This window comes from Nostoc flagelliforme FACHB-838, assembly GCF_014698065.1.
GTDB classification, from domain to species: Bacteria; Cyanobacteriota; Cyanobacteriia; order Cyanobacteriales; family Nostocaceae; genus Nostoc; species Nostoc flagelliforme_B.
Genome location: NZ_JACJSI010000015.1, coordinates 1 through 115,343, shown reverse-complemented (window position 1 = coordinate 115,343; position 115,343 = coordinate 1). Strand labels below are relative to the sequence as shown.

Below are 115,343 nucleotides of genomic sequence, written 5' to 3'. Positions count from 1 at the left end.
CGAAGAATGGGTATCCAATCATGGAATGTATCATTAGCTTCTGTCTTAGAAACACCAAACAACATTCCTAATACTTGAAATCTTGGCATTTGTCTTAAATAAAATAAGCACAAACATACTTGCTCACTCGTTGACAACTTTGTAGGGCGACCTCCTCCTGACGCATTGATTCTAATTTTTTGACTTTCTTGTTTAGTTTTAATATCCTTGTAACGATTTATGGCACAATTTAACAGTGATTGCAACTGCTCGTAACTAATCCCTAGAATTTGTTTCGTTCGGTGCGGATACTTCTGGATATAATCAAAAACCATAACTAATACAGAAAAATGGTAGACACTTACTTAAACGTTTTACCATTTTTCTTTTCCTAAGTTAATATTTCGGACAAGTCTATAGCATTCTAAATATATTTTGCCAACATGAGCGGGAATAAGAATTAGGAATTTTATTATTAACTCCTAACCCTAACTTTTTTAATTCCCTTGTAACGGGGCGTTTAAGACTTTCTCAATGCGATCGCGTGTTTCTAGTAAGTGCGCTTTGGTGTATTGATCCTGGGAATTAACCCCTTTGAGTTTCTCATCTAGCTGTTTAAGTTTATACCAAGCTAAAGTCCGAGCATCTTCGGGAACATATTCTTTTCGCAATACCATACCAGTCAAAATGTCCAGATATTCGCGCTGCAAGCCTCGCCGTAGACTGGCGATTTTCATCGGTTTATCTTTTGGTTTGATTACTTCCGTCCAAACACCTGATTGTAAAGTGTCAAATAGTTCCGGTAGAGACAGTGCTTTTCCCTCGCTAGTTTTGAGTTCGATATCTTTGAGGCGAGAGAGGCGATCGCCTGAGAGTAAATCTCGCAACACAGAACTCTGCATGAGTAGCACCAAGTCATGAATTGGAAAATCCAAACGACCAACTCGCGGATAACTACCCCAATGCCGCCAACGGGAAGGTGCTAACTTATTCAGTAGTTCTGGTGAAAACTTCAGGGCATCTTCTGCAAACACATATTTTTGTAGCGTCTCTAAAGCCTGCCGTTGTTCTTCAACTGGTACTGCTTCAAATGGTAATCGATTTTGCCGGACTCCAGAGACTTTTTGGGAGGGGAGCTCGTTAGGGTGAATGCGATAGAAAGACTGTCCCCCGATGTATTTTGTGGTGTAATATATTTGCTGGAAATAGTTACCTAATACCATACTAAAACGTTCGCTCACATCGCTGTAACTATCACCATTCATTGGGAAACGTTTATCGAGACGTTCCCACATCACCCGCGAATTATTCAATTGCCACTGAGAATAAAGCAGCACATTGCCGCTGTTATCCCAAGCATCAGCAGTTGGGTCAAGGTCATACACATCTTCATCTGTAGAATAACTCAACTCTGGCTTATAGGATTGTGCAGCAATTTCCTCTAAAATTGGCTTTTCTGCTAGGGGAGTTGATGTCTGAATTTGTGTGTAGCCATACTTAATCGCCCATTCATCATAAGGCCCTACCATGCTAGGAAAATAATCTCCCTGTTTTGTACCCTGAGGAGCGATATTTGGGGGAATATAATCCATTACAGAAGTTGTCAGACCTTTAGCTTTGGTAATTTCTGTATTATTCATCTCCTGCGGTGCTAACAGTGTACTACCACGGAAATTATGACGTAAACCAAGAGTATGCCCAACTTCGTGAGCGATGATTAAACGTAAATATTGATTGATATATTCTTTTACCTGGTCTGGAGTGGCCATAGTCTCTGGCAGCAGTGACATCGCTAGTGAACCAACGGCAAACTGGTTAGCAGCTTCCATGCCATAGCATAAATCGTACTCGCCTGCCATTTTTGACAAACGACTCAACAACCCCTGTTTCCCTTGCATTTGCTGGGGCACACCACTGTTTTTAGCATCTAAACCATTAGCGCAAAGTAGACGATTTTGCATCAACGCTGATAAAGTGGTGCGATTTTCTGTTTGGCTGGGTTGAACGATTTTACGATACTCACTTTTGAGTACCCTTACAAAGCTGGCATCTACGAGAATGTCTGCATCCAAAATTTCCCCTGTTAATGGGTTAACGCGGGATGGCCCCATTGCAAAGTATCCATCTACTGTATTAATCCAGCGAACTGTGTTGTAACGAATATCTGCTGGGTCCCATGTGGCATCATCGGGCATTTGGCGGACTTCAATTGCATCCTTAAATCCCGCCTTAAGAAAGGCTTTGTTCCACATCAGGATGCCTTCTTTCATCGCATCGCGGTACTCTAAAGGCACAGCGTTATCAATCCAGAAGACAATCGGTTTTTTGGGGTGAGAAATTATTGCTTTCGGGTCTTGTTTTTCTAAATGCCAGCGATTGATGTAGCGGACAAAAGAATCGCCGCGATCGTCTTTGGATAAATCTTGATAGGCGGTGATGAAATAGCCGATGCGATCGTCAGCAATGCGAGGTCGATAATCTTGATCGGGTAGTTGGGAGAGACTATAGTGGACGCGCAGGGTAAAGCCACGGTTGTCAGCTAGCGAAGCAAAGCTTGCCACTTCACTATTGCGGTCAACCCCACCAGAGAAATTTAAAACTGATTCGATTTCTAAGTTTTGGGGAAAAGCTTTAGCAGTACCAAAATAAGATTGATCTGTACTTCCCGGTACTCCTAAACTTACAGATAATCCAGCTAAGTCTGTGAGTAACAAATCTCCCAAGTCAATGAGAAGAGTTTTGCGTTCTGGATGAATGCTTTTAATGGAAATGCTATAGAGAACAGAATCACTAAAAGACCGCGCTAGCGATCGCACCTGTGGATCTCCCTCACGAGTGCGAAAATTCACATTGCGGATCACAAAGTTTAATTTATCATCCACCCGTTGGAAATAAAACAAAAAATCTTGCAGCGGCATACCACTGTAAATACCCCGTTCGCCAATGCCCGATTCTAGGGTTGCCGTAGCTAGGTAATTTTTATTAAGTTGTTCTGGCTTAATTTCTAGATAAATCTTATTCTTTTCTTTATTGCGATAAAGGGTAAACAATCCCCCTGACTTTTGGGTGTCTTTAATTACTTCATTAAATGGTTCCAAATCATCCTTGGCTGCTGGTTTAGCGCTAGGACTAGGCTTTGTATTTGGTTTTTCTGGAGGTTTGGCAACTTGTAAAAATGGTTGCTGTGCTGCTTTTTTCAGGTCTTTGACTACCCACGTAAACGGTTGAGGCTGTGCGGATTTATTTTGGTTAACTACCCAAACTTGCCCTGACGGTAGCCTCTGTTTATCAGAAATATTGATATTATTTGGCGATAAGGCTGAGATTTTAGTTGCAAAAGATTCTGTTTTTAACTGACTATTGGATTTCTCTCCACTTTTAGCTGTCACCACAGCTTCTACAACTCTATGGTTGCCTGACAATGTATCAACTTTGTTAACAGACGGTGACTTGGCACTAGCTGTTGCTATTCCTACAAACAAACCATGTAACAAAATTATATAAAAGGTTAATCTGTTCATCGCATCCATTCCCGATAACTATCCCGTAGTAAATTTATAACTTTTGCAAAGCTATATAGCCTGCACTCTGCCGATTTTCTCAGTTGCGTTATATTAAGCAGCAAACTTTGGCTTCAATTTAGTTGCCATTTACTAGCTTTATTGTGTTGTTTTAGTGTAGGATTTTTCCTAACAATTGTGTCTCCAAGAAACAGTAAGTATTATTTTTACATCAGACTAGGAAATTTATGGGAAAAAAAGTATAACAAATTAGCCAAGGTATGGAAATTAATTTATTTTTAAGATAATTTTTCAGTTAACACTTTATCTACATTATGAGAAGCCGCCTTTTCGGAACGCTGTTGGTAAATTCACTGAAGTAGTCCGGTGTAGACATCGTCAACTCATGATTTTTTTACCATAGTATTTATTTATACTATTGATTTCTGTCAATGAGAAGCAAACTAGCATAGAAAAACTTTTAATTCAGGATTATCAAAAACAGTAACTTAAATGTAACAACGGACACAAAAATGTCAACATATTTATCTCAAGTCTGGCTGCTGCTGAGAAATTATGTGAGGGGTACGAGGTTGCAAGAGATGCCAAAGACCACATCGCTAGAAACTGAAGCAGTTTTACCTTTAGGAAAAAGTATTAAAGAAGCAGACAAAAGTGTTAAATTTGCTCAAGATAATTTGCAGGAGTATTTATACTCGCCAACACTGCAAAAAAGCTTAGAAAAATGGACAATACCAGTCAACGGTTTGACTTCTAAGATAGACAATCAGACATCGGGCATTGTCGCTTCTGGGTTTTGCTTTAAAATATGCGATCGCCAGATGCATGAAGAGATTTACGATTTATTAGGTAATAGTGCCCTGAAACCAGAAATAGTCAACCAATTAATAGAATTGGTTGTGACAAATAAGAAAATTCACCTAGAACTGCTTTTCTGGCGGCTAGAAGATTTTTATCGTCGCTGGTGTCAGGGAGAATTTATCGATGGAACACCAGATGATAACTTGCCTCAGAAAACCAGATTAAAGCTAGCAGCAGAAAATATTGCGATCGGGTTAAGACAAGTAGACATATATACAGGTTTAAACGTACTAATTTTACTGTTAGAGTTACACCGCTACGCTCAAGGGCAAGATGAACTCAAACAAAAAATCACCTTTTATCCATCTGCCCAACCAGACACAGACAATTTTTTCACATCCCAATTACTGCGGATCATCAACTATAGTGATGCACTGGAAATTGGCAACTTTAGCAGCATAGTTGGACAATTCCTCAAAAGGGGCAACTTTCAGAATGCTTACCTGGGGGATGCCAACCTCACCGGAGCAGACTTTAGCGGTGCTAACTTAAGCCTTGCTTATCTCGGCGATGCCAACTTAACTGGTGTCAACTTCAGCGGTGCTAACCTTAGCGGTGCCAACCTGGGGGATGCCAACCTCAGCGGTGCCAACCTCAGCGGTGCCAACCTCAGCCGCGCCGACCTCAGCAGCACCAACCTCAGCGGTGCCAACCTTAGTTGTGCCAACCTTAGCCGCGCCGACCTCAACCGCGCCGACCTCAGCAGCACCAACCTCAGCCGCGCCGACCTGAGCCACGCCGACCTCAACCGCGCCGACCTCAGCAGCACCAACCTCAGCCATGCTGACTTAAGTAATGCCATCCTTTTCGGTGCGAATCTGAGTGAAGCCAACCTCCGCAGCGCTAATCTTAATCATGCTGACCTCTGTCGTGCCGACATTAGTGGTGCTGATTTGAGTCATGCCATCCTCAACGGTACTAACCTTAGTGACACAATTCTTTTTAGTACCAACCTCAGTGATGCCATGCTTGTTGCCGCAGACCTCAGCTATGCCAAACTTAATGGTGCCAAACTTAACAATGCCAGACTTAACGGTGCAATGTTTTTAGGCGCCGACCTCAGCGGTGTAGACCTGAGTCGGGTAATTCTCAACGAAGCCGACCTCAGTGGCGTGATTCTCAACGAAGCCGACCTCAGTGGTGCCGACCTCACCGACGCTATTCTTTTCGGTACAGACTTCAGTTATGCCAACCTTAACAGTGCTAACCTGAGTGGCAGTAACCTCAGTGGTGCTATCCTCAATGGTGCGGATCTCAGCCATAGCAACCTAAGTTACGCCATTCTGGGTGGTGCTGACCTCAGCGACGCCAATATGGAAAAAATGACCTGGGGTAAAAAGCAGCAGTGGGAAGATGTGCGAGGATTAGAGACAGCAGTTAATATGCCGGAGGCGTTGAAAGAAGAATTGGGATTGAATTGAGATGAGGGGACAAGGAGACAAAAGGGAAGGTAAAACCAAGCTTTGAACACCAACTTTCCAGTTTTGAACACGACTTTTCGAGTTCTGAACACCAGCTTCCGGGTTCTGAACACCAACTTCCGAGTTCCGAACACCAACTTCCGAGTTTCGAACATGACTTTCCGAGTTCTGAACACGACTTTCCAAGTTCCGAACACGACTTTCCGAGTTCCGAACACGACTTTCCGAGTTCCGAACACGACTTTTTGAGTTCTGAACTCTATCTATGAGTATCTCAGCTTGAATGATGAACTCAGAAACAGCAAAAGTTTAATTATTGGCACGGTGCGATCGCCTTTTCTCTTCCTCCGTGTCCTCTGCGCCTCTGCGGTTCGTTATTCTTAATACATCCCATCAACCCCAAATTTTACACTAGACTCTAAATAACCAGTAATTACACGAGTCTAAGCGAATGAACAAGTGTTTATCGCAAACCTGGCAGAAGTTTCGGCAATCCTTCTCAGTCGGAGAGACTTTAACCACCACAGTTGAGACTGGCAAAGCAATTTTAGAAGCTGCAAACACCTTTAAAGAACAAGGTGCCAGCCTAGAACCATTGAAACCTCTCTTACAAAACTCATCTTCACTGCTAGATGTGTTGTGTTCACCTTTATCGCAGGTAGTGGGTGCGGGTTTGCCATTCGTACCGCTGGGAATAGCCTTGCTGAAGTTTTCCCGCGATATAACAAAACAAGATCCTTCCCTAGAAGACTGTGTATTTATTGTTAGTCAAGCTGCTTATTTAGAAAGTGTCAATGAAATTTTATCTTTATACCCATCTATTAAATGGGATGCTGACCCCAATATTAATAAAGAACTAACTAAACAACTACAAAAACTCAATGATATTGAATTAGATTATCAAAGTGCTAGCAATGCTATAGCCTGTTTCCACGAATCAGAATTAGCTAAAGCATTTAATCAAGTTTTATTAGCGCGGTTAGCAGCAGCAAACATCCCCAATGCTCATGCTAATATTTTGACGCAACGAGTAGCTTGGAATACTCACCGCTACATAATTAAAGCCTGGATAGAATCAGGCGATGCTATCAAAAATATAATTCAACCTTCCTTTGGTGAATGGCAGAAAGAACAACAGAAGTTTTCTAGTATTGATGAATACCTAAAAGCTCATATTGCTAGCAAACCTTTAGAAGTAGTTTTTGATGAGAGTTTTTCATTTAAAGATATTTACGTACCTTTAAAAGCCAAACTTGTAGATAAAAATGGGGAAATAGATGAAAAAGTAGACTCCTTATATTTAGAAACATGGGCTAAAGAAAATCTGCTAAATCCAAATAACCTAGAACAAGTGATGTTTGTTCAAGGAGGCCCGGGGCGGGGTAAAAGTGTCTTCTGTCGAATGTTTTCTGATTGGGTACGGCAGCATTTGCATCCTATTTGGACACCAATTTTGATTCGTTTACGGGATTTAGACTCTTTTGAATCGCGTTTAGAAAATACTTTAGAAGCAGAACTGAAAATTAATTTTATTCAAAATGATAAAAACTGGTTAACGAATAAAAACACCCGTGTTTTGTTTATCCTTGATGGGTTTGATGAATTGCATATTGAGGCTAGAACCAACCTCAATCTAGAAGCATTTATCAAACAAGTCTCTGGATTTCAGGAGGAGTGTAAAAGTTACCGCGACATGGGACATCGAGTGTTGATCACTGGTAGGTCGATGTCTTTACAAGGTATCCCTCACTTGCCTCGCAATTTAGAGCGGGTGGAAATTGCCGAAATGGATAGAGAACTGCAACAAAAATGGTTAGATAAATGGGAACAGCTACCAGCTAATAAAGAAAAAACCGCAGCTTTTGGGCAGTTTTTACAAGGTGATAAATGTCCGTCTGAGGTGAAAAAATTAGCCCAAGAGCCGCTCTTACTTTATTTGTTAGCGGCAATGTATCGAGATGGAAAATTGGCAATTGATAAATTAGAGCAAGCAAGCCATAGCACAGCCAAGATTGTAATTTATCAGGAGTCTTTAAACTGGGTACTGACAAAACAGCGTTCCGAAGTAAAGGTTTCTCAACAAAATGGGACTGAATTCGTTGATTTAAATCCTGATATAACTCAACAGAAACCCGAAGATTTAAAACGTATTCTCACAGAAGCGGCTGTTTGCGTTGTGCAGTTGGGAGGCGAATTTGCTTCTATGTCAATGTTAGAAGCACGTTTACAAGACGATGAAGCTGCAAAAGCCTTAATTGAAAAAGCTAAAGAAAAACTGGGTAACGAAGCTCTCAAAACAGCTTTAGCTGCTTTTTACATTCGTCCTGCTGATAAACAAGAGGGTGGAGTTGAGTTTTTTCATAAGAGTTTTGGCGAATTTCTCTTTGCTGAACGTTTGAAAGTACGCCTGAAAGCTTGGACACAATATTACGAAGCAGAAGATGGAAGACAATTAGTTATTTCCGAAGCCCAAATGAATTGGCAAATTTATGATTTGCTGGGTTTTGGCAGACTCACACGAGAAATTGTGGAATATTTGATGGGTTTGCTGACTGAAAATCAAGATTTCCGTTGGGAGCAGTTATTTAAACGCTTAGAAAAGTTTTACGTTAACTGGTGTAAGGGGAAATTTATTGACTCTGCTGAAGAGACTTTACCCCAGAAAAAGCTGCGACAGTTGCAAAAGTATGGAATTCAAGGGCTAGGTCAGCGTCAGGTAGATATTTACGCAGGCTTGAATGTGATGATTTTGCTTTTGGAGTTGCACCGCTATGCTCAAGAGCGAGATGATCTCAAAAAGCAAATTATCTTCTATCCATCTGGTCAACCAGAAGAAAATTCTTGGACAACCCAACTGCTTCGCATCATTAATTACAGTGATTGCTTTCAGTTTCAAACTTTCAATAGTGTAGTTGGGCAATTCCTCAGGGGCGCAGACCTTAGGGGCGCACACCTCAGTGGCGCAGACCTCAGCGGCGCAAACCTCAGCAGGGCAAACCTCAGCAGGGCAAACCTCAGCAGGGCAAACCTCAGCGGCGCAAACCTCAGCGGCGCAAACCTCAGCGGCGCAAACCTCAGCGGCGCAAACTTCAGCAGCGCAAACCTCATCGCCGCAGACCTCATCGCCGCAGACCTTAGGGGCGCAAACCTCAGGGGCGCAGACCTTAGGGGCGCAAACCTCAGCAGGGCAGACCTCGGCAGCGCAAACCTCATCGGCGCAGACCTCAGGGGCGCAGACCTCATCGGCGCAAACCTCAGCAGCGCAGACCTCAGCGGCACAAACCTCAGCGGCGCAAACCTCAGCGGCGCAAACCTCAGCGACGCAAACCTCAGCGACGCAAACCTCAGCGACGCAAACCTCAACGACGCATACCTCAGCAGCGCAAACCTCAGCGGCGCAGACCTCAGCGGCGCATACCTCAGCAGCGCAGACCTCAGCGGCGCAAACCTCAGCGGCGCAAACCTCAGCGGCGCAGACCTCAGCAGCGACTACTTCAGCGGTAAAGATTTTAGAGATATCCGCTGGGATGAAAAGACAAAATGGGATGATGTGAAAGGGCTGGATACAGCGAGGAATGTGGCAGAAGCCTTAAAGCAACAGTTGGGGCTGAGTTAAGAAGAAGTGGAAGCAAAGGAACAGGGGAAAATCGGTACATAACTGTAATTGAACGTGAATTCAACGGCTCATATAGTGTCCGCCTAATTAATTCAATGAAAAAAAAGACCTCTCCCTGGTTTTACTACGCAAAACCGTCCCTCTCCGACTCGGAGAGGGATCAATACGGTTCGGTTAAGAATATTTGTAGGTTGAGTTGAACGAAGTGAAACCCAACAAACCCCGCAAAATGTTGGGTTTCGTTCCTCAACCCAACCTACACATTTTTATTTTTTGGGCTTAACCGAACCGTATTGGAGGAGGGACAGACTTGAACTAAAACTCAAAGCAGAGAGAGGTTCGTCGAACTCACGCAAAACACGAACTTCCGAGTTCCGAACACCAACTTCCGAGTTTTGAACACGAACTTCCGAGTTCCGAACACGACTTTCCAAGTTCTGAACACGAACTTCCGAGTTTTGAACGCGAACTTCCAAGTTCCGAACAACAACTTCCGAGTTCCGAACACCAACTTCCGAGTTCTGAAGATGAACTTCCGAGTTCCAATCTCAAATGATGGGGATCTGAGCTTGAGCAGTGATGAATAATACCTCAAAACCCGCTCTGAGTTTGCTAACTGCACATCAGAAGGCTATATTCTGCTTGCTAGAGTGTGAGTAGTTCACGTAAAATATAGTGCCATTGTTGCAGCAGTTCTCATGACCTCATCTGCGTCGTTTGACACATTAGAGTCTTTACAGGCGGATATCGCTGAATTGATCGCTCATTTACCGACATTAAAAAATCGGCAATTTATTCAGCAAGCACTTGCTACTATTGTTCGTCTAGCTGATACCGAAATTGAGCGTCTCGATTGGAAAATATTGTCGGCTGCATTAGCAGATATGGAACGCGGTTTCCAGCTTTTTTATGATTACCGACACGTTCGCAAAGTCACCATCTTCGGTTCTGCTCGTCTAGCGCCAGATACACCAGAATACCAAATGGCCCTTGAGTTTGCTCGCGCTATTTCTCAATTAGGATTTATGGTGATGACTGGCGGTGGTGGTGGAATCATGCAGGCGGGTCATGAAGGTGCTGGGCGAGAAAATTCTTTTGGATTAAACATTCAGTTACCCTTTGAACAAGAAGCAAACCCCTTTATAGAAGGTGATCCCAAGCTAATTAACTTCAAATATTTCTTTACCCGCAAGCTGTTTCTCCTCAAAGAAAGTGATGCTGTAGCCTTGTTTCCTGGAGGCTTTGGCACTCAAGATGAAGCTTTTGAATGTATGACATTAAGCCAGACTGGTAAATTTGGCCCACTACCTCTAGTTTTAATTGACCACCCTGGTGGTGATTACTGGCGCTCTTGGAGCGAATATATTGATAAGCAATTAGTGCAAAATGGTCTTGTCAGTCCTGAAGATCCCAACCTTTATACAGTGACAGATAACTTGGATGTGGCTTGTGATGCCATTACTAGTTTTTACCAGGTTTATCACTCCAGCCGCTATGTAAGCAATAAGTTAGTCATCCGCCTGAAGACAGATATATCAGACGCGCTTGTAGAGCAACTCAATGCTGATTTTAGCGACATCCTGATTCAAGGAAGGATTGAAAAAAGTCAGGCATTACCTCAAGAAGCCCAAGATGAAACTTTTGGACTACCCCGCCTCACTTTATACTTCAATCAACGCGACTTAGGGCGCTTGTATCAAATGATTGCCACAATTAACCAGAAAGGTACTCCTTCACCAGAGGATGCAGCGCATCCAGAAAGAAAGTAAGTATCTTGCATAAGTTGGGAAAAGGGTAAGGGGGAAGGGGAAAGAAAAAACCTTTAACCTTTACCCTTTAACCTTTTCCCCAATTATTATGGCTCAATACTGATTGTCGTAAAAAAACTTGTATATTAGCACAGTAAACAACATCTCAAATCTCAACAGAGGAATAAAAAATGCTGGAATTATTGGGTTCAGGTTTGGTGTCACTTTGGCTGGAAATGGCTGGGGTACAAATCAAGCCTCTAGATGCCTTAGATGCTCTAACTTGGCAAAGTAGCCCTGGCTTAGTTCTTGCCCCTGATCCAAATCCAACTGGGGCAACTACGGTGCAGGGATATCTAAAAAAGCTCATAACATCAAAAGTTGTGGGGCAAAATCTGGCTGAGAGTCAGGGGATTTGGATGCAGTCGGGGCCGATGCTGATGGCAAATCACCAAGGTACAACTCCTCTACCGGCGGCTTCTTTAACCAAAATTGCAACTTCACTAGTTGCTTTGAAAACTTGGGGGCCAGATTACCAATTTGATACTTTGGTGAGTGTCACTGGGCCTGTAGTAAATGGAGTTGTACAGGGCGATTTGATCGTTGCTGGCCGTGGCGATCCTTTGTTTGTTTGGGAAGAAGCGATCGCTCTTGGTAATACTCTCAATCAAATGGGCATTAAGCAAGTAAAGGGAAATTTGATCATTACTGGCAATTTTGCCATGAATTTCCAACGTCAGCCGATGCTGGCGGGTCTGATGCTCAAACAAACACTAAATCGTGCGACTTGGGGTCGCCCCGCTATTTATATACACTCAATCATGCCCAAGGGAACACCCAAGCCTCAAGTTCTCATTGCAGGCGGGGTGAAAGTTGAAGCCCAACCAAACCCTCAACAAACTTTGTTACTGCGTCATCGCTCATTGCCCTTGAAGCAACTAATCAAGGAGATGAACGTTTACAGTAACAACGATATGGCAGAGATGCTGGCAGACTCAGTAGGGGGAGCATCTGTAGTTCAATCAACCGCCGCCAGCCTTGCTAGAGTGCCACAAGTAGAAATTCAGTTAATCAATGGATCTGGACTGGGCCCAGAAAATCGTATTTCCCCCAGAGCCGCTTGTGCCATGCTGATGGCTATTCAAGGTGAGGCAGCCGTCCATCAACTGAATCTAGCTGACTTGTTCCCCATGTCTGGTTTTGATCAGCGGGGGACACTACACGCTAGGCATATTCCCATTGCTACTGTGATCAAAACTGGTACTCTCCGGGATGTCAGCGCTTTAGCAGGAGTAATGCCCACACGCGATCGCGGTTTGGTTTGGTTTGCTATTATCAACCGTGGGACAAATGTCTGGGGTTTGCGGACTGAACAAGACCAACTCTTGCAAAGTGTTGTCAAACAATTACAACTACCTCTTACTGTTCCTGTTGCCCTCACTCCCCACTCGGCGGTAAACTCTTTACCCCAGCTAGGCGCAGCTAGTCGGAATGAAATCTTATACAAAAGTTAGTTCATCGATAGTCTACAGTTAGAACAGAGAGCGGACTAATCTTATGAGCAATCCAAAAGTTTTATTGATGGGTAAAAACCGAACTTGTAAAGGGTAAATGTCCATAATAGCTTTTGGGTTAAATTTTCTATTAAGTTGATTACAGGCAGTTCGTAAAATGCCCTAACCCCAGGAGTGGAAACAGGCGAAACTTAGAATAAAAATAACTGTAAATAGATTTGTCACGACTAAGCAACAATTAGGCTTATAAATTAGGTTGTGATTATGCGATTTCCCAAATTATTTCGGTCTTTCCGTCAACTCGGTACTCATGTTTTAGCGATCGCGCTAGGAGTTCTGCTAACAGTTAGCACATTGCAGGTGTTACCTTCCCAAGCCGAACCAGCACCCACAGTAACTGCTGGAGATACTTCAAACCTAATTGCTCAACGGCAATCTCCAGCCGCTGCTGCGATCGGTAGCACTAGTTTTGTCACAGCAGCAGTGAATCGTGTTGGCGCAGCAGTTGTCAGAATTGATACTGAGCGCACAATTACTCGTCGCGTTGATCCATTTATGGAAGACCCCTTTTTCCGTCGGTTTTTTGGTGAAGGTTTCTCCCAACAGATTCCTTCTGAGCAATTACGCGGTGTAGGTTCAGGTTTCATTCTTGACAAAAGCGGGTTAGTTCTAACTAATGCTCATGTGGTCGATAAGGCTGATAAAGTAACAGTCCGGCTCAAAGATGGGCGCACCTTTGAAGGGAAAGTTCAAGGTATTGATGAAGTCACAGATTTGGCAGTAGTCAAAATTAATGCTGGTAACGATTTACCAGTAGCGCCCTTGGGTTCTTCTAGTAATGTCCAAGTAGGAGACTGGGCGATCGCAGTTGGTAATCCTTTAGGATTTGATAATACTGTTACCTTGGGAATTGTCAGCACCCTCAAGCGTTCCAGCGCTCAAGTCGGCATTAGTGACAAACGCTTAGACTTCATTCAGACAGATGCCGCTATTAACCCAGGAAACTCTGGCGGGCCACTATTAAATGGTCAAGGTGAAGTGATTGGGATTAATACAGCCATTCGCCCTGATGCAATGGGTATTGGATTTGCCATTCCTATTGATAAAGCCAAAGCGATCGCTGCCCAACTACAACGTGATGGCAAAGTTGCTCACCCCTATCTAGGTGTGCAAATGCTAACTTTGACACCTGAACTTGCCAAGCAAAATAACACTGATCCCAACTCTCCTATTCAGATACCAGAAATTAGTGGTGTTTTTGTCATGCGAGTTGTTCCCAATTCTCCAGCAGCATCTGCGGGTATCCGGCGCGGGGATGTAATTCTTCAAGTTGATGGTAAAGCTATTACCAGTGCTGAACAATTGCAGAATGTTGTCGAAGACAGTCGTCTTGGTCAAGTATTACAGGTGAAAGTGCAACGGGGTAATCAGACACAGCAGCTTTCAATACGCACAGCTGAGTTGCAAAATGCTTCGTAGGGGACAATATAGCCGAATATAGCCGATTTTAATTGTGTGGAATAGTAAGGGCACAGCATTGCTGTACCCTTACTGCGGTTATATCAAAATGTCATCCGCTCAATTAAATGACGACACAGTTAATAAACTTCATCATGCGTGCCGATGTCGAGTAAAACAATGGCTTCACTATTGGTTTCTACATCCAGTTCAATAGAGAAGACAACACGACAATCATAGCCGCAAGAGCAGGACTGAAGACCATCAAGTTTGCCACTCAGTTTGTGGGTGTCTAAGCCTGGAGCAAATACGTCTGCTTCCATTTGTTGAAGAGTGTCTTCAATGCGTTGCTGGAGTTCAGCATTTCGCTTCACAAACTTACGGAATGCTCGTTTAAATTTTGGGGTCAAAACCAGCAGTCTCATTTCTCTGGTTCGTTTAACGACTGGCGTAATTCTGCGATAACATTTTGGGCTGACTGATGCGGAAATTTACCTACATGGAAATCAGCTAGGGTTTGTTGGGCATCCGTAACTATTTCTGCACGACGATTTTCGTGATGGCGGTTTTGTAAAATATTGATCAGTATTTCTTGCTGCTCGGAGGAAAGTTGCAAAGCGTCTTTCAGCACTTGATCGAGAGTACTCATGAGTGAATTATACTATCAAGTCTCAGGTTGAAAAAGATTACGAATTTTAGTAAATTATAGCGCCCTCCCCTCATAATTTACGGGAAAATCTGCCTTTACAAACTAGATCACGCCATATCGACAGTAAAAGCAAACTGACAAATCAGTGCTTGTGAGTAGTCTGCCGCCGTAGGTCTTACCCTAAGCTTGCCGAAGGGCATCGCTCTATACATTCAAAGTGCCAATGCGTCTAAATTAGTTAGCAACATTTAATACTAGACCTTCATAGGCTAGTATCGCTTGAGGAAAAGCAGATTTAATATCGACTTGAACCTGGTCAAGAAAATCATCATGGTCATCTGGGTGATGATGAGAAATGGCTAGCCGTTTAACACCAGCATTCAGAGCTGCATTCACCCCAGCTTGCCAAAGTAAATCAGCAGAGTCATGGTTGTGAGAAGTAGGAGGAGTGTAAGTGGCATTAGCAATCAGCAAGTCAACGCCTTTAATGAACTGTAAAATCTGCTCTCGCTCCACTTGATCGGCATTCTGATGCAAATCCGTGACATAAGCAACACTATACTCTTGCCAAGCCACTCTGTAGCCAACTGACCGCTGAGTTTGATTAATTAATGCAGTTGTAATGGTGACATCATCTAGCTTTACGTCATTGTCTGGAGTCAGATTATAAAACTGCAACTCCGACTGCATTACCTGCAAAGGATAAGGAAAGTGCGGCTGGAGCATCTGATCGTACAGACACTGTTTGATTGAGGCTCCATTTGAGGCAGCTGTGCCATAAATATGAAAGCAATTTTCTCCAATAAATGCGGGAGCAAAAAAGGGAAAACCTTGGATTCTGTTTGATTGGCAGTTGGTAAAAAATAAATGGGCTTGTATTGGCTGTTGCAGTTCTTGCCAAGTTTTACCTAATATACGTAAGCCAGTACCGCCATCAAAAATCAAGCGTTTCCCAGCTACCTGCATTTCTAAACAAGCGGTATTACCACCATAACGATTAGTGTTGCTACTTGGGGTGGGAATTAAACCTCTTACACCCCAAAATTGCACGAGAAATTTATCTGCTGCACTACTTGGCAGGGTAGCTGATTTTTCAGGTATGTAGCTTTGGGAATCCGACAACTCAAAATTTGACATTTTCCTTGAAATTAGACCTTACTGAGCAGGTCATCGTAGCGCCGCACTTCCAACAACCTGTTTTTTTCGTCCACAATGACTACCGTAGGAGAGTAACTTTTTAACTCTTCTGGAGTGAACTGCCCGTAAGTCATTATAATCAAGCGATCGCCAATAATGCCTTGACGTGCCGCACCCCCATTAAGCTCAATTATTCCTGAATGGGCCGGAGCCGGGATCGCATAAGTAATAAAGCGTTGACCGTTGGCATTATTAACTACTTGCACTTGCTCATAAGGTAAGATACCAGCTTTGTCTAAAAGGATTTCATCAATGCTGATACTACCCACGTAGTTGATATTTGCCCCCGTGAGGGTGCAGTTATGAATTTTTGCCAAAAGGAGAGTACGCTGCATTCTGGTTTGGGGTTGGTGGCAGATTTGAAAATCCGTAACAAGCAAAAGTTATAAAAGTTAGGAGTGAGGAGTAAGAAATAAAAATTCATAACTCTTAACTCCTAACTTTTAACTCTTTAACTCCTCTATTATCCTCTATAAGCTTTGACGGATTTTTCTACTAAAGCTGCAACCTTGTCTACATCTTGCCAACCAAGAATTTCAGTCACCTTTTTTTCCAGATTTTTATAACTACGGAAAAATTCGGCAATTTCATCTAAGCGGTGTGGCGCTATGTCATTCAAGGATTTGACCTGAGTGTAGCGCGGATCTTTGTCAGGAACACAAAGGATTTTTTCATCGCGATCGCCACCGTCAATCATCTCCAAAAAGCCAATCGGTCGTGCGGCAATCACACAGCCTGGAAAGGTTGGCTCGTCAATTATGACCATACCATCTAGGGGATCGCCATCATCAGCCAAAGTATTTGGTACAAAGCCGTAATCATAAGGATATTTTACCGAGGAATAAAGTACTCGGTCTAGAGCAAAAGCTTCTAGTTCCTTGTCGTATTCGTATTTATTTTTACTTCCGCCAACAATTTCAACCAGAACGTTGATTAGACCGGGTTTCGGTTGGGCTGGAATACGAGATAAGTCCACAAAAAACTCCTCTGATAACTGAATCATGGGGATACTCAGTCAGCTTCGCTCCCCGTGTAGAATTTTAGGGCAATATGGCTCTCTTCCCAAGGTACTCGTTCTACGTTAGGGGACTGGGAACGAAACTTTAAGCTGTACCCTATTGGCTTGAATTAGTAGCCAAAAAATAGAAAAAGCGTTGCAAGCTTCCTCGCAACGCTTTTTCCAAGAGGATATTATGGATATCCTCCGCCCTTAATTACTGTTATGGGGATTTTTCACCCTTATTGTGTCAAGACAACTTAAATCTGGAGTCACACAACACAGATTCAGCTTATTCCTGATGAAGTCGATCCAAAATCTATAGAGATTGCATCAAAATCACTTTTCTCGTTTCTTACAGTTCTCCTATTAGGGAGAGGCTACTAGAAAGCTTTATCAATCTTTACTTCCTTGTAGGTTTTGGATCAGGGGTTGCTGGTTATTTTCAACATTAGCTGAAGAATAATGGGCGATGACAAATACAGGTAGGATAAGAGTTAACAGAGCGATCGCAGTTCCCACAATGTCTGCCAAACGTTGGGAATATGTGTCGGCATTGGCAGACTGGCTATTTGAATTCATACAAAATTGAAGTTTTTCGTAACACTGTATAGGTCTACTCTCTCAATGAGAGTGTTGATGCTATTTTAGCTATTTTTAAACTCTAGAATGTGTAGCATTTCACAAGCTAAACCAGTTTTGCAACTGTCAAAAGAGCGTTTTTATACATGAAATTATTAATACCAAGCTACAAGTAAACAAATCATGTTTTATTTTGTGATTAATATTTTCAGATGTTTCCCTGTATGGTGTGACGACTCTAATGCGTAAAGCCAATTTTAATAGCATCATAAATTACATTTTTTCGCTGCTTAAAGATTATTTAGCGAAATGTACTCGTTTGATACTTCATGATTATATCATTCTGTAAAGCCTTTGATAAGGTTATTTTACTAAAATTGCTAATTTGTGATACAGGACACAAAACCGCAATTGCACTGAATATCTACCAGTGCTTTTATTGTTATACGGTAGTTATACACACAAATATTTGGCGATCAAGAAGAAATGGCTAGTAATGATTTTTGTAACCAATCATAACTACCGAATAAATACAGATACAGTAACTGGTCTGTGCAGCATGAATTCAGTGATAACACTAAACAAATATTTAAGAATTGTAATTTTCAAATCTGTTTAATATCACAGTAATTTTGTCAATCTATATATAGATAGAGTAAAAAATGTTTTAGAGAATGGTGTGTATGTGTAGAGTGTTATCGCCAGACTTTGCTCATATTTGAATCAAATACCCAATCTCAATTTCCAAATTCTAAATCCGTATAATTTTTTGGATCAATCCAGATAGAATACAACAAATTGTATCTTACATAACAAATTAATTAACTAAAAAAACCGCCACTAACTATCATAGGGCGGTCTTGTTAAGCAATCGGAGGGTAATTACAGATTACTCTGCTAATAAATGAAATTGCTGTAACGAAGTTTGCACTAAATTGGGGATTGGGGATTGGGCATGGTTATTCTCCTTGTCGCCCTCATCTCTCTCACTCCTTACAGACGTGATTAATCGCGTCTCTACTTTCCATAAACACTCATTGGTTCTTTGATAAATCGGGTGTAAAGATGCTTAAACGTAGACTTAATGACGCGGGGCATACCAAAATCAATGGGCATTAACTTGTCTGGTAGTCGCCAATCTTCTATTTTTAATAAGTCAGGATTTAAATGCGGAAATTCTATGTCAGCAAGTTCTGGACATACCCCTAGCCTTTGAGAAGCTGCAACTGTAGGTACTTGTTCAGGAGGAACATTGAGGATTTCTATCATTGCCCGATCTAAGGCAAATATATCTGATGCGGCTGCTAAAATGCCCAGTTGACGAGGTTCACCGTTGCTGGGGCCATTACCTTCATGACCAATAATGCCATCTAATATGGTTAAGTTAGGGTTAATTGCTCTGGCAGTTTCTACTAACATTTCACCAAATCTGTTCGCATCTTTTCCAGCTTCCATGTGCCACCAAGCTTTCATTTTACCTGGGACGCAACCAAACAAGTTTTTTACACCCAGTGTTAATGTCAACTGCATGTGTGATTTCACTTTAGGTAGGTTAATCACCACATCTGCTTCCATTGCTTCTTTAGATAGCCGCAGATGGTTAAAATTGTCACTAATGGTTTGGTAACGCTGACCCTGAAAATCGATGATGGGAAGATTGAGTTCTTCTAAAATCGGTAAGTAGCCATTTGCCACTGCTACGCCCTTGGCACTACCAAAAGCAGGACTATCGCCTAAAAATGGCTCACCGCCAACCTCAATTACCATCTGGGCAACTTGATAAACTAGTTCGGCACGGGTGATACACTCTTTACCAGGACGCGACCCTGTAAGTAGATTCGGTTTGAGTAAAACGCGATCGCCTTTTTTTACAAATGCTGCCATACCTCCAAAAGGTTCCAGGAGAATAACTAAGGATTCTCGTAAGGCTTCTCGTTCGTAGGATGTAGCCCGAATGAGACTAACAGATGGTTTTTGAGTCTGCATGGATAAATGGGGATAGAGGGAGTGGAGAGTGGGGAGTGGGAAAAAGCAGGGGGCAAGGGGCAGGGGGCAGGGGATAAGGAAAAGAGGAATTGGGACAGGGGAGAAAGTTTCCCCTTTTCCCGCTACTCCCCTGCTTCTTCATTTCCCTCTGCCCTCTGCACCCCGCCCCTCTGCCTCTTTTCAATGCCCCATGCCCTATAATCTATTATTCTGTTCTGAGCGGTAAGATACCACTCATTTGTTCTAGATTTAACACTGTAGCTAAGTCTGTTTCACTCATCAATCCGCGTTCTAGAACAATCTGTCGTAGGGATTTACCAGTTTCTAAAGATTCTTTAGCTACAGCAGCAGCATTTAAATAACCGATGTGGGTATTTAGTGCTGTTACTAAAGCTAAACTGCCTTCGGCATAAGCTAAACAACGTTCTTTATTAGCAGTTATTCCCTCAATACAGCGTTCGGTAAGTGCGGCGATGGTATTACCTAGAATTTCGATACTGTGAATCAAGTTATAGGCAATTAGCGGCATCATCACATTTAATTCTAATTGTCCGGCTTGGGCGGCTAATGCGATCGCACTGTCGTAACCCATCACCTGAAAACACACCATTGATGTCATCTCTGCCATCACGGGGTTATATTTCCCTGGCATAATCGAGGAACCGGGTTGCACTGGAGGCAGTTGAATTTCTTTCAAACCAGTTTTTGGCCCCGAATCCATCAAACGCAAGTCGTGAGATATTTTGACTAAATCCTGGGCTAAGTTGCGTAAAGCACCGGAAACATTCACAAATGGAGCCATACTTTGCATGGCTGCCATGAGATGGGGCGCAGGTTCTAAAGGAGTATCAATCAATTCTGAAAGAACTTCTATTATACGGGCGCGATATAGAGGATGAGTATTTAACCCCGTTCCCGCTGCACTACCTCCCAAACCCAGCACCATTAAATCCCCAGACGCGGTATAAATCCGGTTTTGGTGTTCTGTAAGAATTTGTGCCCAAGCGCGAAAATTTTCACCCAAGCGCACGGGTACAGCATCTTGTAAGTGGGTTCTGCCAGATTTGACGATATCTTGAAATTCTACAGCTTTGTTTTCTAAGGATGCGATCGCACTATCTATTGCTGGGTGTAATGTCTTGGATAATGCCAATAATCCACCAATGCGAATTGCGGTAGGAATCACATCATTGGTAGACTGTCCATAATTAACGTGATCATTGGGACTAACACGTTTATAATTGCCCTTTTCTTCACCCAGAATTTCTAAGGCGCGATTTGCGAGAACTTCGTTGATATTCATGTGGTGGGATGTTCCCGCACCAGCCTGATAAACATCCACGACAAATTGATCACGGAACTTCCCAGCTAAGATTTCATCAGTTGCTTGCACAATCGCCTGACTAATATCTTGGGGAATGCAATTTAGTTCTCCATTGACAATTGCTGTAGCTTTTTTAATTATTAATCCTGCATCTACGTAAGTAGCTAAAGGCTTAATGCCGCTAATGGGAAAGTTTTCGATTGCTCGTAGTGTTTGGATGCCGTAATAAACGCTACTAGCAATTTGGCGATCGCCCATCGAATCGCTTTCAACGCGGAATTGGGAGTCTGTGTGTTCAGTCATAGTATTGTTTTAGGAGAGCTACAGAAAACAGATTTTCCCACGCAGGTACACTCAGATACACTAATCTGCATATATTTTGCATATTTGCTTGGCTGTTTGTTGCTTTACAGTTGTTAATTTTTAATTTCCCATGACTCTACCCAACTGGATTACCTTCTCTCGCCTTCTGGGTGTACCATTTCTGCTTTATGGCTTATACAATCCCATACCACAAGCTAGGTGGATATGCTTGGCGATTTTTATTGTTGCGGCGTTAACTGATTGGTTAGATGGTTATTTAGCGCGAAAACTCAACCAAATCAGCGACTTGGGTAAGTTTCTTGACCCTTTAGTAGATAAATTTCTAGTACTTGCGCCGTTGCTGGTTTTTATTGAACTAGGAAAAGTCCCAGCTTGGGGAGTGTTTTTGATTTTAGCGCGGGAATTAGCGATCGCTGGTTGGCGGGTGAATCAAACGACAATTACCGGAGCGAATATTTGGGGTAAACTCAAAACTGTTAGTCAAATAGTTGCGATCGCACTTCTGATTGCACCACTACCTGAAGTGTGGCAAACTCGCTCTCTGATTGCTTTTTGGGTTTCTGTCACCTTGACTTTAATATCTGGAGCGATTTACTTATTACCACAAAACCCGACTAGTGAAAATACACCGTTAGGTACAAAGTGACTCAAAAAAACTTTGCGTTCCTCTGCGCTATACTCTGCGCCCCTACCCTGCGGGAAGGCGTTCGCGTAGCGTCTCGTAGAGAAGCGCCTATGCGTTTAAACTTAAACCCTCAATCTACTTCACTTGCACACATATACTACTTTATTTCTCAAAACCATAGCTAGGTAATCCAGTAACATCAGTTTGGAGAGCAAACAAATCACCTGAGTAGAAACTTTTTTCAATCTCCCTCTGGCTGAGTCCAACTGAAGCAGTGGTAATGTATAGTGTTTGCAAATCTTCGCCGCCAAAAGTGCAACTCGTTACGAGTGGAACAGGTAGTTTTATCCGCAATATCTCTTCACCCTTGGGGTTGAAACGAATCACACACCATCCATCCCACATGGCTGACCAAATATTTCCTTGGTTATCTATCGTTAACCCATCTGGGTAAAACGATTCATGAGTTAAATCAACAAAAATCCGGCGATTAGTAATGTTACCTGTTAGTGAATTAAAGTCGTAAGCATATATTTTTTGTTGAGGAGAATCACTCAAATAAAACGTTTTTTGATCGGGACTCCACCCCAGACCATTAGAGATAGTCAATCCCGTTTCCATCAAATGCAATGAACCATCAGCATCATAACGATAGAGACTAGCCTGGGGTTTTTCTAAAGAACACATTGAGCCGAACCAAAAGCGGCCTTGGGGGTCACATTTGCCATCATTAAAACGGTTATCTGGCAGATTTACTTCAATCTCCAAAATGGGTGTAACTTCACCTGTCTGGGTGTTGAGGAATGCCAAGTGATGACGCAGTGCCATAATTAATCTATCTTTACCTGCTGTTGCGATCGCACCTACGACTTCTCCCACATCAAAAAACAAGTCTTTCCCTGTAGCAGGATTGAACTTATGTACACGATGGTTGTAGATATCAACCCAGTAAATTACGTTTTGGGTAGAATCCCAGATGGGGCCTTCACCTAAACGCGCACGAGCTTCTAGAACATTCTGGAGTAGATATTGTAAAACCTGGCTCATCTTATCAACCACCAATAATATTTACAGAAACTAATTTTAGTAGCCTTCAGGCAATTCTAAAAAAGGTTTGCCTTCCTTGATAAAAAAATTGTTATTCCTATTCCAGTAAAAACTAAAGACGCAATTTCTCGCGTCTTTCCCAAGTAGAAGAAAATATTTTTGATTTTGATTTTCGCCAAACCTTTACAACGATCCGTTAACTTAAAATTAGTCGGTCAAGATTCTCCTTATGTACCAAACAGACCCACCTCTCTCTCCCAAAGAAGTCCTACCAACCATGTATGATCTTCCCAGTGAATACCCCGAGGACTCTGGTTTGCCTGACGAATTTCACCTTTTTCAGCCCCAGCTTCTGCGCGAAACCTTCTATCCACCAAACTATCCAGCAGAGGAAGTATTTGTTGCCAGGTCTCTACGAACAACAAAACTTGCGTCTGAGTTATGTTATCTGGCAAGAAGGGGTTGCCCCTTTTGTAGTGGTAGAATTGCTTTCTCCTGGCACTGAAAAAGAAGACTTAGGACAAACTCTACGGGAGATTAACCAACCGCCGACCAAATGGGAAGTTTATGAGCGGATTTTGCGAGTTCCTTACTACATTGTGTTTGACCGCTACACTGACAAACTCCAAGTATTTCAATTAGTTGCAGATAGTTATAGCGAATTGGACTTGAGTACTCCACGGGTATGGATGCCGGGTTTGGAACTAGGTTTAGGACTTTGGCAAGGTTCTTACCAAGGAATTGAGCGATTGTGGCTACGTTGGTATGATGCATCCGGGAATTGGCTTCCCACGCCGCTAGAACGAGAAAGTCAACGTGCTAACAGATTAGCAGCACAACTGCGAGAGTTAGGCGTTAACCCTGATGAGTTATGATGCTGCGATCGCATCAGCAATTATTGGTGTCAACTTAAGGCAAAACAGACGGTTAGAAACCGCGTCTACACGAAACAAAACCCACCTCTGTGGGTTTCAAACCCTTAATTTGACCTTAGTCCGCGGAGGCGGACGAAAGCCTGTGTAGCCTCGAATTCTATTCGCCCTGGTTAATCACAACGCTTGTAAAATCTCCTCATCTACAGAGAAATCAACATCAGCTTTATCTTTTGCATTAGCTAAATAGTCATTTTTCAGAGAGTCTTGTAACCCAGAAATCAAATTATATTCAGGATGCCAATTTAATTCTGTTTGTGCTTTATTCACCGAAGCAAAGAAATGCTGCACCCGCATCGGAAAAGCTTTGCGTTTGCCAAAATCAAACTTTTTCGGGTCGTAATGGACGATTTTTACAGCATCGGGTGATTTGCCAGCCGCTACAGCACTGGCACGGGCTAAACCATCAAAAGTGAGAAAGCGATCACCAGAGATATTATAAATCTGTCCTATAGCTTGTTTATTGCCCAAAACCTGAGTCATAGCTAGTGCCAAGTCTTTTACATGACCTAACTGGGTGATATGCAAGCCATTTCCGGGGATGGGAATGGGGCGATCGCGCACAATTCTGTCAAAAAACCAGCCTTCCAACTCATTATAATTACGAGGCCCGTAAATATAAGTAGGACGAATAGAGGTAAAAGGTAATCCCAATTGAGTTAGATAAGCTTCTGTTTCATGTTTACCCTTATGGCGACTTTTGGGATCTACTAAATCTCCTTCGACATGGGGTAGTTGGTCAGATTTGAGATATACCCCCGCAGAACTCATATACACAAAATGTTGCACTCGGCCTTGAAAAATTTCTGCTAGTGGTTGAGTATCTGTCAGTTCTCGCCCGTTATTGTCAAAAATAACATCAAAGTTTTCTTGTGATAATTTTTCCTTTAATTGAGTAGCATCAGTGCGATCGCCTATAATTTGTCCTACTCCCTGTAAAGAAGGTGCAGGTCGATTCCCACGATTGAACAGCACCACCTCGTGTCCTTGTTCCACTAGTAGCTGAGTCAAATACACACCAATGAACCGAGTACCACCCATAATCAGAATTCGCATAAATTCACCCTTTCTATATCAGTTGTCGTTCACGGAGTGGGGAGTAAGGGAGTAAAAAAGCAGGGGAGGCAGGGGAAGAATAACTATTTGGTTATTCCCCATTCACCAATCCCCAATCCTCAATCCCCATTCTGAGGTTATCAGGTTGCAGCATCCATCTGGAACCTCAGAGGAAAAGATTCGTCCTATGTGCTAATCTGGGCGCTTCCCGTAAATTAATCACAAAGGGAAACTTTTCAGTTAACGTCATCAAGTTGGTCTTTGTATTTTCCATTTATTCAAGTTAGCTGTGCCCTTGAAATATGCTCTGGTTCATGAGTGGCTGACACCCAAAGCCACCGGTGGTTCAGAACTCGTTGTCCGAGAAATTTTGAATCACATTGATGCTGATTTGTATGCTCTCATCGATTTTGAATCCAGCAATCCTGAAAGTTATTTATATAAACGTCAGATTGGCAAGACGTTTCTCCAGAACTTTCCTTATGCCCGCAACGGTGTACAAAAATACTTGCCTTTGTGGCCTTTGGCAATTGAACAACTTGATTTGCGGCATTATGATGTAATTCTGTCTTCATCTCACGCTGTTGCCAAAGGAATCCTTACCACTCCCGAACAGATGCATATTTGCTACTGTCACAGCCCTATGCGCTATGCCTGGGACTTAACCTTTGATTATCTGCGCCACAGCAAACTAGGTAGTGGCGTACCTGGGTGGGTAACGCGATATTTATTACATCGTTTGCGGCAGTGGGATGTATTGAGTGCCAATCGCGTTGATTACTTCATTGCCAACTCGCAGTATACAGCCCGGCGGATTTGGCGTTGCTATCGGCGAGAAGCAACAGTCATTTATCCACCAGTGAATATTACTGAATTTCCGTTTCTCTCTGAGAAAGAGGATTTTTACCTGACAGTTTCCCGGTTAGTGAGTTATAAGCAAATATCCTTGATTGTCAAGGCTTTTAATCAACTAAAACGACCATTAGTAGTCATTGGTACAGGAGATGAAATGAACAAGATTAGCGAAATGGCAAACTCCAACATTCAAATACTGGGTTGGCAACCCGATAATGTGGTAAAAAAATATATGTCTAGGGCTAAGGCGTTTGTATATGCAGCTTGTGAAGATTTTGGTATTGCCTTAGTGGAAGCACAAGCTTGCGGCACGCCGGTAATTGCTTATGGTGCAGGGGGTGCTTTAGAAAGTGTGCGAGATATCCGCTCTTGTGTGGATACAGGGACAGGTATATTTTTCAAGACACAAACAGAGGCGGCTTTAGTGGAGGCAGTAGAAAAGTTTGAAGTTTATCAGGGTTCGTTCAGTTCCGAGTATATGCGATCGCACGCCGAGCAGTTCTCACCGCAAATTTTTGCCGATCGTTATTTAGATTTTGTAAACAAGTGCAACGGAAAAAGACCATTTTTGCAATGATGGTCTTGATTAACGTCTTATTTTTTTAGGCTTTTGGCAATTTTCACCAGAAGCACCTCATTTTGGCTTTAATATTGGGACTATGTGTGGTGTGGATTATTAAGGAGTATGATGACTGCCCAGAGCTCACTCCTCTCCGGCAAGCAAGGCGTAAGGCAAGATACCAGAGCGTCTACGCGTTTCTTAAAACGCGGTCAAAAAACAAAGACGCCAAAAGTTAAACCCAAAGGTTTATCCTTTCAGGGTTTAAACGGAGAGTTTGCCAAACGACTGTTTGATATCGTGTTTTCGCTGTCGGTATTAATTTTGTTCTTCCCCGTCTACTTAATTTTGACCTTGCTGATTGCCTTTAGCTCAGAAGGGCCGATTTTTTATGTCCAGGAACGGGTAGGGAAAAATTACAAAGCGTTTAATTGTATTAAATTCCGAACAATGGTAAGCAATGCGGACGAAATCCTCATGCAAATGATGGAAACATCGCCCGAATTGCGACAAGAATTTGAGAGCAGTTTTAAGCTAAAACAAGACCCCCGGATTACCAAAATCGGTCGATTTTTGCGAATTACTAGTTTAGACGAATTTCCCCAGTTCTGGAACGTTTTGAAAGGGGACATGAGTGTAGTCGGCCCCCGACCCTTGGTAACAGAAGAACTGCCAAAATACGGTTATCATATTGATGAGATTTTAACAATCCGTCCAGGAATTACTGGTTTGTGGCAGGTATCTGGACGTAATGACATTCCCTACCCTCGGCGAGTCCAAATAGACCTGCATTATGTCAAATTTAGGAATTTCTGGCTTGATTTATGGATCATTTTGAAAACTGTTGATGTGGTCATTCTGCCCAAAAACAACGGGGCATACTGATTAAATTACTTAGGGTCGATTCTGTGGGGCAGTTAATGCCCCTAAATACTAATTATTACCCTAATACTAAGTGATTGCTCATCTTTGTTTGTATAATTATCTATAATTTGTGCCTTGTTCTTTTCTACTTAACTCAGGCTTTTCTGGGTATGTCTCTGTGCTTTTTTCTGCCCTGATTTGGATTGTTGCCAGAAGTCTAATACAAAATACCTATTTTATTTATTAAGTCCTTATAAAATCAATAAATTTTTGACAAAAAAACAATGTACACAAAAATAATCTTGATCTATTCTGGTAAAAAAATAAATATACATAATTAAGGAATCTTGAGCTATTTCAGGTTATACTTACGTGTTAAATGATTTTTTTATTACGTATATTTATTTACAGAAAAAGTCTTATAACAGCAAGAACTCGTAGGTTTCCCATTAGGCAATTCAGCAATTAGTTGCTAAGTTGTATCAGATTGCCTGTAACTTTTTAATCAAGGAAAATAAGGGATATATTGAGCATGACGCAACAGAAGCGAGCTTTAATTACTGGTATTACTGGTCAAGATGGTTCATATCTAAGTGAATTTTTGTTGGAACAAGGTTATGAGGTTCATGGCATCATTCGCCGCACTTCTACCTTCAACACAGACCGCATTGATCACATTTACGAAGACCCCCACAAAGAGGGAGTGCGGTTATTTCTTCACTACGGAGACTTGACGGATGGTACGACGTTGCGACGTATTTTAGAAGAAGTAAAGCCAGTAGAGATTTACAACCTCGGTGCTCAATCCCATGTCAGAGTTAGCTTTGATTCACCAGAATATACGGTGGATGCTGTAGGAATGGGGACATTGCGTCTGTTGGAAGCAATTCGAGACTACCAGCGTCGTACTGGAATTCAGGTAAGATTTTACCAGGCGGGTTCTTCAGAAATGTATGGTTTAGTACAAGCAATACCTCAAACTGAGACAACGCCCTTTTATCCCCGCAGCCCCTACGCCTGTGCGAAAGTTTACGCCCACTGGCAAACTGTAAATTATCGTGAGTCTTATGATTTGTTTGCTTGTAACGGTATACTTTTTAACCATGAGTCCCCACGGCGGGGTGAAACCTTTGTAACCCGGAAAATTACTAGAGCCGTGGCTGGTATTGTTGCTGGTAAGCAGAAAAAGATTTACATGGGTAATCTAGATTCCAAACGAGATTGGGGCTATGCGAAGGATTACGTTAAAGCAATGTGGTTGATGTTGCAGAAAGACCAGCCAGACGATTACGTAATTGCTACTGGCGAAACCCACTCGGTACGGGAATTTTTGGAACTGGCATTTAATTATGTGAATCTCAATTGGCAAGATTATGTAGAGTTTGATGAGCGTTACCTCCGCCCATCTGAGGTAGATTTACTGATTGGCGATTCTAGCAAAGCACGGCAGAATTTGGGCTGGGCACCATCAGTGACCTTTGAAGAACTAGTTTCCCTAATGGTAGAAGCAGACTTACAAGCATTGGGTCACACTTCACCCAATGGAAATGGTTCGCAATTTCCATTAGATATTGCAACTATTCGTCAACAATTGGGCGCTTTGCACTTCTGATTCGCACCACAGAGGATAAAAATATGACCGCCTTAGAACTAAAAAATCAACGAATTCTCGTCACTGGTGGGTCGGGGTTTCTAGGTCGTCAGGTGATCGATCAACTGTGTAAAGCAGGGGCTGATCGTGAGAAGATTACAATAGTGCGATCGCGCGATTGTGATTTGCGTGTTTGGGAAAATAGCCAACGGGCGGTTGACCAGCAAGACATAATTATTCACTTAGCAGCTCATGTCGGTGGTATCGGTCTGAACCGCGAAAAACCCGCTGAGTTGTTTTATGATAACTTGATCATGGGAACCCAGCTAATTCACGCTGCCTACCAAGCTGGAGTAGAAAAATTTGTTTGTGTTGGCACAATCTGCGCCTATCCTAAATTTACCCCAGTGCCATTCAAAGAAGATGACCTTTGGAATGGCTACCCAGAGGAAACCAACGCCCCTTACGGAATTGCAAAAAAAGCGCTTTTAGTTCAATTGCAATCTTACCGCCAGCAATACGGTTTTAATGGGATTTACCTACTCCCAGTAAATTTATATGGCCCAGAAGATAACTTTGACCCTGCAAGTTCCCACGTCATTCCAGCCTTAATTCGCAAAGTTCACGAAGCCCAAATTAAGGGAGAAAACCAACTCCCAGTTTGGGGTGATGGCAGTCCCACACGCGAGTTTCTTTATTCAGAAGATGCAGCGCGGGGGATTGTTATGGGGACTCAATTCTATAACGAATCAGAACCAGTTAACTTGGGAACGGGTTACGAAATCTCCATCTTTGATTTAATTACTTTAATTTGTAAATTGATGGAGTTTAAGGGTGAAATTGTTTGGCAAAGCGACAAGCCTAATGGTCAACCCCGCCGTTGTTTAGATACTGAACGGGCAAAGCAAGCCTTTAATTTCACTGCTCATGTGGGCTTTGAGGAAGGGCTAAAAAATACCATTGAATGGTATCGCCAATACGCTGAATAATCATTACTTATTTAGGGTGAGCAATGCTCACCCTATTTGCTTTTAGAAATACATTCAAAAATACATTTTATAAAAATTATTTAGCATTTTTTCTAAAAGCTAGATAATTAAAATCTACTGAATGACGAGGAATAAGGCCATGTTCACCAGTAAGAAGATATTTTTTAATAACCACTGGAATCGGTGGAAGTAAATCTCTCGATTGAAAAGTAATTCCTCCTTGGGTGTGACTTCGCATAATATTTCCTTGCCTCATAGCCAGAATATAGCTCTCTATTCTATTCATTAGTCTATTACTAGAGCGATAATTACTCTGATCGGCTATGATTAAAATACTTCTTCTAGGCATTTTTCTTACAAGAAAACCTATATTTTTAAGGAATGTATTTAAGTCATTACCCATTTCATTTAAGCAGTTTTGAAACACAAATATCATACTATTTGTAATATCATATTCTATTGGTTCAAAAGTATTGATATCTAGCAAATCGATTGGCGAAGCATTTAATTTACACAACCCTAGGAAATACTCTTTTATCAAGTAATTATTTGTAATACGTCGGCTATGTCTCCAGGAATCTGCGGCAATATCGTATATTTTAAATTGAGCAGACAACAAACAAGGAAAATTATCCTCCAAATAAGTTATCAATCCCACAGTTTCAGGTGCAGGGCCTGCTCCAAAAAAACAAGCTTGTATATGTTGTGTAGAAAATAAAATATTTTGATTCAAGTCTTCAAAAATCTGACGAGTCATTGCTGCATAAAGAGGATAATAACGAAGCAAGTAAGCAGCTTGGGTATCAAAATCAGTGTAATCAACCGTGACATTATCGTTACGATATGATTGCCATAGTTTCAAAGCGTGTGGCTGTAAATGTCTTAAGTATTGTCTCAAACTTACTTCGCTACTGATTCTATTTCTGTCGCAAATTCCAGCAATAATACGGTTATAAATATCATCCATAATGTTTAGGCTCCAAGTTTAATAGCAAAATTAAAAAACCCACTTAAAAGTAACCCCCTATTCGACTTTGAAATAGGATGGCTATAGAAGAAGACAATTATTTAGGAATTAACTCAGATTTATACTCATCAGATTTTGGGTTTTTCCTGATAGGAAATAGCCAAATTATGAATGAAATTGTAGACGATGTGCAACTTTAATTTTGTCATAATGAGTAGAGCAAAACTAAATAAAACATTTTACTTTACTATATGCATTCAAAATGAAAGTTTTACAAAAGTTACGCATGGCAATTTTTTGTATTTTTATCTATAAAATTTCGTTGTTTTGGTACTTCAACTAATGCACCAAAACATTAATAATTTATGACAACGCTAATTTAGTCGATATTTAAATAAATAAATTTAGTTTTCCCCATCTGATAAATGTAACTTCCAAATAATTACATTTATCATGATGTGGAAACTGGCTCTCTACTGTTTGAGAACAAGATTTTGACTACGTCGTAATAACAAATTAGATACTATACATGGCATAGTATCTAATTTTTAAGACATAGGCGCATATAATTTTTGTAGGTACAGATTTATCTACAATCTAAAGTTGCTGCTTTTCGGATTTTTTCCTAAATATTTTTACAAAACTGAAATGCTCTAAGGCAATATTTCAGGTACTGGTGATGATTACTCTGAAAGTCAGGTTGATTCTTGGCTTAACTGGCTTAGATGTTTTGGGTATCTGATGTTGCCAAAATTGCTGGGTTGTGCCTCTCATAAGTAGAAAGCTTCCATGAGTTAAGTTAACTTCTTGGCTTGCATATTTTTTGGATTTATGTCTGAACATGAAGCGGCGTGTATCTCCAAAACTTACAGAACCAATCACAGTATTATTGCCAAGTTCAGGTTCGTCATCGCTATGCCATGACACGCCATCTTTACCATCACGGTAAAGGTTTAGTAACACGCTATTAAATTTTACATTGGACAAAGGTTCAATTTTAGATTTAATTTGGAGTAAGATACTAGTCCAAGGCTCAGGATTCATTTCTATTCCTGAGTAAGTATATGATGTACCCCTATCTCCATACCATGCTGTTAGCCTTGGTAAAGGTATAGACTTTCCATAAAGCTTGATTGCATCTTGTCTCCAATGGGTATTGTTATATAATTCGTAGAACAACTGGTCGCTTTCTGTTGTATCAAATAAATTAGGGTAAATTACCAGATCTCCATCAGGAAGGATTAAATTTTGTGGTGTTATCTGCGACTGAACTGTTGCAGGTTCTAAAGTTTCTCCGTTTTCCCAAAGATTGAGTTGCTTGTACATGAGTCTTGACCAGAAAAATATTTTAATTCCAATTAAAGCTTATCTATCTTGAAAACCGTAGTTTCTTTGTAAGGAGGGTAAAATTTACAACCAAAACTATGAGCGAATTAATATACTCTCTTTAAAAACTCTAGGTTTCGGAATCGACGAGGTTTAAAGGGTTGTTTCTATTTTGCACATAGGTATATTAAATTTGTCATGGAAAAAGTAAAACTACGCCGTACTCTACTCAATACACGTCAATCAATGTCTTCTCAAGAGTGGAGAGAAAAAAGCGATCGCTTATGCTCTCATTTACAAAACTCTATTTTGTTTACCCAAGCAAAAACAATACTCGCTTATTTCAGCTTTCGCCAAGAACCCGATCTCAGTCCATTATTTGCAAACACTAAGTATCGTTGGGGATTTCCTCGTTGCGTTGATAAATCTATCTATTGGCATATTTACACACCTAACGATTCTGTTCAAAGCGGCGCTTATGGCATTACTGAACCACATCCCGATGCTCCCCTATTAGATGCTGCTGAAGTAGATTTGATTCTCGTCCCTAGTGTAGGTTGTGACTATCAAGGATATCGTTTGGGTTATGGCGGTGGATATTACGATCGCTTGCTCAGTTTACCGCAGTGGCAAGCAAAGACAACTATCGGAATTGTCTTTGATTTTGCCTATTTACCTCAAATACCGATTGATCCTTGGGATAAACCGCTACAAGCTGTTTCTACGGAAACCGGATTGACTCAGAGAGGCTGAAGGATTCAGGATGATGAAGAAAAAACTCCAAATATTTAAGCAAGTGCAAAATATTGAAAGCAAGTTGTAGCGTTATAAAGAAAGTTGTAATAAATATTTAGAGAACTGGGAAAGTTATTAATCAAATGCTGAAGTTGAAAAAATCACGATCGCAGATTTTACTAATGTATGCACTGTTGGGAGCGATCGCACTGTTGATGCTCTTTCCTTTACTATGGCTAATTAGTACAGCCTTAAAATCGCCGACGGAAAATATTTTTCAGACACCGCCACAGTTGTTACCCAGTCAACCAACACTAAATAACTTCTTTAGTGTGTGGAACTCTCTACCTTTTGGACAATACCTGTATAACAGTACTTTGGTGTCAGTGCTGACTGTGGGCTTAAATCTACTGTTTTGCGCCTTGGCTGCCTATCCCTTGGCAAGATTGTCGTTTGTGGGGCGAGACGGGATTTTTGTAGCGATCGTCTCGACGATTATGATTCCCTTTCAAATCGTAATGATTCCTCTCTATATTTTGACAGTCCAGTTGGGTTTGAGAAATACTTATTTAGGGATGATTTTTCCGAGTTTAGCTTCTGCCTTTGGCATTTTTCTGTTGCGCCAAGCTTTCATGAGTGTCCCCAAAGAAATAGAAGAAGCCGCCCGCATGGACGGAAGTTCGGAGTTAGGTTTGTGGTGGCATATTATGTTACCGGCAGTTCGCCCAGCATTAGTAACTTTAGCTATTTTTGTATTCATTGGTGCTTGGAGTGACTTTTTATGGCCTTTAATTGTCATCCAAGACGAAAATTTATACACTCTTCCCTTGGGAGTCGCCAAGTTAGCAGGGACATTTTCTCTTGATTGGCGATTGGTAGCTGCTGGCTCAGTAATTGCGATCGCGCCAGTATTATTATTGTTTCTATTTTTACAACGTTACATTGTACCCACTGAAACTGGTAGCGGCGTTAAGGGATAAAAATCTCTCTATGCCCAATTTAATAAGCACCAGTCTTTCTGAATACCACCCAGATAGTTTTAATAATCAGAACCAGGTCATAAATTACAGACCACTTGCGTTGATAATCTATATCCATCTTGACAATAGTTTCAAAATCTGTAATTGTTGAACGCCCATTGGCCTGCCATTCTCCAGTAATACCTGGTTTGACTCGCAATCTATCCCAGTGGTGTAGATCGTAATGGCTGACTTCATCAGGAGTAGGAGGACGAGTACCAACTAAACTCATGTCTCCTAACAAAACATTCCAAAATTGAGGTAATTCGTCTAAGCTAGTACGCCGCAAAAATTTACCTACAGGAGTAATGCGAGGATCATCAACAGATTTAAAGATATGACCTTTTGCTTGATTTTGAACCAAATGCTTGAGTTTATCAGCATCAACGATCATGGAGCGAAATTTCCACATTCGGAAAGTTTTTCCGTTTAAACCACAGCGAATTTGAGAATAAAATATTGGATTTGGCTCATAAATAAAGGTAGCAATTGCTACGGGAATTGCTACTATAAATGTGATTATTAACCCCACAATAGCTCCCATAATGTCAATTAATCGTTTTCTGACGCTTAATGTTGAAGGGTGTGAAGGCTTTTGCGAGGAATTAACTGAATAAAGATAAAGATTACTCACAAGGGCTAACTTATTTTATTACAGGAATTTTTACACCATTAGTAGTGTGGACATAGACATGATTTTACAAATTATTTATACTGCTTTTGTCACTACTACCGATTGGTACTGTACATAAAATTGAAACAATAAAAAAATCGAAAATTTAAATTTTACAGAATCTTTAAATTACACTGAGACATTGTGAATCTACAGTGTTTTTTCCATAAAATAAACAACCTACTACTACACGTACACATCTCAAAAATACTGTAGTGAAATACTAGTAGTACTTGCAAAATTCCAAATGCTTACGTTGACTTTTCAAATTATGTGGAAAAGTCCACCAAATACCTAACCCCTTTCCCGACGCGGGAAGGGGGAAAATTCAAAGTCTCTCTCCTTTTAGGAGAGAGAAATAGAAGTGAGGTTTTCCAGATGCCGTGAAAAGTCAAATGCTTACGTTATCAGCATTTGGAATTTTCAGTAGTATTCTTATTTCTAGCGTTATATACTAGTTTCAACGGTCAACCTCTAAGGCGAAATTCACCGTATATGGTTCCTCCAGCGATTGCTGATTACTAGCTTTGATCGCATCTAGATAGTGGCGCAAAGATACTAGTTGTTGGGAATTGGGACGATAAGTGAGACTCCCCTGTTTTTCAAAAAGTGGTGCCGTAGCGATCGCTTGATAGTCTAGATTGTCTTGTGAACTCTGGGTAAGCCAGGTTGAATCTGTAACTGAAGGTATCAAACCCGAAGGTAGTTCACCCTCCAAAAAAGCCAGCAGTCGTTGCTGACAAGTGCGAGTATTGATCCCACGATCCTCAAATAGCTGGGTAATTTCACCAAAAGATACGGATCGGTCTGGTAGCAGTCGCAGCAATTCTGTAAAGAGGAAATAATCAGTGTATTGTTGCCTGGGTATATCTAAAATTTGGGGATGCAGAGGTAGCATCGCCAAACCATAAGCAACTCGACTGCAATTAGGAGCGCCGTTTTCGCCGAGATATAAATCTTGAATAATCTTAGCGCTAGGGAGTTTTTGGCGTAACCAGCGGTTCACCGTCCCGACACAAGCCACCCCACCAGTGAGGATAGCTTGATTAATGGCTTCTGTAGGGATACCATGAGCTACCAATAACTTGTTAAGTTCTCGGTTCAGGCGGCGTACAAAGGGGATAAATACCTGGCTTTCTAAGTCTCGTCGCTGCAAAATCCATCGCTGATCGGCTAATTCTAGAGTAAAAGAGTCTTGGTGTTGCAAAATCAGCTTTAGAGCTAATGCTGCATCTAATACTGCCTGTCCCAGTAGAGAACTTTCTAGACGCTGCTGGAGGCGAATACGAGCGGTAATATCTGGTTCTCCGACTCTGGGTAGTTCTAATTCTTCCAACCCCAAACTCTGCCAGCGCATTTGGTCTAAACCGGGAATTGACGGTTGCCATTGCCAAGGATTGCTGGTGGTAGTTTTGCGCTCGCTTGGTGTTTCTGAGCGTGATTGTCGAGATTTCGGTGGCAATAGCAGCTGGCAAATAATATCTTGTTCAATTCCCTTGCCAGCATAAGCAAAACTGTGGAGCATGAAATCATTGTATGTCAATTGCGCCAAGCTTTCTGGTACATTCACCAGCAACATTTCTGTGGCAGTTGTCCCAATGTTAATTACAAGGGTGTTGCCAACAATGGGATGTTCGCTGGTTTTTGCCGGATAAGAACCTTGAGCATCGCTTAATTTTACTTGCTCACCGTTAGCAGCATTGAGTTCTGGAAGTAGACTAGCGATCGCTTCTTCGACAAAAAAGACTTGCTGTGGATGTTGGATCAGTTTGCTAGTGAGTAAAGCTTCCCGCACGTTAAAGCGGTATTGTTCCGACCAGTTAGATGGACAGGTGCAAATTACACCAGCAATATTATTGATAATCTGGGGAAAATTTTGTTCGCTGATGCCAACAGCAGCCGCCATTAAACTGGGGGTGGTACAAGTTTTTTCGGATTTGAGGGTTAATAGTAGTTTAGAAAGTGATCGCACAATCCAAATTAAAGGGCCTGCCGAAAATTCATTTAATTGCAAAACAGGTTCCCATTTCTGTCGTTCACTCTTGTAGGGAATGGCTACTTGTAAATAAGGCTTCAACTGCGCCGAGTAGAGATTATTTATGGTCGGATATGCCGTTGATCTCGGTGTTGTAGGAGTGGTAGCCGAGCGATCGCTACCTTTATCTTGAGCAACAGCCGCAGGTGCTGTTTGCTCATGTGCTTCGATACTTTCATTTTCACCGTGAGGTATAGAAGCTGTAGGTAGATAAACCTCTGTTGGTAAACGAAATGATTGCTGAAAGGAACTTGTTTCCGGTGGATTTTCTGCTGACCAGTAGATAGGATGTACAACAAAAGTTGAGCGGTTTAATAATGCGGCAGAAATTCCTGTTGTACCTAAATCAATTCCTAAATACCAAACTGATTCTCTAAAATTAGGCGAAACTTCTGGATTATTTATGGAGTTAGAAATTGAAGATAAAGAACTGTCTTGAACAGCAGTTGTGACTTCCTCTTGTTTGTCAGTTTCTAGCTGGGGATCTGACAAACTGACGAAAGCAGCAGATGAGGTATCTTCTGTTAATTGGAGACTTTCAGAGGAAGTTGTGGGGATTGTGTCTTGAGTTGTATCAATTAGTTCCGCGAAATTATCCAAGTTGGTAGCTGGTTGCGACTCAGAATTTAGCTGTTGATCAAAATTAGCCAAATCCCGATCTAATTGCTGCAACTGTTCTTCATCTAAGGAAATATCAGGTACTACCGGAGACTGGTTTGACTCAACAGAAAGCAAGTTTTCTTGTGGTGAAGCAGCAATGTAGCTATCTGAAGAAAGTTCTTGCCGATCATCATTAATTAATACTTCCGATGTAGCGATTTCGGTAGGCTTCTCTACAAGACCCTGCGCGTAGTTTGCTTCCTCGTAGGGGTATGCCAATGCAATTTCTGCTACTTCTGGAGTAACTGGTGCTGTACTTGTGACATCCTCCACAGAAGATGATACTTCCAGGCGTGGCTCATCACTACCTGTATCAGGCAATAAGTCAGTTAGGTTATTAATTGTATCAACACTAGCAGGCTGAGTGTTGGCTTCTACCGGGAAACTCTCTGTTTGTGGGGTAGAGAAGCTAAGAGGTGTGTCTAAGTCAGTATCCTCTTCAAAAAATAGTTCTTCCTGTGACTCTGATGAATTTGTGGTTTCTCCTAAAGTCTCTTGGGTTGAAAAACTCGTATCTGGCGCTGCGATCGCAGAATCGACCGTTGGGGTAACAGGTGGGGTCTCAGCGATGTTTAACGGTGATGAAGAGACTGTGGATAAGTCATTTGTGGCAACATTGAGACTTGGATTATTAACATCACCAGCACCAAACAAACTGGCGTAAAGTTGGTCTACTTCATCACCAATTAACGCAGAAATATTTTCCGGTAATTCGGTCAGGGTTTCAGAAGATTCAGACGAGTCTAAACCAAGCTGCAACATTGCTGCATCTAAATCCTCTGTGAGGGTAGTCTCCTGTCGCTCAAAATTAATAGTAAGTGGAGATGAAATTTCTGGCTGTATAAGCTCCAAAGTTTGGGGTGTAACTTCAGCAGCAATCTCAACTGGTTCAGCCAATGATGTTAGTGTCTCAGATTCTATCCCCAAGAAAGATGGCTGGGAACTAGGGGGTTCTTGCTGCAAATGCTGGGTGAAATTATTAACAAAGCTGGTCATCAGCTGTTCACCTTGCATCCCCTTGCTATGCATTCTTGACAGTGCTTGCGATAGGGATTCGTAATAAGTATTAATATTGCGCTGTAGTGCGTCAAATACTACATTTACTGTGCCATCTAGTGATAATAGGCGTTGATCCAACTCCCTGGCCAACTGTGTTAACTGCTCCAGACGCTCTGGGGATTCTAACAAAGGTTGAGTTGCAGATGCCTGATTAATTCCTCCTGAAGAACTAGAGATATTTTCCCCAGTCTGTCCGATCAATGGCGTTAAAGTTGGTACCAGGCGACTCATGAGTACCTGTAAAAACTCGGTAATCATTTGCTCCTGGTTTGTCAATTGCTGCGCTAAGGAGTAGTTTTGCAAACGCTTTTGTTCTAGCTGGCGAATTTCTTGTATGAGAGTGGTTCGCTCTTGCAAGAGCAATTCTAATTCCGATCGCAACGGCTGAATCAATCTCGAAAATTCATTCTTTAATTCTCCTGCACCACCAGTACTCTCTTCCTGGATGGGTTCTAGCGGCGGTAGTGGATACTGGTTATTGCCGCGATCAATAAATTTTGTTAACAAAGGCGAACGCGGTTCTTCAGAAGACTGATTTGGGATGCCGCTTTCTAATGCTTCTTTTTCTTGTAATTTCACTAAGAAGCCGCGAATTCGTTCTAAAACTTCTTTAGGCTCTTGCGCCTGACCAGACAGAAATCTAGACAGGCGCTTGCCACCGCTAGCAAGTAAGTTGTCAATGTCTGCGATCAGCTTTGAAATTTCATCTGTACTAAAAGTCACTTTTATTACCTTACCTAAAAATTTATGCCAACTAATGTGACAATTACTTTACAATCACCGTACCCCTATGAGGAAGCAAGCTACGCGCCGCGTCGACCAGAGGAGAGGTTTTGAGTAGCAAAAGCCAAGTTTGGACTTGTGACTGTCATTATGTTATGGATTACTGAGAGCCGTGGCAATCTTCAGTCAGCATTTGTGTGAAAAGCTTATTTTTGCAGGTTATCAAGAAAAGCACTGCGCGAACCTAGAAGCAAGCTAGGCATAGCAACTCTAAGAGTTGCTATGCTAAATGTCTCTCGTAGAGAAGACTTTACGCTGCGCTATCTGCCATAACCGAAAGGGAACAAAGGTTTGAGACAAGAATACCAAATTAAAAATTTGGTGGCTTTTATTCGGGAGGGGTCTGAATTCCCAACTGAGGTAAAACATAAAAGCCTTCTGCCCTCTGACTTCTTCCAACCGATAGGTAAAAATTGTTTAGAAAAACCTTCTTGTGGTTTTCTTATGTAGCATAGTTTAGTGTTCTCTTTGAAAGGGAGCTGTGCTTTGATAGCTTAGGCTAAAAATGGCGCTCTTGTTTGTTGTGTGTATATAGCAGCTTGAATTAAAGATGTCGTAATGGAAGACAGATATAGCTTGCAAGCACAGGCTAATTCCTGGATGATCACCTCCGCTCCCTTTTTTCAAGGGTTGCCAGAAACTGCTGTAGAATTAGCCCTTGTCCATCTTGTTACCCGTACTCACCCAGCCAATCAGGTAATTCTACTGGAAAATGACTGGGGCGGTTCTGTGTACTTTATTATAGACGGATGGGTAAAAATTCGTACCTACAATCTGGAAGGAAAAGAGGTAACGCTGAATATTCTTGGCAAAGGGGAATTGTTTGGTGAAATGGCGGCGCTAGATGAAGTACCTAGATCCACAGATGTGATTACCTTGGCCCCAACAGTAATTGGGAGTATGCCTGCTCAAGATTTTGTCAAGTTACTTCAGGTAGAACCCTTGGCGGGAGTTCGATTAGCGCAACTAATGGCACGACGTTTGCGGCAAGTAAATCGCCGATTGCGGTTGCGGGAATCTGATAGCCAGTCAAGGGTAGCAGATACGTTGCTATTTTTGGCAGAAGGACAAGGAAAACAAGGGCAAACAGGAACTGAAATACCTAATTTACCTCATCGTGAATTAAGCAGTTTGAGCGGACTGGCGCGGGAAACGGTGACACGAGTATTGACAAGGCTAGAAAAAAAAGGCTTGATTAAACGGGATCAAGACACTATTTGTGTTCCCGATTTGTCAGCCTTAGAAAGAATGATCGTTTAACAGGTCGTGCCCTTTCTTTCCCCAACTTCTCTACGAAAGGCTACGCAAAAAGCTAAGAAAAATTGGTGAGGAATGAACGCTTCGGAACTGGGTACTGCGTACTGGGGAAGAAATTCTTTTAAGATTTGGTTGGGGTATAAATTCCCATCCAGATTTTGCCAATGCCCAGTAAAATCAATCCCCAATCTCCAATTCCCAGTTTAAGAACTTATCAAATATGAGTATTTTAAATTCTCTGCCAGATGAGCCGGAGGAAGACCCATCCCCTGAGTCTCCAATTCCTCAGAATCATTGGTTAGACAAAGAACAGCAATTAATGCCTCCTCAACTCAAGGCTGATGCGCCCTTGAGAATGGTAGAAACGGCATTTTTAGCAAGTACCGCTAGCTTAATTTGGTTTATTAATTTTTACTTTCCTTTGGGCCCAGTTTTACGGATATTTTTTCCGGTGCCGATCGCTCTAGTTTATCTGCGTTGGGGTAAACGCGCGGCGTGGATGGCAGCACTTACTTGCGGGTTGCTGCTGACTGTACTGATGGGGCCAGCCCGTAGTTTACTGTTTGTCATGCCCTACGGGTTCATGGGCGTGCTTTTGGGAGCAACATGGTATCGCCGTCGTGTTCCCTGGATTGTTTCTATCAGCTTGGGTACGTTGTTAGGTACTTTGGGAGTATTTTTTAGGCTGTGGCTGCTGTCTGTTTTGTCAGGTGAAGACCTGTGGATTTATGTAATTACCCAGGTGACTGAGTTCATTGAGTGGGTATTTTTGAAGCTGAGTTTGTTGGTGACTCCCAGTGTCTTTTTGATTCAAGTGGGAGCGATCGCTTTAATTTTACTCAACAACTTTATCTACCTTTTTGTGGTACACCTGGCAGCGTGGTTGCTTTTTGACCGTCTCGGCAACCCCATTCCCCGTCCCCCACGCTGGGTGCAAGTCCTCATGGATTATGACGGATAGTTATTTGTCATTAGTCATTTGTCCTTGTTTCAAGGATGAGTCCTAACTAACCCCCAATGCTCAATGCCCCATGCCCAATGCCCAAATTCGTATTTATACCCAAAAAGAACAAGGTGAAGAATGGCTGCAACGCTATCGTGGTTGTCTACCCGTATTTGCCTGTGTTTTAGGATTTACTGAAACTGGTTTAATTCCAGGGATTTCCGCAGCTGGCCGCACTCCAGAAGATCGGAAATATACTGCTTGTGCCGATGCCGAGTTTTTGTATTATGGCGCAGAACATAAAGCCCAATATCCCCTACCGCCATTAGCGGCTGGCGCTTCACCTGTGCTGATTTCTCGTGCTGTCTTTGAGTCATTAAAGATACCAGTTCATTTGTTTAATGCTGGTTTACCCCAGCCTCCTGCTGTACCAGTAGTTGATTTAGGTGGCATCCCAGCTAAGTGTTTAAGTGGGGGTGTTGCTATGGAAATCGCAACGGTACAGCACTTGCTTGAACAAGGGCTATTTTGGGGAGAACGCCTTGCTGCCAATATCCAACAGGGGTATCTGATTATCGGTGAGTGCGTCGTTGGAGGTACTACAACTGCCCTGGCAATCTTAACTGGTTTAGGTATAGAAGCTGCCGGAAAAGTTAACAGTAGCCACCCTGTTTGTAACCACGAGCAAAAGTGGGCACTAGTCCAAACTGGGTTGGAGAAGATGAGGGGGGGCAGGGGGCAGGAGGCAGGGGGAGAAAATTTTACTTTGTCCTCATCTTCCCCAGTTAACCCTTTACAACTTGTCGCTGCTGTGGGTGATCCCATGCAAGTGGTGGTAGCTGGAATGGCGATCGCTGCTAGCCGTAGTTGTGGTGTAATGCTTGCTGGGGGGACGCAAATGCTGGCGGTTTATGCGCTAATGAGTGCGATCGCTCAAGCTTACGCCTTATCATGGCAACCAGAAGAAGTAGTTGTAGGCACAACCCGTTGGGTGGCAGAAGACCCTACTGGCGCTACAGTTGACTTAGCCCTCAACTTAGGAAAAGGCAGCTTAACTCACAGTGGAAGAATCCCTCCCCTATTAGCAACTCATCTAAGTTTTGCTGATTCTCGTTATCCCCAACTGAGAGCTTATGAGCAAGGCTTTGTGAAAGAGGGTATGGGTGCTGGAGCCGCTTGCATAGCCGCCCATCTTAGCCAAGATTGGCAACAACACCAACTTTTGGCAGCCATTGAAGCCCAACTAGAACGCCTAAGCACACCATCTCACTAAATTAGTAGCGAATTATCGGCGTGCCTATCCCCACAGTGAAGCAACTGGCGTGGGGATTGTCATGGCTGTGAGAATCATAATTAAATATATTCTTATTATTTCGTTACAATCTGCTTACGCGTTAGGCATTCAAGAGTTATCAGCCATGAAATTGATTTCCGATCCACCCATTCCTGTAAAAATTCAAAAGATGAAGGAACGGGTGCGGTGGATGCATCCAAGTTTTGTGCAACGGGGAATTGACCAAACCAGTATAGTTATTGACGATGGCAAGCAAGATAGTCCAGAGTTTTCCTTTATGGTTATTGGTGATTCTGGCACTAAATCCCATTCTCGCCACCACGCCCAACGAAAAGTTGCCGAATTGATGCTTCCTCACCGCGATGATTGCAGTTTTGTGTTGCACACGGGCGATGTAATCTATGTGGTAGGTTCCCAAGAGTATTATTCAACAAACTTTATTGAGCCTTACCGGGAATTTCTTGTCGGTGGCGATAACCCGAAAAGCATTCCTTATGACCGCATGGTGTTTAATCTGCCGTTTTTGCCAGTACTTGGTAATCATGATTACTACGATGTGCCATTGATGTACCGTTTATTTACTGGAACAACATCGTCACTACGTCGCCTGTTCCGCTACAAAGATATTGAGATTGGCTGGCATGGATCATACCAAGGTAATGCTTACGCACGGGCATTTATGGACTATACAGGGGCGATCGCTTCCCCAAAAGAGTTAGAACGTCATTTAGATCGGCACTATACTGCTAAGACCGACACAGGGCGCTGTTTGCGTTATGAACCTGGACAGTTTACCCGCTTACCCAATCGCTATTACACCTTTCGCTACGGCGGGATAGATTTTTTCGCACTAGATTCTAATACTTTTAATACACCGTCACCCTTGCCTGCAACTCAAGAAGGGGAAATTTACCGCCAGGAATTGCAAAAGCGTCGCCATGAGATCGATCAAGAAGAATTGCAAATTTTGAAAATATGCGATCGCCTCAACCCAGACAAACCCACCGAAGCGGAACAACTTGATGAACTTAGCGCCAAATTAGACCAAATAAATGAGATCAAAATCGACATTGAGAAACAACTAGCATCTCAGAAAATGCCTGCGATCGACTTTGAACAACTTGAATGGTTGCGAAGCAGATTAATTGAATCTTGGAACACTTCAGAAGTGCGCGGACGTGTAATCTTTTTCCACCATCCCCCCTACGTCACAGAAGCTACCAAATGGAATCAGGCACAAACCTTGGCGGTTCGCCACCGCTTGCGCTGGGTGTTTGAACAAGTGGCAGAAACTCTTGGTTCTCTAATTAAAGAACGTCCCATAGTCGATTTGATTTTAAATGGTCACGCTCACTGTTTGGAGCATCTTTGCACAACTGATACCGGATTTGCTGACTCTCACATTAACTGCATTATCTCTGGTGGTAGTGGTCATCGTCCCCGTTATCAAAGGCGAAAAGGGAGTGAATTGATGGAGACTTTTGCGGAAATTGCAGGTAAACCCACTCGAAAAGTTGCGGATTCAACGCTTTTTGTGGGGCGTCATGACTACAATTTCCAAAACCGACTACCTTACTCATGCGTGCGGATTGATGTTCTTGATGGTTGTCCGCCCAAGTTTATTATCAGACCACTAATTACTGAACGGATTGAAGAAGAGTGGCATAACAGCGAACTTCAACCTTTTGTAATTTAAACAGGATGCGACACCACAGACGTGATTAATCGCGTCTCTATTCCTCATTTCACTTGAAAATCAAATCTAAGAGTTGCTGCGTTGCTTTGAGTGATTATGTTGGGGAACTTTTACCCAACAATACAGATTCAATTTTCCGACCTATACTGTCAGGAATTCGATTGTAACTAGGATAAAGTAGTGTGACACTTTTTTGATTTTTCGCTTGCTATGGCGGGGAGGGTTAAAAAATCGTGCATAATAATATTTATTAAAATAATTTCTAAATTCTCCTCGTTAGCTCAATACTTTCGGGTTTTGGGGGAAAGGGGAAAGGGAAAGGGTTTGAATTTACCTTTTCCCCTTTCCCCTTTAACCTTTCCCTAGACCAAAAGAGAGATTATTGGGTTTATCCCAAAAGCATTGCTAATTAGCTAATAAAAACTTTGCCACTCTGATCTAACGTTGCACAGTTATCTGAAATCATGGTTTTTGCCAACGAATATATCCTAGTCTGGAATAGAGTTTTGATAATTTCAAATTATGGCAGGACACAGTAAATGGGCAAATATTAAGCGCCAAAAAGCGGTAGTAGATGCAAAAAAGGGAAAAACCTTTACTCAGTTATCCAGGGCGATTATCGTGGCTGCTAGAAGCGGAGTACCAGATCCGGCGCTGAATTTTCAACTTCGCACGGCAATTGACAAGGCAAAGGCTGCGAGTATCCCCAATGATAATATTGAACGAGCGATCGCTAAAGGTGCAGGCACTTTTGGCGGCGATAATGCTACCTTTGAAGCGATTCGCTACGAAGGTTACGGCCCCGGTGGCGTAGCGATTTTAATCGAAGCCCTCACAGATAATCGCAATCGCACGGCTGCTGACTTGCGTGTAGCTTTTAGCAAGAATGGTGGCAATCTTGGTGAAACAGGTTGCGTTAGTTGGATGTTTGACCAAAAAGGCGTTTGTGTAGTGCAGGATGTGGTTAACGAAGAACAGCTTTTAGAAGCATCCCTCGAAGGCGACGCCCAGTCTTATGAAATGACTGAAGATGAGATGGCTGAGGTATTTACTGATATTGGTAATTTAGAAACCCTTAGCCAGACACTCAAAGAGCAAGGTATTAAGGTAATCGATGCGGAATTGCGCTGGATTCCCAGTAATAGTGTAGAAGTTACTGATCCGGATCAAGCGCGATCGCTTTTCAAGTTAATTGATACTTTAGAAGGCTTGGATGATGTACAAAATGTCACAGCTAACTTTGAAATATCAGAAGAATTGATGGCTCTGAGCATCTCTTAATCAAAATACAGGTATCATAGCCAAATATAGAGATTTGCATTTGCATGAGGCACAGGGTAGGTTAGCACCAAAACTTTTCAAAAATCCTCTAGCTTCTATCTATATTTTAATGAACTTCGCAGGGGATTTTGAGAGAAGTCTGAACGCCGACTTCCAGCGTTCAGACTTCGGTAATTTGGAATTAGAGCGTATTTCTACACAGGAGCAAGCTAGGCGTAGCGTCTCATAAAGAAGCAATAATTAGATATTAAGCTTCTGGAATTTCTTTACCGACAACTTGTGATTTAAGAGTGGTGATTTCACTAGTTAACTCTTTCCTTGTTGAGGCTTTGAGTAAATAGCGGTAAACAAACCACGCAGAGTAGCCAATACCGATCAACTCGAAAGTAGGTGCTACCAAGGGGATATCATTCAAAGCATCTAATATTGCCAAGAGTACTTTAACCCCAACAATAGACCCCACAATTAAACCAACTGTTACCAGGGGTTGCTTATATTGATTAAAAAAGCTTCCTAGATATTCTGGTAATGTTGCTAAAAACGTAGAAACTTGCTCTCCGTATTTTAGCCATTCATCCTGAGACTGTGCAGGAGGCTGAAGTTTTGTGATGCTTCCCGTCTGGTTGTTGATTTCTGCCACTGTAGCCTCTTTGGATGCGGTTTCGGTAAATTCTTGTTCTGGCATTTTCACTCCCATTAATTTGACAGTTGAGTTTTTCTAATCTGGATAATTACAACCAAAAGGCTGTTGATTAGGTAATGCACAAGTGCATCAGTTCAATTGGGCTAAGGACACAAAAGGGTTGTCGTGCCTTATAACCATAATTGCCTCGTAATAGCTACTGCATCAACTACAAGGTAGACAGTCAGTAGGAGGATAGAACTCAGAATGCAGCAGGATGTATTATAATCAACTTCCTGAGTTCTATTTTTTGGAATCAACTGGAATCCTCAGGTTGTGATTATCCCATTCCGTGTCATTTGCTCATAATCGTACTAAATCTAAGTACAAATCATGCAAAAATAAGTCCAGCTCTCATTTATATAAGGCTAGAAGCCGATTTTATCTGATATTAGAGCGATTTTCAGCCGCGTTCGTCAATTAAACCATTCGTAATTGATATTAATACGTAATAAAAGTTTTTATGTATTCATACAAACTAGACTTTTAACTTATTTTATGATATATGTGCCTGGGAGATGAAGGAAAAGTAATCAATATCCAATGCCCCATGCCCCATACCCAACAAATGGCAAACCTTTTGTTTTTTCCTGATTCTATTACTTTTATAAGGAAGCATTAAGGTAAAGTAGTGGCGTACCTGATGGCAAGAATGCTATCAAGCGCATATTGAGGAAAGTACTGTGTTAAAGAGAAGGCGGGGCTTGAATGCAAGAAGTTATTCGTTGCTGCTGAAAAAAGTAAATCCTGTTCGTTGGCAGTAATTTTACATATAGGTGGTGTCGGCAAAAAAAACACTAGTATAACATAGGGCTATACTAAAAATAAGCAATTATTTGCTCTTGCTATAAAACAAGATAATGTAGATGTTAATCACCAATTAAAGTGTTTCCACAAGTTAAACTAATTTGATTATTTTTGCGGGAAGGCAAGGAGGTTTGAGAAATGCCAACTCAAAAGCCAACCCCTATTGACAGCAGTTCAGAAAGCAAAAAAGTGTCAGCCGAAGAGCCATCGACAGACGAACTCCCAACCATAGAATTTCCCTCACGAGGGAAACTTAAAGCTAGTTCTTGGCGCATCCATCAAAAAATTGGCTATGGGTACTTTGTAGCTATTGGAATTGGCTTTTTTGGCTCACTGACTGGGTTAGTCATCGCTAACTACTACCGGGGAAGGGAAGTCAGACAGTTCAATCAAGCTTATGAACAAGGACAATTACTGAGTAATTATAAAGATGCAGTAGTAGGGGCGCAATTGCATAGCTCTAACCTTGTTGCTGTGTTAGAAAATACACAACAGCTGCAAAGCAAAAAAGCTGATTTTCTGAAGAATGTTGAAAAAGCCAAGCACCTAGAGTCAAAAATTAGCGGATTTATAGACAGAAAACCTAAAAGGCTAGCAGCAACAAGTTCGACTTTACAGACGTTATTGCTGGATTACAAGAATAATTTAAGAGCCTACGTTGAGCAAATCGAGGTTGTCTTACAAAAAATTGACTCCCAGAAAGTACAATCTCAGCAAATTTCTTCTGCCCGATCGCAGTTATTGACAATAATGCGTGGTGAAACAGCCATGCGGCTAGGTCAGCTTTCGCAAAGCTTGGCTAACATCTTGCAAACTGCCCAAGAACAAGAGCAAGAAAGGCAAAGAGCCGTTGAGCAGGCGAGAATAGTTGAGCGATTCATCGTAATTGTGAGTATGCTGGTTTCGGTGGCGATCGCAGCCATTGTAGCTTGGCGTACCAGTCGAGCGATCGCTGAACCAGTGATCACTGTAACTCAAGTAGCTGAACAAGTTGCAAGGAAACATAATTTCGATTTGCGAGCGCCTGTCACCACTGAAGATGAAATTGGGCTACTCGCCAAATCTCTAAATCGTCTGATTGAACGAGTATCTGAGCGAACAAAAGAACTACAACAAGCTAAAGAACTAGCCGAAGCTGCTAGCAAGGCAAAAAGCGTATTTTTGGCCAATGTCAGCCACGAATTACGCACACCATTAAATGCTGTCATTGGCTTAAGCCAACTTCTAGAAGATGATGCCACCGATCTTGGTTTATCGGGAGACTTTATCACAGATTTAGAAACAATTAACGCTGCTGGTAAGCATCTACTGCACTTGATCAACGAAATCCTCGACTTGTCAAAAATTGAAGCGGGGAAAATGACCCTCTATCCAGAGACATTCGAGATTGCAACGCTAATTCATAATGTTGTCCTCACAGTCAAACCAGCTATCGAAAAAAATGCCAATGTTTTAGAAGTGCATTTTGATGAGCAACTTGGCATGATGTACGCCGATCAAACTAGAATGCGGCAGGTATTATTAAACTTACTCAGTAACGCCAGTAAGTTTACTACAAACGGCAAGATCATACTGACAGTTAACAGAGAAAAGGATGAATTTCGACCGGAGGCCCCTTTGGGCATGATTACTTTCACTGTTACTGACACAGGCATAGGTATGTCTCAACGTCAGCAGCAGCAGTTATTTCAACCTTTTACCCAAGGAGATACCTCGACTACGAAGAAGTATGGAGGTACAGGACTGGGGTTAGCAATTAGCCGCCACTTTTGCCAGATGATGGGTGGTGAAATTATTGTCAAAAGTCAGCCGGGAGTTGGCTCTACTTTCACCATTCGTCTGCCAATGACTGTGCAGGATTAAATTGGGCATTGGGCATTGGTTATTAATATCTTCTCCCCCTGCCTCCCCTGTCCCCTCATCTCCCGATCTAAGTAATAATAGTTACTTTCCCTGTATCCAAGTCGTAACGACCCCCGACAATTTTCAATTTACCTGATTCCAATTGCTCAGTTAAAAGTTGCGATCGCTTCAACCGTTCAATTTGATATTGCACATTTGCCACCACAGCATTCTCAACCGCATCACCCGACTGACTCTTGACCTTTTCCACTGCTGGCTTAATTGCCTTCACAAAAGTACCAATATCACCGAGTAACGATTCGTTTTGGACAGCGGCGGTTACAGCCCCACAACGCTCATGACCCATCACCATCAGCAGTGGAGAACCTAACAAGACGACTGCATATTCAATACTGCCGATCGCTTCATGTGTAGCAATATTTCCGGCAATTCGAACATCAAAAATGTCCCCCATACCCTGATCAAAAACAATTTCTGCGGCTACTCGTGAATCCGCACAACTAAGAATAGTTGCAAATGGATGTTGAGCTTGAGCAACTTCCTGCAACCGCAGTGCAGATTGATCGGGGTATTGGGGTTGATGCTGAACAAATCGCTGATTCCCTTCCATCAGCTTTTGTAAAGCGGCATCGGGACTGAGGGATTCAGCAGAATTTGAGGGGATTTCGCCAGCTTTAGCCTGTTCTACCCGCCAGAGTAAATCGCTGGTGGATAGCATCATTCCAAATGCCCCGGTCATTCCTAACTTTAAAAAGTCACGACGTTCTATGAAATGCTTCATTGATTTATAACTTTTTTACATTGACGCAACACATCTGACAGAGCGAATTTCCATCACATCGGAAACGTAGCAAGTACCTCCGAACTTATTAAGGAGTGGTTTGATATTTTCGACAACACGCTTGAGTTCTTCTGGCATACAAAAAGCAAGGATATAAACATTATCAAGCATGGTCATGTCTAAATCTTCTGTCGTTCCTCGTAATCCTTTACCAGCAACATTTCGGATTACGGCATGGTTATGTACACCCGACTTGTCTAAACTATCTAAAATTTTGGCAAGTTCAAAGGAGTTGGCGATAATTTCTATCTTTTTAACTATGTGCATATTATTACCTCCAGAATAGGTTAATTCCGTAGAGATATAACGGAATTCCCACAATAATATTGAATGGAAATGTCACTGCTAGAGCGGTAGAAACATACAGGCTGGGATTTGCTTCTGGAACAGTCATCCGCATAGCCGCTGGGACAGCAATATAAGAAGCACTGGCACACAATACAGCGAACAACAGCGAATCTCCGCGAGGCATACCGATCAATTTGGCGATCGCTAACCCAATGCCTGCATTGAGTATAGGAATTAGTATGGCAAATAAAATTAGGAAAACTCCGGTTTTTTGCAAGTCTTTAATTCTTCTCGCAGCGACTAATCCCATGTCCAGTAAAAAGAAGGTGAGAACGCCATAAAACAACCCTTGAGTAAAGGGTTCTAATACTTGCCAACCGTGTTCACCTGTCAACACACCTATTAATAGACTACCTACTAATAGAAAAACTGAACTATTAAGAAATGCTTCTTGCAAAACTTCCGGCCACGAAAGCTCTCGCTTTCCATCTTCGGTGAATATATTCACCAAAATTAGACCAACTATAATTGCTGGGGATTCCATCAGGGCAAGGGCTGCCACCATGTAACCATCAAAAGCAATGCCAAGCTCAGTTAAAAAAGCGCTAGCTGTGATGAAGGTGACGGCACTGATAGAACCGTAGGTTGCTGCGATCGCAGCAGCATCGTAAGTATCCAATTTCCACTTCAGGATAAAAAAGGTGTAAATTGGCACAACACAAGCCATCATCATTGCTGCTGCCAGTGTTAGAACCACTTCCTGAGTTACACCGCTTTTGATTAGTTCTACCCCTCCTTTAAAACCAATGGCAAACAGCAAATATAACGAAAATAGTTTGGGGACTGGTGCGGGAATTTCGAGATCGGACTTGACAAAAACAGCAATCATGCCTAAAAAGAAAAACAGGATTGGCGGATTCAAAATGTTGGATACAATTAAGCTAAGATCCATATCCACCCCTCTTTGTATTGGTTAAACCTGAAATTAAAGACATTTTTCATCTTTAAAAATTTAACGGTTGAATCATGATGTACTGTGTATTGTTACCCAATGTCAATTGGGTGTTCAAAGAGTGAATAGTCCTATTAGTGACAATACTTTCGGTTAAGTATTACAGCGTTTTGCAAGCAAATAAACCACGGACTAAGGAACATTGCGGTGTCCCTATGAAAATCTGTAGTTCGATTAACTGAAAATAGCTGTAAGCTACTGTTAACAACAGAACAAGTCAGAGTTTGCTCACTATTTTTATGATGTTTTATTCCCCGTCGCTGATTTTACGACAGAACGCGCAGGAATAACTGGTCGCTAACTTTTCTACGTAGAAAAGTTAACGTATTGTCATAGCAATCATGAATTGCCACAACACAAACCTTGCCTAAATCCCAGTATTTTTTGATTTACAACAATTACTATTTCACGACATCACCCCAGATAAGCGACAGCTTTAAGGTGCTTTTGTCCTGAAAAACTGCTGCTCCTCTCAAGAAAAGCTTGCCTAAACTAATAACTTTCTCTTCTTTGAACCGTATTGTCTCCAGAGGTATCTATCTGTAGAGGGGGCGAAGAAAATGGGCAGGCTTATTACTACTAACGCCTATGAGATAGAGGAATTAAGAAACTCATGCTCCATTTGCCAAAGTGCTGTAAGAGAAAGAGCTATCTGCAAAGATAAATTTCTCAAAGCCAGTTGTAGACAAGCTAATGGAGCTTCCATTGTTGTTGAAAGTGATGTTGGCATTAAGGGTATTGCCCGAAATAATACCAGATACAAAGAGTTCAGAGCGATTGAAAGCTCTAAGATCCAGGGTATCAAAACCTTGACTGCCATCAACAGTTGCAGCACCGAATCCTTTGAAGTAGTCATTCCCAGTGCCCAGAGCAATGTTAATTTCGCCACCGATAGAGACTTTCTGTTGAACTCCATCTAGGATGCTGGTGGCGATAACTTTGTCATTGCCATTGCCTGTGTTGATGATTCCTTGCCCATAAATGCCATAGGCAGTACCACCAATTGTTGCTGTAGCCTGTCCGGTAAGGATGTCACAACCATTATCGGTATCAATAACTCCGTCGTTGAAGATGCCATAGGCAGTGGCGTTTGTTCCTGAACTGTTCCCATAACCCGTAATTGCGTCGTTGCCCCATCCTGTAGTGATAGTGGCATCTTTGATGTTCTGAATGCCAGTTCCAGCACTGCCGCTGCCGCCGCTGCCACCTTCGCTGCCGCTGCCGCCTCTTCCGCCGAAACCGTTGCCGATGATAGTGTCTTCTCCGTCCCCTGCATTCAGACTGCCACTATTGCTGATGCCAATACCAGTTCCGCCGTTGCCGCCGTCGCGGGGACCGTTGCCGCCGTCACGGGGACCGATACTACCGTCGGTACTATTGCCACCGTTGCCGCCGATACCATTGCCAATAATAGTGTCTTCTCCATTCCCTGCATTCAGACTGCCACTGTTGCTGATACCAGTACCAGCTTTACCGTTGCCGCCGTCGCGGGTGCCGTCACCGATACTGCCGTTGCGACCGCCAGTTCCGCCGTCGCCGCCAGTACCTTTGCCGATGATAGTGTCTTCTCCGTTCCCTGCATTCAGACTACCACTGTTGCTGATGCCAGTACCAGCTTCACCGTCGCCGCCGTTGTCGCCGAAACCGCCGGAACTGCCAGTACCATTGCCCGTGATCGTGTCTTCTCCGTCCCCTGCATTCAGACTGCCAATATTGCTGATGCCGATTCCCGTTCCACCGTCACCGCCGCTGCCGCCGCCGGCACCGTTGCCGCCAGTACCATTGCCAGCGATAGTATCTTGTCCGTCCCCGGCATTCAGACTGCCACTGTTGCTGATGCCCGTCCCAGCTCCACCGTCGCCACCACTGCCGCCGAAACCGCCGTTGCCGCCAGTACCGTTGCCAGCGATAGTATCATTTCCGTCCCCGGCATTCAGACTGTCACTGTTGCTGATGCCGATTGCAGTTCCGCCGTTGCCACCGCCACCGCCGCCGCCGCCGTTACCGCCAGTACCGTTGCCAGCGACAGTATCTTGTCCGTCCCCGGCATTCAGACTGCCACTGTTGCTAATGCCGATTCCAGTTCCACCGTCACCGCCGCCTCCGCCTTCAGCGCCGAAACCACCAGTACCGTTACCGGTAATCGTGTCTTTTCCATCTCCTGCATTCAGACTGCCACTGTTGCTGATGCCCGTCCCAGCTCCACCGTCACCGCCGCCGCCGCCGTAACCGCCGTTGCCGCCAGTACCGTTGCCAGTGATATTATCTTGTCCATCTCCTGCATTCAGACTGCCACTGTTGCTGATGCCCGTCCCAGCTCCACCGTCGCCGCCGCCTCCGCCTTCACCACCGAAACCGCCGGTACCTTTGCCGATGATCGCGTCTTCTCCATCTCCTGCATTCAGACTGCCACTATTGCTGATGCTGATGCCCGTCCCAGATCCACCGTCGCCACCACTGCCGCCTTCACCACCGAAACCGCCGGTACCGTTGCCGATGATCGTGTCTTTTCCATCTCCTGCATTCAGACTGCCACTGTTGCTGATGCCCGTCCCAGCTCCACCGTCGCCGCCGCCGCCGCCTTCACCACCGAAACCGCCGATACCGTTGCCAGTAATCGTGTCTTTTCCATCTCCTGTATTCAGACTGCAACTATTGCTGATGCCCGTCCCAACTCCACCGTCGCCGCCACTGCCGCCTTCGTTGCCGCCAGTACCGTTGCCGGCGATAGTGTCATTTCCGTCCCCGGCATTCAGACTGCCACTGTTGCTGATGCCCGTCCCATCTCCACCATCGCTGCCTCGGTTGCCGGCTTCACCACCGAAACCGCCGATACCCTTGCCAGTGATAGTGTCATTTCCGTCCCCAGCATTCAGACTGCTACTGTTGCTGATGCCCGTCCCAGCTCCGCCGACACCGGCGCCGTCAACGAAGCTGTCGCCAATGCCGCCCTTGCCGCCAGTGCCTTTGGCAGTGATGGTGTCATTTCCGTCCCCAGTATTGAGACTGCCACTGTTGCTGATGCCGATACCAACTTTGCCCTGCTCGGCGATTTGGCTGTTACCACCGTTATCACCAGTACCGATGCCAGTGATGGTGTCCTTTCCTGAGCGTGTACGAATAAAACCTTCAGTTAAAATATCAATACCAATTGCCGGCGATGCATTTAACTCTTCCCCGGCTAAAGTGTCAGAACCGGGGGTGCCGATGAAATTTGGTGGAACGGTAAGTCTAGGCATATTGAAAATCCTCTCAATTAGGTTAGTACAGTCAATTCGCTTAATAAGTTACGTTTTTAGGTACTAATTTAAAATATTATTTGGCACTTAATTTCAGATAAAATTATCCCAATCTGAGTCTTCTGGTGTTGCTGAACCAAGTGTGCGGTTTTCCTCGAAAAACACAATTAATTATAACTGACTGCCCCTCATGCCCTTCAATTGGTTCGTTAGGATGAACCACACCGTTTTGGAATATGCCTTTGACTGACAGCATAGCTTTTTCTTGCTTCTACATAAATCATGATAGAGTACCATTCTGGTTAAGAATATTGCCACACAATCTTTATTCACTAAGTTTCGTTAGGATATTGTAACCTGGGCAATAGCAACTCTCTATTGATGTGATGCCAGGCGTAGGCGTAGCCCGCACTTCGACAAGCTCAGTGACCATCGGAGACATCGCTTTTTCACATCCATGACAACAACCATCGACTTTCTCAGTCACCTTAACCCTAGTCAACGTCAAGCTGTCGAACACTACTGCGGCCCGTTGCTAGTTGTTGCTGGCGCAGGTTCCGGCAAAACGCGAGCGCTGACTTATCGCATTGCCAATCTGATTCTTAAACACCGTGTCGATCCAGAAAATATCCTGGCGGTTACTTTTACCAATAAAGCCGCGCGGGAGATGAAAGAACGGATTCAACGGTTGTTTGCTGAACAACTGGCAATGAAACAACACGGTCAGCGATTGGATTTGTTGACAGAATATCAACAAACGCAACTGCGATCGCAAGTTTACAAAAACACGATCAAAGATTTGTGGTGTGGCACTTTCCACAGTCTATTTTCTCGCATTCTCCGCTTTGATATTGAAAAATACGTAGACGAAAAAGGACGCAAGTGGAATCGTAATTTTTCTATTTTTGATGAATCAGATGTAATCAGTCTCGTCAAAGAAATCGTTAATAAAGAGCTAAATCTAGACGATAAGAAGTTTGACGCCCGCTCTGTCCGCTACGCTATTAGTAATGCTAAAAACCAAGGTTTATCACCCCAAGAATTTGAGCAAGACCAACCAAATTACCGCGGACGCGTGATTGCCCAAGTTTACAATTTATATCAAGATAAGTTAGCACAAAACAACGCTCTTGACTTTGACGATCTTATTCTTGTACCTACTAGATTATTTCAACAAAACGAGCAGGTATTGGGTTACTGGCATCGCAAGTTTCGTCATATCCTTGTAGATGAATATCAGGATACTAACCGCACTCAATATCAACTTATTAATTTATTAGTTACTAATGGCGAAACCAAAAAGAGCGAATGGCAATGGAAAAATCGCTCGGTTTTTGTTGTCGGTGATGCAGACCAATCAATTTACAGCTTTCGGATGGCAGATTTTACCATCTTGCTAGGATTTCAGGAAGACTTTGGCGATGGTTTGGTAGATGATGATACCCGGACGATGGTTAAGCTGGAAGAAAACTATCGTTCTTGTGAAAACATTCTCCAAGCGGCGAATGAACTGATTGAAAATAACACCCAACGTATTGATAAAGTCCTGAAAGCGACGCGGGGGACGGGTGAACAGATTACTTGTCACAAAGCCGACGAAGAACTTGCAGAAGCGGCATTTGTGATTAATCAAATTAGCACTTTAGAACAGCAAAATCCAGAGTTAAACTGGGGTAGTTTTGCCATACTTTATCGGACGAATGCTCAATCTCGTCCCTTTGAAGAATTATTGGTGAAATATCAAATTCCTTACACAGTTGTAGGGGGAATGAGGTTTTACGATCGCAAAGAAATTAAAGATGTCGTCGCTTATTTAAGAGCGATAAATAACCCAGCTGATACAGTCAGTTTATTACGAGTTATTAATACTCCCCGGCGGGGAATTGGCAAAACCACTATTGACGCTTTGATGAACGCATCTCAGCAATTAGGGACAACTTTGTGGGAAATACTCAGCGATGAAACATCAGTTAATACATTAGCTGGACGGGCGACAAAAGCTGTGAATAGTTTTGCCGAAATGATTAGCCGTTGGCAAGGACAAGTTGCCACGCTTCCTGTAACTGAGGTTTTGCAAGGAATATTAGAAGATTCTGGTTACGTTCAAGACTTGATGAATCAAGGCACAGATGAAGCCACAGATCGGGTACAAAACGTCCAGGAACTTTATAACGCTGCACTGCAATTTCAAGAAGAAAACGAAGAGATTTCCCTGCGAGATTTTTTGAGTAGCGCCGCCCTCAGTTCGGATTTGGATAATTTAAAAGAAGGACAAACAGCCGTTTCTTTGATGACTTTGCACGCTTCCAAAGGTTTGGAATTTCCCGTAGTATTTTTGGTGGGATTAGAACAGGGGCTATTTCCCGGCTACCGTTCCCTAAGCGATCCTGCATCTTTGGAAGAAGAACGCCGCCTGTGTTATGTGGGGATTACTCGCGCTCAAGAGCGGTTGTATTTATCACACGCGCGGGAACGTCGTTTGTATGGTTCTCGTGAACCCGCCATGCGATCGCAATTTCTCGATGAATTGCCAGAAGAATTATTATCTACTCAACGCCTGAGTCGTCAAACGTATACTAAAGCTGCCTCTACTACTAGTGGGAAACAAGACTCAACGCAGAATTGGCAAGTAGGTGATAGAGTATTACACAAAACTTTTGGTATTGGTGAAATTACTCATGTTTTCGGAACAGGTAATAAGATGTCTGTGGCAATTAAATTTGCTAGTTTGGGACAAAAAATAGTTGACCCAAGGGTAGCGCAGTTGCAACGAGTAGAGTAAGAGATATATAAACGACCAGATAGACTATATTTTGATGGTGCGTTGCTACACGAGAAGCATTTATAAATCTAGAACATACTGTAGTAACTAAAACTTGTTCATTTATAACTCCAGAACGTGCTGGATTAACTAAAACTTGTTAATTAATAAGTTAAGAAGAAGTTTTATTAACTAAAACTCCTATTTTACTTATTATTATTGAACTTCTTATAATTAGTTATTGAATTGATTAAATCCAACTTTAGTTTTACTTATTTAAAAACGAGTATTTGTAACTAAAATATCAACATTTATAAGTTGAGCTTAAGTTGTATTAACTCCAGCTTCTTCTGAAGTTATTAAAGGATGAGTTTTTGTAACTTATTCTCTTAAAACTGCTAGACAGCTACAGCAAAGAAAGCTTTGCGATATTGGGGCGTTTGCAAAGTATCTCAAACGTTTGTCCCACATACGCTTTATTCCACCCCCAACCCCTCCTCTTACCAAGGGGAGGGGCGGTTTTAGCTTTAGACAAAACCGGGGTGGGGTAACGCAGTGAGTAACGGTCACTGAATGAACTTAATATCACGTCTTGACAAGGGTTTCACATTAAGTTTGCACCAATGAGTAATGCTAAACCCTTATGACTTGTTTTTTATATTTCAATTTCTTCAAAGTGTTCAACAGTGGGAGATGGATCATAAAAATGATGCAGAAGTTTTTTCCACTCTTGAAACCCAGGAGAATTTCTAAATCCAACAGTATGAGACTCTAAAGTTTCCCATCTGACAAGTAATAAATATTTCCCTTTGACTTCTATACATTTATGCAATTCATGGGATAAATATCCTTCCATTGAGGAAATAATTTTAGAAGCTTTTTTGAAAGTAGCTTCAAAATCGGATTCTAGACTAGGTTTGACATGAAGAATAACTGCCTCAAGAATCATACAATTTCGCGGTGATAATTAAGTTAATATTACTTAGTTTAATCTAAATGTATGTCTACGACGGGCTACCCTATGCAAACACTTTATTAAATTAAAAATAATTTTTGAAAAAAATAATTACTAGTAGCACAAAATGGAGTATGTTGACTATTAGCATCTAGTTTTTCATAACCTTGAGCAAGTAGCTGTATTTCTGCTTCAGTTAAACCATCAGTAGCAAGTAATGCAGCATCAATTGCTAGCCTAGGCATATTTTGCAGCTTACTGATATTGAGTGCAAGCTTCTCAATTGTTGTTTCAGCAGCAGCTTTTTTAGCTGGCTCATCTGTTGATTGAATTTCGCCAGAAGGAAGATATTTAAAAAAATCAGCACAGGTTATTTCTAGAGGTGAGACCATTAGATGATCGTCATACCAGTTATCTTTTCTATGACCACAATGAACTGGTACTCGAAGTTGCTCATCATCTCAACCTTGACATGACACCATGAGATTTGTGTATTCATAAGTCAATTGTGTATAAATACTTTTGATTTTCAAGTGTTCAATTGTGTTTCCTTTTGTCCATTAGTAATGTCTTCTTCCCTGAAGAGTCTTCCAGATGGTGTTGAGTGTTCAATCGAGCTAGTAAAACGCGACAAAAGAATAGCAAGGCAATCAAGAATACTCGATTTCCCTACACCGTTGATACCAATAAGTACCGTTGGACTTGTTTCATCAAACTCCAGCGTCAAATCTCCGATTTTACGGAAGGCTTGCATTTTCAAGCGCTTGACTTTCATAGTTTTAACAACGCTGAACGTAATGTATTCGATTAGTAATGCCTAGTCTACAGCTAATCAAAAGCAGACTTGACATAAGAAATTGCAAAAGGTGTAATTTTCTCGACAAGATTATTAATCACCCCTCGTTCATATTCAGTCCAAATTCTGGGATGACCAAAAATGCATGGTTGTAAAATTCCCCAGAGTTGTCCATCCTGGCGGATATGGGCATGAATAAGGGCGCGATGTCCAAAATACTTCTGTTCAAATTCCCGATTTAACACTTGAGGTTCGGCAGTTTCCACATCTTCGACAAAGATTGAAGGTTTAGCACGTAATGCAGCCGCAAACATCGGATCTTCATCTACTAAAGTTGGGGGTTGTGCTGCCCAGTCTTCATTGTAAACAGTAGGTATATCTGGAGTGCGAATCCAACAAAAGGCGACTCTACCAAGGTTATTTTGTGGATTATGCAGGTATAGAAAACATCTATCAGACTGTAGAAAATCGCCTATAGCTGGTAACAGTGCAGAAAATAGAGTATCCAGTGTTTGAGATGATTCTATAATATTGTTGAGTGCAAAAGGAAGTTCTTGCTGAGTCATATAACTAAGCTGATTTTAATTGAATAATACCTTTATCAAAAATGCGATTATCAGTAGCGATCGCACTTACTTCTATTCTATCTGGATACACCTCATACGCTGCAAAACTCAGCTTCTCAGCAGAATGCTCTGTCCATTCTGAACGCCCTACAGGACGAGTACCTGCACCAGCACCAGTAACTAAATAAGTCGTTCCACTAATAGCACTAGTGCGTTCATAACTATGGTCATGACCATTGATGTAGAGTTGAACGCCATATTTTTGAAACAGAGGAGTAAAAGTTTTAATAAAAGTTTGATTGACTCCATAGTGACCGGATGAATAAATTGGATGGTGGCCAAATACGACTTTCCAAGGAGCTTTACTAAGACTTAATTCTTTTTCTAACCAAGGTATCTGGTTTTTCAAATCAGCATTACTGTTAGTATCTAAAGCGAAAAATTGTACTTGATTACGTTTAAATGTATAGTAACGTCCCTTCATATTAAAGCCAGCATACTTGACTTGTGGTTCGCCATTGGCGGTACGAATATCGTGATTACCTAAACAAGCCTGAAATTTCACGCCTTGCTTGAGTAAAACTTGATAAGGACGCTCAAAAACTGCATTAATTTTCTCAATTTCGCCGTTATTGTAAATGTTGTCTCCAGCTAAAACGACTAAATCATAAGGATTTTTCTTATGATAAGCATTCATTGCTCCAGCCACAGCATACTGTCCTTTCGCGCCAGTCCCTGTATCAGCTACAGACACAAAACGTAATAACAAGTCTTTTTTGGCTGGGTTGGCGGCTATAGCTGTTATGGAATTGGTAATATCAGCACTTTGATGATTTTTATGAGCTAACATCCAGCTTAAAAATCCTGTACCAATGGCGCTGACGCTACTTAAAAATATAAATTGACGGCGTTTCAGTTTCATAATTCACCAAATTTAAGAAATAGTCAGTTTAGCGAAAACAAGGAGCAATGAAGTGATACATTAATGCAAAAGAAGGCAGCACCAGTAATAATGTACGTTGTTTGTCTTTGATTCGCTGCTTTTGGTGAAAGTTCCATGTCACAAGACAATCAGTCAAAACCGACGGATGAGCAGATAACTCAACCTCCCCAAAAACCTTACCAGAGAGTTCAGCCATTTTGGAAGGCTAAAATTATCCAACTTCTCCAAGGGACGATTGGGGTTTTAGAAGTAACGGTGGAAAAACTGGAGACAGTACCCCCACCTGGTACTGAGGAAAAACCTGGTTTTTTTCAGCAGCTTCAGTTGAGGTGGGGTGGGCTGTTAAGGACAATCCGCTTGTTTTTACCATCAAATGTGTCAACAAAGTTATCAGATACAGCTTTGACGGGAATTGTGACTGGAGTTGCTGTAATTCTTGTTTGGACGACTACGACTGTCTTTACTGGTAAACCTACGGAAGTAGCAACTGTTCCTCCGGTTGAAGAGGTTCCTGCACCGACACCAACGATAACTACTCCACCGGAGTCAGTTGCACCAGAACCACAGCCAGCAGAGAAAATTACGCCGCCAGAAGTACAAACTACTCCACCAACGCCGGAACCGGAACCAGAACCAATTCCAACGCCGACACCGACACCGACACCGACACCAATTATAGAATTGACACCTGAACAAGCTTTGATTGCGGCTATTGAAAATCAGGTAGCCGAAATTAGCGATCGCATTGCCTCTGGTCTGATAAAGTCAATTCAAGCCAACTTCCGTACAAGTAACTTGACTGTCAAAATTAGTGATGATTGGTACACTCTCAAAGAATCTCAGCAGGACGAACTAGCTGCGGAAATATTACAACGCTCTCAAGAACTTGATTTTACCCATTTAGAAATTCTCGACTCTCAAGATAGGTTAATAGCTCGTAACCCAGTTGTTGGTACTGAAATGGTAATTTTTAAGCGGCAGACAGCAAGTTAAAATAATTCGTAATGGGCTACGCCCCGCTACGCTAACTAACGTAATTTGGAGTTTAACTTGAAGTATTTATGTTAGACAATGTTTCGCTATTGCTCAAAGCTTGTGAAAACTTAAACATTAACTATGAAATTCTTCATCCTTCTGAAAACTTAGTCAAAATAAAATTGAATAGTAAACAGTATTATTTTTGTAACTATAGCACTCCGTTACTTAATCAAGCAGTAGCACACCTGCTCAAAGACAAAGAATATACCTATCATGTTTTAAATAAAAAAGTTAAAATTCCTCGGACGGTGGGGTTTCTTTCCCCTTTTTGTGACACCAAATATAAGATTTACTTAAAATTTCCAACTATTCAAGATATCCTATTAGAAATAAAAGAGAACTTTGAAACACCAGTGATTATTAAAAGGAACTCTGGTGCAAGCGGACATAATGTCTTTTTATGTAATAATATAGATGAAACTGAAACTGCTTTAAAAGAAATATTTAATATAAATAACAAGTATGATTATGTCGCTCTTGCTCAAGAATTTATTCACATCAAATCTGAATATAGAGCGGTTTTCTTAAATAAAGAGTTAGTTCTACTCTATGAAAAAGATATAACTGATGCCAAATTTGTCGGTAATCTCAGTCCTTTACACTGGGATGGTGCGAAAGCAAAGTATATTAACGATCCAGAAATACTGTCAGAGATTGTTAATTTTGCTCAACCAGTTTTTGAAGAGTTAGACCTTGATTATGGTGGTTTTGATATCGTATTAGATCGAGATAATCAATATTGGTTAATTGAAATCAACTCTCACCCAAATTTTGGCATTTTTATTAGAGACAATGGAGAAGAGCATGTGTTGAAAATTTTTGACAAAATGCTCGTTAACCTAGCCTCAAATTGAAGAAATAAATCATCGTATCTCCTGCTTAACTCCTAACTAACCACTCTTATTGTCTGAGTTGGTATCCATACAGTAAAAACTGAACCAATACTTACAGTTGATTCTACTTCTATTCGACCCCGATGAAGCTCTACAAGTTGTTTAGTTAAAGCTAGTCCAAGTCCAGTACCTTCGTAGCGGCGGCGATAGGGTGTATCGAGTTGCTGAAATTTCTCAAATAGTAATGGTAATTGTTCTTCAGGAATGCCAATTCCGGTATCTTCTACTTGAAAAATCGCAGTGTCATCTTCTACCCAAAGACGTAAAGTAACGCTGCCACTTTCGGGGGTGAATTTAATCGCATTAGTTAACAGATTCCAGAGAATTTGTTCTACTCGTTCGGCATCGGCAGTAAAACGATCGCGCCTGGGATCGATTTGCAAATCAAGTATAAGATTAATTTGTTCGCTTGTTGCTTTTTTTCGCAGTGACTCTATAGCACTTTCGGCAACAGTCACCAGAGAAAATTCTGAAATATTTAAAGCTGTCTTACCAGCTTCGATTTGCGATAAATCGAGGATGTCATTAATCATTCCTAATAAATGCTCTCCACTGTCGTGGATTGTTTGTAGATAACCCCGTTGTCGTTGACTCAATTCACCTAAAGGCCAACGTAATAACGTCGAAGACATCCCAATCACATAAGTTAAAGGCGTGAGCAATTCATGACTCATAGTAGCGAGAAACTCACTTCTGATCCGGCTAGCAGCTTCGGCGGCGAGGAGAGCATCACGCAGAGCCGTTGTGCGTTCAATAACTCGTTGTTCGAGATTTTGTTTTTCTTGGGTGAGGGTTTGCATTAACTCAGCTTGGTGAATTGCGATCGCTAATTGTTCGGCGATCGCCATCAGCAAGTTTTTTTCGCTATCATTCCACTGGTGAGGTTCATTGCACTGATGAGCAATCAGCAATCCCCACAGTTTGTCCTCAAACATAATCGGTGCAGCGAACTTAGCCCTAACTTGGCATTCCCTTAAAAAATTCAACAAACACTCTTCTAAAGCATAAGTTTTTTCGACATCATCCACAGCTAAAGTAAAGCCTTGGCAATACTTCTCCCAACACTGAGAGGTTCGGATAAAACAATTTTTTTCTGTGTAATTCAACACCGATGTAATAACATCTGTAGCACGAGCTTCGTAGACAATATAACCTCCATACTGTTGGTAATCTTCTACTAGAGGTTGATTATTGACTGATACAAAAAGTGAGTGTTTACTGTTATTTTCCTTAACTTGGGAACCTTCAAATTTATAGATTACTAATCTATCTAATTCCAGAAACTCACGCACTTGTGTAATTGCTGTTGCCATAATCACTGGCAAATCAAGACTTTTGCGGATCTGCGTTGTTACCTGATTTAACAACCTCTCTTGGGAAATTTGTTTTTTTAAAGCATCTTCCACTGGCTGACAGATATAAACCGCCGCCGCAATTGGGCTTGGAGGTGCTATTATTTCTTCGTTTGGCTGAGTTAGGAGATATTCTAATAACAACAGTGTGAATTGACTTTGGAGCGTGGCATCATTAGGTTTAATAATTTGCTGATAGCGTTCGAGATTTTGGTGAGTATAAGAGTCGCACTCAAACAAGTCTCTTAATTCGTAGATAAAGGACGCGATCGCCTCTAAATTAAACGTCAACTGAGCATTGAGTGCCGAGTAAATTCCCTGCTCCTCCTCAAAGTTTCCTACCAGAAGGGCACTAAACTGCTCAGAAACCACCAACGTAAACCTTTGCATTTGCCATTCCACAGGTATGCAAATCCGCATCAACACAGCTTCTGTCAGTATCAGAGTGGCACTTCCCACCGTTTGAGCCATCCGTTCCAACAATTCCCCAAGCTGATTAAATACAACAATAGGCAAAGTTCGAGAAAAGCTCAAATCAGGAGAACTAAGCATTTTCAATCATTTTGGTAAGAGGGGGCTAAATGCAGGGAAAAAATTTTGTTTTGATTATGTACTAACCAACAATTTAAAACGGTAACACAGGATTATGCATCGTATAAGTAGCACACCGGGTGGATGGAATCAGTCAGAAGGTTTATTTTTTTTAGAACAAACTCCCGCGCCTTTTGTATTGATTACAGCTGCTGATACTGACATTCAAACCTTGGCAGCTGCGGTAACAAAATTACCCGCAAGCTTTCCGGCATTAAGAGTCGCCAACCTGTTGCAATTGCAGCAACAATTAAGCATAGATACTTATGGAGAGCAAGTTTTGGAACTTGCCCAAGTAATTATTTTGCGCCTATTAGGAGGACGTTCTTACTGGGGTTATGGATTAGAAGTAGTGCAAGAAATTGTCCAACGAAATGGTAGAACCCTCATTGTAATGCCAGGTGATGATGCTTTTGATCCCGATTTAATTTCTCAGTCTACCGTGCCTTTGGGTATTGTTAACCAGATATGGCAGTATTTTAGCGAAGGCGGCGTAGAGAATTTCGTTAATGCTCTGCAATTTATTTCTGATACTTGCCTGTTAACTACATACAATCCGCCGTTACCCCGTTCAGTTCCGCGAGTGGGATTGTATGAATGGGGAGCAGGGGAGGTACGGGACAAGGGGACAAGGGGACAAGGGGGACAAAGGGAATTAAAAAGTGATTCATCCACCTCAGAACTCCGTTCATCCACCTCAGAACTCCGTTCATCCACCTTTGAACTGGATGAATCCACCTCGGAACTCCGTTCATCCACCTTTGAACTGGATGAATCCACCTCGGAACTCCGTTCATCCACCTTTGAACTGGATGAATCCACCTCAGAACTCCGTTCATCTACTTCGGAACCTCATTCCCAATTCCCAATCCCCAAAATCGGCATCCTTTTCTACCGCGCTCATTATTTAGCCGGAAACACCAAAGTAATTGATGCTTTATGCCAAGCCTTAGTACAGAAAAATTTACAACCAGTGCCAGTGTTTGTTTCCTCATTGCGTGAACCAGATGTGCAAGTTGAGTTGAGTGAATTTTTCCAACCTAAAGAAGCCGAATCAATCGCTGTACTGCTGAACACCACCAGTTTTTCTCTAGCACGGTTGGAAAGCGAAACACCCCAAACCGAACTATGGGAAAAATTAGATGTACCTGTGTTGCAGGTAATTCTCAGTGGCGGATCAATTGAGCAGTGGGAGTCACAGTTTCAAGGGCTTTCTCCCCGCGATATTGGGATGAATGTGGCGCTACCAGAAGTAGATGGGCGGATTATTACTCGTGCTGTGTCTTTTAAAGCCGTACAAACTCGTAATCCGCATTTAGAAACAGATGTGGTAATTTATGAACCAGTGAGCGATCGCATCGAGTTCGTTGCTAAACTAGCAGCAAACTGGGCGGGTCTACGTTCTAAACCACCCCAAGAACGGCGAATAGCCCTAATTCTGGCAAACTACCCCAACCGCAATGGCCGCCTCGCCAATGGTGTAGGACTCGACACCCCAGCAAGTTGTGTAGAAATTCTGCAAGCTTTACATCAGGCTGGTTATGAAGTAGAACATCCACCTGCTCAAGGAGACGAGTTGATTCAACGGCTGACAGACGGTGTAACCAACGATCCAGAAGGTAGAGAATCGCTTCCGGTATACCAAAGTGTTTCTTGGGAAGAATATCAAGAATATTTCGCTTCATTACCGCCAGCAGTTCAGCAAGGTATTAGTGAACGTTGGAAAATGGCGCAGGGAGCAGGGAGCAGGGGAGACGAGTTTTCACCTCTGCCCCCTGCACCCCGCCCCTCTGCCTCCATCCCCGTTCCCGGAATTCAACTTGGCAACGTCTTCGTGGGAATTCAGCCAGCAAGAGGTTATGATGATGACCCCAGTTTGAATTATCATGCGCCGGATTTAGAACCAACCCATGCTTATTTAGCTTTCTACTATTGGGTTAGAGAAACTTTTGGTGCTGATGCAGTAGTTCATGTGGGAAAACACGGAAATCTAGAATGGCTACCGGGTAAAAGTGTGGCTTTATCGAGTAATTGTTATCCAGAAGTGGCTTTCGGCGCACTTCCCCACCTGTACCCGTTTATTGTGAATGATCCTGGCGAAGGTTCCCAAGCCAAACGTCGCGCTCAAGCGGTGATTATAGATCACCTCACGCCGCCAATGACTCGTGCGGAACTCTACGGTTCGTTGCAACAGTTAGAAAATTTAATTGATGAGTATTATGAAGCCGACAGTTTAGATCCTTCGCGTTTGCCAGTGATTCGCGATCGCATCCACGAACTGGTGATCAAAGAAAATCTCCATCTAGATTTAGGAATCCAAAATGAAACAGAAATTTTTAAGTCTGAATCCTTAATTTTGAATTCCATCGGTGGTTATCTTTGTGAATTGAAAGAAGCCCAAATCCGCGACGGGTTACACATTTTCGGGCAATGTCCCCAAGGAAGGCAGCTGCGAGATTTAATAGTAGCGATCGCTCGCATACCCAATCGCCATTCTTCAGGTATTACCCGTGCGATCGCTCAAGATTGGGGACTAGATTTCGATCCCCTCACAGCCGATTTGTCAATGACTAGTGGTGAATACTCAATAGTCAATGGCACAGAATGCCGTACCCTCGGTGATATCGTCGAAGTCCTAGAAGAACACGCCGCCTTTTTAGTCGAACAACTAATAAATCAGGACTCAGAATTCAGAATTCAGAATTCAGAATTTAGAAATCAGAATTCTTGTAGAGACGCGATTCATCGCGTCTCTACTTGGATACGCGATCGCCTCCTTCCCGCCTTACAAAAAACCGATCAAGAAATCACCCATCTATTACACGGACTTGATGGCGGTTACGTCCCCAGCGCTCCATCTGGCGCACCCACACGCGGCCGCCCAGAAGTTTTACCAACAGGGAGAAACTTTTATTCTGTCGATATTCGCGCCATTCCCACAGAGACAGCTTGGGATATCGGTAGAAAAGCTGCTGAAACCCTCGTTGAATATTACACTCAAGAGCATGGTGAATATCCCAAAACACTAGGTTTATCACTGTGGGGAACAGCCACCATGAGAACAGGCGGTGATGATATAGCCGAAGCCTTAGCTTTACTCGGAGTCCAACCTGTCTGGGATGGTGCAGCGCGGCGAGTAGTAGATTTTGAAATTTTGCCCTTGGCGATTTTGGGGCGTCCCCGTGTAGATGTCACCTTGCGAATTTCGGGATTCTTCCGCGATGCTTTTCCCAATTTAATTGACTTATTCGATCAAGCAGTGTCAGCAGTAGCAGACTTGGATGAACCGCCAGAACAAAATCCCCTAGCGGATGCAGTTCGCCAAGACACTGATTTGTGGACAAGTCAAGGATTAACTTTAGAAGCAGCCGTGGTGCGATCGCGCTATCGCATCTTTGGTTCTCGCCCCGGTGCTTACGGCGCAGGACTCCAAGGTTTAATCGAATCCCAAAACTGGACAGATGACGAAGATTTAGCCCGCGCCTACATTAATTGGAGTTCTTACGCCTACTCTTCGGGAAGCGGTGCAGGGGCAGGGGGAGCAGGGGGAGCAGGGGGAGCAGGGGGAGCAGGGGCAGGGGGAGCAGGGGAGGATAAAATTTCCAATCTCCAATCTCCACTCCCCTCCGCCGAAGCCTTCAAGCAACGCTTGGCGCAAATGCAAGTTGTGCTGCACAATCAAGATAATCGTGAACACGATCTACTAGATTCTGATGATTATTACCAATTTCAGGGTGGCTTAACAGCGGCGGTGCGTTCTCTACAGGGGAAAAATCCTCAAACTTATTTTGGAGATAATTCTATACCCGCTAAACCACGCGTTCGTCAACTGAAAGAAGAAATTGCACGAGTGTATCGTTCTCGCGTAGTTAATCCCAAGTGGATTGCAGGAGTCATGCGCCACGGATACAAAGGAGCCTTTGAAATGTCGGCGACGGTAGATTATTTATTTGCCTACGATGCAACCGCAAAATGTGCTGAAGATTATATGTATCAAGGTATAGTAGATGCTTATTTACTTGATCCAGTTGTTGTAGAATTTATTCAGCAAAATAATCCTTACGCACTGCGTGATATTGCTGAAAAATTATTAGAAGCACACAAGCGCAATTTGTGGGAGGATGTAAATATAGGAACATTAGAAGCTTTGAGGAACCTAGTACATCAAGCTGAAGCAGTTATCGAAGAAAAATCAATGGTGTAGGAAACAAATATGGAAAATCTTGCGTATTTGCACCTAGCTTTCGCCTACGAAGACAGCACACCCAGTGAATTGGTCTCCCTCAGTTCTTTGTTTAACAAAGCAGCTGCACCAGACTGGAAAAGGCTTTCTGGTAGGGCTTGGAAGTATATGTTGCCCCTTGCTCTGTCTTTATCTATTCTTGGTGCCGTCAGTAGCGTCATGGCACTGGAAAAAGGCGATCAAGTCCCTTCCGTCAGAAATCTACAACAAAAGTTGAGAACAGCAGGTTTTTACCAATCCTCTGTTACCCAAGTATATGACGCATCCACACAAGAGGCTGTGCGGCGCTTCCAAAAAGCCGCTGGTTTACCAGTAGACGGCATTGTTGGCGCAAGCACCCTGCAAAAATTAGAAAATTGGCAAGCGAAAAAACCCACAACTGGGGCTACACAAGCTAAAAGAACCACTGCTGTAAGCGCACAAGCCAGAAAGTCCAGCACTACTAGTTCAGCTAGTTCAGCTAGTAGCCAGCGCCGCAATTCCAACTATCTTGCTAAGGGGGATGAAGGTGAAGAAGTGAGAGCTTTGCAAGAACGGTTAAGAGTTGCAGGCTTTTATTACGGAAACGCCACAGGAATATTTGGCCCAATTACCGAAGAAGCTGTCAAGCGGTTCCAAGATTCTTACAAATTAAGCGTTGATGGAGTTGTTGGCCCAGCAACATTAAGTAAATTGCCGGGAGTGGGCATCGGTGATGGAGAAGAAGCTCCCAAAAAGGTAGTCAATCGAGATAAACTTCGTGTAGGCGATCGCGGTGAGCCAGTTAGAGTTGTTCAAGAACAATTGATCCAGGCAGGATATTTAGAGGGAGAGCCAAATGGCTACTATGGCCCCTATACTGCCGATGCTGTAAAGAGGTTTCAGGCAGCTAATTTCTTAGCAGCAAGTGGTGTTGCTGGCCCAACTACGCGAGCTAAGTTATATAGCTCAGTTAATACTGCTAGCAAAAGCGAATTTAATACCCTAGAAATCCAAACGCGATTACGGGAGCGGGGTTTTTATAAAGGCAAGCTGAACGGTGTGATGGCAGATGACACCAAAAAAGCGATTAAACAAGCCCAACAATTCTACGGCATCAGTCTCAAGGATCTTAAGAGCGGACGCTTTTAACATCCGCTTTGGCGTTGTTAGTATCAGTCCCCAACTGGTTGCTTGCCTCCAGTAACAGTAAATTACGAACTGCTCAAAATTCCATTTATTTGGTTAATTTGAGTAGTTTTGTTTTTTATCCATCCAAGTGCTAAAGCGGCATTAGTGCCCGTTGGCACTTGGGACACACTGCATGAATGGTCATTTGACAGTCAAGCAGGTGAAAACCTTCTTTTTGAGCGGTTTTTGACCCAATTTTTAAAATTGAGTCGTTTTTAAACTCAATGGTTGAGTTGCATCTAACACAAATTAAGTGATGGTGGTGATGGGGATAGGGCTGGTTGATTTCATAATGCTTATGTCCCTCGCCCAGTTCTAGTTCCCGTAAAATTCCCATCCTTGCCATCAACTTCAAAGTTCGATAAATAGTTGACAGACTGATCCCTTCACCATCAGTTTCCAGCCGATGATAAAGATCCTCCGCACTCAGATGTTCACCTTGCGGAAGTTCTTGAAAAATGTGTAAAATTGTTTCGCGCTGGGGAGTTAATCGCCAGCCTCGTTCGTTCAGTTCTGCCTTGAGTGAAGTAGTTGTGTAGACAGTCATACTAATAGTTCTCAACAAAGCTTGTTAGTTGAGAATATAACAAATCTTGGGAGCAATTTGCAACAATCATTGCCTATTGACAATTCTTACTAAATATTTAAGAACAATTCATAAAATCTCGATCAAAATTCAAGTAATAAGCTGTAGTGCATTTAATTTGCATACAGCTAATAGTTAGGATACTTGTAACGATTGCATCCCTTAACTTTAAATTTTGCATAAATTAATTTTGAATTGTGCAGCTGCTCCCCACCTTCAAGATATCTAAGCAAAGGTATGGGAAAAGCTTTGGAGAATTAAATGCAAATAATTTGCTACAAGCCTCTAAAAGGCTTTGAATATCGGATCAAATCAGCCCTTTGTCCATAGTCATTTGTCAAGTGTAGTTTTGTAATGACAAATGACCCTGCGGGTTCACCAGTTGCTCATGGGGGAAACCCCCAAGACCGCACTGGCTCACTAATGACAAATGACTAACTTAGAGACTCCAAATAGTCACGGATAAGGTTGCGACGCTTGGGCTGACGTAGCTTTTGCAAAGCCTTGGATTCTATTTGTCTGACTCGTTCTCGTGATAAATCGAGAGCGCGGCCAATTTCTGCTAAAGAGTAAGGATGACCATCTGCTAAACCAAACCGCATCAAAATTACATCGCGTTCCCGGCTAGTTAAATCTGACAGAAGATGATGCAAATCTCTTTGTAAAGATTCTCGCATTAACATCTCTTCTGGAGTTACACTGTCGGTTTCGAGTAATTCGCCTAATTCAGTGTCTTTATCCTTACCTACCTTAGTTTCCAAAGAAACGGAGCGAGGAACCCGTAACAAAACTTCTCGTACTTGGGTCGGTGTCATCTCTAACTCAGTTGCTAAATCCTCTAGAGTTGGAGTGCGACCTTTTTCTTGAGCAATTTTGCGTTGGGCCTTTTTGATTTTGTTTAACTTTTCGGTAATATGAACCGGTAGGCGGATCGTGCGACTAGAAGTAGCGATCGCCCGTGTAATTCCCTGACGAATCCACCAGTAAGCATAAGTACTGAAGCGATAACCCTTAGTGGGGTCAAATTTTTCTACAGCCCGCTCCAAACCTAGTGTGCCTTCTTGCACCAAATCCAACAATTCCAAACCACGATTTTGATACTTCTTAGCAACAGACACAACTAGGCGAAGATTGGCCTTAATCATGTGTTCTTTTGCTTGGAGTCCTTGGGACTGAACTTGCTCCAACTCTTCTACAGTCAACTTGGCGATTTCAGCCCAGCGACGTTTCCCATTTGCCAAAGTTGGTCTAAGATCGGATAAAATTATGTCAGCAGTGGCAGCCCATCTTTCCAAAGACGGGCGATGTCCTAGTTCCGAGGTTAGACGTTCTTGAACTTCAATTAACCTTAGATAGGGTGTAATCACTTCATCCCCTTCCTTGGCGGCCTTAGCAAGTACTATCCGCATCCGCAAGTAACGCTGGACTTTTTGAGCTTCTGAAACCTCTTCATCTCGCCCTAACAAGCGAACCCGACCAATTTCTTGAAGATATAGACGTACTAAGTCTGTACTCCGACGGTTAGTACTAGCAGCAAAGTTAGCATTGTCAGCAGAAGCGATTTCTAGCTCCTGTAAATCATCTACCGATAACTCACTGTCATCAACCGTGAGATCCGAGTCCAAAGCCTGGCGGGACTTTTTGGTGTTGTAGGGGGCGTCTGTATAAAAAGATGTTGCTGGCATAAAGATCGTCTCAATGGCTCCAGGTAACAATAGATTTCGGTCAGCTTAGATTACGGTCAGCTATTCAACTGTTGCTATTGTTCCCGTGATTTACGATGAACTAACATGGTTGAAGGTTCCATTACAGTTTTTTTTAGAAATTAACTATAAGGGTTTTATTCGATACAAGATTACTGAACTTAATCGGCTGATAAACTTTTGATTCAACCAATAGCGATTAAATTCGCAGCTAGGCTTTCAATATTTCAACTACTTAGTTAATATTTCAACCTAGATGGGTTTTTGATAGTAACTTTTGTAACACAGTATAAACATCCTTCGGTGAATGTCATCTTTATAATTGGCATAGTCACATTTACACGGCTACAAAAGTAATATCCTGACGATTTAGCAATTTTTTCTCAGGATTATTTACGTATAAGTAGAACTAATAGATATTAGGAAAGTGATTAGTCTTAACTGCAAAAATTCTATCTATACGGAGATTAAGTGACGCAAACAGTAAGTAATGCGTCCTCTTCGGTAACAGTATTAACCCGTCAATTTCAACTTTACAGACTACTGGTAGTCTGCCAACCTAAAAATTCTGGGTGAGGATTGGGTAAAGGTTAAAGGAGAAAAGATCAAACACCTTTCCTCATTTCCCTTTACCCCGCCCTTTTGACTTCCGCCTTGCGGTGCTAATAGTTGTACTCTGGCTTAATATCTCGAAGCATCAGTTCATCAAGTGCTTGTCTGGGTGTGATTTCGCCTTGCAGTAACCGATAAACTTGCTCGGTAATTGGGACAGCGATGTTTTCTTGCTTGGCTCGTTGCATCAAAACGCGGCAAGTGTTCACACCTTCAGCTGTTCCTTGTAAATTTGCGAGAGTTTCTGTGAGTGACTTACCACCAGCTAGCTGATAGCCGACTTGGTAATTGCGACTTAAGGGACTATTGCACGTTGCTAACAAATCTCCTAGACCTGATAAACCATAAAATGTTTCCGTCTTTGCACCCCAGTTGTTGCCGATGCGAACCATTTCTGTAAGTCCACGGGTGACTAAAGCAGCTTTGGCATTGGTTCCCAGTTGTAAACCATCGCATACACCAGCTGCGATCGCAATCACATTTTTCAGTGTTCCCCCTAGTTCCACTCCCAAGGGATCAGGATTGGTATATACCCGGAAACGATGAGAAGAAAACACTAACTGCACTACTTCCGCAGCCGTGGGAATATTACTGGCTACCACGCTGGCTGCTGGTAATTCCATTTGAATTTCTTTTGATAAATTAGGCCCAGACAAAACAACTACCGGATGGTTAGGGAATATTGTTTGCCAAATTTGTGACGGTGTACAGGTGGTTTGGGGATCTAAGCCTTTGGTCGCTGTCACAAAAATTGTCTCTGGAGAAAGGGGGAAAGACTGGACTTGGCAAGCAACATCTCTCACACCAATCATTGAAATAGCGGACAGAACTATTTGGACATCTTTTAAAACTGCTTGGAGAGTTTGGGAACCTTGACGCGACCACACGCGCACCTGATGATCATTTGCTATGGCGAGATTTGCCAGAGATGCACCCCAAGCACCTGCACCAAGAATTGCAACGGAAAGTTTTGTGTTGGAGTACATCTGTTCACTCATAAATCCTAATTCCTAACTCCTAACTTTTGAGCGTGGATAACGTTTCATTAATTCCCTAACTTGTTCTGCATGATAGGAGCTTCTTGTCAATGGTGAAGAAACAACTTGTAAAAATCCGATTTCTTCGCCGAATGCTTTCCAGTCAGCAAATTGTTCTGGATTGACAAATTCGTTTACCTGCAAATGTTTTTGACTGGGTTGGAGATATTGCCCAATGGTCAAAATGTCGCAATCGACAGTTCGCAAGTCTTGCATGACTTGGCGAATTTCTGCGTCAGTTTCACCGAGTCCAACCATGATGCCGGATTTAGTGTATGTGCTAGGAGAAACTTGGCGAGTGCGTTGCAATAATTCTAATGTGCGATCGTAGTTTCCTTGGGGACGCACGCGGCGATATAGGCGTGGAACAGTTTCGGTATTGTGGTTTAAAACCTCTGGCGCAGCTTGTAGAATTAACTCTAGAGCATTCCAATTACCGCATAAATCAGGAATTAGTACCTCAATTGTGGTGTTGGGTGAGACAGAGTTAACTGCATCAATACACGCCATAAACTGAGATGCACCACCATCGAGCAAGTCATCTCGGTTTACAGAAGTGATTACTACATGATTAAGGTTCAGGCGGCGAACAGCTTCCGCCAGTCGTGCAGGTTCTGTCGGGTCTAGTGGTTTAGGTTTCTTCTCAAAATCAATATCACAGTAGGGACAAGCGCGTGTACAAGCCGGGCCCATAATCAAAAACGTGGCAGTCCCAGCGTTGAAGCATTCACCAATATTCGGACAGGACGCTTCCTCGCAAACTGTATTGAGGGCTAAATCCCGCAAAATTTCTTTAACGTTACCAATGCGCTCAAGCTGAGGTGCTTTCACCCGCAACCAGTCTGGTTTTACAGTCACAATCCGCTTTTACCATTAGAGTTATACAAATTTAATCGTAGCAAGCAAAGTCTTTGATGAAGTGATCATATATAGATGTAATTCTGATATTTGCCACTGGTTGTGATATTCTTAATTTACAATGCCATTTTTATGGCGGGATGTGGCGCAGCTTGGTAGCGCACTTCGTTCGGGACGAAGGGGCCGCTGGTTCGAATCCAGTCATCCCGATTGGTAGATATTGAATAACTAATTATTTGTGAAACTAGATAAAGAGGCAAACAATTTGTTCTCTAAATGAAGATAGTTATAAATATTCCCAGTTGCCTACTTGTTTGTATTTGCTGACAGATTATTAGTAGCGTCTTCCAGACTAAACTAGGGCGGTTATTCACACCGGAAGTTTCTAGGATAGTTTGTCAAAATTAAAGATAACTGGAGGTTCAAAATATGAAATTTTCAATCCAATCACTTTACGCTTGGTATCGCGATGTGCTTCGTAACCCCAAGTACCGTTGGTGGGTAATTTTAGGAACATTAGTCTATTTGGTTAGCCCATTTGATGTTCTCCCAGATTTTATACCAGTTGTGGGACAAATTGATGATGTTTTCCTTTTGACTTTGCTAGTTTCTGAGGTGTCTGGGCTAGTCATTGAGGGCTGGAAAGCTCGTAAGGGTGATCTAGGTACTGAAGTGCCTAATACTACTGAGGGTTCTACATCTAGTGGAAGCACTATTGATGTTGATGCTGTTTCTGTTAAGTAGTTTTAATAAAACCCCTGCTTTTGAAATCTGAGGTGGGGGATATTTTTTAACGCAAAGGTACGCGGAGGGAAGCGCAGAGGTTCGCAGAGGGGGAGTTAGAGGTTGTTGGCTACGCGTTTGATGCCTTCTTTGAGGTGGAGGACGTTGAAGTTGAGGAGAAGACCTAGTTTGCAGTTTGCTAGTTTGAGATAGGTTAGGAGTTGGACGGAGTGAATCGGGTGGAAGGATTCTACAGATTTAATCTCTACAATTATTTGGTTTTCGACAATCAAATCTAATCGATAAACGCATTCCAATTTCACTTTTTGGTAAACCAGAGGCAATGAAATTTGTTTACTAACATTCAACCCGGCTTTCTTCAACTCCTAATCCAAGCACTCCTCATAAGCCGACTCTAACAAGCCAGGCCCCAAAGCAGTATGCACCCTCATCGCACAACCAATAATTACCCCACTCAAATCATTCTCTCTCATCCTCTGCGCCCCTCTGCGTTTCCCTCTACGCTCCTCTGCGTTTAAAAATCCTTCACAAATTCCGTCAAGAATCTAAATGCCTTCAAAATATAACTAGCGCAATCTCTAGGTGAAGTATTGTAAAACGATCGCCACGCACTCGCTTTATCCTCGTCATAGCGATCGCTGCGATGAGTATGGTTTTCCAGCCACGCCAATCGCACTGCATGGCCAACTAACACATCCAATACGATATATTCTTCAATTTGCAGCTTGGGATTATTGGCAGCGATCGCAGCTAATTCAATTAATGCTTCAATATTTACTTGTCGATATTCTGGAGCTTCGATTTTATTCAGCAAATGCTCAACTAACAGAGCAAAATTTCTTTCACCTGCTGTCATTTCCGACAGCATTATCTCACTATCTAAACGATTGCGCCGCTCTAGTTTATCGCCAATTACTAGACCCTTGCAATGTTGCATTAATAGCCAAACTTGTTTAAAAAATTCTTTTGGTACGCGCCCCGTCGCACCCTCGGCTTGGCGAAAACGTCGCCAACCGCCTGGCGGAACTTCTATCCCTTCGCCGATTCCTGGTAGCACCACCCAAGCAATATCACTTTCTTTTTGTTTAACATGCAGTGATTCTTGCTGGCGCAACAGGTTACTCATGCCAGTATATCCACTTAATACCTGACGCAAACGCACTTTAACTTCAAAGGGTGAAAGTTGCATTAAGCGATCATAAGCTTCATCTTGAGTAACATGCAATTCCCGCGCTAGTTCGCTGGTGATCAATAAGATCAGATAGCCGACTCTCAGCGTTAGTAGTCCCTGGAATAGTTCGGGTTCTGAGCGAATTAAGATACCAACATAGATTAAAATCTCTTGAGTGAGGACGCGATCGCGGATATCCTCACGACAAAAATGATTAATTTTATCGGCAATTTCATCGTGGGGCATGGGTACGCTAATCAAGGATGCTTCACTGTAAGCTTTACCCACAGCAATTTGCTTACCTCGCACCAAAATACTTGTCACTGCATCTGATAGGCTGATATCAACCATTTGCCTTAACCCCGCAGCCCGGCGTACCACTGCCCAAATACCTAAATCTCCAGCTTTGGTATAAACTTCATCGAGTAAATCAGCAACGGTGACGCGATATCCTGGCCCACCATATCCCGTATCAAATTCCATTCCCTGCAAGCGAGTTAAAGTTTGCAATAACTCAATTTGCTCGTAGATATTCTCTGATGAACGCAAATAAGAAAGTAATAACCCCAAGTTGGTTTCACACTCCATTTTAAATTCTTGGGTATGTCCTAAGCGCCAGTTTTTACCAGGATGATAAGCTAGATAATAGCAACGTGGACTAGCATTTTTCACTGGCGATCGCGAGAATTCTGCATTGGGAAGAAAATCAATTCTTTGGATTCCAGCTGTTAGCATTAGCTGATTTAACCGCCCTAATTTCACCCGTACACCGTTACAAACACCATCTTTCAGTTCTTGCATCAATTCTAGTAGTGCTTCCGAACCTGCCTCTAACATTGTGTGCGTCAACATTAAAGTCAAGGTAGGACGACCTAAATCACTCCAATATTTTTGAATGTAAGCTAGTTCGCTTCTAATTTGATCCAATAAAAAATGGTAATCAAGGGTTAAGTAAAACTGTTGAGAGTCAGAAAAGGAAGGCAAAAATACAATTGTTTCACCGCTAATCCGAAAGATTCTAGATGTTGTTAAACTCCGCAACCTTCGCACTGGGCGTCCAGTTAAACCAAGTTTATCATTACGTCCAATTTGGGTATAAATAGCTGAAAATTCTCCAGCTTTTCTCACTTGAATTGGTTCTACTTGGGCGGGTGTTTGCGCTTCAATTCCGTGAACTTCTAGTTTTGTTTGTAAATCTTCATCTTCTGCTAACAAGGCAATTTGTACCAATGCCTCGCGCTGTTTCCCCACACACAAATGTCTTCCCAAAGGGTCGATATCACCAACCGCCAGTAACCCTTCACTCAACATTTCACCGAGAAAATATAAACTCTGCGCCCACACTAAAGGAATATTTTCATTGGGCAAACGTGGTTGTGTTTGAGGCGCTAATTTTTCTGCCTCTATGTTTTCGGCTGGAACATAATAAAGTTCTGGCAATAAACGCAAACCATCTTGTTCTATAAGTAATGATTCTAAAAGCTCTTGGTATTTTTTTACTTGTTCTTGTTCGCCGCGAAATAATCCATCTAGAACTAAATAAGTGAAAAATAACGGCCATTCGCATTCAATATGCTCAAATTGCTTGAGTTCCCACGGTTCGTAGTGCAAACGATGATTATCTTCTAAAACGGTTTGGTGTCCATCACGCAGAAAGCGTTTGCAGCCGTATTTACCTGCGAGTTTATTGATAATATCGTTTAAGGTGCGATCGCGTAACTGCAAATCTTCCACTGCAAAGGCAGGATAACTAATAATACTTAACAGCGCCGCATCAATTTCTTTGGAACCAGATTCTCTCGGTAATAAGGATTCTAAAGTAATCCGGGCGCGGGCAATTTCATCTGGTAGCACATGAATCACCGATGCTTGACTACCACGCACACCAAACAAATCCAGTCCATTGATAGCTTCTAAAGCAGCTTTTGCCATACCTACAGAACTGGCATTTAACTCAGCACTACCACGATTAATTTTATTACCACGTTCCCAAATGCCATAATCTGGTGTGCGGTAAGCTCGTCCAATGTAGTAAACTAAATTTTGGACGAAATTCACTTCATCAATGGTATAAATTATTTGCAATCCGGCTGCCGTCATTTGCGCCAATATCAGTAAAAATATAGATGTGGCATCAAGTTGCAAATGTCCCCATTCATCATCACCAACAACAATGTCACCCGTCGCGGTATTATATTTTGCGTGCAGTCCATCTAATAGCGATTGAGTATGTTTAAATGTCTCTACTTTATGAGCCTGTCGCATCATTGCAAAGAGTAACCCGCGCATCAGTTTGATGACACTGTGTTCTAGTTCATAGGTGCGTCCTTTGTCGTCGTCAATCTTGCGGTATGCAAGTCCTAAACCCCAAACTGCCAAAATGCTATAAACGTTGTCTCGCACCCAGGCATCAGTATAATCGCCGTGGGCTGTAATCGCTGTACTCGCAGGTAGTAAACCAGTAATTGGATTCTGGCGAGTCAGGATGATCGTTTTGATTTGCTGGTAGTAATAGTCCAGGCGAGTTAGCAATTTGGTAGATGTTTTCATGGTTTGGTTCAGAACAACTTGCAAAATTTGACCCTGTGACTGTCAAGTGAATTACCTAAACCAAGCCAGAATAAGTTCTGTAATGGTTGATGGGACAACAGCTAAGGGTGGTGTGAGTTTATCATTATCTCCTGTTAATACGCCTCTGGGTACTGAATTTTAGCGATCGCAAACTAAAATATGATATTTGTTCAAACTTCTAGTTAGCTTCTCGTCAAATCTGTGGATAGATAAAGTTGACACAGCGATGCTGCAATAGTTCTGCGGGTATTATGGGGCGCGTTAGCTTAGTCAGGATTTTTATTCATAGTTCTTATTTCTAACGGTACAAGACAAAGAACTAAAAATAGTGCAACTTTAAGAGTAGTGTAAAATCGTAAATTATGGACGCTGCCAAACGCCTTGCTACTCTAAATCGCATCCGCAAACTCAGCCGCTTGATGGATACATCAATACGTATCCCTCTAACAGGCTTTCACATTGGAATAGACCCAATTATCGGTTTAGTTCCGGGTGCTGGTGATTTAATCAGTACAGGGTTTTCAGCTTACATCATATTTTTAGCTACCCGTTTCGGCATTCCACGTCAAGACTTAGCCAAAATGATTTTTAATGTTGGTTTGGAAACAGTCGTTGGTACTGTGCCTTTTGTGGGTGATTTGTTTGATGCTTTCTATAAGTCCAATATTCGTAATTTGGCAATTTTAGAGCAACACTTGACAGTGGTTGAACCGAAACTCGAAGAAGTTGTTTATGATGTTTACTCTCATAATGAAACTATAAAGCATATCAGTAATCAGAAATCGCTAAAATAAAATATTTAAATTACACAGAGCTAGACGAATTTGCTCATCTCGCCTGCGGTGTACAGCGAGAGCCTAATCTCCCACCTGAGATGCCTCCGGCGTACACACAAGTCGGAAAAACTTCATCCACTAAAGAATTGTGGTGCGTTACACTGGCGTGACAACGCTAAATTGTTGCAATCATGGTGATGCCTGCGGCGCGGCTACACCAATGGATTTGTTATTTCGGCGATCGCATTTATTATTTTTGATTAAATTACTCAATGGTTAAAAATATCGCAGATGCTGAATGCTGATCTTCAGTATCTACCGGAGAGCGCTATTCCGGGTTAGGATGATGACTAGCGATGCCTTAATTTAGATATCGATATTGAATTGTTGAAATTTTATGGGCAATAGTCCACCAGATGGCAGTATCAACCTCCTCTGAGCTGGCGAGGAAGTCTCCCAGCGCGGGGGAGACTTAGGAGATATATCTCATGCTCACACAAGATATTCGTGATTTGCTGACTGATACTACCGATTTAAATCAGTTGAAATGGGATTTAAATCGCTTGCAACCTGTGGATGTGGGAGATTACATTACACAATTGCCTGAACAACAACGCGCGATCGCATTTCGTTTACTCAACAAAGCTCAGGCAATTGATGTATTTGAATATCTGCCAACAGAGGTGCAGGAAGAACTACTTAATTCTCTGCATGATATCCAGGTAGCGCAACTTGTTGAAGCGATGAGTCCTGACGAACGAGCAGAATTGTTTGATGAACTACCTGCTGGGGTAATAAAACGGCTATTGCAAGAACTGAGTCCAGAACAAAGGCAAGCAACAGCAACGATTCTCGGCTATCCAGAAGGCACTGCTGGGCGGGTGATGACAACCGAATATGTGCGATTACGGCAAGGATTGACTGTAGGTGAAGCCCTAAGTAAAATCCGCCGTCAGGACGAAGACAAGGAATCTATTTACTACGCTTACGTCACAGATGACAATCGGACGCTGGTGAGAGTGGTTTCACTACGCCAACTGCTGTTTACCTTTCCCGATGTTTTCATCAAAGATATTGCTAGCGATCGCGTCATCAAAGTTAGAACTGAAACCCCTCAAGAAGAAGTGGCGCGAATCATGCAGCGCTACGACTTAATCGCTATCCCCGTAGTTGACCGAGAAGACCGATTGGTTGGCATCGTCACCATTGATGATGTGATGGATATTTTGGAAGAAGAAGCCACAGAAGATATCCAAAAACTGGCGGGTGTCAGTGGTGATGAAGCAGCTTTATCCTCTCCCTTACTTACCATCCGCAACCGCTTACCTTGGCTGTTGGGAATTATGGCACTATATATTGGTGCAGCCAGTGCGATCGCGCCTTTTCAATCTGTAATTGCCGCAGTGCCAGTCTTAGCAGTCATCATGCCGATTTTTTCTAACACTGGTGGTACTGTTGGGATTCAATCATTAACAGTGACAATTCGCGGCTTGGGAGTGGGAGAAGTAACATCCAAAGATACAATGAAAATTCTTCGCAAAGAACTTCTAGCAGGTTTAGGCACAGCCGTAGTTTTAGCTGCAACGATGATGCTACTTTCCTTAATTTGGGCGCGGCCCCAAGAGCGATGGGTAGCTTTAATTGCTGGAATGGTAATGGCAACTAATACAATTGTGGCTGTTACATTTGGCACTTTATTGCCAATGGGTTTGACACGGCTGAAGCTTGACCCTGCTTTAGTCAGTGGGCCGTTAGTGACTACAATGCTAGATACAATTGGGTTTTTAACGTTTCTCAGCTTAATTTCTCTAGCTTTAAACGTTTTACATTTACCAACGTAAAAGGATTGGGCATTGGGCATTGATTATTTCTCCCTTATCTCCCTCAGTCCCCAATCCCCAGTTTCCACCCTGCAAATTCTATGCCTACTACTACCTGGAATCGTCATCACGTTCTTTCCCTAGCTGACTTTACGGCTGCTGAATATAATACTGTTTTGCAAACTGCTGCCAGTTTCCAGGAAGTGCTATCACGGCGGACGAAAAAAGTACCAACCTTGCAGGGACAGGTGGTGGCGAATTTATTTTTTGAATCTTCTACCCGCACTCGCAGCAGTTTTGAACTCGCGGCGAAACGCTTAAGTGCAGATACCCTGAACTTCGCCGCAGCATCTTCCTCTATGACTAAGGGAGAAACAATTCTCGACACGGCAAAAACCTATTTGGCGATGGGAACTGATATTATGGTAGTCCGCCATCGAGAGGCAGGAGTACCAAATGCGATCGCAGCTGAAATGGATCGTCTAGGTGTAAAAGTTAGCGTCCTCAATGCTGGTGATGGTCAACATGAGCATCCTTCCCAAGCACTGCTCGATTTATTTACCATAACTACTCTAATTGACCCAGCTAGCCCCCGGCTGGAACTTTTAAAGGGGAAAAAGATTGCCATCGTTGGAGATATTCTCCATTCTCGTGTGGCGCGATCAAATATTTGGAGTTTAATTGCCAGTGGTGCCGAAGTGCATCTGGCAGCACCACCAACCCTTTTACCTAAGTTATTTGCTGAATATATATGTGAAGAGTCAGAAGTCAGAAGTCAGGAATTATTCTCCGACTCCCCCACTCCCCAGCTTTTTCTACATTGGCAGCTAGAACCAGCTTTGGAGAATGCCGATTTTGTCATGACTTTGCGCCTGCAAAAAGAACGGATGACGGCTCATTTACTGCCAAGCTTGCGAGAATATCATCAGCTATTTGGCATTACAAGCACAAAAGTGCAACTTTGTAAACCTAATGTCAAAGTTTTGCATCCAGGCCCAGTCAATCGTGGTGTTGAAATTAGTTCTGAATTGATGGATGATCCAGAGTTTAGTCTTATTCAATCACAAGTTACCAGCGGTGTCGCTGTTCGGATGGCGCTGTTGTACCTATTAGGTAGCGGCAAGGCTTAATATAATCTAAGTTTGAATACTTCTAGGGACTTCCAAGAAATAATGTCAATATTGGCTTCTTTGGCCAAAGTGGTAAAAACCGAGTTCCAATAGATTTTTCATTCATTGGAATGATTAAGCTCTCTAAGGCAAAGCTATTCAACTTTTTCATACCAAATCCCTACTTTCTCAAAAGCAGCATAAGCAAGCTTCAGAAAATTCATTACTCTCTGTCTCCCAATTATCCCAAATTCTTTGTACTCTCTCGCCTCCGCAAACGTCAGGCGGTTTTGGTCAATTATGTTTCTTTCTTTATATGCTAACTTCGGAAAATCTATAACTTTTATCTTATATTTATTTACTATTTTCTGAAAGTTTGAGTCTGACTCTATATGCTCCCAATCATCACACAGCCCTAAATTCCTTACTAGAATATGAGGGATTCTTTCACCGTAGATATTCACTGACTGAGCAAACAGGTTGATGCTGTCGTATCCTCCTGTCGATACAAACCATTTGCAAAACATCACTCCCTGCGAACTTGCTAGTTCAAGTAATTGATTAGAATCAATCCACCCTTGTACTGCTCTATGCGATTGTGCGGCTAAATTCACAATTACTGGCTTCTCTATCGCCCACTCGAATATTCTATCTGCCTTATCAGCCTGTCGTTCATTCTCACTAAACACAGCATACTTACATATCTCCTTATACACCTCTGCTACATCTGGATTCGACCTATCTGTGTCTACTGCTACAAATGGGATTTTCTTATCCAGGCAATACTGAATCATTGTCCTGGTAAAGAGAGATTTCCCTACCCCGCCTTTCTCACCATCTACCAAATGAATCGTCGGCATTACAGCCACCTCTAATACTTATTCAAGTCTGATACATCTTTGCCGTGGCTTAGAACTTTTTGGAAGTCCATGTCCGCTTGATTATCTACTAAAGCCCAAGAACCCAAAAGAAAAGAGTCAAAGCCATACTTTGTCTCCCCTCCCCGCAAGCCTACGGTGTAAACACAAGCCCTGATATCATGTTCGGCAAATCACTTATAATATGTCATTGCGAATGCAACGAAGTGGAATGAAGCAATCGCAAAGGTTTGGGATTGCCGCGCTACGCTCGCAATGACATAAGTATTAAGTCGAACATGATATGACTCAAGGTTTAACTGGAGCCAGAGTCTCATATATCTAAAATTCTTACTAAGAATCTTTTAATTTTACTCCTATCGGACTAGCTTACGGAAGAATACCTAATCTCCTAGAAATTATATATTCCTCCGATCGCATGAATACAGAATTCTGTAATTTTGGCACAGTGGGATGGTGAAAGTTAAAAATTTAACAACTTCTAGAAGTGTCGGAGGTAAATATGAAACGAATTTTTTTGACGGCAGCAGCTTTACTCAGCACGCTATCTTTAGCTGCTCCTATTCCCGTCAAAGCAGAAAATTCCGCCCCTGTCCGCCGCTTACTGCAAACTAGAGAATGTTCTGGATGTAACTTGACAGGAGCAAACCTTAAAGGCGCTCATCTGATAGGGGTTGACCTGAGAAATGCAAATTTAAAAGGAGCCAATCTTGAAGGGGCTAACTTAGAGGGTGCTGATTTAACTGGTGCTAATTTAAAGTCTGCTAATCTCACAGAAGCATTCGTTAATGGTACTAGTCTAAATAATGCTAATCTTACCAACGCTGATTTGAGTAATGCTCATTTATATAATAGTGACGTAGATGGCGCTGTTTTGGCTGGTGTTGATTTAAGCGGTGCTGATGTATTTAATACTGCCATCAGTGTAGGTGGTGAATATTAATGGCGAGTAAAAATTTCGAAGTGATGAGTTAAGAGTTATATTAAACTCCCAACTCTCCACTTTTTAAGTTTTATTCACCAGTAATCGATAGTTCATCAACCCAGATTTTCGGGCAGACTCCCCCTGGCGTTAACTCTGCCTCTTTTTCTACATAAATAATTGACTTTAAGAGTTCTAAGAAATCGCCAGCAACCGTTGCTGACTCAATACTCGTCCTCACACCCTTATTAACTAGCCAACCATCAAACGGCAAAGAAAAAGAACCTTGTAATGATTTCACTCCAGCGTGGAGAGCTTGTAAATCATCGATAAGAATCACATTTTCAGCCGTTTCTAAGCTAAACTCCTGCTCAGGAGTTGCTGTTGAGAAAACGTGATAAAAATTAGGACTGACGCTAACTTTTGCGCCAATACTGGCATTACCCGTGGGTTGGGCATTTAATCTTTTAGCAGTGCCGGCACTATGGAGAAATCCTGTTAAAACACCATTTTCAATCAGTGAAATTTGACGGGTAGGAGTTCCTTCACCATCAAAAGTTTCTGCACCTACGTTGGCTGGGTGCAGTGCATCATCATAAACTGAAAGCAAAGGAGAAGCGATTTGCTTTCCTAAATCATCAGGAGTAGATAAACTTTGATTGTCCAAAATACTTTGGGCATTAAACAAGTTAGAAAAACCACCCAACAGACTTAAAAAAGCTTCCGCTGAGAAAACAACTCGATATTTACCAGTCGGAATTTTTTCATAATTCAAGTGACTGATAGTTTTCTCGGCAGTTTCTTTGATGCAACCATTAATATCTAGATTATCTAAACTCTGGTTGATTCTAAAAGCACCTGCACTGCGCGGTTTTTTTCCATCTTCCTCAGTTTTGCTGTAAAGGTAAACTGATGCCAAAGAGTGAGATTCAGTTCTTACTGCGCCATCGCTATTGAGATAGAATCTGTCAACATCTCTTTGTGATAAACCGTTATAAGGTACACCTCTAATTGCCGGATGAACTGCTAGTAATTCTTTTTCAGCTACCAGCAATTTTTCTATAAGTTCAGCAACAGGTGCTTGGGGTGCTTTATCTTGAGGTTTATTTGGGATAGGAGTAGTAGCGTCTGGACTAAAGTCAGGAACATTTTCTTTAACACCAAAAAAACTAGCTTCGTAGGCAGTTTTCAAAGCTAATTCCAGTCCCTTGGGGTCTACATCTGTAGTGCTGGTGACACCCATTGTATTATCTTCATTCCAGACACGAACAATAACACCAGAACGATTTGAAGCTTTGACTTGTTTTGGCTCTCCTTGGTCTACTTGCACATTAGTATCATCTACTGTTGAGCCATAAATGTCGAATTTCTTAATACCAAGTTTATCAGCATTGTCCTTGGCAGAATTTGCAATTTCATTGATATTCGGCATAGTCAATTTTGGGTTTGGGATTTTCTCGCTCCCTGCTTTAATCTGGGAGTGTAATAATGGAGAGCTTGTGCTTCCTAGATAAAATAAGAAGGCGTTTCCAGGTAGAACCTGGAAGTTGATGAGTTTATCTTCCGCCAACGGTAATAGAATCAACCTTGATGTGGGGTTGTCCAACTGTGGTATAAATACTGCCACTGACTGAGCCACAGAAACCTGGTGCAATTTCTAAATCTTGGGAACACATGGAAATTTTATTCATAATTTCCTTGGCTTCACCAATGAGAATTGCTCCTTTTAGTGGTTTGGTGATTTTGCCATTTTCAATAAAATAAGCTTCATCAACACTAAAGTTAAATTGACCTGTAGCACCAACGCTACCACCACCCATCTTTTTACAGTAAATACCTTTATCAACAGAGGCAAATAATTCATCAATGGTATATTCGCCAGAATCAATATAAGTATTACGCATCCGGCTAGCAGCGGCAAAGGTATAATTTTGGCGGCGTCCACTTCCAGTTCTGGGGTGTCCGGTGCGTGTAGAACCTGTTCTATCTGCTAAAAAGTTTTTCAGAACGCCTTTTTCAATCAATAGGGTTCTTTGAGCAGGCATACCTTCATCATCCATGTCAATTGTCCCAAAGGCATTTTCAGAGCGCCCTTCATCCCAAGCTGTCAAACTTTCGTGGGCAATTTTTTCGCCTTTTTTGTCAGCAAAGGGAGAGGTATTGCGTTCTATTTGGGTGGTTTCTAGCAGGTGTCCGCAAGCTTCGTGAAAGATTACGCCGCCAAAGTGATTGGCCATAATTATGGGGTAAGTACCCGATTCTACATAATCTGCGTAGAGCATTTTTCCAGCAGAATCTGCTATTTTTTCGGCAGCTTGTTGAGAATCCCAAGTTTTTAAGAAGTTCGCATCACTAGTATTGCCAGCGCGATCGCTAATTGAGGTACGATTAGCACCATCAGCACACAATAGGTTAAATCCTACTGATTGGGTGAGGCGGATGTCACGGGCAAAAGTACCGTCACTAGCAGCGATTAAAACTTCTTGCCAATCTCGAAAATAGGTAGCACGGCGCGATTGGATGTGGCTAGCTTTTTGCTTCAGGTGAGCAGTACCATCAAGAAGGATTTCTCCCATTTCTCGGATGGAGCTACACACTGGTAGCCATGCATCTTTACCTCTTTTTGTGGCGTAATCTCTCAATAATTCCAGATTGATTTCTGGGATGAAAGCTTTAGGAGTAGGTAGTTGCAATCCTAAGATAGAAAGACCTTTTTCTAAGGCTGCTTTCAAACCGGAAAAAGAAAGGTCATTAGTGCTAACGTAGCAGTCGGCTTTACCGCGAAATACTCTGACTCCCGCGCCTGTAGACAGACTGGGTGAAATACTAGTGATGGAGTCTTCTTCTGCCAGACAACTGATATAGTTGCGACGTTCTAAAAATAATTCGATGAAGTCAGCACCAGCGGCGCGTCCTAGTCCTAGCAGGGTAGCCAGAGGGGCTTCCCAGGTTTCATCGAAACGCTCTGGTGTGGAAGAATATTGGAGGGTGGGAAGTTGATTCGAGAGAAGTAGCGTACTTGTAAGCATGGGTAGCCTCGTCTGCTGGCGTAGTTCAGAGATTTGACTGAAAAATCCTGGTGTGTTCAGTCTAACAAATGAGCAAAAGCCACAGTTGCTAGAAAAACGTGTGGATTTCCCTCCTCTTCAGGAACGCCTTGGCAAATCCGCCCGTAGATTAGATAGAAGTTTGGCACTATATAAGCAAAGCCCGCAAAGGCGGGCTGAAATTTTTAAAGTTTTCACTTATTGAAGAGTTAAGTGTAATATACAATACAATTTATATGTATTTACTTAGCACTATTCTCAACGAAAGAAGTCATAAGTTAGGAATGAAATGCAAGAAACTCTATCTAAACCTCGTCCATATTGAAACCTCGAGTTTCCAACTTGACTCAGGTTTATTTTCGAGTTCCTATTTTCAGCGGAATTCTTAGTGTTTCTTGCTTATTGAAAGTCTGACTTAAATTAGCAGTAGTTGGCGCTGGCGATGTTAAATTCTTAAACAATAGCTTTAGAGTTCGATTAATAGTTTTAAGAATTTTCATTTTGCTGGCACTAGGCTTTTGATCATATCTCAAAACCATTGGAATTTCTGCGATTTTTGGTTTGAGTACTTTAGCTTTCAGCAGTAAATCTATCATGCAAGCAAACCCACTTTCAGTGAATAGATTGTCTCCATAATACATATCCAGTTTACTAAGGAAAGTACGGTTATACAGTCTGTAACCACAGGTATAGTCTCTTACACCTTTTACACGGGCTGCAATTCTAAAAAGCCAACTCGCTCCATAACTCATTATCTCTCTAAATTTTGACAAGCCTATAACTTTAGAACCTTTTCGATATCTAGATGCGATCGCAATATCATAGCTACCAGCTATCATAGTGTTATACATCTTTATTAATAATTCTGGTGGTTGAGTGTTGTCGCAATCCATTGCAGCTAAAAAATCGCCTTCCTTAGAAATTTCTAAAAAAGTTGTAAAACCTGTTTTAATTGCTTGACCTAAACCAGCATTTTTGGAATGTTGGACTAATTTTAGTAATATCCCCAGTGATTGCGATACTTCTAAAGCAGTCTCAGCAGTTTTATCACTACTGCCATCATCAACAAGAATCAGTTTTATCTCCATATTAGAGATTTGTTGCAAAGTTTGAAATCTTTTGAACAAGGGGCGAATTGATTCTTGTTCGTTGTATGCAGGTAAAAGAACAAAAAGACTCATAAGTAACTCCTATAATTTTTAAAATCGAATACCACTACCTAAATTTCAAGAATTCAGTAATGTTGATTTTTTGAGAAATTCATCAACCTGTCGCACAACTGCGTTATTGTTGACGCTATCATTGACCAACTGTGAGGTATTTACAACAAAGAAATCATTGTTTTCAGTACTCACTTTGGGAACAATACTTGAATAGTCTAAAACTTGCAGTGGCTGTACTTTAATCGCTCGATTAATGTGTGCTGCCACAATGTCATCTGGTTTTAGGTCTGGGAACATCAAACGTATACCCTGGAAAAATACTTGACGCAATTCATCATCTGGCTGTTTTAACAACGGGTCAGTAGAAAGTATATATTTTGGTAAAAATGTCATGTGATATCCTGCTGTCTCTTGCAAAGAAACTAGGTTACTCATACCGATTACTCCAGTAAAAGGAACATTTCTATCGGCAATATTTACTACATAATAAGGAATTAGGGCCTTGCGAGTAATAAGTACCATACAGATTACACCGAGGTATTCTACTGTTTCACCAGTGTCTGAAACTTTCACTAGTTCTTTAGCAGCAACCTGTTGCAGAATATTGACTGGGCCAGTAAAAATGACTTTATCAAAATGCTCCTTTTTACCCTGATATTCTACCCACATTCCACCTTCTGGATGAGGTGCAATATATTCCACAGCAATGCCTTTGTGAATATGGCCTCCAGTTGCGTAAATTAATTTTTCTATATGGTCAAAAACCGTTTTGTAACCACCTGAAACATAACCAAGTTGTTCTTTATTTAATGAAGAATCCCGCGCTGAAAATAATCGTTTGATATAAGCCCAGATAAAAACTGCTGATATTCGCTTATAGTTCTCTCCTAATTTGGATAGAAGTAAGGGTTTCCAGAGCTTTTCGTATGTGTTTTTACCACCGAGTTTTAATAGCCAATCTTCAACCAAAATTTTTTCTAATCGCCGCCAGTTATTAAGGCGTGAACCATACAGGAGGGTAAAAGCTAATCTGATTTTACCTATAAGTCCAAACAGAGGAAAGCGCAGAAATTCTATACTATTACTGATAGAATAAAACTTTTGATTATCATAAAAACCTGTTAAGCTTCGATGCCACCGCAGTTTATCTCCAAGACCAATATCTCTGATAAAACTTATTAGGTGAGTATCAGAAGGTAGAATAACATGATAAAAACGATCCCAGGTAAATAATCCGTAATCATGATAAGTGGTAAGCCCACCAAGCTGCTTGTTGCTATCGAATACAGTGACTTTATGTCCTTGGTGTGAAAGACGTTGGGCTAATACTAGACCAGTTATACCCCCGCCAACAATGCCTATATTCATAAATTAATTTAGATTTTTGTAGGGATGTTTTTGATATTTATCGCTAAAGGCTTTTTTCAATATTTAGTAACCTGGGTTGTTATCTATACAGCTATTAGTTTACAACCAAAACTACGCCAGTTATGATAATGGAAATTCCTAACCACTGGCTAAATATCACCTGTTCTTTTAGAAGATAGTGAGAAGCAATTGGTATAAGCGCATACATTAATCCTAGAACTGGAAATGCTTGGCTTAGAGGAATTGTCCGCAATACATAAAGCCACAACAGAGTCATAAATGTATAGCAGATAAACCAAATCATAAAATAACGAGAAAATAACAAATTTAGGATAGATGTGCTTGCTTCCTTAGTAGCGCTAGAAATGTAAAGTGCATATTTTAGTGAGAGATTAGCTGTTGTTCCTAATAAAACTACAATCATTAAAAGTAGCCAAGTGATAACGTTCATTTTTTAAATTTTTTTGTGAAATTTACTACAAACTTATATAGATTTTTTTAGTGGAATAACCACTAAAAGAACACCTAGAAAAATAGTCATGACTCCTGCTATTCGAGTTAATGTAATTTCCTCGTTAAAGAAGTAGTATGACCCGAAAAGTATCCCAACGTAGTTTAGGCTAGTAAGTGGATAAGCAATACTTAATTTTACAGAGCGCAGAGCCAAGATCCAATTGACTACACCCAAACAATAAACAGTAACAGCTAATGTTAATTGTTTCAGAAATTCCCAAGCAAATAGTCCCTCATTTGTCTGGCTCATGGTATGTTTCATCAGTAATTGCCCAGAAATGCTAAATACAATACTGATGAATAGGATGATATAAGGAATTATTTTTAAGCTGGAAATTTGCGACATAGATTTCATAGTAGATTTGCCTCAATCTATATAGTAGGTATGAACCGGACAGTAAACAGTCCGTTGTTTCGAACGTTTCGGTCGGTTATACCTTCTCTGCAATTTAACCTCCATTTCAATAAATAGACAACAAAATTAGTCAGGCTATGTTAAAGGACTCGTATCAAAATAAACGTTGAAACTCATGTCATAGAGTTAGTAGCTAAATGCTATGAATATTCCAGGATGGTTGCTTTATCTGGCAGCGCTCAATATTATCAGAGTATACAACTTAAATAATGTAATATTTTACACTTGTCTCTTAAGCATTTTTATTGCTTTGCAACCAAGTTTTGCTTAAACAATATGATATTGCGATCGCAATATCTAAGTTATAAAAAATACCGATGTAGCGAAGTTGAAGATTTTGTTGCAAACTCTCTCGGGACAAACTTTAGCACTGTGCATAGGCGTAGCCCGCTCTAAACGACATCGCTTATGCTCAACTCGAATTTGACTTACATATTCAACAGATGGAGCTAAACAAATAAAAATGGATGACCATAATTTTTGATTAATCCATACATTAACTTTCATCAATTGCATTTTGTTGTAAAAATATTGTTGAAAACATTACTGAAATTCCCAAGCCATCAACCTATACATCAGAGCCTAACTCGATTAATAAATGTTCTTTATGTTACTCTATGAAAGTTTATTAATTTACTGATATAGTATAGGACTTCTTTAGCCTCACAGACATATCTTTAATCTCTACTGAGAACTAAACCAATTAATAAAAACCTTCACTAAAATTGAGCGTATATATTTGCTCTTTTTAGACATAAGAAGACAAAAAAAATTGAAGTCTGCGTGGTTGCATAAATCGTAGATAGATGAATCACTTTACAGTCATGCGGTTTACAGATTTCTAAAGAATTTTACTGAATGTCTAAATGGAGTTTTTGACGATACAAACTGCTAATGTAAACTAGCTTCGGTTGATCGACTCGGAGTTGACGTTAATAACATTGCGTTAGACAAGTTGTGTTGTTTTGCTTGATTGTTACTCGTAATTTTAACTAAGATTTTCTCTCCAAATTTACTATTACATATAATTACTTACTAGAATACCATGACAAAGGTATGTTGCAAATTTATCGCCACACTTCATCAAAAATTCATTTACTGAAAATCTACTTAAACAAAAACTTCATAAAACCAAAACTTTATTCTTTATTAAAGATAAATTTTGATTTTGAAGATTTGTATATTGATGAGGCACTTTTTAGATACTAAACTTGCATAAGTAGGGACTCAATATTAAAAATTCATTTGCCGATAAGATAGCTAAACAGAAACTTCATAAAGCCAAAACTTTATTAAAGATAAATTTTGATTTTGAGGATTTGCACATTAATGAAGCACTTTCTGGATACTAAACTTGCACAAGTAGAGACTTAGTATCAGAATACATCAGAGTTAATAGTTTATAAAAGTAGAATTACAACTTGAACAAAAACGCCAAAAAGAGTGCATTACAACGCAAAAGCTACACTAGGTTACGGTAAAAATGATAGTTAGCAATCAATAGTCTGAATCCTTTTCTACCTATAAAAATCTCCAAATTCGCATATTTTAGACAGAACTAAGTTGAGGGTTAACTTAATTACTCCAGCAGTCTAAAATTGAGAAAAAATAATTTTTGGTGTTGGTATTATTAACTGTTTATACTTGTTTACCTATTGTTTAGACTCATTTTTCTGCAAAAGTTTATTGGTAATGAGAAAAACAATGATTAATAATCCCAATTGGATCTGCCAAGGTGCTAGTACTAAGGTTAATATCAAGCTAATAGCTGTAAACATAGCTGCAAGATATGCAATTTCATCAGTACCCTTTTTAAACAAGTAGGCAGTAATTAAAGCAGTACACAGTGGTATCAAGAAAAACAAAGGCATCTTACTAACCTCTGAACTAAAGGATGTAGTGTTTATAAAACAAATTTGAAATTGTTTTTGGAATTGTGGGTGATTCTACATCTAATCAGGTTTTAGGCACAACAGTCGAGCGAAATAAATATTAAATAAAATTATATAATGTTTTCTTTTATACAAATATAAATAATTGCTGCCATAGATAAGACCGTTAAAAACTTAGTGAATAACTTCTTCATTTAGGGTAGATGATGCGCGTAGTAGGCTACAAGATGTTCGCATATTTAGAAGTACACAATCCCTTATGGCAATAATTATTTTGCCGCTCTGCCAACTCGCTAAAGCTGCGCTATGCTATACAAACTCTCGTTCAATTACCTAGATTGATAGAGTTTAAAACTTCCATAGGTGGATTTTGTCGATTTCGCCAATTGCGCTCTTAAGATCAATCATCTGATAAATTAGCTTAAAATCTTCGTCTGATGCCAGGATAAGGATCTAGCATAATTACCTTTAGAAGTAGCATTTTCATTTTTTCATTTTAGATATCTAATGCTGAACATTCCTCAACTACTGGCAACTGAAATAAACCTCAAACCCCATCAGGTGCAAAACGCGTTGGAACTTTTGGCGGAGGGTGCAACAATTCCCTTTATTGCACGTTACCGCAAAGAGCGCACCGATGAGATGAATGAAGTGCAACTACGCGAACTGGCTGATCGATATACTTATTTAACAGAACTGGAAGAACGAAAATCTGTGGTTTTAAGTGCGATCGCCCAACAAGGTAAACTTACAGATGAACTCAAAGCCAAAATCTCATCCTGCTTACAAAAAACCGAACTTGAGGATTTATACTTACCCTATCGACCAAAACGACGCACTCGCGCCACCATCGCTAGAGAAAAAGGACTCGAACCACTGTCGGAGTTCATCAAGTCTCTAAATCTAAAAAATGCTGTAACAGCTTCCCTGGAGGAAGAAGCGGCTAAGTATATTTCGGAAACTAAGGGAGTAAAAACAGCAGAAGAAGCACTCAAAGGTGCTGCTGACATTTTAGCGGAAGAAGTCGCTGAAAAAGCTGAATTACGCGCATATATCCGCGATTATCTTTTACAAGAAGGGGTATTCGTTTCTCGCATCAAAGATGATTATCCTGAAGGTACAACCAAATTTGAGATGTACCGTAACTATCAAATTAGGGTAAAAAATATTGCACCCCACAATATGCTGGCGTTATGTCGGGGTGAAACTGAAAAAATATTGAGCTTTGAAATTGCTTTCGATGAGGATACGGTACTTTACTATCTGGAGTCGAAAGAGATTAAAACCAAAGTTCGGTCAGTTCGGGATTTTTATCAGGCCATGTTGAAGGATGCATTCAACCGTTTGATGAAAATCTCTCTTATGGGAGAGGTAATTTCTGAGAAGAAAATATATGCAGACATAGAATCTATCAAGACATTTGAAACTAATCTGCGGGAGTTGCTGCTGTCTGCACCAGCAGGGATGAAACCAACGCTGGCGATAGACCCTGGATTTAGAACTGGGTGTAAAGTTGCTGTTCTTGACCAAACTGGAAAATTTTTGGAATATCAAGCGGTATTTCCCCACCAAGCGGCTGAACAACGACTCAAAGCCGCACAAACTGTCAAAAATCTGATTGAAAAGTACAAAATTGAGTTAATTGCCATCGGTAACGGTACAGCCTCCCGCGAGACAGAGGAATTTGTCACGCAAATATTGCAAACTATAGAACGCAAACCAGTTAAGGTAATGGTGAATGAGTCTGGCGCATCTATATATTCTGCAAGTAAAGTAGCGCTAGAAGAGTTTCCTGATTTAGATATTACTGTGCGTGGTGCGATTAGCATTGGTCGCCGTTTGCAAGACCCCTTGGCGGAACTAGTGAAAATCGATCCCAAATCCATTGGTGTGGGACAATATCAGCATGATGTCGATCAGAAGTTGTTGAAAAAGAAATTAGATGACACTGTAGAAAGCTGCGTTAACTACGTCGGCGTAGACTTAAACACTGCTTCCAAAGAACTTCTAACATCCGTCTCTGGGATTACGGCAGCTGTTGCCAATAATATTGTCGCCCATCGCAACCAGAATGGAGCCTTTAAAAATCGCCGACAACTGTTGAAAGTTCCAAAGTTGGGGCCGAAAGCCTTTGAACAAGCGGCGGGTTTTCTGCGGATTCGCGACGGTGACAACCCATTAGATAATACAGCAGTGCATCCAGAGAGTTATTCTGTAGTAGAAGCGATCGCATCTGATCTAAATGTGCCATTAAATCAGGTGACGCAAATTGCCGAAAAACTCAAAAAGACCAATCTGAAGAAATACGTTACTGATAGCGTCGGCGAACCCACACTGCGCGACATCCTCAGCGAACTAGAAAAACCAGGTAGAGATCCCCGTGCTGAGTTTAAATATGCCACCTTCAGAGAAGGGATTAAGGAAATCAGGGATTTAAAGCAAGGAATGGAACTAGAGGGAATCGTGACAAACGTCGCCAACTTCGGTGCCTTCGTTGATATTGGCGTACATCAAGATGGCTTGGTGCATATATCCCAACTTGCTGATAGATTTGTAGACGATCCCAACAAAATTGTCAAAGTTGGACAAGTAGTCAAAGTGCAGGTGCTAGAAATCGACGAGAAACTGAAGCGGATTAGTTTGTCGATGAAAGCAGTTAAACAATAATTACAAACAGCAGATGGCAGTTTATCAAGTTCGATTTATCAATCCTACACTTGGGTTAGATCGCACCATTCTAGTACCAGATGATCAATATATTATAGATATGGCGGAAGATGCTGGTCTTCGCCTACCATCTGGGTGCAAACAAGGCGAATGTTCTGCCTGTGTCGCCAAACTCATTAGCGGTGAAGTTGATCAAAGTGAGCAAAAATTTCTGCGTCCAAGCGAAGTACAGGCTGGTTATGTTGTTACTTGTGTAACTTACCCTTTGTCTGATTGCACTTTAGAAACCCACCAAGAACAAATCTTGTATAAATCAGCCCTTTACTATCAGCCTGAGTCTGGAAAATCTGAGCGATCGCAATACTAATCGGTTAAGAAAATTTATAGGTTGGGTTGTAGCAATATCCCCCTAGGGTTAGGTAGTGAAAACCGACAAAATCTTGAAAATGTTGGGTTTCGTTCCTCAACCCAACCTACCTCGGAGTGCTTTTTTAAGGAAAACCTACGCAGTATTGGAACCGCTATATTTTTCTCAATGATAGGCCTAACGGTAGAACCAAATTCTACCTTGCAAGAGAGGTTAAAACTTAGTACATAGCTGAAGATGAGATAAGAAGTTACAAAAAATCTTTAGTGATTAGGTAAGAAAAAATGTTAACACCATTATTAACCGCCCTAGCTACAGCTTTGAGCCTGTTGATTGTTGATTTAGTTGTTCCAGGCGTTAATATTGCTAACTTTCCCGCAGCTATAATTGCTGCTTTAGTAATTGGTTTAATTAACGGTTCAGTTAAACCAGTTTTGTCTGCTCTTTCTCTACCACTTAACTTTCTATCATTTGGAGCATTTTCGCTCGTCGTCAACGGTTTGTGTTTCTGGTTAGCAGCAGTCCTAGTTCCTGGGTTCGCAGTTCGCGGGATTATTGGTTTCCTTCTTGGGCCAGTGATTCTAACTTTTGCTAATACCTTCATTAACAACTACTTTGTTGAAAGAAACCTTTTAACGAGCAGTGGTGATGTAAAAACACAAGGTGAATTACCTTCTAGATAAGTATTAGAAGGAGTAGAAAGACCAATTTTATTGCCACGTTTCTACTCCTAGTAAAATGTCCGAAGGTGGATTTCCTAATTCGGTATCTTCAGCAGAATGTAATTGTAATTAAAGAAAATCACAAAAATACGGCAAAATCATGAAATTAGTTCGTTTTCTTCTAGGTTTGTTAGTGCCTCCTTTAGGCGTTTTCCTGACTGTTGGAGTTGGCCCAACTCTCTTTATTAACATCTTGCTTACAGTTCTAGGTTGGCTACCCGGTAGCATTCATGCAATTTGGGTTATTGCCAAGCATGATGAACAACTCAATAGAGAAGGCAATATTTACTAATAGGCAAGATGAAGTTTAGGGAATCTTAAGTATGGTGCGTTACGGGTTTAGACGTAACGCACCATTTTAGTTTCTACCAGAATTAGAAGTTATAAGACCTAAGAAAAATTCAAAGCCTTTCTCCTTTTAGGAGAGAGGTCAAAATTGTACGTCACGCTTGTCGAGAACCGCTATAACGATAGTCCTACGATTATGCAATTTAGATATTTTTCAGCTTATCAAGCGGTGGGTTATACCAAAGCCTAGGGTATGTTTTCAAAGTCTTTAAATCCCCCCAACCCCCCTTAAAAAGGTGAGCAAAGAATCTCTTAAAGTACCCCTTTTTAAAGGGGATTTAGGGGGATCTAAGAAGTTATGGGACAAGACGAGTAGTTTGAAAACACGTCTTAACGCACTCTAAAAAAGCTGAGTATTTAATAATTCTACAAATACGTTAGTAGGGACACAGCATTGCCGCGTCCCTACTAAAATTATATATGTATCAGGGTTTTTATGAAAAGCAGTCTAGCCTATTTATGAATAGTCTCCCGCTCTTTATTAGCGGGTTCCTTATCTTTGAATAAATCAGCCGCCGTTAAGAGTAACTCTCTCAATGTTTGTTTGATTTGGCGCTCTTTTCTAGCTAAAGATGTACCAGCTTCACCCAGTTTATCTTCTAGCTGCGATCGCTTCTCTCCTACCTGTACAACCATAGATTCTGCTTGAGGACGAGCCTTATCGTACCAGTGTTTAGCCTCGTCTAGATAATCTTGAACCTCCATATTACGTCCGCCATAGCGTGCAGCCATATTCGCTCGGACAATGGCTAGCTGCGCTTGCAGTTGCGCGTAACGTTTCTTTAACAGTCCGACTTCATCACTATCTTTAATAGCATTGACAGCAGAATCAATGGCAGTTTTGGTACTAGCAGGTTTTTCCTTACCCGTCTCTTCAATCTCTGCCAAAATTACATCAACTTCTTGCTGGAGTTCTTCTTCTTCACCATCCAGTTGAGCCTGTAGGCGCTTGATATCTGTCTGAGTTCTAGCAATGTTTTGGTGTCTTTGGCTATTAATTCCTTCTAACGCTCCTTCAATGGAAGCTGTTACTTCATCCTTGAGTTCACTACCTTTTTCTTGGAAGTTATCAATTACAGCAGAAACGGCATCTTTGACAATGCTACGAACTTCACTAGAACCTTGTTTAAACTCAGAAGCTACTTGAGAAACTGCGGATTTCACAATTTCTCGAATTCGCTCAGTTCTTAATTGTCCAGTTTCTTTCGCTTGTTGTAAGTCTGCTTGAATTTGTTGTTTGATATTGTTAGGCATTTTCAACTCGTAAAATTTAACTAATTGGGATAAAAGTTTCTAGAAATGTTCCTACATCCACATTATGGCGTAGCCCAATCGAGCTTGTCACTTCCTTTAGATAGAAAATTACATTCCCAAAGAGGTGATGTGTAAGATGTTGCCTATTTGTGAGATGATAAATGTTTAGTGATAGTAATTGAGAGTAAAATATGTGGCGAGTAAATATTACTTGTTCGGGTGATGCTTGGAAAGTTTATGGTGTTGATTTTAAAGCGATCGCAGCAAAATATCAAGGTGAATTAATTGGTTCTAAAAAGATGCCAGATGGTACGCGCATTATGTCTTATAAAATTGAGGATGTTAGTGATGCAGAAGCATTTCAAGAAGATTGTGCAAATTTTGCCGGATTTACAACTGACTTTGAATCTCTGTAATATTGCTTATGATACTTATGCTCGCAACCATTATGTCCAAATTGGGAGAAGTTAATTGAAAAAACTATTCACATTAGTATTAGTAACATTTTTGTTATTAACAAGTACTTTTAACTCGTCCGCTAGTGCAGCAGATATAGTTAACGGCGAACAAATCTTTAGTGTTCATTGTGCTGGTTGTCATATCAACGGCAGCAACATAATCAGGCGAGGCAAAAATCTCAAAAAACAAGCCCTGAAAAAGTATGGGATGGATTCAATAGAGGCAGTTACATCTATAGTTACCAATGGTAAAAATAATATGTCAGCCTACAAAGATCGCCTCAGTGAACAGCAAATTGAAGAAGTTTCTGCTTACGTTCTTGAACAAGCTGAAAAAGGCTGGCGTTAGAAAGTTAGGAGTTAGGAGTTCAAAGTTAGGAGTTAAGAGCTAAGATTTAAGAGTTATTGATTATCGCTCTTATAAATGATTCTTAAGAAGGTCTAAAGGAATGTTGTAATAAGATGCTTGCAAACTCAGTAATTCTTCATTCTTCTCACACCTAACTCCTGTACAGACGCGATTAATCGCATCTTTGCTCACTACTAAACTTGAAAATGAACTTACCCACAGCTAGCCGTCTCCAATTCACTCCTGATTTAAACATCTGCCGCATCTTAAATGGAATGTGGCAAGTCTCCGGCGCACACGGACAGATCAATCCCCAAACGGTCATTGAGACTATGTTCAAATATGTAGATGCAGGCTTTACCACTTGGGATTTAGCAGACCATTATGGCCCTGCAGAAGACTTCATTGGTGAGTTTCGCTGTCAACTAATTGATACTCGTGGGAAAGATGCTTTATCTCAAGTGCAAGCCTTTACAAAATGGGTTCCTCGTCCGGGCAAAATGACGAAAAAACTCGTCGAGGAAAATATTGATATTTCCCTGAGAAGGATGAATGTGCAATCGTTAGATTTGATGCAATTCCACTGGTGGGAATATCAGGATAAAAATTACCTGGATGCCCTCAAATATATGGCAGAACTTCAAACTGAGGGTAAAATTAAGCATCTAGGTTTAACTAATTTTGACACGGAAAACTTGAAGCTTATTATTGAAGCAGGTATCAAAATCGTTTCTAATCAAGTACAATTTTCGCTTATTGACCGCCGCCCTGAAGTTAGTATGGTGGAGTTTTGTCAGCAGCATGACATAAAGCTTTTTACTTACGGTACACTGTGCGGCGGTTTGTTATCAGAAAACTATGTGGGTAAACCGGAACCAAAAGGATTTGATCTCTCCACTGCTAGTTTGAAAAAATATAAAAATATGATCGATGCTTGGGGTGGTTGGCAATTATTTCAAGAGTTGCTGGCTATCTTGAAGGAAATTGCTAATAAGCATAGTGTAAGCATTTCTAACGTGGCAGTGCGTTACATTTTAGATCAGCCAACTGTGGGCGGTGTGATAGTTGGTGCCAGACTTGGTGTATCTGAACATATAGAAGATAACGCCAAAGTATTTAGTTTTAATTTAGATGAAGACGATCGCGATCGCATCAATGCAGTATCTCGCCAATCACGCGATTTATACCAGCTTATCGGCGATTGCGGCGACGAATATCGGCGATAATTTCGGGAAAAAGGTGATAATACGGTGAAGGTTACTCTGGAAACTCCTGCTGTCAGCCATGCCCCTAAACTTCACCTTCGCCCTTAGCCAACAGCAAACTTTTGAACTGCGCTGTGATTATGGCTCACGTCGCCTAGATAAAGCAGAGTTGGCAGCGCTGATTGATTTGTGTGAGCAAAATTATTATGCTCAACAAAGAGATCATCACTTGTTGTTCTGTCCATCCCGCAGCAAACAAACCTAATAAGAACTCTACAGATAAACGAGTTCCTTTCACAGTCGGCTTACCCAGCAGAATTTTGGGATCTGAATGAATGTACTGTTGCCAGTCCATAATTTGTACTCCGACTAAACTACAGCTATTGTTGCACAGTATGATTTTTGTTGGGTTGGTGAGGGAAAATGCGATCGCGTTACTCTTAAATTAATTGACGCTAATATAACCAGCTTATGCAATCCCTAAATATCACACTACCAGATGCGATCGCTTAAGCAACTATGATTATTGTTGGATTGCTGAGTGGGGAAATGCGATCGCGTTACTCTTAAATTAATTGACGACAATGTAAAAAGTTTCTGCAATCAATCCTCTAGACTCATTCACGAAGCTCAGAAGTTCATCGACGAAGCTCAAAGGTTCATCAACGAAGCTAAAAGGTTCATCAACGAAGCTCAGAGGTTCATCAACGAAGCTCAAAGGTTCATTCACGAAGCTCAGAGGTTCATTCACGAAGCTCAGAGGTTCATTCACGAAGCTCAGAAGTTCATCGACGAAGCTCAGAGGTTCATCAACGAAGCTAAAAGGTTCATCGACGAAGCTCAGAGGTTCATTCACGTAACACACTCTCCGAAACCTGCTCAATTGAAAGTTAATAGTGTTTTACTCTAGCTCATACATCTGCTTATGCTTGGCTAAAAGCTCTTGATATTTCTCATTTGTCTTTGCTTCTACCCACTTGGCTTTAAATATTGCTGCTGATTCCGCTTTAACGGGATCTACTTCATAAGGAAGAATCTCTTTTTTGGAACCTGGATCTTCGGAATTTTGTTTATACTTCCTGCCGCTTTTATGATTAGCATAACGGCGAGAGCGAGTATAACCCATTTGGATAAACTTTCGTGCCATATCTGCGCCGACAAAATCATCCTTATCTAAATAATCAAGAAACATCTCATAGATTTTTTCACTCGACTCTCTAGCAATCTCAGGAGTTTTGAACCGCCAGTAAGGAAGGATTTCTGATTTGTATGGTTCTACCAAAAGTACACCCTGCTCACCCTTCCCAACGCGATAGAGTTCAGGATGTTGGCGGAAATCAATAATTTTAAAGTCTAAAGAATAATCAAAAGCCATGATAGATTTTTATTAGGAATAGTAAACTTTAAAAAAAAGTTCAACTTCTATCTAAGTATTGAGATTTATTTGATTATGCTATCTAGCACCCAATCCGTGAACAGTGTCCTTGCGCCAGGAAATCTGCGTAAAGTGCATCACATTGCCCTCAACGTCCAGGATATGCAAGCTTCCCGCTACTTTTATGGCACAATCCTGGGTTTGCATGAACTCACAGGCGAAGAAGTACCCGCAACCCTGGTGGAACTTGTCGCCTCTGGGAAAGTAGCCAACTTCATCACCCCAGATGGGACGATTCTAGATTTATTTGGGGAACCAGAATTATCACCACCAAATCCAGACCCAGAAAAAACCTTCACCAGAGCCTACCATCTCGCCTTTGACATCGATCCGCAGTTATTTGATCGCGCGGTGACAGTAATCAGAGAAAATAAAATAGCGATCGCACATGGCCCAGTCACTCGTCCTACTGGTAGAGGAGTGTATTTTTACGATCCAGATGGCTTTATGATTGAAATTCGTTGCGATCCAGAAGCTAGTTAACTTAGGGGTAATAACAAAAGTATCTACTATGGCTGCAAACCTCACGCAAATCTTTAAAGTAATTGAAGACACAATCACAAAACCGCCAATTCCACACGAACCATACAAGCAATCATTGAAAGCCTGGGCAATGTATTGTTTGCGAGACAAAGGTTTTATAGTCGCTTATGCTCAAAATGCCGACTTTGCTATTGAAAGAAAACGTGAAGAAAAGCTATATTTTAAAGTTTCAAACAGCCCCGATGATTTAGATAATTCTTTCAACTGGATTGTTTGGGATAGTGTAACCAAAAGCGCCAGTCTCATTCCTCAAAAAATAGACTGATGCCAAAATAGTTCTTAAATCTTTTTTTGATTCTTTAACTATTCTGACTCCTGAGCGCAGCGAGGCATAGCCCATTCTGACTTTTGAATTCTAATTAGACAACTGCTGCACAAATATTTGATGTTCTGGTGAATTTAATCCCAACTGCAATACAGAGAATACTTGCTGCATATTGCCAGCAAGTAAGCCGGACATTGATAACCAAAAACCAGGGAATACTTGACTTTTGATAATTCCATCTGCGTCTAGTTCTAAAGAGACATATTCTCCTTGTTGTAGGCTAAACCAATCTAATTTGTTTTCAAATATTTGCCAAACAATATATTCTTTTACCCCATTCCGACCATAAACTTTTTTCTTGTCATGTAAATCAATAGCAACACTGCTAGCTGCTATCTCTATTACGAGTTCTGGCGCACCTTCAATGTAATCATCATCACTCAAACGAGATTGTCCTTGAGATGTTGGTGTGATTAATAGCACTCCATCTGGTTGCGGTTCATTATCTCGATCTAATCGGACTGTTGGTTCAATTCCCAATCTCACACCAGAAGTGGCAATTTGGTAAGTCCACAACCAACCTATTAGATGACCATGTGGTTCAGCATGACTTTCAAAGCGTAATGGGGATGCCAAGTATACAACTCCTTCAATTAATTCTGCCTTTTGATGACGGGGCATTGCTTGATAGCGTCGTTCAAATTCGTAGCGAGTGAGGCGATCGCCATTTTCTAAATGAGGAATTCGCTGCTTGAGTGATAGGTTAACCATGATTTTCTGCTCTAGCAAGGAGTTTTACTTTAATTATGGCTTGACACCTTAATTACGAATTACGTAGCTTGCTTCTCGCCTTTGGCGAGTATTACGAATTAGTGTTGGGTTTTTCAAATACCATTAAATGCTGTTGAGGTAACAGGTTTTTAGTTTCCCGCCAAACCAAACCAACAGCTTGCATTTCTTTACGGACTTGCTTTTGAGTCATCTTGTGCAGACCTTTAATCATAATAAAGGGATTTTCACCCCGGTACTCAACCAGCACCACCCGGCCACCTGGTTTAAGTGCTTTGACAATTCCTTGCATCACTTCTTGGGGATACTCAAGTTCATGATAAGCATCTACCATCAACGCCAAATCGATACTTTCAGATGGTAAGTTGGGGTCGCTAAGGGTTGCTAAAACAGGCTCAACATTGGTAATATTTTTCTCTTTTTTGAACAACTCAATGATTTCCAACATTTCAGGCTGAACATCTACAGCCAACACTTTCCCTGCTGTTAATAACGGTGCGATGCGAAAGCTTAAGTAACCTGTACCAGCGCCAATATCCGCCACTACATCATTAGGTTTCAGGTTGAGGACGTTAACTATTTTAGTTGGCTGTTCCTCTCCCTCTCGGCTGGGACGTTCTAGCCAGCCAGCGCCAGTGTATCCCATAACTTTGGCGATTTCGCGCCCCATGTAATATTTGCCGATACCATCTGGACTGTGGATTATGCGTTGTTCGTAAACTGCAATCGCACCAGTCGCGGCTTGTGCTGTCAAGCTTGGATTCAGCAGTGAGCAACTCAATATCACAACAAAAGTTACTATAAAATGGAGAAATTTTGACATTTGGTTATGACTGATCTGGATAATTATAAGCAGCAACTAAGAGAATTTTATGGTAGTAGAACGACTTATGACCATGAGAAAGGTACTCGCCATCCTCTAGAAGCTAGGATTTTACTTGAATTTGTACCGCTAGGACTGGGGCAGAAAATCCTTGATGTAGCGACTGGAACAGGTTTACTGGCGATACCCGCAGCTGAAAAAGTTGGTTCCGAGGGTTATGTAATTGGGATTGACATGACCCCTGGAATGTTGCATCAAGCAAGACTAAAGATTGCCGCAGCCAAGTTAGAAAATATCGAGTTGATTGAGGCAGATGCAGAATATTATCACTTTAGTGATAGTAGTTTTGATGTTGTCTTTTGCTGTGAGGCAATTGTACTTTTTCCTGATATCCTCGCTATCTTACAAAAGTGGCATCGCTTCTTGAAAACAGGGGGGTTTGTGGCATTTACCTGTCCTCCCGAAACTGCTTATATGGCATCTCTTCAGCGGAGTGTCTGCGCTAGAGTTTTGGGTGTATCACTACCACATATCCTTGAACCACTTGGGACTCCAGAAAAATGTCGTAATTTGCTCAATCAAGCAGGTTTTAGAGATATCGAAATTAAGATTGAGCCATCAGGACGTTATCGCCCTCTAAGGGATAACGAATTATCTGAGATAGCAATGAATATAAATTTTAAAGGTAATCCTTTGTTATCAAAATTATCACAAGAACAATTAAATCAGTTGCAAGTTGAGTACAAAGCAGAAATTGAGAAACTAACAACTGATCGAGGTATTTGGGAAGACACGACAAAGTTATTTGTTCGCGCTCAAAAATAAGTTTTACCTTAGCGCGAACCCCTGAAAGTGACCGATCTTTGCAAATTAGCTAGAGCGCGATTGTAATCCAAAATAGCTGTGACTCGATTACCTTCTGCTGTTGTCAGGTCATTTTCAGCAGCGATCACCTCTGTTTGAGTACCCACACCAGCTTGGAACCTCAGCCTTGCTAAATTCAGAGCTTCTTTGGCTTGATTTAAAGCCACACTAGAAGTCTGCACATTATCTAAATTAGATTGCAATTGAGAGTAGTACTGTTCTACATCAAAGCGAATTAGGTCGCGCTGGCTAGCAAATTGAGTCTCTGCGATCGCAATATTAGCTCTTGACTGATCCGCTCTTGCTCTTGCGGCTCCGCCATCAAACAAATTTAGATTTCCTGCAATTCCTACTGAATAGCTATCATTAATGCCAACACCATCATCAAACCGATCTAGCAGGTTGTAATTGCCTGCCAAACTAATTTGCGGCCCTAGCTGTGAAAGCGCCTGTCGTCGCTCTTGCTCGTTAATGTTACGTTGTGCTAATTGCTGTTGCAGTTCTGGACGATTTTGAAAAGCTCTGACAATAGTTTCTTCCAGTGTTGGCTGCCAAAGTCCCACCAATTGCACAGGATCTGCTGCGCTGATATCAACTGATTGTGACAAACTTAACAGAGTTGCAAGCTGACGACGGGTAATTTGCTGCCGTGAAATAGCATTAATCAGTAGTTGTTGGGCATTTGCTAAATTCACCTGAGCTTGCAGCACATCAAACCGCGTACCTACTCCAGCCTGTTCTCTGGCTTGAGTATCCCGCAAACTAGCCTGGGCATTCTCCACAGCAGACCGATTAATTCTTACTTCTTCATCGGCTTGTTGCAAATTGTAGTATTGGGTGGTGACATTCAAGCTAATTGTCAAAGACTGACTTTCAACATTTAATTCATCTACCCTTAGCTGTTCCTCGGCTGCCTGGATAGTAGCTTGTCGGTTCCCAGAAGTATAAAGGTCATAATTCAGTTGTGCTGAACCATTGAAAGAGGTGCTGGATTGAGATGAGTTGCTAGTAAAAGCATTTCCATTATTAGTTAGACTACTGTCGATTCCCAGAGTAGGAAACAAGGCAGCTTGCGACTCGCGTAGCGCCGAGCGACTGCGTTCTACCTGTAATATGGCTATCTGTAAATCTTGATTGTTGCGTTTTGCTAGTTCTAAAGCTTGTGCCAAACTGATTGGCACAGTTCCCTGAATCTTTACTTCCTCCGGTTTGGTAGGAAATTGGAGAGGATTGGGATTGGGGTTGAGGTAATCAGGAACCTGTACAGGACTTGAAGGATTTGGCGGTTTTGGGGGAGTTGCTGCACTTGCTAAAGTTGGAAAAAGAATAGCGATCCCTGAAGGCAAGGCTATCGTCAAGGCTAGGCTAACCCAGGTAGAACGCACGAAGAATAAGCTGAAATTCATAATCTAGTCATTAATTGGATTTATTTAAGGATAAAATCAAAAGTTTTCATCCTAATGGCTCTACGTCTAAATTTTAAATTCTCCGTTATAGGGTTGATATTAACAAATTAGCCGACAATCAAACCATCCTGAACTCGAATAATCCTTCTGGTTTGAGCAGCGATATCTGGCTCATGGGTGACAATCACAATTGTGATTCCTTGGTCATTAAGTTCAGTCAGCAAACTCATCACCTCATGAGAAGTTTCAGTATCTAAAGCTCCTGTTGGCTCATCTGCCAAAACTAATGCAGGTCGGTTGACCAAAGCGCGAGCGATCGCCACCCGTTGTTGTTGTCCCCCAGATAGTTGACTAGGACGGTTAGCGATGCGTCCCCCTAATCCTACCTTGTCTAGGGCTTCTAATGCCCTTTCCCGACGTTTTGGCTTAGGCAAGTTAGCGTAAACCATTGGTAGCATTACGTTTTCCAGCGCTGTCGCCCGCGCCAATAGGTTAAATTGTTGGAAAACAAAACCTATTCTTTGGTTACGGATATAGGCTAATTCATCATCATCAAAAGTCGTCAGGTTTCTGCCTTCAAAAATATAGTCTCCAGTCGTCGGACGATCCAGACATCCCAAAATATTCATGAGCGTGGATTTACCCGAACCTGACGCACCCATAATCGAGACGTATTCCCCTTCCTCAATGGAGAGTTCAATTCCCTTAAGTATGGGAACACTAACTTCTCCCAAGTGGTAGGTTTTGGTAATAGATTCCATCCAAATCATTGTTGGCATATAAATTACAAATTATTTAGTCACTTCTTAAAGCAGTTATCGGATCTAATTTAGATGCGTTCCGTGCTGGAACTACCCCCGCGACTAAGCCAACGCTTAATGAGAGTACAAAACCAGCAATGATCGACAATAAAGAAATTACAAAGGGAAATTTGAAAACGCTTGCAGCTATAAAAGCTAATAAAACGCCTGTTGTCATGCCAATAAGTCCGCCGACAATGGAAATAACGATCGCTTCAGCTAAAAATTGATTAAGTATTGCAGAATTGGTGGCTCCTACGGCTTTGCGAATCCCGATTTCTCGCGTCCGCTCAACCACGGAAACCAGCATAATGTTGGCAATACCAATGCCGCCAACCACTAGGGAAATTCCCGCGATCGCTACTACCATTACTGTAAATAAACCCACAATACTAGTAAAAGTACTAACGATATCAGCTTGATTGGTCAGTCGAAAATCATCAGCTTGCGGCGGATAAATGTTATGACGTAGGCGTAAGAGATTGGTGACTTGAAACTGAGCAGCTTCTAGTTGCTCCTGATTAGCGCCTTTAACTAAAATTCCATTTACAGAAACGCCTACCAGGGCATTGTTTCCAACCAGTCTTTTCGACATAGTAGTTAGAGGAATAAAAACCTGGTCATCTCGATCCATCGGCCCCTGAGAACCTTTAGGTTCCATCACCCCAATAACTTCATAAGCCTCTCCCTGAATCCGAATTCTCTCGCCGAGCGGATTTACACCCTGTCCAAAGAGTGTTCTTTGAACTGTAGGGCCAAGAATGGCAACCTGTGCTGCAATATCTAGTTCTTCTTGAGTAAAGTATCTCCCCTGTTGGGGATGGGTATTTCTAACTTCTGGATAGTTCAAATCTGTGCCATAAATTGTTGTTGAAGTGTTCTGTCCTGTATATACAACTTGGGCGCTGCGTTGGAGATAAGCAGAAACCGTCTGTGCTGATGGCGCTTGTGTAGCGATCGCCTTTGCATCTTCCCAAGTCAAGGTGCTGCTAGAACCTACTCCTTGACGGACATTTCCGCTTCTTGCCGCACCCGCCAAAATTTGGATCACATCTGTACCCAATGCTTGTATCTGTTGCTCAACCCCCTTTTGGACTCCCTGACCAACAGAAGTAATGGCAATGACTGAAGAAATCCCAATAATTACACCTAACATAGTTAGACCTGTGCGTAATTTGTTACTCCACAGAGTCTCTGCCGCCATTGTCAAGATTTCCAGCAACGGTACTGTGCGAGTATTCTTAGTTTTGTAAAAGCCCTTAAATATCTTAAACATAAAGTTTTATTTGAAACTCAATACAATTCAGTTAAGCATTTGTTTCTTCTCTTCCTTTGCGTCCTTGGCATCCTTGGCGGTTCGTTAAAAAAAAGTTGAGCCTTTTTACTCGGGAGTTGAGCCTTTTTACTCGGGAGTTAAGCCTTTTTACTCGGGAGTTGAGCCTTTTTACTCGGGAGTTGAGCCTTTTTACTCGGCAGTTGAACCTTTTTACTCGCCAGTTGAACCTTTTTACTCGGCAGTTGAACCTTTCTACTCGGCAGTTGAACCTTTTTACTCGGCAGTTGAACCTTTCTACTCGGCAATTGAACCTTTTTACTCGCCAGTTGAGCCTTTTTACTCGGCAATTGAACCTTTTTACTCGGCAGATGAACCTTTTTACTCCCCTTTCTGTTCCATACCCCCTGCTCCCTTGTCTCTTTTTAACTAAACCGTATTAATTTAAAACTAACTTTAAGGCGAACCAGCGCCTTGACGACCACCACCAGAACGACCACCACCACCACCTAGACCAGGAAAAACTCCTCCTCGTGGTGTTGATTGCGGACGCGATCCTGGTGGGAAACTGAGCAATACCCTTTCGTTTCCTGTCAATCCAGACTTAACTTCGGTAAAGTTATTCGCGGTGACACCAGTCTCAATAGGAGTAAACACAGGTCTGTTATTATTTCCTGCCACAAACACACCTGTGGCATTTTCTTGCCGCACCACCGAGGCAGTTGGCACTACTAGAACATTTTCAACTTGACCGACTTGAAAATCTACTTCTGCATTCATCCCAGACCGCAGTAACCTTTGAGGGTCTGAAAGTGATACCCTCACTTCAAAACTGGTGACGTTTTGCTCTACTATTGCTTGGGCAGCGATTTGGCTGACTTTACCTTCAAAGGTTTTTCCTGGGTAAGCATCTGCTTTAATCGAAACTTTTTGACCAAGGCGAATTTTGGAAATATTTGTTTCCGCTAAATTTGCGACAACTTCATTTGTTGAAGCTAGAGACAAGATTGAAGAGGAAGAAGAAGAAGCTACTTCACTACTAGCGGTTGTGGGTGTCACGAAAGCACCGGGATCAGCAAACTTCTTTGTCACCACACCATCAAAAGGTGCGCGAATAATCGTGTCATTGATTTCGGCTTGGATATTTTGCAGCGAACCACGAGCAGATGTTACCTGGGCGCGGGCTGCGTCAATATCTTCTTGGCGCGTTCCGGCTTTTAGAAGTGCCAAAGCTTGCTGTCTCTGCTTCACTACAGCTTGTGCTTGCTCGATGTCTTCTGGACGTGACCCGGCTTTTTGCAATGCCAGTGCTTGCTGTGCTTCATTTACGTTAGCTTGGGCGCTGTCACGATTGGAACGGCTTTGGTTAAGAGTCTGAAGGGAAATACCGCCTGCATTGTAAAGTTGTTGATTACGAACAAAATCATCTTCTGCTTGGCGAAGGGCGGCTTGAGTGCTTTGCAAACGTGCCTGTGCTTGGGCAATATCTTGAGAGCGATTACCTGCTTGTACCTTTTGTAAATTCGCCTGGGCTTCGTCTAATACTCCTTGTGCTTGAGCAATATCTTGAGGACGATTGCCTGCGATCGCTTTTTGCAAATTCGCCTCGGCTTGTGCCAATTGTCCTTGAGCAGAGGTAAGTTGTCCCCGCAGATTGGAATCATCCATATAAGCGACAATCTGTCCTTGTTTAACAATATCTCCTTCCTTTACCAGCAGTGTTTTCAAGATGCCGGAATTTTTCGGGCTGAGGTTGATTGACCGCTCAGGCTTCACCGTTCCGTTTGCTGAAACTGTCATTGTTAAACTCTGCCTTTCTACAGGCTTTGTCAGCACCTTGCGTCTAGCTTCTTGACGGGAAATAACCGTTACTTGGTTATAAACTGCATAGCCAATTCCACCCAAAAGGCAAAGAGCAATTAGCCAAGAGAGCCAATTACGTTTGCCCTTTTTTTTCTTTACCTCTGGAACTATAACTGGTGTATCTACGGCTTTTGATGTATCAATTTTCATATCCGTTTTTTCTAAAAAGAACAGCTACCGAGCTGGTTATTCACGGCTAAAACTATAGCCTTATTTACATTAAAGTTCTATCCTGCTGAGGTTTGGATTCAGCAATCTTAGACAGTTGCTTTGGTTTTGGCATCAATCAAAGTGTTCAATATTTACCTTATCGTATAAATTCATACATAATAATTATTGATCAAAAAGTTGAAACCGATGTATGACCAAAGTCACTAGTAATTCCAGACTGATGTATGACCAAAGTCACCAGTTTTTCAAGGCCCATTCCCCAAGATTGGCGAGATTTTGCTACCGTCAACAGCAGAGATCGTTTAAGCTAGCTGAAAGATTCTTTGATTAGTGGCTTAAAGGCGGTAGTGTGCCTAAACATGTTCGTTTGATTTCTTTTCTAATGATCTGTAGTTTGTGGAGTATGCCAAAAGCCGCTAACGCGCAGGCGTTAATACCCCATACACTGCAACTAGATGCGACAAAGTTAGAGAAGCAGGGGTTGAGCTTGGCACAAGAGGCGGCTCAACTAGCTCAGTTCCAACAGGTTGAATTAGCTTTGCCACGAGCGCGGCTGGCTAGTCAATTGGCTCCTGGGAATGATAAAGTGTGGTTGCTATTAGGTGGATTGCAAATACAAACTAAAGAGTTTGACGGGGCGATCGCTAGTTTGAAAAAAGCGCAATCTATCAACCCCAAAAATGGTGATATCTTGTTTGCTTTAGGATCAGCTAATTTTCAGCAGAAAAATTACCAGGCTGCTGTTGTCAATTATCAAGATGGTTTGAAGTTAAAACCCAATGATCCAGAGGGGTTATTCGATTTGGGTAATGCTTACTTTATGCTGGGTAGATTGCCAGATGCGATCGCACAGTACAATAAAGCAGTCTCTCAAGATAAAAAATTCTGGCCGGCGCTTAACAATATTGGCTTAATCAACTACGAACAGGGTAATATACCCGAAGCGATTAAGCGATGGCAATCGGCTATAGCCCTTGATAAGAAAGCCGCAGAACCTTTATTGGCCTTGGCAGTGGCACTGTATACTAAAGGCGATAGCCAACAAGGACTAACTTTGGGAGAAGCTGCACTCCGTATCGATTCACGCTATGCTAATTTGAATTTCCTCAAAGAAAATCTCTGGGGCGATCGCCTCCTATCTGATACGAAAAAATTCCTAGAATTACCTCGTATTCAATCAGCCCTACAGCAACGAGAAAACTCATCATCAGCCCCTGAACAACTACCTACTCAATAGGAGTGAGGGGGTAGGAGTTAAAAGTTAAGAGTTAGGAATTGGGAGTTAAATATTTCAACTCGTAACTCCTAACTCTCTTATCACCACTTGCCTAACAGTACCTTTTCGTAGTACATATATACTATCAAAACACGGGAACTAGTCGCTCAAAAACATTAGCGGGCGAATATTCCGCAAATAAGTCGTTAATTTTTAGTCGCTGTCTGTGGGTAGAAGTGCGATGATTTGGTCAACAAACTGTTGATGGTCAACAACTGGCTTAGAAATGTAGCCATCAGCACCGCTTTGCTTGAGAAAGTTCTCGCGATCGCCTTCCATAGCATGCGCCGTTACTAAAATAACAGGTAAGTTTGCTGTTTTTGGATCAGATTTTAACATTTGTGTAATCTTGATCCCATCAACAGACTTACCTTGATAAACACTTCTAGACAGAGAAACATCCATCAAAATCAAGTCGACTTCTCCTGCTTGGGCAATTTTTATGACTTCTTCGACATTTTCAGTGTGTTTTACACCCAAGCCGCCACGCTTGGACAAAATTTTGGAAAAAACACGAGCATTAATTAGATCGTCTTCGACAATTAAAACAGTTTTCATGAGAATTTTAGTTATAGAGGTGAGGAAATTCCAGAATTCCAAAATTCAAAATTAAGAAATGCAATCATGGTAAGTAAGTATCATGGCTACTAAGTTTATGTAGATTATACTCGTGTGCATCCTTTTTAATAGTCAATGTACATCCTCGTCATCAAGGATGATACTACTGCTTTTTCTTCTGTGACTATCAAAATTTTGTGATGAATCCTATTTAATCCGTTATGCTGTGGTTGCCGCAGTGTTGAGTTCCATCAGCTTTTATGTAGTTAAATTTCAGGGAAAAAACTCATGGCAAAACAGTTAAACCTTCTCTCAACGGGACAGGTAATTCCAACAGCCCTGCACACTGAGATGCAACGGTCTTATCTAGAATATGCCATGAGCGTGATTGTCGGGCGAGCGCTACCAGACGTGCGTGATGGCTTAAAACCAGTGCATCGCCGCATTCTATATGCAATGCACGAACTCGGTTTAGTACCAGATAGACCCTATCGAAAATGTGCCCGTGTAGTGGGTGATGTGTTGGGTAAATACCATCCCCACGGCGACCAATCAGTTTACGATGCTTTAGTTAGGCTGGTGCAGGATTTTTCTAGCCGTTATCCTTTACTAGCAGGACACGGTAACTTTGGCAGTGTCGATAATGACCCGCCAGCAGCAATGCGCTACACAGAAACGCGCCTCGCACCCATCAGCCATGAGGGAATGCTGACAGAAATTGGTGAAGAAACTGTGGAATTTGTCGGGAACTTCGATAATTCTCAGCAAGAACCAACGGTATTACCTGCTCAGTTGCCGTTTCTGTTGCTCAATGGCTGTTCTGGTATCGCCGTAGGAATGGCGACGAATGTTCCACCCCACAACTTGGGGGAAGTTGTCGATGGGTTAATTGCCTTAATCGACAACCCAGATTTGCCAGATGAAAAATTATTCGAGTTAATTCCAGGGCCAGATTTTCCCACTGGTGGGGAAATGATAGGTGAGACGGGAATTCGGGAAGCTTACACCACGGGTAAAGGTGGGATTCTGCTGCGCGGAGTCGCAACTCTGGAGGAAATTCCAGCCAGTAGAGGAAGCAAGCGCCGGACGGCAATTATCATTACAGAATTGCCTTATCAAGTGAATAAGGCTGCTTGGATTGAAAAGGTAGCAGACTTAGTAAATCAAGGTCGTTTACAAGGAATTTCCGATCTTCGGGATGAGAGCGATCGCGAAGGGATGCGGGTGGTAATTGAACTCAAACGCGATACCAATCCCCAAGAAGTTCTCCAGCATTTATATCATCAAACTGCTTTACAAATGACTTTTGGGGCAATTCTTCTCGCAATAGTGGATGGACAACCCCGCCAGTTAAGTTTGCGTCAACTGTTGCAGGAGTTTTTAAGTTTCCGAGAAGAGACGCTGAACCGTCGCTACAATTACGAGTTGGGTAAAGCCCAAAGTCGTGTGCATTTGGTAGAAGGTTTGCTGAAAGCGCTGTCTAAATTGGATGAGGTAATTGCAATTTTGCGGCAAGCTCCAGATGGGAGTACGGCAAAAATTAATCTTTGTAGCCAACTGGATTTGAGTGAGCTACAAGGAGATGCAATTCTCGCTATGCCGTTGCGCCGTCTCACTAGTTTAGAACAGCAAAACTTGCAGCAGGAATTTGAGCAGATAAGTGGACAAATTAGCTTATTGGAGCAATTACTCAACGATCGCCGGGAATTATTGAAGGCGCTGAAAAAAGATTTGCGATCGCTCAAGCGCAAGTACAACGATCCCCGGCGGACAAAAATTGGAGAAGAGCAAAAGTCTAGGGCAGAGGAGCAAAAGGGCAGAGGAGCAGAGGGGCACAAGGGCAAAAGCGCAGAGGAGGAAGAATTTAAATCTTCTGAACCGGCAGAGGAAGCGGTTTTAGAATTTACCCAACGGGGTTATGTCCGCCGCACCCAGCCATCTGGGAGAAAGTCAAAAGGTGAAAATGGTCTACACGATAATGACTTCATTATCCAAACTGTGTTGACCGACACAGGGAAAGACTTACTAATACTAACTGGTGGCGGCAAAGTCTATCCTGTGAATGTAGGAGAAATCCCCCCAACCACTGGACGTTCTCCACGGGGAAAACCTTTGATTACGATGCTTAGTAGTACTGCTCAAGGCGCTCAAGAAGCTGTAGTCAGCCGCTTTCTGCTGCCGGAAAATCTCGAAACTAAGCAGATGATTCTCTTAACAAAACAAGGAAGAATTAAGCGGCTGTCTCTGGAAGAATTTACTAATCTGACTCGGCGCGGAATCACGATTTTGAAGCTGAAAGACGATGATGAATTGTCATTTACCCAGTTCACCGCTCCAGGGGAGCATCTGATTTTAGCTAGTTCTGGTGGGCGAATGTTGCGCTTTCCAGTCAATGATGAACAATTGCCGATTATGGGTCGCACAGCGATGGGTTTACAAGCATTTCGGTTATTGAAAAATCAGCAAATGGTTGGCTGTGTCACTGTCGGGAAAGATGACCAACTGCTGCTAGTGACTCAAGAAGGATATGCCAAGCGGATGGCTGCGAGTCAGTTAAGAGCAGCTAATCGCGGCGATTTAGGCACGCAAGCACTGAAATTTACTAGCAAAACTGACAACTTAGCTGGTATGGTAATGGCGATGCCTTCTCTACGAGACGCTACGCGAACGGCGGGCTACGCCAACGCATCTGGCGAAGTGGCTTTAGTGACGAATAAAGAGCGGGTAGTCCGAATACCAGTGGAAACAGTGCCGCTCTTAGGTAGAGATGTGAAAGGTGAAAGCATTATTCAACTCAACCGTGATGAAAAAATCATTACTGTTGCTGAAGTGCGATCGTAAATCAAGGTGAGTTTTTATTATTTTTAGGCTTTGCCTCGTTCCCAGTCTCCGGCTGGGAATGCCTTTTTAGAGGGTCAGCGCCTCCCGAATTGGCGGCAGAAAATATTTAGATGGTTCTGACTTAAGCACCATCCACATACAAAACAAAAGTTTTGCATTTTCTTTAATATACATCTTTAAGTATTTTTGGCTCTAAATATAGGACTAATAATTGATTTTTCAAAAAGCTCGGTACAGCTCAAAAAGCCTAATTCCTTATTCCCTACTCCCTACTCGCCGCCCACATAGATAATTTCAAAAATCAAATAAGCTGTTCCACATCTAATTTGCATAAAATGTAAATTAAATAAACTCGTGGACTTACTGCTATGCCAGCCAAAGGATACTTAAGTAAATTACAGAAAGAGAATTTACAAAAAGCTCTATCAGAGAGTAATAA

Annotated in this window: 94 protein-coding genes, 1 tRNA gene and 3 pseudogenes (1 of these 98 running past the window's edge); 45 read left to right on the top strand and 53 right to left on the bottom strand. The window is 41.9% G+C overall.

All coding sequences use genetic code 11. The annotated features are described in order from the left end of the window. Together H6G97_RS10825 and H6G97_RS10820 are read right to left on the bottom strand one after the other, a co-directional pair. On the bottom strand, positions 1–314 hold part of the coding region annotated (locus H6G97_RS10825) for a helix-turn-helix domain-containing protein (RefSeq protein ID WP_190940612.1) (this coding region is incomplete at its 3' end). Its footprint begins 121 nt before the window's first position; 314 of 435 annotated nt are visible. 162 nt (positions 315–476) lie between these two features. Beyond that, the gene (locus tag H6G97_RS10820) at positions 477–3,500 is read right to left on the bottom strand and encodes a zinc-dependent metalloprotease (protein ID WP_190940611.1); all 3,024 of its coding nucleotides are present in this window, start codon (positions 3,498–3,500) and stop codon (positions 477–479) included. A gap of 512 nt (positions 3,501–4,012) precedes the next feature. On the opposite strand from H6G97_RS10820, the gene H6G97_RS10815 reads away from it, so the two are divergent. Together H6G97_RS10815 and H6G97_RS10810 are read left to right on the top strand one after the other, a co-directional pair. Beyond that, positions 4,013–5,782, top strand: coding sequence for a pentapeptide repeat-containing protein (locus H6G97_RS10815; protein WP_190940610.1), 1,770 nt, complete (start codon positions 4,013–4,015; stop codon positions 5,780–5,782). 451 nt (positions 5,783–6,233) lie between these two features. Further along, positions 6,234–9,398 (top strand): pentapeptide repeat-containing protein, encoded by a 3,165-nt coding sequence (locus H6G97_RS10810; RefSeq protein ID WP_190940609.1) that lies wholly within the window; start codon positions 6,234–6,236, stop codon positions 9,396–9,398. A 266-nt stretch (positions 9,399–9,664) separates the two neighbouring features. On the opposite strand, the gene H6G97_RS10805 is transcribed toward H6G97_RS10810, so the two are convergent. Beyond that, positions 9,665–9,874 (bottom strand): hypothetical protein, encoded by a 210-nt coding sequence (locus H6G97_RS10805; RefSeq protein WP_190940608.1) that lies wholly within the window; start codon positions 9,872–9,874, stop codon positions 9,665–9,667. A 222-nt stretch (positions 9,875–10,096) separates the two neighbouring features. Between H6G97_RS10805 and H6G97_RS10800 the strand changes: the two genes are divergently transcribed. From H6G97_RS10800 to H6G97_RS10790, 3 genes are all read left to right on the top strand, one after another. After that, positions 10,097–11,167, top strand: coding sequence for an LOG family protein (locus tag H6G97_RS10800; protein WP_190940607.1), 1,071 nt, complete (start codon positions 10,097–10,099; stop codon positions 11,165–11,167). A gap of 170 nt (positions 11,168–11,337) precedes the next feature. Next, a complete protein-coding gene (locus tag H6G97_RS10795; protein ID WP_190940606.1) occupies positions 11,338–12,660 on the top strand; it encodes a D-alanyl-D-alanine carboxypeptidase in 1,323 nt (440 codons plus the stop codon). A 264-nt stretch (positions 12,661–12,924) separates the two neighbouring features. After that, positions 12,925–14,139: an HhoA/HhoB/HtrA family serine endopeptidase gene (locus H6G97_RS10790; RefSeq protein ID WP_190940605.1), complete on the top strand. Its 1,215-nt coding sequence runs from the start codon at positions 12,925–12,927 to the stop codon at positions 14,137–14,139. A 119-nt stretch (positions 14,140–14,258) separates the two neighbouring features. Here the strand turns inward: H6G97_RS10790 and H6G97_RS10785 are convergent, their stop codons facing one another. The 8 genes from H6G97_RS10785 to H6G97_RS10750 form a co-directional block, all read right to left on the bottom strand. Continuing rightward, complete coding sequence (locus tag H6G97_RS10785) at positions 14,259–14,543, bottom strand: type II toxin-antitoxin system RelE/ParE family toxin (protein WP_190940604.1); 285 nt, start codon at positions 14,541–14,543, stop codon at positions 14,259–14,261. Then, entirely contained in the window at positions 14,540–14,767 is a 228-nt protein-coding gene (locus tag H6G97_RS10780; protein WP_190940603.1) for a hypothetical protein, read from the bottom strand. The genes H6G97_RS10785 and H6G97_RS10780 overlap by 4 nt, the downstream gene beginning before the upstream one ends. A gap of 234 nt (positions 14,768–15,001) precedes the next feature. Further along, positions 15,002–15,904: an MBL fold metallo-hydrolase gene (locus H6G97_RS10775; RefSeq protein WP_190940602.1), complete on the bottom strand. Its 903-nt coding sequence runs from the start codon at positions 15,902–15,904 to the stop codon at positions 15,002–15,004. Positions 15,905–15,915: 11 nt separating this feature from the next. Next, positions 15,916–16,299: an aspartate 1-decarboxylase gene (gene panD / locus H6G97_RS10770; RefSeq protein WP_190940601.1), complete on the bottom strand. Its 384-nt coding sequence runs from the start codon at positions 16,297–16,299 to the stop codon at positions 15,916–15,918. Between the two features lie 128 nt (positions 16,300–16,427). Beyond that, a complete protein-coding gene (locus H6G97_RS10765) occupies positions 16,428–16,940 on the bottom strand; it encodes an inorganic diphosphatase (protein ID WP_190940619.1) in 513 nt (170 codons plus the stop codon). A gap of 417 nt (positions 16,941–17,357) precedes the next feature. After that, positions 17,358–17,543, bottom strand: coding sequence for a TLTLP motif-containing protein (locus H6G97_RS10760; protein ID WP_190940600.1), 186 nt, complete (start codon positions 17,541–17,543; stop codon positions 17,358–17,360). Between the two features lie 1,017 nt (positions 17,544–18,560). Then, entirely contained in the window at positions 18,561–19,529 is a 969-nt protein-coding gene (locus H6G97_RS10755; protein WP_190940599.1) for an Npun_F2552 family protein, read from the bottom strand. Positions 19,530–19,734: 205 nt separating this feature from the next. Beyond that, positions 19,735–21,156: an aspartate ammonia-lyase gene (locus tag H6G97_RS10750; protein WP_190940598.1), complete on the bottom strand. Its 1,422-nt coding sequence runs from the start codon at positions 21,154–21,156 to the stop codon at positions 19,735–19,737. Between the two features lie 130 nt (positions 21,157–21,286). On the opposite strand from H6G97_RS10750, the gene pgsA reads away from it, so the two are divergent. Continuing rightward, entirely contained in the window at positions 21,287–21,823 is a 537-nt protein-coding gene (gene pgsA, locus H6G97_RS10745) for a CDP-diacylglycerol--glycerol-3-phosphate 3-phosphatidyltransferase (protein WP_190940597.1), read from the top strand. A 141-nt stretch (positions 21,824–21,964) separates the two neighbouring features. Here pgsA and H6G97_RS10740 read toward each other — a convergent pair whose 3' ends face one another. After that, on the bottom strand, positions 21,965–22,849 hold the full coding sequence (locus H6G97_RS10740; RefSeq protein ID WP_190940596.1) for an SMP-30/gluconolactonase/LRE family protein: 885 nt from the start codon (positions 22,847–22,849) through the stop codon (positions 21,965–21,967). Positions 22,850–23,078: 229 nt separating this feature from the next. Between H6G97_RS10740 and H6G97_RS10735 the strand changes: the two are divergent. After that, a pseudogene (locus tag H6G97_RS10735) lies at positions 23,079–23,724 on the top strand (Uma2 family endonuclease). Beyond that, positions 23,714–23,872 carry a hypothetical protein gene (locus H6G97_RS10730; protein ID WP_190940595.1) on the top strand — a complete coding sequence of 53 codons (159 nt, stop codon included), beginning with the start codon at positions 23,714–23,716 and terminating at the stop codon, positions 23,870–23,872. The pseudogene H6G97_RS10735 and the gene H6G97_RS10730 overlap by 11 nt, the downstream one beginning before the upstream one ends. 26 nt (positions 23,873–23,898) lie before the next feature. Here H6G97_RS10730 and H6G97_RS10725 read toward each other — a convergent pair whose 3' ends face one another. After that, complete coding sequence (locus tag H6G97_RS10725; RefSeq protein ID WP_190940594.1) at positions 23,899–24,837, bottom strand: NAD-dependent epimerase/dehydratase family protein; 939 nt, start codon at positions 24,835–24,837, stop codon at positions 23,899–23,901. 289 nt (positions 24,838–25,126) lie between these two features. Between H6G97_RS10725 and H6G97_RS10720 the strand changes: the two genes are divergently transcribed. The 4 genes from H6G97_RS10720 (at position 25,127) to H6G97_RS10705 (ending at position 29,695) form a co-directional block, all read left to right on the top strand. Further along, on the top strand, positions 25,127–26,269 hold the full coding sequence (locus tag H6G97_RS10720) for a glycosyltransferase (protein ID WP_190940593.1): 1,143 nt from the start codon (positions 25,127–25,129) through the stop codon (positions 26,267–26,269). Between the two features lie 111 nt (positions 26,270–26,380). Then, positions 26,381–27,136 carry an undecaprenyl-phosphate galactose phosphotransferase family protein gene (locus H6G97_RS10715; protein WP_190940618.1) on the top strand — a complete coding sequence of 252 codons (756 nt, stop codon included), beginning with the start codon at positions 26,381–26,383 and terminating at the stop codon, positions 27,134–27,136. Between the two features lie 511 nt (positions 27,137–27,647). Beyond that, positions 27,648–28,727 (top strand): GDP-mannose 4,6-dehydratase, encoded by a 1,080-nt coding sequence (gene gmd, locus H6G97_RS10710; protein ID WP_190940592.1) that lies wholly within the window; start codon positions 27,648–27,650, stop codon positions 28,725–28,727. A gap of 23 nt (positions 28,728–28,750) precedes the next feature. Continuing rightward, positions 28,751–29,695 (top strand): GDP-L-fucose synthase family protein, encoded by a 945-nt coding sequence (locus H6G97_RS10705; protein ID WP_190940591.1) that lies wholly within the window; start codon positions 28,751–28,753, stop codon positions 29,693–29,695. 76 nt (positions 29,696–29,771) lie between these two features. On the opposite strand, the gene H6G97_RS10700 is transcribed toward H6G97_RS10705, so the two are convergent. Both H6G97_RS10700 and H6G97_RS10695 read right to left on the bottom strand, forming a co-directional pair. Then, positions 29,772–30,662, bottom strand: coding sequence for a hypothetical protein (locus H6G97_RS10700; RefSeq protein WP_190940590.1), 891 nt, complete (start codon positions 30,660–30,662; stop codon positions 29,772–29,774). 666 nt (positions 30,663–31,328) lie between these two features. Further along, positions 31,329–31,988 carry an alpha-ketoglutarate-dependent dioxygenase AlkB family protein gene (locus H6G97_RS10695; protein WP_190940589.1) on the bottom strand — a complete coding sequence of 220 codons (660 nt, stop codon included), beginning with the start codon at positions 31,986–31,988 and terminating at the stop codon, positions 31,329–31,331. 198 nt (positions 31,989–32,186) lie between these two features. Here H6G97_RS10695 and H6G97_RS10690 point away from each other — a divergent pair, with 198 nt between their 5' ends. Next, positions 32,187–32,741 (top strand): 5-formyltetrahydrofolate cyclo-ligase, encoded by a 555-nt coding sequence (locus tag H6G97_RS10690; RefSeq protein WP_190940588.1) that lies wholly within the window; start codon positions 32,187–32,189, stop codon positions 32,739–32,741. A gap of 125 nt (positions 32,742–32,866) precedes the next feature. After that, positions 32,867–33,703: a carbohydrate ABC transporter permease gene (locus H6G97_RS10685; RefSeq protein WP_190940587.1), complete on the top strand. Its 837-nt coding sequence runs from the start codon at positions 32,867–32,869 to the stop codon at positions 33,701–33,703. A 19-nt stretch (positions 33,704–33,722) separates the two neighbouring features. On the opposite strand, the gene H6G97_RS10680 is transcribed toward H6G97_RS10685, so the two are convergent. Both H6G97_RS10680 and H6G97_RS10675 read right to left on the bottom strand, forming a co-directional pair. After that, on the bottom strand, positions 33,723–34,376 hold the full coding sequence (locus tag H6G97_RS10680; RefSeq protein ID WP_190940586.1) for a sugar transferase: 654 nt from the start codon (positions 34,374–34,376) through the stop codon (positions 33,723–33,725). A gap of 499 nt (positions 34,377–34,875) precedes the next feature. Beyond that, positions 34,876–38,892 carry a hypothetical protein gene (locus tag H6G97_RS10675; RefSeq protein ID WP_190940585.1) on the bottom strand — a complete coding sequence of 1,339 codons (4,017 nt, stop codon included), beginning with the start codon at positions 38,890–38,892 and terminating at the stop codon, positions 34,876–34,878. A 618-nt stretch (positions 38,893–39,510) separates the two neighbouring features. Between H6G97_RS10675 and H6G97_RS10670 the strand changes: the two genes are divergently transcribed. The 5 genes from H6G97_RS10670 to H6G97_RS10650 all read left to right on the top strand — a co-directional run bounded on the left by H6G97_RS10670 (position 39,511) and on the right by H6G97_RS10650 (position 45,423). After that, positions 39,511–40,212, top strand: a complete 702-nt coding sequence (locus H6G97_RS10670) for a Crp/Fnr family transcriptional regulator (protein ID WP_190940584.1) — start codon at positions 39,511–39,513, stop codon at positions 40,210–40,212. Positions 40,213–40,429: 217 nt separating this feature from the next. After that, positions 40,430–41,170: a DUF2232 domain-containing protein gene (locus H6G97_RS10665; protein ID WP_190940583.1), complete on the top strand. Its 741-nt coding sequence runs from the start codon at positions 40,430–40,432 to the stop codon at positions 41,168–41,170. Between the two features lie 70 nt (positions 41,171–41,240). Continuing rightward, the gene (gene cobT / locus H6G97_RS10660) at positions 41,241–42,425 is read left to right on the top strand and encodes a nicotinate mononucleotide-dependent phosphoribosyltransferase CobT (protein ID WP_190940582.1); all 1,185 of its coding nucleotides are present in this window, start codon (positions 41,241–41,243) and stop codon (positions 42,423–42,425) included. A gap of 145 nt (positions 42,426–42,570) precedes the next feature. Next, positions 42,571–44,142 carry a metallophosphoesterase gene (locus H6G97_RS10655; RefSeq protein WP_190940617.1) on the top strand — a complete coding sequence of 524 codons (1,572 nt, stop codon included), beginning with the start codon at positions 42,571–42,573 and terminating at the stop codon, positions 44,140–44,142. Between the two features lie 522 nt (positions 44,143–44,664). After that, the gene (locus H6G97_RS10650; protein ID WP_190940581.1) at positions 44,665–45,423 is read left to right on the top strand and encodes a YebC/PmpR family DNA-binding transcriptional regulator; all 759 of its coding nucleotides are present in this window, start codon (positions 44,665–44,667) and stop codon (positions 45,421–45,423) included. A 247-nt stretch (positions 45,424–45,670) separates the two neighbouring features. Here H6G97_RS10650 and H6G97_RS10645 read toward each other — a convergent pair whose 3' ends face one another. Continuing rightward, on the bottom strand, positions 45,671–46,108 hold the full coding sequence (locus H6G97_RS10645; protein ID WP_190940580.1) for a CAAD domain-containing protein: 438 nt from the start codon (positions 46,106–46,108) through the stop codon (positions 45,671–45,673). Positions 46,109–47,050: 942 nt separating this feature from the next. On the opposite strand from H6G97_RS10645, the gene H6G97_RS10640 reads away from it, so the two are divergent. Further along, positions 47,051–48,775: a sensor histidine kinase gene (locus H6G97_RS10640; protein ID WP_190940579.1), complete on the top strand. Its 1,725-nt coding sequence runs from the start codon at positions 47,051–47,053 to the stop codon at positions 48,773–48,775. 67 nt (positions 48,776–48,842) lie between these two features. Here the strand turns inward: H6G97_RS10640 and H6G97_RS10635 are convergent, their stop codons facing one another. The 4 genes from H6G97_RS10635 to H6G97_RS54720 form a co-directional block, all read right to left on the bottom strand. Beyond that, a complete protein-coding gene (locus H6G97_RS10635) occupies positions 48,843–49,556 on the bottom strand; it encodes a carbonic anhydrase (protein ID WP_190940578.1) in 714 nt (237 codons plus the stop codon). 15 nt (positions 49,557–49,571) lie between these two features. Continuing rightward, on the bottom strand, positions 49,572–49,883 hold the full coding sequence (locus H6G97_RS10630) for a P-II family nitrogen regulator (protein ID WP_190940577.1): 312 nt from the start codon (positions 49,881–49,883) through the stop codon (positions 49,572–49,574). Positions 49,884–49,887: 4 nt separating this feature from the next. Further along, entirely contained in the window at positions 49,888–50,856 is a 969-nt protein-coding gene (locus tag H6G97_RS10625) for a sodium-dependent bicarbonate transport family permease (RefSeq protein ID WP_190940576.1), read from the bottom strand. Between the two features lie 671 nt (positions 50,857–51,527). Next, on the bottom strand, positions 51,528–54,155 hold the full coding sequence (locus tag H6G97_RS54720; protein ID WP_190940575.1) for a beta strand repeat-containing protein: 2,628 nt from the start codon (positions 54,153–54,155) through the stop codon (positions 51,528–51,530). Positions 54,156–54,612: 457 nt separating this feature from the next. Between H6G97_RS54720 and pcrA the strand changes: the two genes are divergently transcribed. Next, positions 54,613–56,937: a DNA helicase PcrA gene (gene pcrA / locus H6G97_RS10615; protein WP_190940574.1), complete on the top strand. Its 2,325-nt coding sequence runs from the start codon at positions 54,613–54,615 to the stop codon at positions 56,935–56,937. 634 nt (positions 56,938–57,571) lie between these two features. On the opposite strand, the gene H6G97_RS10610 is transcribed toward pcrA, so the two are convergent. The 5 genes from H6G97_RS10610 to H6G97_RS10590 form a co-directional block, all read right to left on the bottom strand. Then, entirely contained in the window at positions 57,572–57,865 is a 294-nt protein-coding gene (locus H6G97_RS10610) for an antibiotic biosynthesis monooxygenase family protein (protein ID WP_190940573.1), read from the bottom strand. 86 nt (positions 57,866–57,951) lie between these two features. Next, on the bottom strand, positions 57,952–58,263 hold the full coding sequence (locus H6G97_RS10605; RefSeq protein ID WP_190940572.1) for an HNH endonuclease family protein: 312 nt from the start codon (positions 58,261–58,263) through the stop codon (positions 57,952–57,954). A gap of 137 nt (positions 58,264–58,400) precedes the next feature. Next, the gene (locus H6G97_RS10600) at positions 58,401–58,646 is read right to left on the bottom strand and encodes an AAA family ATPase (protein WP_242054886.1); all 246 of its coding nucleotides are present in this window, start codon (positions 58,644–58,646) and stop codon (positions 58,401–58,403) included. Between the two features lie 53 nt (positions 58,647–58,699). Then, positions 58,700–59,233, bottom strand: a complete 534-nt coding sequence (locus H6G97_RS10595) for a GAF domain-containing protein (protein WP_190940571.1) — start codon at positions 59,231–59,233, stop codon at positions 58,700–58,702. A 4-nt stretch (positions 59,234–59,237) separates the two neighbouring features. After that, positions 59,238–60,155, bottom strand: coding sequence for a metallophosphoesterase family protein (locus H6G97_RS10590; protein WP_190940570.1), 918 nt, complete (start codon positions 60,153–60,155; stop codon positions 59,238–59,240). A 135-nt stretch (positions 60,156–60,290) separates the two neighbouring features. On the opposite strand from H6G97_RS10590, the gene H6G97_RS10585 reads away from it, so the two are divergent. Beyond that, a complete protein-coding gene (locus tag H6G97_RS10585) occupies positions 60,291–61,169 on the top strand; it encodes a hypothetical protein (protein ID WP_190940569.1) in 879 nt (292 codons plus the stop codon). 68 nt (positions 61,170–61,237) lie between these two features. Beyond that, complete coding sequence (locus H6G97_RS10580) at positions 61,238–62,068, top strand: ATP-grasp domain-containing protein (protein ID WP_190940568.1); 831 nt, start codon at positions 61,238–61,240, stop codon at positions 62,066–62,068. Positions 62,069–62,100: 32 nt separating this feature from the next. On the opposite strand, the gene H6G97_RS10575 is transcribed toward H6G97_RS10580, so the two are convergent. Next, positions 62,101–64,011, bottom strand: coding sequence for a GAF domain-containing sensor histidine kinase (locus tag H6G97_RS10575; protein WP_190940567.1), 1,911 nt, complete (start codon positions 64,009–64,011; stop codon positions 62,101–62,103). A 94-nt stretch (positions 64,012–64,105) separates the two neighbouring features. Between H6G97_RS10575 and cobN the strand changes: the two genes are divergently transcribed. Next, positions 64,106–68,254, top strand: a complete 4,149-nt coding sequence (gene cobN / locus H6G97_RS10570) for a cobaltochelatase subunit CobN (RefSeq protein WP_190940566.1) — start codon at positions 64,106–64,108, stop codon at positions 68,252–68,254. A gap of 9 nt (positions 68,255–68,263) precedes the next feature. Beyond that, a complete protein-coding gene (locus H6G97_RS10565; RefSeq protein WP_190940565.1) occupies positions 68,264–69,403 on the top strand; it encodes a peptidoglycan-binding domain-containing protein in 1,140 nt (379 codons plus the stop codon). A 130-nt stretch (positions 69,404–69,533) separates the two neighbouring features. Here the strand turns inward: H6G97_RS10565 and H6G97_RS10560 are convergent, their stop codons facing one another. The 4 genes from H6G97_RS10560 to lipA form a co-directional block, all read right to left on the bottom strand. Next, a complete protein-coding gene (locus H6G97_RS10560; protein ID WP_012407750.1) occupies positions 69,534–69,989 on the bottom strand; it encodes a Fur family transcriptional regulator in 456 nt (151 codons plus the stop codon). Positions 69,990–70,462: 473 nt separating this feature from the next. After that, positions 70,463–71,713, bottom strand: coding sequence for an RNA polymerase sigma factor SigC (gene sigC / locus H6G97_RS10555; RefSeq protein WP_190940564.1), 1,251 nt, complete (start codon positions 71,711–71,713; stop codon positions 70,463–70,465). A gap of 680 nt (positions 71,714–72,393) precedes the next feature. Then, on the bottom strand, positions 72,394–73,329 hold the full coding sequence (locus H6G97_RS10550; protein WP_190940616.1) for an NAD(P)H-dependent glycerol-3-phosphate dehydrogenase: 936 nt from the start codon (positions 73,327–73,329) through the stop codon (positions 72,394–72,396). A 24-nt stretch (positions 73,330–73,353) separates the two neighbouring features. After that, a complete protein-coding gene (gene lipA / locus H6G97_RS10545) occupies positions 73,354–74,238 on the bottom strand; it encodes a lipoyl synthase (protein WP_190940563.1) in 885 nt (294 codons plus the stop codon). Positions 74,239–74,374: 136 nt separating this feature from the next. On the opposite strand from lipA, the gene H6G97_RS10540 reads away from it, so the two are divergent. Beyond that, positions 74,375–74,448 (top strand) — tRNA-Pro (locus tag H6G97_RS10540). 219 nt (positions 74,449–74,667) lie between these two features. After that, entirely contained in the window at positions 74,668–74,982 is a 315-nt protein-coding gene (locus H6G97_RS10535) for a YkvA family protein (RefSeq protein WP_190940562.1), read from the top strand. A 95-nt stretch (positions 74,983–75,077) separates the two neighbouring features. On the opposite strand, the pseudogene H6G97_RS10530 reads toward H6G97_RS10535, so the two are convergent. Next, positions 75,078–75,455: pseudogene (locus H6G97_RS10530) on the bottom strand (GxxExxY protein). A gap of 41 nt (positions 75,456–75,496) precedes the next feature. Next, on the bottom strand, positions 75,497–78,703 hold the full coding sequence (locus H6G97_RS10525) for a glycoside hydrolase family 15 protein (RefSeq protein WP_190940561.1): 3,207 nt from the start codon (positions 78,701–78,703) through the stop codon (positions 75,497–75,499). Between the two features lie 383 nt (positions 78,704–79,086). Between H6G97_RS10525 and H6G97_RS10520 the strand changes: the two genes are divergently transcribed. The 4 genes from H6G97_RS10520 to H6G97_RS10510 all read left to right on the top strand — a co-directional run bounded on the left by H6G97_RS10520 (position 79,087) and on the right by H6G97_RS10510 (position 82,450). Further along, positions 79,087–79,518, top strand: a complete 432-nt coding sequence (locus H6G97_RS10520) for a DUF4112 domain-containing protein (RefSeq protein ID WP_190940560.1) — start codon at positions 79,087–79,089, stop codon at positions 79,516–79,518. A 130-nt stretch (positions 79,519–79,648) separates the two neighbouring features. Further along, entirely contained in the window at positions 79,649–79,780 is a 132-nt protein-coding gene (locus H6G97_RS54715) for a hypothetical protein (protein WP_277883282.1), read from the top strand. A gap of 208 nt (positions 79,781–79,988) precedes the next feature. Continuing rightward, positions 79,989–81,341 carry a magnesium transporter gene (mgtE, locus tag H6G97_RS10515; RefSeq protein WP_190940559.1) on the top strand — a complete coding sequence of 451 codons (1,353 nt, stop codon included), beginning with the start codon at positions 79,989–79,991 and terminating at the stop codon, positions 81,339–81,341. An 80-nt stretch (positions 81,342–81,421) separates the two neighbouring features. Then, a complete protein-coding gene (locus H6G97_RS10510; protein ID WP_190940558.1) occupies positions 81,422–82,450 on the top strand; it encodes an aspartate carbamoyltransferase catalytic subunit in 1,029 nt (342 codons plus the stop codon). Between the two features lie 134 nt (positions 82,451–82,584). Here H6G97_RS10510 and H6G97_RS10505 read toward each other — a convergent pair whose 3' ends face one another. Further along, positions 82,585–83,289 (bottom strand): P-loop NTPase family protein, encoded by a 705-nt coding sequence (locus H6G97_RS10505; RefSeq protein ID WP_190940557.1) that lies wholly within the window; start codon positions 83,287–83,289, stop codon positions 82,585–82,587. Positions 83,290–83,809: 520 nt separating this feature from the next. Here H6G97_RS10505 and H6G97_RS10500 point away from each other — a divergent pair. After that, positions 83,810–84,250: a pentapeptide repeat-containing protein gene (locus tag H6G97_RS10500; RefSeq protein WP_190940556.1), complete on the top strand. Its 441-nt coding sequence runs from the start codon at positions 83,810–83,812 to the stop codon at positions 84,248–84,250. A gap of 70 nt (positions 84,251–84,320) precedes the next feature. Here the strand turns inward: H6G97_RS10500 and H6G97_RS10495 are convergent, their stop codons facing one another. The 7 genes from H6G97_RS10495 to H6G97_RS10465 all read right to left on the bottom strand — a co-directional run bounded on the left by H6G97_RS10495 (position 84,321) and on the right by H6G97_RS10465 (position 92,606). Next, complete coding sequence (locus H6G97_RS10495; protein ID WP_190940555.1) at positions 84,321–85,661, bottom strand: TldD/PmbA family protein; 1,341 nt, start codon at positions 85,659–85,661, stop codon at positions 84,321–84,323. Positions 85,662–85,785: 124 nt separating this feature from the next. Next, positions 85,786–87,258 (bottom strand): TldD/PmbA family protein, encoded by a 1,473-nt coding sequence (locus H6G97_RS10490; RefSeq protein ID WP_190940554.1) that lies wholly within the window; start codon positions 87,256–87,258, stop codon positions 85,786–85,788. Between the two features lie 371 nt (positions 87,259–87,629). Continuing rightward, on the bottom strand, positions 87,630–88,457 hold the full coding sequence (locus H6G97_RS10485) for a glycosyltransferase family 2 protein (RefSeq protein ID WP_190940553.1): 828 nt from the start codon (positions 88,455–88,457) through the stop codon (positions 87,630–87,632). Positions 88,458–88,502: 45 nt separating this feature from the next. Continuing rightward, positions 88,503–89,807 (bottom strand): NAD(P)/FAD-dependent oxidoreductase, encoded by a 1,305-nt coding sequence (locus H6G97_RS10480; RefSeq protein WP_190940552.1) that lies wholly within the window; start codon positions 89,805–89,807, stop codon positions 88,503–88,505. A 94-nt stretch (positions 89,808–89,901) separates the two neighbouring features. Beyond that, positions 89,902–90,258 (bottom strand): EamA family transporter, encoded by a 357-nt coding sequence (locus tag H6G97_RS10475; protein WP_190940551.1) that lies wholly within the window; start codon positions 90,256–90,258, stop codon positions 89,902–89,904. 33 nt (positions 90,259–90,291) lie between these two features. Continuing rightward, the gene (locus tag H6G97_RS10470; protein ID WP_242054887.1) at positions 90,292–90,666 is read right to left on the bottom strand and encodes an EamA family transporter; all 375 of its coding nucleotides are present in this window, start codon (positions 90,664–90,666) and stop codon (positions 90,292–90,294) included. Between the two features lie 1,721 nt (positions 90,667–92,387). Then, the gene (locus tag H6G97_RS10465; RefSeq protein WP_190940549.1) at positions 92,388–92,606 is read right to left on the bottom strand and encodes a hypothetical protein; all 219 of its coding nucleotides are present in this window, start codon (positions 92,604–92,606) and stop codon (positions 92,388–92,390) included. A 528-nt stretch (positions 92,607–93,134) separates the two neighbouring features. Here H6G97_RS10465 and H6G97_RS10460 point away from each other — a divergent pair. The 4 genes from H6G97_RS10460 (at position 93,135) to H6G97_RS10445 (ending at position 96,675) form a co-directional block, all read left to right on the top strand. Continuing rightward, positions 93,135–95,294, top strand: a complete 2,160-nt coding sequence (locus H6G97_RS10460) for a Tex family protein (RefSeq protein ID WP_190940548.1) — start codon at positions 93,135–93,137, stop codon at positions 95,292–95,294. A gap of 13 nt (positions 95,295–95,307) precedes the next feature. After that, the gene (locus H6G97_RS10455) at positions 95,308–95,661 is read left to right on the top strand and encodes a 2Fe-2S iron-sulfur cluster-binding protein (protein ID WP_190940547.1); all 354 of its coding nucleotides are present in this window, start codon (positions 95,308–95,310) and stop codon (positions 95,659–95,661) included. 284 nt (positions 95,662–95,945) lie between these two features. Next, a complete protein-coding gene (locus H6G97_RS10450) occupies positions 95,946–96,344 on the top strand; it encodes a phage holin family protein (protein WP_190940546.1) in 399 nt (132 codons plus the stop codon). A 139-nt stretch (positions 96,345–96,483) separates the two neighbouring features. Further along, on the top strand, positions 96,484–96,675 hold the full coding sequence (locus H6G97_RS10445; protein WP_094353212.1) for a YqaE/Pmp3 family membrane protein: 192 nt from the start codon (positions 96,484–96,486) through the stop codon (positions 96,673–96,675). 509 nt (positions 96,676–97,184) lie between these two features. Here H6G97_RS10445 and H6G97_RS10440 read toward each other — a convergent pair. Then, positions 97,185–97,985 carry a histidine kinase gene (locus H6G97_RS10440; protein WP_190940545.1) on the bottom strand — a complete coding sequence of 267 codons (801 nt, stop codon included), beginning with the start codon at positions 97,983–97,985 and terminating at the stop codon, positions 97,185–97,187. A gap of 191 nt (positions 97,986–98,176) precedes the next feature. Here H6G97_RS10440 and H6G97_RS10435 point away from each other — a divergent pair, with 191 nt between their 5' ends. The 4 genes from H6G97_RS10435 to H6G97_RS10420 all read left to right on the top strand — a co-directional run bounded on the left by H6G97_RS10435 (position 98,177) and on the right by H6G97_RS10420 (position 100,262). After that, positions 98,177–98,401 carry a hypothetical protein gene (locus H6G97_RS10435; protein WP_190940544.1) on the top strand — a complete coding sequence of 75 codons (225 nt, stop codon included), beginning with the start codon at positions 98,177–98,179 and terminating at the stop codon, positions 98,399–98,401. A 55-nt stretch (positions 98,402–98,456) separates the two neighbouring features. Beyond that, entirely contained in the window at positions 98,457–98,792 is a 336-nt protein-coding gene (gene petJ, locus H6G97_RS10430) for a cytochrome c6 PetJ (protein WP_190940543.1), read from the top strand. Positions 98,793–98,998: 206 nt separating this feature from the next. Next, a complete protein-coding gene (locus tag H6G97_RS10425; protein ID WP_190940542.1) occupies positions 98,999–100,018 on the top strand; it encodes an aldo/keto reductase in 1,020 nt (339 codons plus the stop codon). Between the two features lie 58 nt (positions 100,019–100,076). Beyond that, on the top strand, positions 100,077–100,262 hold the full coding sequence (locus H6G97_RS10420) for a hypothetical protein (protein WP_190940620.1): 186 nt from the start codon (positions 100,077–100,079) through the stop codon (positions 100,260–100,262). Between the two features lie 12 nt (positions 100,263–100,274). Here H6G97_RS10420 and H6G97_RS52355 read toward each other — a convergent pair. From H6G97_RS52355 to H6G97_RS10405, 3 genes and pseudogenes are all read right to left on the bottom strand, one after another. Next, positions 100,275–100,352: pseudogene (locus H6G97_RS52355) on the bottom strand (DUF433 domain-containing protein); the annotation flags it as partial. Between the two features lie 216 nt (positions 100,353–100,568). Then, positions 100,569–100,853, bottom strand: a complete 285-nt coding sequence (locus H6G97_RS10410) for a hypothetical protein (RefSeq protein ID WP_338421658.1) — start codon at positions 100,851–100,853, stop codon at positions 100,569–100,571. A 45-nt stretch (positions 100,854–100,898) separates the two neighbouring features. Continuing rightward, a complete protein-coding gene (locus H6G97_RS10405; RefSeq protein WP_190940540.1) occupies positions 100,899–101,372 on the bottom strand; it encodes a DUF4385 domain-containing protein in 474 nt (157 codons plus the stop codon). A 75-nt stretch (positions 101,373–101,447) separates the two neighbouring features. Between H6G97_RS10405 and H6G97_RS10400 the strand changes: the two genes are divergently transcribed. Next, entirely contained in the window at positions 101,448–101,915 is a 468-nt protein-coding gene (locus H6G97_RS10400; RefSeq protein WP_190940539.1) for a VOC family protein, read from the top strand. 28 nt (positions 101,916–101,943) lie between these two features. Next, complete coding sequence (locus tag H6G97_RS10395; RefSeq protein ID WP_185585967.1) at positions 101,944–102,240, top strand: hypothetical protein; 297 nt, start codon at positions 101,944–101,946, stop codon at positions 102,238–102,240. 90 nt (positions 102,241–102,330) lie between these two features. On the opposite strand, the gene H6G97_RS10390 is transcribed toward H6G97_RS10395, so the two are convergent. Together H6G97_RS10390 and H6G97_RS10385 are read right to left on the bottom strand one after the other, a co-directional pair. Beyond that, positions 102,331–103,011, bottom strand: a complete 681-nt coding sequence (locus H6G97_RS10390; protein WP_190940538.1) for a Uma2 family endonuclease — start codon at positions 103,009–103,011, stop codon at positions 102,331–102,333. 91 nt (positions 103,012–103,102) lie between these two features. Then, positions 103,103–103,852: a class I SAM-dependent methyltransferase gene (locus tag H6G97_RS10385; RefSeq protein WP_190940537.1), complete on the bottom strand. Its 750-nt coding sequence runs from the start codon at positions 103,850–103,852 to the stop codon at positions 103,103–103,105. 6 nt (positions 103,853–103,858) lie between these two features. On the opposite strand from H6G97_RS10385, the gene H6G97_RS10380 reads away from it, so the two are divergent. Then, the gene (locus H6G97_RS10380) at positions 103,859–104,677 is read left to right on the top strand and encodes a class I SAM-dependent methyltransferase (RefSeq protein ID WP_242054885.1); all 819 of its coding nucleotides are present in this window, start codon (positions 103,859–103,861) and stop codon (positions 104,675–104,677) included. Between the two features lie 8 nt (positions 104,678–104,685). Here H6G97_RS10380 and H6G97_RS10375 read toward each other — a convergent pair whose 3' ends face one another. From H6G97_RS10375 to H6G97_RS10360, 4 genes are all read right to left on the bottom strand, one after another. After that, on the bottom strand, positions 104,686–106,122 hold the full coding sequence (locus H6G97_RS10375) for a TolC family protein (protein ID WP_190940536.1): 1,437 nt from the start codon (positions 106,120–106,122) through the stop codon (positions 104,686–104,688). Positions 106,123–106,229: 107 nt separating this feature from the next. Then, the gene (locus H6G97_RS10370) at positions 106,230–106,901 is read right to left on the bottom strand and encodes an ABC transporter ATP-binding protein (RefSeq protein ID WP_277883280.1); all 672 of its coding nucleotides are present in this window, start codon (positions 106,899–106,901) and stop codon (positions 106,230–106,232) included. 16 nt (positions 106,902–106,917) lie between these two features. Beyond that, a complete protein-coding gene (locus tag H6G97_RS10365) occupies positions 106,918–108,198 on the bottom strand; it encodes an ABC transporter permease (protein WP_199349336.1) in 1,281 nt (426 codons plus the stop codon). 453 nt (positions 108,199–108,651) lie between these two features. Then, the gene (locus tag H6G97_RS10360; protein ID WP_190940535.1) at positions 108,652–110,208 is read right to left on the bottom strand and encodes an efflux RND transporter periplasmic adaptor subunit; all 1,557 of its coding nucleotides are present in this window, start codon (positions 110,206–110,208) and stop codon (positions 108,652–108,654) included. 370 nt (positions 110,209–110,578) lie between these two features. Between H6G97_RS10360 and H6G97_RS10355 the strand changes: the two genes are divergently transcribed. Further along, positions 110,579–111,466 (top strand): tetratricopeptide repeat protein, encoded by an 888-nt coding sequence (locus H6G97_RS10355; protein ID WP_190940534.1) that lies wholly within the window; start codon positions 110,579–110,581, stop codon positions 111,464–111,466. 192 nt (positions 111,467–111,658) lie between these two features. Here H6G97_RS10355 and H6G97_RS10350 read toward each other — a convergent pair whose 3' ends face one another. Beyond that, on the bottom strand, positions 111,659–112,063 hold the full coding sequence (locus H6G97_RS10350) for a response regulator (RefSeq protein ID WP_190940533.1): 405 nt from the start codon (positions 112,061–112,063) through the stop codon (positions 111,659–111,661). A gap of 288 nt (positions 112,064–112,351) precedes the next feature. Here H6G97_RS10350 and gyrA point away from each other — a divergent pair, with 288 nt between their 5' ends. Beyond that, positions 112,352–114,904, top strand: coding sequence for a DNA gyrase subunit A (gene gyrA / locus H6G97_RS10345; RefSeq protein ID WP_190940532.1), 2,553 nt, complete (start codon positions 112,352–112,354; stop codon positions 114,902–114,904). Positions 114,905–115,343 lie beyond the last annotated feature (439 nt).

What these genes read in the sequence shown, in the direction of transcription:
- H6G97_RS10820 (WP_190940611.1), bottom strand. Translation starts at nt 3,500, where the DNA reads ATGAACAGATTAACCTTTTATATAATTTTGTTACATGGTTTGTTTGTA.
- H6G97_RS10815 (WP_190940610.1), top strand. Translation starts at nt 4,013, where the DNA reads ATGTCAACATATTTATCTCAAGTCTGGCTGCTGCTGAGAAATTATGTG.
- H6G97_RS10810 (WP_190940609.1), top strand. Translation starts at nt 6,234, where the DNA reads ATGAACAAGTGTTTATCGCAAACCTGGCAGAAGTTTCGGCAATCCTTC.
- H6G97_RS10800 (WP_190940607.1), top strand. Translation starts at nt 10,097, where the DNA reads ATGACCTCATCTGCGTCGTTTGACACATTAGAGTCTTTACAGGCGGAT.
- H6G97_RS10795 (WP_190940606.1), top strand. Translation starts at nt 11,338, where the DNA reads ATGCTGGAATTATTGGGTTCAGGTTTGGTGTCACTTTGGCTGGAAATG.
- H6G97_RS10790 (WP_190940605.1), top strand. Translation starts at nt 12,925, where the DNA reads ATGCGATTTCCCAAATTATTTCGGTCTTTCCGTCAACTCGGTACTCAT.
- H6G97_RS10785 (WP_190940604.1), bottom strand. Translation starts at nt 14,543, where the DNA reads ATGAGACTGCTGGTTTTGACCCCAAAATTTAAACGAGCATTCCGTAAG.
- H6G97_RS10780 (WP_190940603.1), bottom strand. Translation starts at nt 14,767, where the DNA reads ATGAGTACTCTCGATCAAGTGCTGAAAGACGCTTTGCAACTTTCCTCC.
- H6G97_RS10775 (WP_190940602.1), bottom strand. Translation starts at nt 15,904, where the DNA reads ATGTCAAATTTTGAGTTGTCGGATTCCCAAAGCTACATACCTGAAAAA.
- panD (WP_190940601.1), bottom strand. Translation starts at nt 16,299, where the DNA reads ATGCAGCGTACTCTCCTTTTGGCAAAAATTCATAACTGCACCCTCACG.
- H6G97_RS10760 (WP_190940600.1), bottom strand. Translation starts at nt 17,543, where the DNA reads ATGAATTCAAATAGCCAGTCTGCCAATGCCGACACATATTCCCAACGT.
- H6G97_RS10755 (WP_190940599.1), bottom strand. Translation starts at nt 19,529, where the DNA reads ATGCAGACTCAAAAACCATCTGTTAGTCTCATTCGGGCTACATCCTAC.
- H6G97_RS10750 (WP_190940598.1), bottom strand. Translation starts at nt 21,156, where the DNA reads ATGACTGAACACACAGACTCCCAATTCCGCGTTGAAAGCGATTCGATG.
- pgsA (WP_190940597.1), top strand. Translation starts at nt 21,287, where the DNA reads ATGACTCTACCCAACTGGATTACCTTCTCTCGCCTTCTGGGTGTACCA.
- H6G97_RS10740 (WP_190940596.1), bottom strand. Translation starts at nt 22,849, where the DNA reads ATGAGCCAGGTTTTACAATATCTACTCCAGAATGTTCTAGAAGCTCGT.
- H6G97_RS10730 (WP_190940595.1), top strand. Translation starts at nt 23,714, where the DNA reads ATGAGTTATGATGCTGCGATCGCATCAGCAATTATTGGTGTCAACTTA.
- H6G97_RS10725 (WP_190940594.1), bottom strand. Translation starts at nt 24,837, where the DNA reads ATGCGAATTCTGATTATGGGTGGTACTCGGTTCATTGGTGTGTATTTG.
- H6G97_RS10715 (WP_190940618.1), top strand. Translation starts at nt 26,381, where the DNA reads ATGACTGCCCAGAGCTCACTCCTCTCCGGCAAGCAAGGCGTAAGGCAA.
- gmd (WP_190940592.1), top strand. Translation starts at nt 27,648, where the DNA reads ATGACGCAACAGAAGCGAGCTTTAATTACTGGTATTACTGGTCAAGAT.
- H6G97_RS10705 (WP_190940591.1), top strand. Translation starts at nt 28,751, where the DNA reads ATGACCGCCTTAGAACTAAAAAATCAACGAATTCTCGTCACTGGTGGG.
- H6G97_RS10700 (WP_190940590.1), bottom strand. Translation starts at nt 30,662, where the DNA reads ATGGATGATATTTATAACCGTATTATTGCTGGAATTTGCGACAGAAAT.
- H6G97_RS10695 (WP_190940589.1), bottom strand. Translation starts at nt 31,988, where the DNA reads ATGTACAAGCAACTCAATCTTTGGGAAAACGGAGAAACTTTAGAACCT.
- H6G97_RS10690 (WP_190940588.1), top strand. Translation starts at nt 32,187, where the DNA reads ATGGAAAAAGTAAAACTACGCCGTACTCTACTCAATACACGTCAATCA.
- H6G97_RS10685 (WP_190940587.1), top strand. Translation starts at nt 32,867, where the DNA reads ATGCTGAAGTTGAAAAAATCACGATCGCAGATTTTACTAATGTATGCA.
- H6G97_RS10670 (WP_190940584.1), top strand. Translation starts at nt 39,511, where the DNA reads ATGGAAGACAGATATAGCTTGCAAGCACAGGCTAATTCCTGGATGATC.
- H6G97_RS10665 (WP_190940583.1), top strand. Translation starts at nt 40,430, where the DNA reads ATGAGTATTTTAAATTCTCTGCCAGATGAGCCGGAGGAAGACCCATCC.
- cobT (WP_190940582.1), top strand. Translation starts at nt 41,241, where the DNA reads ATGCCCAATGCCCAAATTCGTATTTATACCCAAAAAGAACAAGGTGAA.
- H6G97_RS10655 (WP_190940617.1), top strand. Translation starts at nt 42,571, where the DNA reads ATGAAATTGATTTCCGATCCACCCATTCCTGTAAAAATTCAAAAGATG.
- H6G97_RS10650 (WP_190940581.1), top strand. Translation starts at nt 44,665, where the DNA reads ATGGCAGGACACAGTAAATGGGCAAATATTAAGCGCCAAAAAGCGGTA.
- H6G97_RS10645 (WP_190940580.1), bottom strand. Translation starts at nt 46,108, where the DNA reads ATGCCAGAACAAGAATTTACCGAAACCGCATCCAAAGAGGCTACAGTG.
- H6G97_RS10640 (WP_190940579.1), top strand. Translation starts at nt 47,051, where the DNA reads ATGCCAACTCAAAAGCCAACCCCTATTGACAGCAGTTCAGAAAGCAAA.
- H6G97_RS10635 (WP_190940578.1), bottom strand. Translation starts at nt 49,556, where the DNA reads ATGAAGCATTTCATAGAACGTCGTGACTTTTTAAAGTTAGGAATGACC.
- H6G97_RS10630 (WP_190940577.1), bottom strand. Translation starts at nt 49,883, where the DNA reads ATGCACATAGTTAAAAAGATAGAAATTATCGCCAACTCCTTTGAACTT.
- H6G97_RS10625 (WP_190940576.1), bottom strand. Translation starts at nt 50,856, where the DNA reads ATGGATCTTAGCTTAATTGTATCCAACATTTTGAATCCGCCAATCCTG.
- H6G97_RS54720 (WP_190940575.1), bottom strand. Translation starts at nt 54,155, where the DNA reads ATGCCTAGACTTACCGTTCCACCAAATTTCATCGGCACCCCCGGTTCT.
- pcrA (WP_190940574.1), top strand. Translation starts at nt 54,613, where the DNA reads ATGACAACAACCATCGACTTTCTCAGTCACCTTAACCCTAGTCAACGT.
- H6G97_RS10610 (WP_190940573.1), bottom strand. Translation starts at nt 57,865, where the DNA reads ATGATTCTTGAGGCAGTTATTCTTCATGTCAAACCTAGTCTAGAATCC.
- H6G97_RS10605 (WP_190940572.1), bottom strand. Translation starts at nt 58,263, where the DNA reads ATGGTCTCACCTCTAGAAATAACCTGTGCTGATTTTTTTAAATATCTT.
- H6G97_RS10600 (WP_242054886.1), bottom strand. Translation starts at nt 58,646, where the DNA reads ATGAAAGTCAAGCGCTTGAAAATGCAAGCCTTCCGTAAAATCGGAGAT.
- H6G97_RS10595 (WP_190940571.1), bottom strand. Translation starts at nt 59,233, where the DNA reads ATGACTCAGCAAGAACTTCCTTTTGCACTCAACAATATTATAGAATCA.
- H6G97_RS10590 (WP_190940570.1), bottom strand. Translation starts at nt 60,155, where the DNA reads ATGAAACTGAAACGCCGTCAATTTATATTTTTAAGTAGCGTCAGCGCC.
- H6G97_RS10585 (WP_190940569.1), top strand. Translation starts at nt 60,291, where the DNA reads ATGTCACAAGACAATCAGTCAAAACCGACGGATGAGCAGATAACTCAA.
- H6G97_RS10580 (WP_190940568.1), top strand. Translation starts at nt 61,238, where the DNA reads ATGTTAGACAATGTTTCGCTATTGCTCAAAGCTTGTGAAAACTTAAAC.
- H6G97_RS10575 (WP_190940567.1), bottom strand. Translation starts at nt 64,011, where the DNA reads ATGCTTAGTTCTCCTGATTTGAGCTTTTCTCGAACTTTGCCTATTGTT.
- cobN (WP_190940566.1), top strand. Translation starts at nt 64,106, where the DNA reads ATGCATCGTATAAGTAGCACACCGGGTGGATGGAATCAGTCAGAAGGT.
- H6G97_RS10565 (WP_190940565.1), top strand. Translation starts at nt 68,264, where the DNA reads ATGGAAAATCTTGCGTATTTGCACCTAGCTTTCGCCTACGAAGACAGC.
- H6G97_RS10560 (WP_012407750.1), bottom strand. Translation starts at nt 69,989, where the DNA reads ATGACTGTCTACACAACTACTTCACTCAAGGCAGAACTGAACGAACGA.
- sigC (WP_190940564.1), bottom strand. Translation starts at nt 71,713, where the DNA reads ATGCCAGCAACATCTTTTTATACAGACGCCCCCTACAACACCAAAAAG.
- H6G97_RS10550 (WP_190940616.1), bottom strand. Translation starts at nt 73,329, where the DNA reads ATGTACTCCAACACAAAACTTTCCGTTGCAATTCTTGGTGCAGGTGCT.
- H6G97_RS10535 (WP_190940562.1), top strand. Translation starts at nt 74,668, where the DNA reads ATGAAATTTTCAATCCAATCACTTTACGCTTGGTATCGCGATGTGCTT.
- H6G97_RS10525 (WP_190940561.1), bottom strand. Translation starts at nt 78,703, where the DNA reads ATGAAAACATCTACCAAATTGCTAACTCGCCTGGACTATTACTACCAG.
- H6G97_RS10520 (WP_190940560.1), top strand. Translation starts at nt 79,087, where the DNA reads ATGGACGCTGCCAAACGCCTTGCTACTCTAAATCGCATCCGCAAACTC.
- mgtE (WP_190940559.1), top strand. Translation starts at nt 79,989, where the DNA reads ATGCTCACACAAGATATTCGTGATTTGCTGACTGATACTACCGATTTA.
- H6G97_RS10510 (WP_190940558.1), top strand. Translation starts at nt 81,422, where the DNA reads ATGCCTACTACTACCTGGAATCGTCATCACGTTCTTTCCCTAGCTGAC.
- H6G97_RS10505 (WP_190940557.1), bottom strand. Translation starts at nt 83,289, where the DNA reads ATGCCGACGATTCATTTGGTAGATGGTGAGAAAGGCGGGGTAGGGAAA.
- H6G97_RS10500 (WP_190940556.1), top strand. Translation starts at nt 83,810, where the DNA reads ATGAAACGAATTTTTTTGACGGCAGCAGCTTTACTCAGCACGCTATCT.
- H6G97_RS10495 (WP_190940555.1), bottom strand. Translation starts at nt 85,661, where the DNA reads ATGCCGAATATCAATGAAATTGCAAATTCTGCCAAGGACAATGCTGAT.
- H6G97_RS10490 (WP_190940554.1), bottom strand. Translation starts at nt 87,258, where the DNA reads ATGCTTACAAGTACGCTACTTCTCTCGAATCAACTTCCCACCCTCCAA.
- H6G97_RS10485 (WP_190940553.1), bottom strand. Translation starts at nt 88,457, where the DNA reads ATGAGTCTTTTTGTTCTTTTACCTGCATACAACGAACAAGAATCAATT.
- H6G97_RS10480 (WP_190940552.1), bottom strand. Translation starts at nt 89,807, where the DNA reads ATGAATATAGGCATTGTTGGCGGGGGTATAACTGGTCTAGTATTAGCC.
- H6G97_RS10475 (WP_190940551.1), bottom strand. Translation starts at nt 90,258, where the DNA reads ATGAACGTTATCACTTGGCTACTTTTAATGATTGTAGTTTTATTAGGA.
- H6G97_RS10470 (WP_242054887.1), bottom strand. Translation starts at nt 90,666, where the DNA reads ATGTCGCAAATTTCCAGCTTAAAAATAATTCCTTATATCATCCTATTC.
- H6G97_RS10465 (WP_190940549.1), bottom strand. Translation starts at nt 92,606, where the DNA reads ATGCCTTTGTTTTTCTTGATACCACTGTGTACTGCTTTAATTACTGCC.
- H6G97_RS10460 (WP_190940548.1), top strand. Translation starts at nt 93,135, where the DNA reads ATGCTGAACATTCCTCAACTACTGGCAACTGAAATAAACCTCAAACCC.
- H6G97_RS10455 (WP_190940547.1), top strand. Translation starts at nt 95,308, where the DNA reads ATGGCAGTTTATCAAGTTCGATTTATCAATCCTACACTTGGGTTAGAT.
- H6G97_RS10450 (WP_190940546.1), top strand. Translation starts at nt 95,946, where the DNA reads ATGTTAACACCATTATTAACCGCCCTAGCTACAGCTTTGAGCCTGTTG.
- H6G97_RS10445 (WP_094353212.1), top strand. Translation starts at nt 96,484, where the DNA reads ATGAAATTAGTTCGTTTTCTTCTAGGTTTGTTAGTGCCTCCTTTAGGC.
- H6G97_RS10440 (WP_190940545.1), bottom strand. Translation starts at nt 97,985, where the DNA reads ATGCCTAACAATATCAAACAACAAATTCAAGCAGACTTACAACAAGCG.
- H6G97_RS10435 (WP_190940544.1), top strand. Translation starts at nt 98,177, where the DNA reads ATGTGGCGAGTAAATATTACTTGTTCGGGTGATGCTTGGAAAGTTTAT.
- H6G97_RS10425 (WP_190940542.1), top strand. Translation starts at nt 98,999, where the DNA reads ATGAACTTACCCACAGCTAGCCGTCTCCAATTCACTCCTGATTTAAAC.
- H6G97_RS10420 (WP_190940620.1), top strand. Translation starts at nt 100,077, where the DNA reads ATGCCCCTAAACTTCACCTTCGCCCTTAGCCAACAGCAAACTTTTGAA.
- H6G97_RS10405 (WP_190940540.1), bottom strand. Translation starts at nt 101,372, where the DNA reads ATGGCTTTTGATTATTCTTTAGACTTTAAAATTATTGATTTCCGCCAA.
- H6G97_RS10400 (WP_190940539.1), top strand. Translation starts at nt 101,448, where the DNA reads ATGCTATCTAGCACCCAATCCGTGAACAGTGTCCTTGCGCCAGGAAAT.
- H6G97_RS10395 (WP_185585967.1), top strand. Translation starts at nt 101,944, where the DNA reads ATGGCTGCAAACCTCACGCAAATCTTTAAAGTAATTGAAGACACAATC.
- H6G97_RS10390 (WP_190940538.1), bottom strand. Translation starts at nt 103,011, where the DNA reads ATGGTTAACCTATCACTCAAGCAGCGAATTCCTCATTTAGAAAATGGC.
- H6G97_RS10385 (WP_190940537.1), bottom strand. Translation starts at nt 103,852, where the DNA reads ATGTCAAAATTTCTCCATTTTATAGTAACTTTTGTTGTGATATTGAGT.
- H6G97_RS10380 (WP_242054885.1), top strand. Translation starts at nt 103,859, where the DNA reads ATGACTGATCTGGATAATTATAAGCAGCAACTAAGAGAATTTTATGGT.
- H6G97_RS10375 (WP_190940536.1), bottom strand. Translation starts at nt 106,122, where the DNA reads ATGAATTTCAGCTTATTCTTCGTGCGTTCTACCTGGGTTAGCCTAGCC.
- H6G97_RS10370 (WP_277883280.1), bottom strand. Translation starts at nt 106,901, where the DNA reads ATGCCAACAATGATTTGGATGGAATCTATTACCAAAACCTACCACTTG.
- H6G97_RS10365 (WP_199349336.1), bottom strand. Translation starts at nt 108,198, where the DNA reads ATGTTTAAGATATTTAAGGGCTTTTACAAAACTAAGAATACTCGCACA.
- H6G97_RS10360 (WP_190940535.1), bottom strand. Translation starts at nt 110,208, where the DNA reads ATGAAAATTGATACATCAAAAGCCGTAGATACACCAGTTATAGTTCCA.
- H6G97_RS10350 (WP_190940533.1), bottom strand. Translation starts at nt 112,063, where the DNA reads ATGAAAACTGTTTTAATTGTCGAAGACGATCTAATTAATGCTCGTGTT.
- gyrA (WP_190940532.1), top strand. Translation starts at nt 112,352, where the DNA reads ATGGCAAAACAGTTAAACCTTCTCTCAACGGGACAGGTAATTCCAACA.